This is a genomic window from Pseudoalteromonas sp. APC 3250 (genome assembly GCF_030407915.1).
GTDB lineage: Bacteria > Pseudomonadota > Gammaproteobacteria > Enterobacterales > Alteromonadaceae > Pseudoalteromonas > Pseudoalteromonas tetraodonis.
On record NZ_JASDCM010000008.1, the window covers coordinates 57672 to 147848 of the forward strand.

General features: G+C 41.6%; 80 protein-coding genes, 1 tRNA gene and 1 riboswitch. Of the genes, 47 read left to right on the forward strand and 34 right to left on the reverse strand.

Features of this window, described 5'->3' with window-relative positions; genetic code table 11:
• Positions 1-9: 9 nt before the first annotated feature.
• Genes rpsC through rpsQ form a run of 4 tightly spaced genes read left to right on the forward strand, consistent with a single transcriptional unit; the run spans position 10 to position 1585 of the window.
• Entirely contained in the window at positions 10-711 is a 702-nt protein-coding gene (gene rpsC, locus QL986_RS10480; RefSeq protein ID WP_008108350.1) for a 30S ribosomal protein S3, read from the forward strand.
• A 12-nt stretch (positions 712-723) separates the two neighbouring features.
• Positions 724-1137 carry a 50S ribosomal protein L16 gene (gene rplP, locus QL986_RS10485; RefSeq protein ID WP_008108352.1) on the forward strand — a complete coding sequence of 138 codons (414 nt, stop codon included), beginning with the start codon at positions 724-726 and terminating at the stop codon, positions 1135-1137.
• Positions 1137-1328: a 50S ribosomal protein L29 gene (rpmC, locus tag QL986_RS10490; protein ID WP_004588692.1), complete on the forward strand. Its 192-nt coding sequence runs from the start codon at positions 1137-1139 to the stop codon at positions 1326-1328. Before rplP ends, rpmC begins: the two co-directional genes overlap by 1 nt.
• Complete coding sequence (rpsQ, locus tag QL986_RS10495) at positions 1328-1585, forward strand: 30S ribosomal protein S17 (protein WP_013463780.1); 258 nt, start codon at positions 1328-1330, stop codon at positions 1583-1585. The genes rpmC and rpsQ overlap by 1 nt, the downstream gene beginning before the upstream one ends.
• A 262-nt stretch (positions 1586-1847) precedes the next feature.
• Here rpsQ and QL986_RS10500 read toward each other — a convergent pair whose 3' ends face one another.
• The gene (locus tag QL986_RS10500; protein WP_290191521.1) at positions 1848-3461 is read right to left on the reverse strand and encodes an endonuclease; all 1614 of its coding nucleotides are present in this window, start codon (positions 3459-3461) and stop codon (positions 1848-1850) included.
• Positions 3462-3759: 298 nt separating this feature from the next.
• Here QL986_RS10500 and QL986_RS10505 point away from each other — a divergent pair, with 298 nt between their 5' ends.
• The 4 genes from QL986_RS10505 to QL986_RS10520 all read left to right on the forward strand — a co-directional run bounded on the left by QL986_RS10505 (position 3760) and on the right by QL986_RS10520 (position 8784).
• Positions 3760-5574, forward strand: a complete 1815-nt coding sequence (locus QL986_RS10505; protein ID WP_064663525.1) for an assimilatory sulfite reductase (NADPH) flavoprotein subunit — start codon at positions 3760-3762, stop codon at positions 5572-5574.
• Between the two features lie 62 nt (positions 5575-5636).
• On the forward strand, positions 5637-7334 hold the full coding sequence (gene cysI, locus QL986_RS10510) for an assimilatory sulfite reductase (NADPH) hemoprotein subunit (protein WP_036955679.1): 1698 nt from the start codon (positions 5637-5639) through the stop codon (positions 7332-7334).
• Positions 7335-7376: 42 nt separating this feature from the next.
• A complete protein-coding gene (locus QL986_RS10515; protein ID WP_013463784.1) occupies positions 7377-8117 on the forward strand; it encodes a phosphoadenylyl-sulfate reductase in 741 nt (246 codons plus the stop codon).
• Positions 8118-8253: 136 nt separating this feature from the next.
• Positions 8254-8784 carry a DUF4124 domain-containing protein gene (locus QL986_RS10520; protein ID WP_013463785.1) on the forward strand — a complete coding sequence of 177 codons (531 nt, stop codon included), beginning with the start codon at positions 8254-8256 and terminating at the stop codon, positions 8782-8784.
• A gap of 10 nt (positions 8785-8794) precedes the next feature.
• Here the strand turns inward: QL986_RS10520 and QL986_RS10525 are convergent, their stop codons facing one another.
• The 4 genes from QL986_RS10525 to QL986_RS10540 form a co-directional block, all read right to left on the reverse strand.
• Complete coding sequence (locus QL986_RS10525) at positions 8795-9031, reverse strand: hypothetical protein (RefSeq protein ID WP_024601183.1); 237 nt, start codon at positions 9029-9031, stop codon at positions 8795-8797.
• Positions 9032-9189: 158 nt separating this feature from the next.
• Positions 9190-11934, reverse strand: coding sequence for an aconitate hydratase AcnA (gene acnA, locus QL986_RS10530; RefSeq protein ID WP_290191522.1), 2745 nt, complete (start codon positions 11932-11934; stop codon positions 9190-9192).
• Between the two features lie 200 nt (positions 11935-12134).
• Entirely contained in the window at positions 12135-12563 is a 429-nt protein-coding gene (locus tag QL986_RS10535; protein WP_128583477.1) for a hypothetical protein, read from the reverse strand.
• A gap of 96 nt (positions 12564-12659) precedes the next feature.
• Positions 12660-13043, reverse strand: a complete 384-nt coding sequence (locus QL986_RS10540; RefSeq protein WP_013463789.1) for an RNA-binding S4 domain-containing protein — start codon at positions 13041-13043, stop codon at positions 12660-12662.
• A 245-nt stretch (positions 13044-13288) separates the two neighbouring features.
• Here QL986_RS10540 and QL986_RS10545 point away from each other — a divergent pair, with 245 nt between their 5' ends.
• Both QL986_RS10545 and QL986_RS10550 read left to right on the forward strand, forming a co-directional pair.
• Positions 13289-13567 carry a hypothetical protein gene (locus QL986_RS10545; RefSeq protein WP_013463790.1) on the forward strand — a complete coding sequence of 93 codons (279 nt, stop codon included), beginning with the start codon at positions 13289-13291 and terminating at the stop codon, positions 13565-13567.
• A 56-nt stretch (positions 13568-13623) separates the two neighbouring features.
• A complete protein-coding gene (locus QL986_RS10550; protein ID WP_128583478.1) occupies positions 13624-14289 on the forward strand; it encodes a hypothetical protein in 666 nt (221 codons plus the stop codon).
• A 1-nt stretch (position 14290) separates the two neighbouring features.
• On the opposite strand, the gene QL986_RS10555 is transcribed toward QL986_RS10550, so the two are convergent.
• The 5 genes from QL986_RS10555 to glnA all read right to left on the reverse strand — a co-directional run bounded on the left by QL986_RS10555 (position 14291) and on the right by glnA (position 19375).
• Complete coding sequence (locus QL986_RS10555) at positions 14291-14749, reverse strand: cyclic nucleotide-binding domain-containing protein (RefSeq protein ID WP_013463792.1); 459 nt, start codon at positions 14747-14749, stop codon at positions 14291-14293.
• 31 nt (positions 14750-14780) lie between these two features.
• Positions 14781-16166, reverse strand: coding sequence for a nitrogen regulation protein NR(I) (gene ntrC / locus QL986_RS10560; protein ID WP_010391999.1), 1386 nt, complete (start codon positions 16164-16166; stop codon positions 14781-14783).
• 15 nt (positions 16167-16181) lie between these two features.
• A complete protein-coding gene (gene glnL, locus QL986_RS10565) occupies positions 16182-17252 on the reverse strand; it encodes a nitrogen regulation protein NR(II) (protein WP_128583479.1) in 1071 nt (356 codons plus the stop codon).
• Between the two features lie 80 nt (positions 17253-17332).
• Positions 17333-17854, reverse strand: a complete 522-nt coding sequence (locus tag QL986_RS10570; RefSeq protein ID WP_290190695.1) for a DUF4124 domain-containing protein — start codon at positions 17852-17854, stop codon at positions 17333-17335.
• Between the two features lie 114 nt (positions 17855-17968).
• Positions 17969-19375: a glutamate--ammonia ligase gene (glnA, locus tag QL986_RS10575; protein WP_138764759.1), complete on the reverse strand. Its 1407-nt coding sequence runs from the start codon at positions 19373-19375 to the stop codon at positions 17969-17971.
• A 508-nt stretch (positions 19376-19883) separates the two neighbouring features.
• Here glnA and typA point away from each other — a divergent pair.
• On the forward strand, positions 19884-21707 hold the full coding sequence (typA, locus tag QL986_RS10580; protein WP_013463797.1) for a translational GTPase TypA: 1824 nt from the start codon (positions 19884-19886) through the stop codon (positions 21705-21707).
• Positions 21708-21917: 210 nt separating this feature from the next.
• Complete coding sequence (locus QL986_RS10585) at positions 21918-22235, forward strand: hypothetical protein (protein ID WP_128583481.1); 318 nt, start codon at positions 21918-21920, stop codon at positions 22233-22235.
• Positions 22236-22394: 159 nt separating this feature from the next.
• Here QL986_RS10585 and QL986_RS10590 read toward each other — a convergent pair whose 3' ends face one another.
• The 4 genes from QL986_RS10590 to QL986_RS10605 all read right to left on the reverse strand — a co-directional run bounded on the left by QL986_RS10590 (position 22395) and on the right by QL986_RS10605 (position 25603).
• Entirely contained in the window at positions 22395-23126 is a 732-nt protein-coding gene (locus QL986_RS10590) for a CBM9 family sugar-binding protein (RefSeq protein WP_290190694.1), read from the reverse strand.
• A 79-nt stretch (positions 23127-23205) separates the two neighbouring features.
• Entirely contained in the window at positions 23206-23631 is a 426-nt protein-coding gene (locus QL986_RS10595) for a BLUF domain-containing protein (protein WP_016900061.1), read from the reverse strand.
• Positions 23632-23719: 88 nt separating this feature from the next.
• Positions 23720-24811, reverse strand: coding sequence for an MBL fold metallo-hydrolase (locus QL986_RS10600; RefSeq protein ID WP_290190693.1), 1092 nt, complete (start codon positions 24809-24811; stop codon positions 23720-23722).
• A 138-nt stretch (positions 24812-24949) separates the two neighbouring features.
• A complete protein-coding gene (locus QL986_RS10605) occupies positions 24950-25603 on the reverse strand; it encodes a DUF2959 domain-containing protein (protein WP_013463802.1) in 654 nt (217 codons plus the stop codon).
• Positions 25604-25689: 86 nt separating this feature from the next.
• On the opposite strand from QL986_RS10605, the gene QL986_RS10610 reads away from it, so the two are divergent.
• Both QL986_RS10610 and dtd read left to right on the forward strand, forming a co-directional pair.
• A complete protein-coding gene (locus QL986_RS10610) occupies positions 25690-26571 on the forward strand; it encodes a virulence factor BrkB family protein (protein WP_013463803.1) in 882 nt (293 codons plus the stop codon).
• Positions 26572-27009, forward strand: coding sequence for a D-aminoacyl-tRNA deacylase (gene dtd / locus QL986_RS10615; RefSeq protein WP_033102725.1), 438 nt, complete (start codon positions 26572-26574; stop codon positions 27007-27009). It begins immediately after the preceding gene.
• Here dtd and QL986_RS10620 read toward each other — a convergent pair.
• The gene (locus QL986_RS10620; protein WP_128583485.1) at positions 27006-27752 is read right to left on the reverse strand and encodes a fused MFS/spermidine synthase; all 747 of its coding nucleotides are present in this window, start codon (positions 27750-27752) and stop codon (positions 27006-27008) included. The two genes, dtd and QL986_RS10620, sit on opposite strands and share 4 nt — an antisense overlap.
• Before the next feature lie 122 nt (positions 27753-27874).
• Here QL986_RS10620 and QL986_RS10625 point away from each other — a divergent pair, with 122 nt between their 5' ends.
• Positions 27875-28768 (forward strand): bifunctional GNAT family N-acetyltransferase/hotdog fold thioesterase, encoded by an 894-nt coding sequence (locus tag QL986_RS10625; protein WP_028835930.1) that lies wholly within the window; start codon positions 27875-27877, stop codon positions 28766-28768.
• 54 nt (positions 28769-28822) lie between these two features.
• Here the strand turns inward: QL986_RS10625 and QL986_RS10630 are convergent, their stop codons facing one another.
• The 5 genes from QL986_RS10630 to dapA form a co-directional block, all read right to left on the reverse strand.
• Positions 28823-29854, reverse strand: coding sequence for a phospholipase A (locus QL986_RS10630; RefSeq protein ID WP_033102728.1), 1032 nt, complete (start codon positions 29852-29854; stop codon positions 28823-28825).
• Between the two features lie 177 nt (positions 29855-30031).
• Positions 30032-31153, reverse strand: a complete 1122-nt coding sequence (locus QL986_RS10635) for a succinylglutamate desuccinylase/aspartoacylase family protein (protein WP_024601192.1) — start codon at positions 31151-31153, stop codon at positions 30032-30034.
• Between the two features lie 5 nt (positions 31154-31158).
• Positions 31159-32364, reverse strand: coding sequence for a PLP-dependent decarboxylase (locus QL986_RS10640; RefSeq protein ID WP_024601193.1), 1206 nt, complete (start codon positions 32362-32364; stop codon positions 31159-31161).
• Entirely contained in the window at positions 32364-33104 is a 741-nt protein-coding gene (locus tag QL986_RS10645; RefSeq protein WP_013463810.1) for a 2,3,4,5-tetrahydropyridine-2,6-dicarboxylate N-succinyltransferase, read from the reverse strand. The genes QL986_RS10640 and QL986_RS10645 overlap by 1 nt, the downstream gene beginning before the upstream one ends.
• Before the next feature lie 15 nt (positions 33105-33119).
• Positions 33120-34004, reverse strand: a complete 885-nt coding sequence (dapA, locus tag QL986_RS10650) for a 4-hydroxy-tetrahydrodipicolinate synthase (RefSeq protein WP_013463811.1) — start codon at positions 34002-34004, stop codon at positions 33120-33122.
• A 127-nt stretch (positions 34005-34131) separates the two neighbouring features.
• Positions 34132-34311, reverse strand: a riboswitch (Lysine riboswitch).
• A 187-nt stretch (positions 34312-34498) separates the two neighbouring features.
• On the opposite strand from dapA, the gene QL986_RS10655 reads away from it, so the two are divergent.
• The 6 genes from QL986_RS10655 to QL986_RS10680 all read left to right on the forward strand — a co-directional run bounded on the left by QL986_RS10655 (position 34499) and on the right by QL986_RS10680 (position 42929).
• Positions 34499-35197, forward strand: coding sequence for a DNA-3-methyladenine glycosylase I (locus QL986_RS10655; RefSeq protein WP_013463812.1), 699 nt, complete (start codon positions 34499-34501; stop codon positions 35195-35197).
• Positions 35198-35205: 8 nt separating this feature from the next.
• Positions 35206-36615, forward strand: a complete 1410-nt coding sequence (locus QL986_RS10660; RefSeq protein ID WP_128583487.1) for a protein adenylyltransferase SelO family protein — start codon at positions 35206-35208, stop codon at positions 36613-36615.
• Positions 36616-36935: 320 nt separating this feature from the next.
• Complete coding sequence (locus tag QL986_RS10665; RefSeq protein ID WP_013463815.1) at positions 36936-38000, forward strand: OmpA family protein; 1065 nt, start codon at positions 36936-36938, stop codon at positions 37998-38000.
• A gap of 254 nt (positions 38001-38254) precedes the next feature.
• Positions 38255-40852, forward strand: a complete 2598-nt coding sequence (gene acnB / locus QL986_RS10670; protein ID WP_013463816.1) for a bifunctional aconitate hydratase 2/2-methylisocitrate dehydratase — start codon at positions 38255-38257, stop codon at positions 40850-40852.
• 201 nt (positions 40853-41053) lie between these two features.
• On the forward strand, positions 41054-41686 hold the full coding sequence (locus QL986_RS10675; protein ID WP_013463817.1) for a 2OG-Fe dioxygenase family protein: 633 nt from the start codon (positions 41054-41056) through the stop codon (positions 41684-41686).
• 10 nt (positions 41687-41696) lie between these two features.
• Entirely contained in the window at positions 41697-42929 is a 1233-nt protein-coding gene (locus QL986_RS10680; RefSeq protein WP_128583489.1) for a cysteine desulfurase-like protein, read from the forward strand.
• A gap of 130 nt (positions 42930-43059) precedes the next feature.
• On the opposite strand, the gene QL986_RS10685 is transcribed toward QL986_RS10680, so the two are convergent.
• Positions 43060-43764: a 2OG-Fe(II) oxygenase gene (locus tag QL986_RS10685; protein ID WP_024602232.1), complete on the reverse strand. Its 705-nt coding sequence runs from the start codon at positions 43762-43764 to the stop codon at positions 43060-43062.
• 31 nt (positions 43765-43795) lie between these two features.
• Between QL986_RS10685 and QL986_RS10690 the strand changes: the two genes are divergently transcribed.
• Positions 43796-44194, forward strand: a complete 399-nt coding sequence (locus QL986_RS10690; RefSeq protein ID WP_024602231.1) for a thioesterase family protein — start codon at positions 43796-43798, stop codon at positions 44192-44194.
• Positions 44195-44201: 7 nt separating this feature from the next.
• Here the strand turns inward: QL986_RS10690 and glpD are convergent, their stop codons facing one another.
• The 3 genes from glpD to QL986_RS10705 all read right to left on the reverse strand — a co-directional run bounded on the left by glpD (position 44202) and on the right by QL986_RS10705 (position 47626).
• Positions 44202-45704 (reverse strand): glycerol-3-phosphate dehydrogenase, encoded by a 1503-nt coding sequence (gene glpD, locus QL986_RS10695; protein WP_024602230.1) that lies wholly within the window; start codon positions 45702-45704, stop codon positions 44202-44204.
• 5 nt (positions 45705-45709) lie between these two features.
• Complete coding sequence (gene glpK / locus QL986_RS10700) at positions 45710-47215, reverse strand: glycerol kinase GlpK (protein ID WP_024602229.1); 1506 nt, start codon at positions 47213-47215, stop codon at positions 45710-45712.
• Between the two features lie 168 nt (positions 47216-47383).
• Positions 47384-47626, reverse strand: coding sequence for a YdcH family protein (locus QL986_RS10705; protein WP_013463823.1), 243 nt, complete (start codon positions 47624-47626; stop codon positions 47384-47386).
• Positions 47627-47857: 231 nt separating this feature from the next.
• Here QL986_RS10705 and QL986_RS10710 point away from each other — a divergent pair, with 231 nt between their 5' ends.
• From QL986_RS10710 to speD, 8 genes are all read left to right on the forward strand, one after another.
• Positions 47858-48439, forward strand: coding sequence for an aminodeoxychorismate/anthranilate synthase component II (locus tag QL986_RS10710; protein ID WP_013463824.1), 582 nt, complete (start codon positions 47858-47860; stop codon positions 48437-48439).
• 45 nt (positions 48440-48484) lie between these two features.
• Entirely contained in the window at positions 48485-49645 is a 1161-nt protein-coding gene (locus QL986_RS10715) for an HDOD domain-containing protein (protein WP_016900057.1), read from the forward strand.
• A 370-nt stretch (positions 49646-50015) separates the two neighbouring features.
• Positions 50016-51221 (forward strand): aspartate aminotransferase family protein, encoded by a 1206-nt coding sequence (locus QL986_RS10720; protein WP_013463826.1) that lies wholly within the window; start codon positions 50016-50018, stop codon positions 51219-51221.
• Between the two features lie 84 nt (positions 51222-51305).
• Positions 51306-52322 carry an arginine N-succinyltransferase gene (gene astA / locus QL986_RS10725; RefSeq protein ID WP_290191523.1) on the forward strand — a complete coding sequence of 339 codons (1017 nt, stop codon included), beginning with the start codon at positions 51306-51308 and terminating at the stop codon, positions 52320-52322.
• Positions 52323-52337: 15 nt separating this feature from the next.
• On the forward strand, positions 52338-53807 hold the full coding sequence (gene astD / locus QL986_RS10730) for a succinylglutamate-semialdehyde dehydrogenase (RefSeq protein WP_024602227.1): 1470 nt from the start codon (positions 52338-52340) through the stop codon (positions 53805-53807).
• 136 nt (positions 53808-53943) lie between these two features.
• Positions 53944-54282, forward strand: coding sequence for a DUF3802 family protein (locus QL986_RS10735; RefSeq protein ID WP_013463829.1), 339 nt, complete (start codon positions 53944-53946; stop codon positions 54280-54282).
• A gap of 95 nt (positions 54283-54377) precedes the next feature.
• A complete protein-coding gene (locus QL986_RS10740; protein WP_013463830.1) occupies positions 54378-54791 on the forward strand; it encodes an OsmC family protein in 414 nt (137 codons plus the stop codon).
• Between the two features lie 87 nt (positions 54792-54878).
• Positions 54879-55691 (forward strand): adenosylmethionine decarboxylase, encoded by an 813-nt coding sequence (speD, locus tag QL986_RS10745; protein WP_013463831.1) that lies wholly within the window; start codon positions 54879-54881, stop codon positions 55689-55691.
• Between the two features lie 63 nt (positions 55692-55754).
• On the opposite strand, the gene QL986_RS10750 is transcribed toward speD, so the two are convergent.
• Both QL986_RS10750 and QL986_RS10755 read right to left on the reverse strand, forming a co-directional pair.
• A complete protein-coding gene (locus QL986_RS10750) occupies positions 55755-57092 on the reverse strand; it encodes a M24 family metallopeptidase (RefSeq protein ID WP_138764698.1) in 1338 nt (445 codons plus the stop codon).
• 128 nt (positions 57093-57220) lie between these two features.
• Positions 57221-58492: an aromatic amino acid transport family protein gene (locus QL986_RS10755; protein ID WP_028835945.1), complete on the reverse strand. Its 1272-nt coding sequence runs from the start codon at positions 58490-58492 to the stop codon at positions 57221-57223.
• A 477-nt stretch (positions 58493-58969) separates the two neighbouring features.
• Here QL986_RS10755 and QL986_RS10760 point away from each other — a divergent pair, with 477 nt between their 5' ends.
• Positions 58970-59767: an alpha/beta hydrolase gene (locus QL986_RS10760; RefSeq protein WP_036955729.1), complete on the forward strand. Its 798-nt coding sequence runs from the start codon at positions 58970-58972 to the stop codon at positions 59765-59767.
• Positions 59768-59855: 88 nt separating this feature from the next.
• The gene (locus tag QL986_RS10765) at positions 59856-60341 is read left to right on the forward strand and encodes a hypothetical protein (protein ID WP_036955732.1); all 486 of its coding nucleotides are present in this window, start codon (positions 59856-59858) and stop codon (positions 60339-60341) included.
• A gap of 111 nt (positions 60342-60452) precedes the next feature.
• On the opposite strand, the gene cysQ is transcribed toward QL986_RS10765, so the two are convergent.
• The 6 genes from cysQ to cysG are packed head-to-tail and all read right to left on the reverse strand — an operon-like array spanning position 60453 to position 67407.
• Complete coding sequence (cysQ, locus tag QL986_RS10770; protein ID WP_036955734.1) at positions 60453-61223, reverse strand: 3'(2'),5'-bisphosphate nucleotidase CysQ; 771 nt, start codon at positions 61221-61223, stop codon at positions 60453-60455.
• A 9-nt stretch (positions 61224-61232) separates the two neighbouring features.
• Positions 61233-61826: an adenylyl-sulfate kinase gene (gene cysC / locus QL986_RS10775; RefSeq protein ID WP_024602220.1), complete on the reverse strand. Its 594-nt coding sequence runs from the start codon at positions 61824-61826 to the stop codon at positions 61233-61235.
• A 33-nt stretch (positions 61827-61859) separates the two neighbouring features.
• Positions 61860-63584 carry an SLC13 family permease gene (locus QL986_RS10780; protein WP_024602219.1) on the reverse strand — a complete coding sequence of 575 codons (1725 nt, stop codon included), beginning with the start codon at positions 63582-63584 and terminating at the stop codon, positions 61860-61862.
• A 34-nt stretch (positions 63585-63618) separates the two neighbouring features.
• Positions 63619-65043, reverse strand: a complete 1425-nt coding sequence (gene cysN, locus QL986_RS10785) for a sulfate adenylyltransferase subunit CysN (protein ID WP_028835949.1) — start codon at positions 65041-65043, stop codon at positions 63619-63621.
• A complete protein-coding gene (gene cysD / locus QL986_RS10790) occupies positions 65043-65942 on the reverse strand; it encodes a sulfate adenylyltransferase subunit CysD (protein WP_013463837.1) in 900 nt (299 codons plus the stop codon). Before cysD ends, cysN begins: the two co-directional genes overlap by 1 nt.
• Positions 65943-65985: 43 nt before the next feature.
• Positions 65986-67407, reverse strand: a complete 1422-nt coding sequence (cysG, locus tag QL986_RS10795; RefSeq protein WP_016900055.1) for a siroheme synthase CysG — start codon at positions 67405-67407, stop codon at positions 65986-65988.
• A 264-nt stretch (positions 67408-67671) separates the two neighbouring features.
• Here cysG and deoC point away from each other — a divergent pair, with 264 nt between their 5' ends.
• Both deoC and QL986_RS10805 read left to right on the forward strand, forming a co-directional pair.
• On the forward strand, positions 67672-68424 hold the full coding sequence (gene deoC / locus QL986_RS10800) for a deoxyribose-phosphate aldolase (RefSeq protein ID WP_024602217.1): 753 nt from the start codon (positions 67672-67674) through the stop codon (positions 68422-68424).
• A complete protein-coding gene (locus QL986_RS10805; protein ID WP_024602216.1) occupies positions 68408-68908 on the forward strand; it encodes a hypothetical protein in 501 nt (166 codons plus the stop codon). Before deoC ends, QL986_RS10805 begins: the two co-directional genes overlap by 17 nt.
• Positions 68909-68964: 56 nt before the next feature.
• Here QL986_RS10805 and QL986_RS10810 read toward each other — a convergent pair whose 3' ends face one another.
• Positions 68965-70095 (reverse strand): CsgG/HfaB family protein, encoded by a 1131-nt coding sequence (locus QL986_RS10810; RefSeq protein WP_290191524.1) that lies wholly within the window; start codon positions 70093-70095, stop codon positions 68965-68967.
• Positions 70096-70228: 133 nt separating this feature from the next.
• Complete coding sequence (locus QL986_RS10815; protein WP_290191525.1) at positions 70229-74218, reverse strand: hybrid sensor histidine kinase/response regulator transcription factor; 3990 nt, start codon at positions 74216-74218, stop codon at positions 70229-70231.
• A gap of 165 nt (positions 74219-74383) precedes the next feature.
• Between QL986_RS10815 and QL986_RS10820 the strand changes: the two genes are divergently transcribed.
• From QL986_RS10820 to QL986_RS10880, 13 genes are all read left to right on the forward strand, one after another.
• A tRNA-Trp gene (locus QL986_RS10820) sits at positions 74384-74460 on the forward strand.
• Between the two features lie 130 nt (positions 74461-74590).
• On the forward strand, positions 74591-74968 hold the full coding sequence (secE, locus tag QL986_RS10825; protein ID WP_013463843.1) for a preprotein translocase subunit SecE: 378 nt from the start codon (positions 74591-74593) through the stop codon (positions 74966-74968).
• A gap of 4 nt (positions 74969-74972) precedes the next feature.
• Entirely contained in the window at positions 74973-75530 is a 558-nt protein-coding gene (gene nusG, locus QL986_RS10830) for a transcription termination/antitermination protein NusG (RefSeq protein ID WP_013463844.1), read from the forward strand.
• A 217-nt stretch (positions 75531-75747) separates the two neighbouring features.
• Positions 75748-76176: a 50S ribosomal protein L11 gene (gene rplK, locus QL986_RS10835; RefSeq protein ID WP_008108462.1), complete on the forward strand. Its 429-nt coding sequence runs from the start codon at positions 75748-75750 to the stop codon at positions 76174-76176.
• 4 nt (positions 76177-76180) lie between these two features.
• On the forward strand, positions 76181-76885 hold the full coding sequence (gene rplA, locus QL986_RS10840) for a 50S ribosomal protein L1 (protein ID WP_013463845.1): 705 nt from the start codon (positions 76181-76183) through the stop codon (positions 76883-76885).
• Positions 76886-77205: 320 nt separating this feature from the next.
• Entirely contained in the window at positions 77206-77700 is a 495-nt protein-coding gene (rplJ, locus tag QL986_RS10845) for a 50S ribosomal protein L10 (RefSeq protein WP_013463846.1), read from the forward strand.
• 74 nt (positions 77701-77774) lie between these two features.
• Positions 77775-78137, forward strand: a complete 363-nt coding sequence (gene rplL, locus QL986_RS10850) for a 50S ribosomal protein L7/L12 (protein WP_013463847.1) — start codon at positions 77775-77777, stop codon at positions 78135-78137.
• Between the two features lie 269 nt (positions 78138-78406).
• Positions 78407-82432, forward strand: coding sequence for a DNA-directed RNA polymerase subunit beta (gene rpoB / locus QL986_RS10855; RefSeq protein WP_024602214.1), 4026 nt, complete (start codon positions 78407-78409; stop codon positions 82430-82432).
• A 104-nt stretch (positions 82433-82536) separates the two neighbouring features.
• Positions 82537-86709: a DNA-directed RNA polymerase subunit beta' gene (rpoC, locus tag QL986_RS10860; protein WP_013463849.1), complete on the forward strand. Its 4173-nt coding sequence runs from the start codon at positions 82537-82539 to the stop codon at positions 86707-86709.
• A 194-nt stretch (positions 86710-86903) separates the two neighbouring features.
• Positions 86904-87278, forward strand: coding sequence for a 30S ribosomal protein S12 (gene rpsL, locus QL986_RS10865; RefSeq protein ID WP_002958885.1), 375 nt, complete (start codon positions 86904-86906; stop codon positions 87276-87278).
• Positions 87279-87375: 97 nt separating this feature from the next.
• Positions 87376-87846 carry a 30S ribosomal protein S7 gene (gene rpsG / locus QL986_RS10870; protein ID WP_010392135.1) on the forward strand — a complete coding sequence of 157 codons (471 nt, stop codon included), beginning with the start codon at positions 87376-87378 and terminating at the stop codon, positions 87844-87846.
• Positions 87847-87873: 27 nt separating this feature from the next.
• A complete protein-coding gene (gene fusA, locus QL986_RS10875) occupies positions 87874-89988 on the forward strand; it encodes an elongation factor G (protein WP_016900051.1) in 2115 nt (704 codons plus the stop codon).
• 62 nt (positions 89989-90050) lie between these two features.
• The coding region (locus tag QL986_RS10880; RefSeq protein WP_033023824.1) for a GTP-binding protein at positions 90051-90177 on the forward strand (127 nt) is incomplete at its 3' end.

The window sequence follows — 90177 nt, forward strand, 5'->3', positions numbered from 1 at the left end:
ATATAAGTAATGGGACAAAAAGTTCATCCTACTGGTATTCGCCTAGGTATATCTAAACCTTGGGTTTCTACCTGGTACGCGAATTCAAAAGATTTCTCTGCACAGCTTTTTGGCGATCACAAAGTACGTACATTCCTTACTAAGGAATTAAAAGCGGCTTCTGTGTCTAAAATCGTTATTGAGCGTCCAGCAAAATCTATCCGAGTAACTATTCACACGGCTCGTCCGGGTGTTGTTATCGGTAAAAAAGGCGAAGACGTAGAAAAATTACGTCAAGCGGTAACTAAAATCGCTGGTGTACCTGCTCAGATTAATATTTCTGAAGTACGTAAACCAGAACTAGATGCACAACTAGTAGCAGACGGCATTGCCTCTCAGCTAGAGCGTCGTGTTATGTTCCGTCGCGCTATGAAGCGTTCGGTACAAAATGCAATGCGCATCGGTTCTAAAGGGATTAAAGTTGAAGTTAGCGGTCGTCTTGGCGGCGCAGAAATCGCACGTTCAGAATGGTATCGTGAAGGTCGTGTACCTCTACATACTCTTCGTGCTGATATCGACTACGCAACTTCTGAAGCCTTAACCACTTACGGTATCATTGGTGTTAAAGTTTGGATCTTCAAAGGCGAAGTTATTGGTGGTTTACCACTAGTACAAGAGCAAGAGAAGCCAGCTAAACGCGCACCAAAGAAAGCCAAAAAAAGTGCTAAGTAGAGGTAGCGAGTAATGTTACAGCCAAAACGTACAAAATTCCGTAAAATGCATAAAGGCCGCAACCGTGGTCTAGCGCAAAACGGTAACAAAGTAAGCTTCGGTACTTTCGGTTTGAAAGCTACTGGTCGTGGCCGCATGACTGCTCGTCAAATCGAAGCAGCTCGTCGTGCTATGACGCGTCACGTGAAACGTCAAGGTAAAATCTGGATCCGTGTCTTCCCTGACAAGCCGATCACAGAAAAACCTCTTGAAGTTCGTATGGGTAAAGGTAAAGGTTCTGTTGAATATTGGGTTGCTGAAATTCAGCCTGGTAAAGTACTTTACGAAATGGAAGGTGTTTCAGAAGAGCTTGCTCGTGAAGCGTTTAACCTTGCTGCTCGTAAACTGCCATTCAAAACAACTTTCGTAACTCGGACGGTAATGTGATGAAAGCAAGCGAACTAAAAGATAAAAGCGTAGAAGAGCTAAATGCTGAACTTCTAGGTCTTCTTCGTGAGCAGTTTAACCTGCGCATGCAAGCAAGCACTGGTCAGTTAGCTCAGACACACACGCTAAGAACAGTACGTCGCGATATCGCGCGTGTAAAAACAATTATTAACCAGAAGGCAGGTCAATAATGAGCGATAAAATTCGTACTCTTCAAGGCCGTGTAATCAGCGACAAGATGGAAAAATCTTTCACTGTTGCTATCGCACGTTACGTGAAGCACCCAATCTATGGGAAATTCATCAAACGTACGACTAAGTTACACGTACATGACGAAAATAACACTGCAAAAGCGGGTGACGTAGTTACTATCCGTGAATGCGCTCCAATCTCTAAGAACAAATCTTGGACTTTGGTAGATGTTGTTGAACGTCCAAAACAAGCTTAATTTTTAATTAAGTCTGTTTTATGAAAAGCCCCGGCATTAGCTGGGGCTTTTTACGTTTAGAGCAGTTTTTAGCGGTAAGCTTTCAGCCTTTAGCTGGCAGAAGTAAATTATAGCGCCGTAGTTTGGGTTGAGTGTTACGAACCTAAGTGCAATAAAATATTATTATAAAATAGGCGTAAGAAAAGCCTTTGCAAGTGCAAAGGCATATGCTTTTCTGCGAAGCCCGAAGCCCGAAGCCCGAAGCCCGAAGCCCGAAGCCCTTTTACCAAATCATCTCTACAAATTCAGGGTGGTCGATATACGGGTTACGATTTCCCTGAAATTCAAACGCTGCTTGATTGCGGTCTAATTCCATTTGGCTAACGGGGTCGTTGTTATGCCATTTTAACAACATAGCCACGACCCAATTTTCAAATACTTGGTTACTAGAGCCGTTAAGTACTGCATTACTAGCCGTAGTGTTATTTTGCCAAGAGCCGATTACGTTTTGGTAGCGTGTAGCCATGTAAAAATAAGCGCGAGCAAAGTCACCTTTAAATTCATCAATAGGCTCAAATACAGTACCAGTGTAATTAATCGCACTACTTGCAGAACCTAGTTTGCTGCCATTGGTTGATGTAAACGTAGCGCTGGCCACTTCACCGAACGGGAAGTTGCTACGCTTTGAATTTACATAGCCGTCAGTGGCGTAAATATGATGAACATCAGAGTTCATTGGTTCTATGGTACCGCCAAACCAGCTTTTAGGAAATGAATGTTCACGGTTATAACAATCGGCTTCGCTATTGTAGGTGCCACACTGATCGCTTACAGCGGTATAAGTGTAGCTATCAACTCCATTTGGCTTTTCACTGTACATGTCTAAAATACTGTTATCATTTTCAAAGTATTTATCGCGTGCTGATGCGTCGTAAAAACTCCAAATAGCAGAATACCCTTGAGCGTTATGGTTATTAATAATGTTATAAAGCTCAGTTTTTAGCGTGTATCCAGTTAAGCCTTGGGTTGTCACATAGTAGCCGGTTGGCGTCGGTGTTGGCTGAGTAGCACCTAATGAGAATGCGGTAGACTCACTTGCTTGAAAGCTTGATCCACTGGCAAGCAATGTGGCTTCATTATTCAAGGCGTAGCTACCACTGCCATATGAACAGCAAATACCATCGCCGTAGCTGTCGTTAATAGTAAATGTATACTCACCATCGGCTACGCATAATTGTTCGGTGTATTGAGTATTTGCGGCATATCCACTGCCGCTTGCAACTATACCAGCCTGGTTGTGCGTTATTTGCCAACTGGTTTCTTCGCCATAGTTATCTGTGGTTAGGTTAAAAGTAAGGCTGTTATCTGCGCAGCTTGGATAACCGCCGCCGCTGTCATTATTAGGTAAGAAGTTATCAACATAAACTAACTCACTACCATCAAAGCCGCTTGTATCGTAAAAGCGTAAACCGACATCAATCGTTTTACTACTATCAGCGGTATAGCTGTAAGTTATGGTTTGCCACTGGTTTGTTAAAGCAGGGTTTGAGTAGCCTTGATAACCATCTATAAATAAACGCGCCTTAAGATGACCTTCGGTATGATACACATCCACTGAAAATTCATAAGTTTCACCCATTTCCACCGCGACTTGCTGTAAAAAATCAGTGTTACTTTGTGTGCCTGTATTTACGCTAATCGCAGCTGCTTGTAAGTCTGTACTCACGACTGTGCTGTTGGCAGATACGTTAATACCGCTATCAATCACCGTCCACGCTTGTGGAGTGTTGCCTGTCCATTGTTCAAAATTACCATTGACGACATTAGCCATCGCAGGCAAAGAGCTCAATAACAACGCGCTCAAAAGTAATTTGTTTTTATATATACCGTGTAACATAGGTGTTCCTATTTTATAGTTTTAAGCAATATACATTAGATTATAAAGGTTACAAAATTGTTAAATTAGAATTTCATAAAAGGCAATAAAAACCCTTTAGGTTAATTTCACTGGTTTTTAGCTAGATTAATAACTAAATGGAATATCAAAGCAGATTCTATTCTTTTTTTATCTATGCTTAGACGGCTATCCTGCATACTCAATTAACCTCAACAGAACCTTCTGAATGAGGTGGCACTCATTTTAAACAATGTGAACAAGCATTGTGTTTAACGTTCAGGGTTATGAGGAAAAATTCATGTTGTTAGGTCAACTCAATGCGCTAGCAAGTCCGCTTTCGCAAGAGCAAGTACAAAAGCTACAAGGTTTAGTGGCTGAGCTTAATCCAATTCAGCAAGCGTGGGTTAGCGGCTATTTGGCTGCTAATGCTAATTCAGCAGCGCTAGGTGCGCCAATTGCAGGTACACCAGCAACCTCTGAGGCAGCAGTACTTACTATTTTGTATGGTTCACAAACAGGTAACGCTAAAGCGGTGGCGACTAAGCTTAAAGAGCAAGCTGAATCTCGTGGGTTAGCTGCAAAGCTGGTTAGCATGTCAGATTACAAGCCAACCGCATTGAAAAAAGAAAAGTTTTTAACCGTTGTTGTATCAACTTATGGTGAAGGTGAGCCACCTGAAGATGCCGAAACACTGTACGAATTTTTAATTACCAAAAAAGCGCCAAAGCTTGATGGCGTTAAAGTCGCGGTATTAGGTTTAGGTGATTCTAGCTATGAATTTTTCTGTCAAACCGCTAAAGACTTTGAAGAGCGTTTAACTAAACTCGGTGCAGAGGTTATTTATCAACGTGCCGACCTAGACGTTGATTACGATGACGAAGCCGCCACTTGGATTGAGGGCGCGTTAAATGCGTTTGAACCAGATTTAAAAGCTCAGCAGGATGCTACAGGCGGCCAAGTTGTATCAATGCCATTTGGTACACCCACAACAGCGGCTAGCCAATACACTAAGCAAAACCCGTTTGCGGCAGAGCTAAGCTTAGTGCAAAAAATTACCGGTCGTGACTCAACCAAAGATGTACGCCATGTTGAAATTTCACTTGAAGGGTCTGACATTACCTATACGCCGGGTGACTCATTAGGCATTTACTTTTTAAATGATGAAGCCCGTGTAGATGAGCTACTAACGCAAACACAAATTGATCCAAATAGCCGCGTTAAACTTGGCGATGAAGAACTTAGCGTGCGTGATGCCTTAATTGAAAAACTAGAGCTGACACAATCGTACCCTGGTTTTGTAGAAAAATATGCCACGGCTACAGGCACGCCTGAACTTCTTAAGCTTGTGGAAGATAAAGCCGCAATGCGTGAATATATTGAGCCTCGCCAAATTTTTGATGTGGTTGCACAAAACCCAGCTAAATTAGAGGCGCAAACACTGGTTGATTGCCTACGTAAATTGCAAGCGCGTTTATATTCAATTGCTTCTAGCCAAAGCGAGGTTGAGGACGAAGTGCATTTAACTATTGCATTGGTTGAGTTTGAAGCGTTTGGCACAGAGCATTTAGGTGGCTGTTCAGGCTATTTAGCACGCCGTGCGCAAGAAGGCTGTAAAGTAAAAGTATTTAGTGAACATAACGACAACTTCCGCTTACCAGTAAATGATGACACACCGATCATCATGGTAGGGCCAGGTACAGGTATTGCACCGTTCCGTGCCTTTTTACAAGAGCGTGATGCGCGAGAGGCTACGGGTAAAAACTGGCTGTTTTTTGGTAACCCACACTTTACCCAAGACTTTTTATACCAAGTAGAAATTCAAGGTTACTTAAAATCAGGCTTGTTAAGTAAAGTAGATGTGGCGTTTAGCCGCGACCAAGCAGAAAAAGTTTACGTGCAAGATAAGTTACGTAAAAACTCAAAAGAAGTGTTTGACTGGCTAGAAGCGGGTGCTCATTTTTATGTGTGTGGCGATGCAAACCGTATGGCTAAAGATGTACACAATGCCTTAATTGATATCATCACAGAAAATACCGGCAAAAGTAATGAAGAGGCCGATCAATACTTAAAAGATTTGCGTAGCGCAAATCGCTATCAGAAAGACGTGTATTAAGTGCACGTTGTTTATTTTATTAAAAGCTAACAGCCGTCACTGTAACAAATTTAGGATTTAAAATGAGCGAACAAGATAAAACCGTAAAGCTTTCTGATAACGAACGTTTAAAAAGAGAAAGTAACTTTTTACGCGGCACTATAGCGCAAGATTTAAAAGATGAAATTACCGGTGGTTTTACTGCCGATAATTTCCAGTTAATTCGTTTTCATGGCATGTACCAGCAAGATGACCGCGATATTCGTCCCGAGCGTGCTAAGCAAAAGCTAGAACCACTACATAATGTCATGCTGCGTGCACGTATGCCTGGCGGTATTATTAAGCCCGAGCAATGGTTAGCAATTGATAAGTTTGCTGGGGAGAAAACCAGCTATGGCAGTATTCGTTTAACTACGCGCCAAACATTTCAGTTCCATGGTGTATTAAAACCTGAAATTAAAGGTATGCACCAGCTACTTAATAGCGTGGGTATTGATTCTATTGCAACCGCCGGTGATGTTAACCGTAATGTGTTATGTACTACCAATCCGGTTGAGTCTGAGTTACATCAAGAGGCCTACGAGTGGGCAGCAAAAATTTCTGAACACTTATTACCTAAAACGAAGGCATACGCTGAAATTTGGCTCAATGGTGAAAAATCTGAAACTACAGAAGAGCCAATTTTAGGCTCAACTTATTTACCGCGTAAGTTTAAAACCACAGTGACGATACCACCTAATAATGAGGTGGACGTACATGCTAACGATTTAAACTTTGTGGCGATTGCTGATAACGGTAAATTAGTTGGTTTTAACGTGCTAGTAGGGGGTGGCCTTGCCATGACCCATGGCGATACAGCAACCTACCCGCGTAAAGCGGACGACTTTGGCTTTATTAGCCTAGAAGATACGTTAAAAATTGCTGAGCACGTGGTATCTGTTCAGCGTGATTGGGGTAACCGCTCAAATCGTAAAAATGCAAAAACTAAATACACACTTGACCGTGTTGGGTCTGATGTATTTAAAGCAGAAGTTGAAAAACGTGCAGGCGTGAGCTTTGCACCAAGCCGCCCTTATGAGTTTACTCATCGAGGGGATCGTATTGGTTGGGTTGAAGGCATTGACGGTAAACATCACTTAACGCTCTTTATCCAAAGTGGTCGTATTTTAGATTACCCCAATAAGCCACTGAAAACAGGGTGTCGTAAGATTGCAGAAATTCATCAAGGTGATTTTCGCATGACCGCCAATCAAAACTTAATTATTGCCGGTGTACCTGCAGGTCAAAAAGCAATCATTGAAAAAATAGCGCGTGAACACGGTTTGATTGATGACAAAGACACTGAGCAACGTAAAAACTCAATGGCGTGTGTATCACTGCCGACTTGTCCTTTAGCGATGGCCGAAGCCGAGCGTTACTTACCGAGTTTAATTGAAAAAATAGAAGGCTTATTGGCCAAGCATGGAGTACCTAATGACAGCATTATTATGCGTGTGGTTGGTTGCCCTAACGGCTGTGGTCGTGCCATGCTAGCTGAAGCTGGATTAGTAGGTAAAGGCCCAGGTAAGTACAACGTTTACCTTGGCGGGAATACGGAGGGTACGCGTATCCCTAAGCTTTATCTTGAAAATGTGGGCGAAGAAGTTTACCTAGAGGCATTTGATAAGCTGATTGGGCAATGGGTTAGTGAGCGCAATGAAGGCGAATGCTTTGGTGATTTTGTTATTCGCAAGGGTATTGTTGCAGAAGTAAAAGTATCTGTTACCGATTTTTACGCATAATTTAAAAGCAGCGCACCGCGCTGGTGAGGTTTAAAATTGACCATGAGTGAATTTAAAAACATATTACAGCTAGATAAGCAAAGCCAACAGGCTATGTTAGCTGATGCGAACGGTTTGCTGGCTAACATGAGTGCTGAGCAGCGCGTTGCATGGGCGCTAGAGCACTTGCCTGACACCGCGTTTTTATCATCGAGTTTTGGTATTCAAGCAGCGGTAATGTTGCATTTAATGACATCACAGCGCCCCGATATACCAGTTGTACTAACAGACACGGGTTATCTATTTCCAGAGACCTATCAGTTTATCGATCAGATGAGCGAGCGTTTATCACTTAATTTAAAAGTGTATAAAGCGCAGTTGAGCCCTGCTTGGCAAGAGGCTAAATTTGGAAAACTATGGGAGCTTGGTGAAGAAGGTATTAAGCAATACAACCAGCTCAATAAAGTAGAGCCAATGACGCGTGCTTTAAAAGAGCTTAACGCGAGCACTTGGTTTAGTGGCTTGCGTCGAGATCAATCGTCGAGCCGTGCTGAAAAACAAGTTTTAGAAATAAGCCGGGGTACAGTAAAAGTGTACCCTATTATTGAGTGGAATAATCGTGATGTGTACCAATACCTCACTAAACATGATCTGCCATACCACCCATTATGGGAGCAAGGTTATGTGTCTATGGGTGATGTACACACTACGCGTAAATTAGAGCCAGGAATGAGCGAAGAAGAAACCCGCTTTTTTGGGCTGAACCGTGAGTGTGGCTTGCATATTGATGGTGATGGAATTTAATTACCTTATTATTCAAAGCTATAAATTTAAAAACGCAGCTAAAGCTGCGTTTTTATTTTGTGGAAAATAATTGCCTGACTGCTGTTTTTTTATTATATTAATGATAATAAAGGATTAAATTTACAGCAGGAACGCTATGAAATACTTTACCTACTTAGCAATATCAGTAATGGTCATTGCTCTTATCTCTTTGTTTTATCTTAAAAAGCCAAATGGGCAACCTTGGCTAACCAGCTCATTGATTAAAAATGAATCTTTTTCTATTAAAGATAAAGTGGTAGCGCTTTCATCTAATACATTCGAACAGCTCACACTTGAGCTTAAAAAAGTAGGAGATAAAATCACATCGTCACCGTTAGCATCTGACTCTCAAAGTAAAATTTATAAGTGGCAAGATGAGCAAGGGCAGTGGCATTTCTCCGATGTGCCAAATAAAAATGGCAAGAGTATTGAAGTGCACCTTGACCCTGCAGATATTAATGTTGTGGTAGCCGAAGATACAGCTATATTAAGTGGCAGTGCTAAATCTGCTGCAAAACCTTTTCCTCAGCGAGCGCCTGAAATATACAACAGTGAGTCAATTAATAAGTTGTTTGAAGATGCTGAAAAAGCCAAAAAGAGAATTGAGCAACGCAGTAAAGAAGTCGAAAGTTTCAGCGGCTTTTAGCCCTAGGTGGTTACTGCGATTTCAAGTAGCGCTTTTCTGCTTCCATTAATAATATGGTTAAATAAATTTTAGTTGGCAGTGATAAAAACACACCAATTGCAATGCACGCTGCTGCAGTAATAATGCCTTTAATACCGTACTGGCTGGTAAAGTAGCTCGATACAATTAATACATGGCCTGTCACAATCAGGCATAACCCAAGCAAAATAGATGTTTTAAGTAGTCTTATCATTACTATTGAAGACATGGCGACCTCTGCGCAGCGTGTCTTCTTAGTGTATGGTATCTTGATAGAGCAACATTGATTTAGCGCAAGGGTGTATCAATATTTACTTCTATAGCGAATGTAAAAAAGCCCAGCTCATTGCTGAGCTAGGCTTTTAAGCTACCTTGTTTAATGCCTAGTTAGTCGAGCATATTGCGTAATACGTACTGCAAAATCCCGCCATGTTTGTAGTAATCCCACTCTTTAGGGGTATCAATACGCACATCGGCACTAAAACTAACTTGTTTACCTTCACTGTTGGTGGCAATGACACTGACTTCGTCGGTTTTGTCGTATAAACCTTGAATATCAAATTGTTCTTGCCCCGTTAAGCCCAATGACTCATGGCTTTCACCCTCTTTAAATTGTAAAGGTAATACGCCCATACCAATCAGGTTCGAGCGGTGAATGCGCTCATAGCTTTGTGCTATCACAGCTTTAATACCGAGTAGTAATGAGCCTTTTGCAGCCCAATCTCGTGAGGAGCCGGTACCATATTCTTTACCTGCTAGAACCACTAATGGTGTTCCACTCTCTTGATATGCCATTGCCGCATCATAAATACTCTCTAGCTTATCGTCAGGTTGAGTGCGAGTGACACCGCCCTCAGTACCGGGGGCGAGTAAGTTTTTAAGGCGCACATTAGCAAATGTACCACGCATCATCACTTCGTGATTACCACGGCGAGAACCATAAGAATTAAACTGTGCTTTTTCTACCCCATTTTCTTGTAGATAAAGTCCTGCGGGTGCCTCCGCTTTAATCGCACCTGCTGGTGAAATATGATCGGTAGTCACTGAATCGCCTAGTTTAGCTAGACAGCGCGCACCTTCTATTTTTGGGATCCCCGGCGGTTCAACACTCATACCATCAAAGAATGGCGCTTTTTTGATATAAGTCGAGGCAGCATCCCAATCGTAAAGCTTACCATCAGGTATTTGAATTTTTTGCCAGCGACTGTCGCCATCGTAAACATTGGCGTAGCTTTTTTCGAACATTTCTTTAGTTACCGTATTTTTTACAAGCTCACTCACTTCTTTAACGCTTGGCCAAATATTTTTAAGGTATATATCGTTACCATACTTATCTTGCGCAAGTGGTTCGTTGTATACATCAATATCGGTTCTACCTGCTATAGCATAAGCTACTACAAGTGGTGGCGACGCGAGGAAGTTCATTTTAACGTCTTGGTGAATACGCCCTTCAAAGTTACGGTTACCCGACAAAACAGAGCTTACAATTAGTTTATGTTTTTGAATAGCTTCTGAAATTTCATCCGCTAATGGGCCTGAGTTACCGATACAGGTGGTACAGCCATAACCAACTAAGTTAAAACCAAGCGCATCAAGATCATCCATTAACCCTGCTTTTTCAAGGTAATCGGTAACCACCTGCGAACCTGGTGCTAAAGACGTTTTAACCCAAGGTTTTACATTAATACCTAATTGACGTGCTTTTTGAGCCACCAATCCTGCCGCTAAAATTACGCTTGGATTAGAGGTATTAGTACAGCTTGTGATTGCAGCAATGACGCAGGCGCCATCGTTTAATTCAAACTCTTGGCCATTAAAGTTAACTTTTGCTGCGCCCATAAACTGCGCTTCATCAGTGGGTTCGTCAGGATTGGTAGTAGGGCCTTCACTTTCAATACGCGCTTGCTCTTCATCGCTTTTATCTCGACGTGCCATACGTTCGTCTTGGAAGTCTTTTAAGTGTTGACCAATAACATCACCGGCTTTATCCAGTGTGATTCTGTCTTGTGGACGTTTCGGGCCAGCAAGACTTGGTACTACATCATCTAAAGTTAGTTCTAGCTTATCGGTATAATGTGCTTCATCGCCATCATTACGCCATAAACCTTGATGTTTTGCGTAATCTTCAATCAGTTTAAGCTGCTTTTCATCACGATTAGTTAAGCGTAAGTAATTAATCGTTTCATCATCAATAGGGAAAATACCACAGGTTGCGCCATATTCCGGTGCCATGTTGGCAATAGTCGCTCTGTCGGCCAGTGGTAAGTCGGCAAGCCCGTCACCATAAAACTCAACAAACTTACCTACCACACCGTGGTTACGCAGCATTTCAGTAACAGTAAGTACTAAATCGGTTGCTGTAGTGCCCTCAGGTAAGCGACCATTTAATTTAACACCCACAACCTGTGGGATAAGCAAGCTAATAGGTTGGCCAAGCATGGCGGCTTCGGCTTCAATACCGCCTACACCCCAACCGAGTACGCCTAGGCCGTTGATCATGGTTGTGTGAGAATCAGTACCAACCAGTGTATCTGGATAGGCTAACGATTTACCGTTTTTTGTATCATTAAATACTACACGTGCTAAGTATTCTAAATTTACTTGATGGACAATACCTGTGGCTGGTGGCACCACTTTTAAATTATCAAATGCGGTTTGACCCCAACGTAAAAACTCGTAGCGCTCTTTATTACGTTCATATTCTAGTTTTGAATTTAAGTCGAATGAGCCATCTTTACCGTAACCATCCACTTGTACTGAGTGATCGATCACCAGTTCAGCCGGAGAAAGCGGATTTATTTTTGCAGGATCGCCACCAAGCTTTTCCATCGCATCACGCATGGCGGCTAAGTCAACAATAGCAGGGACACCGGTAAAATCTTGCATTACTACGCGGGCAGGGGTGAAGGCTACTTCGGCCGAGGGCTTAGCCTTTGGATCCCAATCTAGTAGTGCCTGAATATCTTGCTCTTTAATATTCACACCATCTTCATTACGCAATAAATTTTCTAGTAATATTTTTAACGAAAAAGGCAGGCGTTTGGCTTTATCGCCAAGTCCCATGAGCGAGTTAATATGGTATTGCTCGCCATTGATAGTAAGCTGTTGTTGGGTGTCGAAACTATTTTTCATTATTTGTCCCTTCAATAAATTAGATTGATATTCTTGAAAAAGTGAGCTCTGTAGTAGTTTGCAAACTGTGTACCATGATAAAAAAATACCATGCAGTGTAATTTTTTTGACTGTTATATAAATAGAGATGAAGGCCAAAAGTTAAAATTCAAGGGATGCTCTGAGTAATAATTGGCCACAAAACTAAACTCAAAAAAGTGTTATTTAAAGTAGTCCTGTTGTTTTAAGTGGAAACTTAAATACACCAATGCAATCGCAATTAAGGTCACTGCAATAGGCATAAAAATAGCGCTAACGCCAAACAAGCTGATGCTATTAATAATCATAAAATTATAGTATTGCTGAGCTAAAACCGCTGCCAAAGAGATTATTAATGTTAATGCGGCTAGTGATTTTTTGAATAATAAAAGTACGCACCCTAATGCGCCGCCAAATACTGCAATAGCAAACGCTAAAGTAGCCCATAGAGGTTGGTTGTTATAAGCAAGCTGTTGTTCTTGTGGGAGTTTACTTACCATTTCGGGTGTTAATGATAGCTGCATGATAAATGCAAAAACACCTAATATATTCCATAACAGGGCGGTGATGAGTACGGGTTTTATCCAGCGGTTTGCAGTGTTTTCTGACATGTAAGCATCGATTTTTTATTATTGATATTCTATTAAAGAATAAAAAAGCCAGTGATGCAAACTGGCTTTTAATAACACATATGACGTAAGCGAATGTTAGCCAAACGAAATAGGACGACGACCCGTTTTTTCATCCACTTTAGGTTTTTTAGTACGTTTGCGCTTATTTTTAGCCGGCTCTGTTGTTGCTACGGGCGCGGCTTTTTCTGCTGTAACTGTTTCATCAATAACAGGACGCTCTGCAGGAGTGGCATCTTCACTTAGCGTCAGTTGGAACAACTCGCCATCAAATGTAAGAACATCGCCACTGTATAATTTTTTCCGTTTAATTGTACAAATTTCATGGTTAACACCCACATAGCCACCGCTAATTAGATTTTTTGCTTGGCCACCACCTTCAACTAGATCTAATACTTTTAATAATTTACAAAGCTCTATAGGCTCTTCTTCTAATTCAATTTCTATATATTCTTCGTTCATCATGTTTCTCTGTGGGGGGTGGTATTAGCTGTAGTATAAAGGCTAGCTGGTTATTTTGCATCAAAGTGCGTTTGTTAGATGCGATGATTGTGCATTTTTTATGAAACTTTTTACCTCTTTCATTTGTCTTTAAAAAAACTGAAGTAATTCAAGGCTACACTTCGCGTGAAAAAAATTACACATTGGCGCGCTTATTGCCAATATCTGTCGTAAAAAGAGATTGAATATAAACAGTGGAGTAAAACATGGGCATAAGATTAGCGATGAAAAAAGAGCTAATGGGCTTAGACAATTCAGATATGTTAACTGCTGATGATGTTAGAAAGCATTTGGCTCAGCAGGTACAAGAAGACACTGAACGTGGTTTTTCAGTTATCTCCAAGTTTAATGACACCCATAGTCAGTTAGTCAGCGGGCTTAAAACCAAACAAAGCGAGCTGGTATTTGAACGACATCGTTTATTTAATGAAGTACTTTATAATCGCCAGAGTGTTGATGCATGGTTAAATAACCAAATAAATTAAATTGCCATTTTAAATCCCCCCTTATAGACTACACTTGTAATCATTTGGGGGTGATAATGAAAAATGGAATTTTAATATGTATATTGGTGTTTTTATTAGCTGCGTGCCAGCGACCTACTGTTTATGTTTTTATTGAAAACTTGCAAGGTGAACAGCGCAACCAGCTAGATGCTGCACTAAATGCACAAACTCTTCCCTATGAATATGTAGAACTAGCAATCCCATCAGATTTTGGTGAGGCCACATTACTACTCTCAAGCGATAAAATTTACCCCAAAGAGACGGAGCAACTTGCAGCTATAATGCAAGAGTTAGGGTACGCGCCACAAGTTAATTATACAAGTCGTTCAAATCATTTTTATGGTGATGGCAATATAGGCTTTTATTTAAAAAATGCTGATGCCAATAGAAATTTTGTTATGCCTAAACAGCTGAGAACAACTCATTGCAGCGAAGATAAATACAATGATTTAGCAGTCAAATTTGCAAATGAAGCTGTTGAGTTTACATTACCAAGTGGCGCAATCGTGAGGTTAAGTTGGGAATATTTATATGGTTATGTTGTTGTTTATTATAAAGACTATTCGCAAACATACAGTCATTCGCAGCCGCTTGTAAATACCCCCTTTGGCGCCAAGCCGTCAGATACCTACACATTTACCGCAAGTGTTAACACCCCCGGTTGGCTTGATTGCTCACTACAAATTGTTTATATGGACTGATTTAACCGTGGGTTTCTATATGTTCGCTTAGTTTAGCTATGCGCAGGCTCATTCCTTCAATAATACGGTCTTTAATTTTTTCGCGTATAACATTAGGCAGGCGGGTAAGGGCGTCGGCAGTAATAGCCAGTACGATGGCATTTTCTTTGGCGCGTGCATTAATGCTGCGCTCTCGGTTATTAATAAACGCGCCTTCACCAATAAATTCACCAGGTTCTATACTACCCAGTTCCAGTAGGTGACTATGCTTAAACACCATCAAAGAGCCACTGAGGACAATAAAAAGTCGCTTGTCATTATCAAACTCTTTAAATAAAAACTGATTTTTACTTACTAAGTATAATAATCCAAACGACTCTAAAAGAATTTGACGTTCATTAAGCGTGAACTCTTTAAAGAATTCTAAGCGATTTATAATTTCCATTTGCTTAAACAAAGGGATGTTTTCAATTAACTTCATCAATAACCTAGGGCGCTAGCCTTATAAAATATCAGCTAATATTGCGCTCTTTTAATTTACGGGTCAACGTATTGCGACCCCAACCAATTTTTACCGCGGCTTCTTGCTTATGGCCTGAACAATTAGCGAGTGCTGTTTTTATTAAGCGGGTTTCCAGCTGGGCTTGAATATCCGGCCAAATATTTTCTTTACCTTGTTTAAACTCTTGATTAAGCCATTGCTGAAATGAATCTAGCCAATCGCCTTCTTGAGTTGCGGCGGCATTATCAATAATTTCAGGGGGTAAATCTTGCTCACCAATCAGCTCCCCAGGTGCCATTACGGTTAACCATCGACAGGTGTTTTCAAGCTGGCGAACATTTCCTGGCCAATTAAATAAACACAGTTGTTTAATCGCTTTAGGGCTAAGTACTTTACTATCTACTTGCAGGTCTTTTGCACTTTTATGTAAAAAGTGTAGCGCTAAGCGTTCTATGTCTTCGGGGCGCTCGCGTAGAGCCGGCAAGCGTAAGCGAACCACGTTTAAACGATGAAATAAGTCATCTCTAAACTTACCTTGTTTTACCAGCTCTTCTAAATTTTGGTGAGTGGCAGCAATAATGCGCACATCCACCTTTATACTTTGATGGCCGCCAACGCGGTAAAACTCGCCATCGGCTAATACGCGTAACAAGCGGGTTTGTACATCAAGTGGCATATCACCTATTTCATCCAAAAATAAGGTACCGCCATTGGCTTGTTCAAAGCGCCCTTTACGCACGCTATCGGCCCCCGTAAAAGCGCCTTTTTCATGGCCAAATAATTCAGACTCAACTAACTCTTTAGGAATAGCGGCCATATTAAGAGCAATAAATTGATTTTCTTTACGCGGGCTATGATTGTGCAAGGCGCTGGCAACCAACTCTTTACCGGTACCTGATTCACCATTGATGAGTACGCTCATACTGGATGCTGACAGCTTACCTATAGCACGAAACACTTCCTGCATAGCAGGGGCTTCGCCAATAATATGAGCGCTTTTGGGTGGCGCGCTTTTTCGTTTGGTTTTTTTGGTCGAATTAGCACGATAGGCGCTTTCCACTAGCGCAACGGCTTCATTTAAATCAAACGGTTTAGCTAAGTACTCAAACGCACCTTTTTGAAAAGCATTAACCGCTGAGTCTAAATCAGAGTGTGCGGTCATAATAATAACGGGTAGGCCAGGGGTTTGCTCAGCTATCAGCTCAAGTAACGCCATCCCGTCCATCCCCGGCATTCTTACATCTGAAATTAACACACTGGGTTGACTAAATTTTAGTGCATTAAGAACGTTTTGCGCATCTGCAAAGCTTTCTACTTCAAACCCTGCGCGAGTCAGTGCTTTTTCTAGTACAAAGCGAATTGAGGCATCATCATCTACAAGCCAAGCTGTTTTCATGCAAACTCCAAAGTATTAATCTGTAAATGGCAGATAAATATTAAATTCAGTATGTCCTGGCCAACTATCGCATTCGATATAGCCATCATGTTGATCAATCAAGGTTTGCGCTATAGATAATCCAAGTCCCGAGCCACCTTCTTTATTAGTGGTCATAGGGTAAAATAAGGTGTCGCGTAAATTAGCATCAATACCTGGGCCGTTATCCATTACTTGAATAAGTAATGCCTTTTTAGGGGCTTTTCCCGGACGACGATGCTGATAATTAATCCGTGTTTTTATTTTTATTTCGCCACCATCTACCAATGCCTGTTGTGCATTACGCACAATGTTTAGCACCACTTGTTGAACCTTGCTCTGATCAATATAAACATCAGGAATACTCGGGTCGTAGTCTTTAACTAACCGAATATTGCGGTTGTTATCTAACGTACTGAGTTTAACAACCGACTCTAATGTTTGATGTATATTGCCATACGATTTTTGCGGTAGTTGGTTAGGCCCAAGGAGTTTATCAACTAATTCACGCAACCGATCGGCTTGTTCAATTATCAGTTCTGCACATTGATCTCTTTCTTGTTGATCACCCTCGTACTGCAATAATTGCGCCGCCCCGCGAATTCCACCCAGCGGGTTTTTAATTTCATGAGCTAAACCGCGAATTAAGTTACGCGCAGCTTGGTATTGATGCATTTGATTTGAGACTTGGTCATGCTTTATTTCGTCATCGGTTTGTCGACATTCAAATAAAATATAATAGGTGTCGTTATGTTTTATTCGCCGAGTACTCACCGCTAATTTTGCATGGCGAGAATCGATAAACACCACGTCAGCTCTGTGCTGGTGGCAGTCTACACCATCAACTAACGAGTACTGTGCAATGCGTTTTAAGTCGATAGAATGGTAGTTAAATAAATCGTCGAATGCTTGTCCTAGCAAACGTTTTTCGCCTAAGCCAAGTAATTCACTGGCACTGGTGTTAGCGTAAATAAGCTTAAAGCTTTCATCAAGTAACATCAGGGCGGTGGTTTGGTTTTGCCAAATTATATTCAGTAGCTCTGGGCTAAAATGTGTTTTATTAATCATCATTGCACCATTTTAGTGCGCCTGGGAAGGTAGGCAAGGTTTTTAGAAAATATACGCTAAACACGCGTACTTAATTGTAATTATCGACCTATGTTAAGGCCTTTACGGTGCATAAAAAATACACTTTCAGGACTGGTTGCAATTACCTGATTTTGTTTATTATAAAGTTTAACTTGCAGTGTGTGTTGGCCTCGCTCCACATCTCTTAACGCCAGTGTAGTGGTGTCACTAGGTTCACCAATGGCAACGCCATTTAAAAATAAACCAATAGTAAATCCAGCTTCAAATCGAGGGGCAATACGGGTAGAGACATACACAGAGCCGGTGTTTTCCCTGATAGTTTGGTTTGGTTCAGGCGATGAAATACTAATACTAAACTTTACTGCTGTTTTAGTAGGAGCAGTATCAAGAATATCGGTGTTTGTAGCGGGCATGCTGAGATGTTGGCTCGTGAGTTTAACCTCTTTAGCGCCAGGCTGAGGAGTATCTGAAAAAACCAGCACCCCATTTTTGTCTTTCCATGCGTAAATTTTTTTATCGCTCGCATAGCTATTAAGGCTTAACATTAAAGCTATTAATAGCAACAAAATCTTACCTACCATCCAGCTATCCTGCATTGTTTAAACTAACTTCACTTTAGTGTAGAACCGTTAAATTTACCATAAAAAAAGCCCGCAAAGCGGGCTTAAAACACACATTATTTATCGGTTAATAAATTAACAGCTGTAGTACATTTCAAACTCAACTGGGTGAGTTGTCATGTTAAGTTTTTCAACTTCTTTTGACTTAAGTGCGATGTAAGCATCGATTAAGTCATTGGTGAATACACCACCTTGGTTTAAGAATTCACGGTCTGAATCAAGCGCAGCTAATGCTTCATCTAATGAAGAAGCAACTGTTGGAATTTCTGCCGCTTCTTCAGCAGGTAAGTCGTATAAGTCCTTGTCCATAGCATCGCCAGGGTGGATCTTGTTTTTAATTCCGTCAAGGCCAGCCATAAGCATTGCAGAGAAAGCAAGGTATGGGTTAGCTGTTGGATCTGGGAAGCGTACTTCGATACGACGACCTTTTGCAGATGGAACCACTGGAATACGGATTGACGCAGAACGGTTACGAGCCGAGTATGCAAGCATTACCGGTGCTTCAAAACCAGGTACTAAACGTTTGTACGAGTTAGTTGACGCGTTAGCAAAAGCGTTGATCGCTTTAGCATGTTTGATAATACCGCCAATGTAGTAAAGTGCATCTTCAGAAAGGCCGCCGTATTTATCACCTGCGAATAAGTTTACGCCATCTTTTGCTAAAGACTGGTGACAGTGCATACCAGAACCGTTATCACCAACAACCGGCTTAGGCATAAACGTTGCCGTTTTACCGTAAAGGTGAGCCATGTTGTGGATAACATATTTCATTTCTTGGATTTCATCGGCTTTTAACACCATAGTGTTAAAGCGCGTTGCAATTTCGTTTTGACCGGCAGTCGCCACTTCGTGGTGATGCGCTTCAACAACTTGACCCATTTCTTCTAAAACTAGGCACGTTGCAGAACGCCAATCTTGGAAATCATCAACAGGTGCAACTGGGAAGTAACCGCCTTTAACAGCTGGGCGATGGCCTGTGTTGCCATCTGCATATTCTTTATCTGAGTTCCAAGCTGCTTGCTTAGAATCAATTTTGTACATTGAACCAGACATGTCAGATTTGTATTTAACGTCGTCAAATACGAAAAACTCTGGTTCTGGGCCAAATAAAACAGTGTCAGCAATACCCGTAGAGCGCATGTACTCTTCAGCGCGCTTAGCAACTGAGCGAGGGTCGCGTTCGTAACCTTGTAATGTAGAAGGTTCAACCACGTCACAACGAACGATTAGGGTTGTTTCTTCTGTGAAAGGGTCAAGTTTAATTGAATCTGCATCTGGTAGTAACACCATGTCTGATTCGTTGATGCCTTTCCAGCCAGCAATTGAAGAACCGTCAAACATCTTTCCATCTTCAAAAAAGTCTTCATCAACTTGATGATGAGGAATAGAAACATGTTGCTCTTTACCTTTTGTGTCAGTAAAGCGTAAATCAATGAACTTAACGTCATTTTCTTTAATAAAATCTAAAACCGATTGTGACATGTGTCCTCCAACTATTGGGTTTTATTATTGCTGCTTAGATACGTTGAATATCTACAAGCTGATTTTGTGCCACTATTATAATTATTTGTTTTTTATGTAAAAAAATATAAATAAAATAAAGGTGATATAGATTGAGCACCATCTTAGTGCGTAATTTTTCCAAAATGGTGCAATATTTACAAAGCAATAATTGCTTGTAAATTAATCACCTTAGACTAGCACAAAGAAAATGCAAAATACGCAGTAAAGTCGCTTTAAATTAACCCAAAACCATCTTTTTATATAAATATCTAAAAATTAATCATCATAATTAATTATTTTAAAACAATGGGTTAATTATTTTATTGAGAAAGTTTGAAATTTTATTTTGGATAAACTTTCATCCATTCCATTTATAGGGGATAATATGCGCCCTTTTAAATCCTATGCTGGGACATCTCGTGAAAGCGCAGGTGAGAACGTATAGCCCCTGCAGGATCAATGAGATTCAATTTCTCTGAGTGAATATATGAGCATCGAAAAGTTAAGAAATATAGCAATTATCGCCCACGTTGACCACGGTAAAACAACACTGGTTGATAAACTACTTGAGCAATCAGGTACATTAGAAACACGCGGCGGTAATGAAGAGCGCGTGATGGATTCAAACGACATTGAAAAAGAACGTGGTATTACCATTTTAGCGAAAAACACCGCTATCTCATGGAATGATTACCATATCAATATCGTAGATACTCCTGGACACGCCGACTTCGGTGGTGAAGTTGAACGCGTACTTTCGATGGCTGACTCAGTATTACTACTTGTTGATGCTCAGGAAGGTCCAATGCCACAAACGCGTTTCGTAACGCAAAAGGCATTCGCGCAAGGCTTAAAGCCAATCGTTGTTATCAATAAAATTGATAAGCCAGGTGCTCGCCCTGATTGGGTTATGGATCAAATCTTTGATTTATTCGACAACCTAGGCGCAACTGATGAACAGTTAGACTTTAAAGTAATCTACGCATCAGCAATCAATGGTTGGGCTACATTAGATTTAGACGAAGCATCTGATAACATGGAACCTATGTTCAAGATGATCGTTGACGAAGTATCACCACCGGATGCAGATCCTGAAGGTGACTTCCAAATGCAGATCTCACAGCTTGATTACAACTCTTATAAAGGTGTAATTGGCATTGGTCGTATCAAACGCGGTTCAGTTGTACCTAACCAACAAGTTACGGTTATTAGCGCTGACGGGTCTAAACGTAACGGTAAAATTGGTTCAGTACAAAGCTACTTAGGTCTTGAGCGTATTGACACTGACAAAGCTTACGCTGGTAACATCGTAACGGTAACGGGTCTTGGCGAGCTTAAGATTTCAGATACGCTTTGTTGTCCTAACAACGTTGAAGCATTACCTCCACTAAGTGTTGATGAGCCAACAGTAACGATGACGTTCTCTGTAAATAACTCACCTTTCTGTGGTAAAGAAGGTAAGTTTGTAACATCACGTAATATCCGTGAGCGTTTAGACAAAGAATTAGTACACAACGTTGCACTTCGCGTTGCAGACACTGATAACCCAGATAGCTTCCGTGTATCGGGTCGTGGTGAATTACACTTAGGTATCTTAATCGAGAACATGCGTCGTGAAGGTTACGAGTTAGCTGTATCTCGTCCAGAAGTTATCTTACGTACTGTTGATGGTGTGTTAGAAGAACCGTATGAAACACTAACAATTGACTGTCAAGAAGAGCACCAGGGTTCTATCATGGAACAAATTGGTCTTCGTAAGGGTGAGCTTACTGATATGGCCCCAGATGGTAAAGGCCGTATGCGTTTGGACTTTATGATCCCAAGCCGTGGTTTAATCGGTTTCCAAACTGAGTTCATGACGTTAACATCGGGTTCTGGTTTACTTTACCATACGTTCGATCACTACGGTCCGCACAAAGGTGGCGAGCTAGGTGTTCGTAAGAACGGTGTAATGATTGCAAATGCAACAGGTAAAGCACTAACTAACGCATTATTTAACTTACAAGAGCGCGGCCGTTTATTCATCGGTCACGGTGTTGAAGTATACGAAGGTATGGTTATCGGTATTCATAGCCGTGATAACGACCTTACAGTTAATGCGCTTAAAGGTAAGCAACTTACTAACGTTCGTGCATCTGGTACCGATGAAGCACAAACACTAACACCAGCTCTTAACTATTCACTTGAGCAAGCGCTTGAGTTTATTGCTGATGATGAGTTAGTAGAAGTTACACCTGAGAACATTCGTATTCGTAAACGTCATTTAACTGAAAATGAGCGTAAACGTGCGGGTCGTGCGCCTAAGTCATAATCTATTAATTTAGAATCATGATTTTAAAAGCCGCTGTATTGCAAAATACAGCGGCTTTTTTGTGGATAATAGTTAGCCAGAGAAGAGCGTAAGTCCACAGGTTAAAGCATCGCAGTTGGTTCGATACTGTTAAACAGTTTTTAATATTGAACCTAAAAGAGGTATTAAGTTATTATCAAAGCTATATTTACTATGTGCGTGTGAGCTAGTGTGAATACCGAAAATGAAATTATGGCAAAACTAGAGATAGAACATATTGCTGAACTGCAAAAATATAAAGATGAATTTGAAACGTTAGGAAACAATGATTGGGGCTTGAAAGATCTCATATCAATTTTTTTACCCTTTATTTTGTTATCAATTGCTAATAGCTTCTATAATATTGAAACTGAAATATTTCAAATAATATGTTTTATTTTCCTTGCTTCAGCTGTGGTGCAGGGAATGGTTAGGGAGCAGACCAAAAAAACAAATCGCAGAATTGATTTGCTTCTTAAAATTATTAATCATGAGCAAAAGGGTGGCTGAAATTAGCTTTATTAGGGCGCAGCGCTCTTTATATAAGGAAAAACGTGCTTGAGAATTAAATAATCTATATTGCAAAGTCTCTGTTTTTGTTAATAGGATATTTTTGTTGGGTTTCGCTTAGCTCAACCCAACCTTCGTTATCAATTATTTAGTTAGTGATTACTTACTTTTCGGTAGCAAAGTGATTTTCCCAAATACATCTGCATCTATAAATCCACGGTTTCTGTCACCGTTCACTGGCTTTACTTCGTGTGAGCCCATAAAGTGCTCACGAACTTTACTGCCGTCGTTATCGCAGTAGGCGAGCATAAAACCAATAACGTGTTTTTCAGTTAATTTAAGCGGTGTATTTTTTGCGCCTTGTTGATAATCATTCGGGTAGAGTTTTATCGCCACTTCCCACGTGATATTATAGGGCGCAGTGGTATTACGCTTCCAGTTACTAACTAAGTGGTCGGTATATAAATGCGCTTTTTTATCAGGGCCATAATCGGCTGCTTGGTTATCAAGACCAATGTGATAAGCAAACGCGGTATGATTAAACTGATGATTCCCACCCGATGCGTCACTATCTATAAACACTTCTAAGGCATCATCATCCCAGTATTTATCAGTTGGATCTGGGTGAGTATCAATCAGCACATCGTCACTAATATCTGCTTGTAAATACAAGTAGTTTTCATCCCATAGAAGACGGTAGCGGCCTTTAAAATCGGCCTCTGATGAGGGAAGTGCGCCATCCATTAGGTGCGGCATAGGATGCCATGTGGCGCTATCCCATGTACTTTCAGAGACACCATCAATAATAATAGCTGTTGATGTATGACTAACTTCAATAGCCATAAGTGGTTGGGTGAAAAGTAAACTAAAAGCGAGTAGTGTTTTTTTCATTAATAAGCTCATCAATTAAAGATGATTTAGCTTGGCTTAAATAGCAATTAAAAACAATCTCATAGTTGTATTTATTATATTAACTTATTGCCCCAGTTATGCTTGTTTTTAATGCCAACATTAATAAATGCGCGCTTTCACCCGACATTTTAAAAGGGTTAAAGTCAATGTTACCCGAGTATTTTAGATTAAGTAATTCGGTTAGCTGTGATTGCGGCACATAGCCCATTGACCATGTTTCAAACTCTCTTTCGGGAATTTGGGTATAGTTGAGCATAATTACATTGTGGTGGCGTTTGTCATTTAATATTTGTTGATAGGTATTATTAACAGCGGTTCTGGAGCCTTCAAGGCATTGTAAAAAGTACTCATTACTAAAACATAACATGCCGGTGACATTTGTTTTTACATTGTAGGTTCGCGCACTTTGTAAAATATTTTCTATATCTTCAGGCCCAAAACCACTACTTATTTTACTGGCGTAAATGAGTCGCACAAGAAACATAAAACCCCCTGACTGTTTAGTTAATTAAAGATAGTTCAGTGAGGGGGTTATTACTAATTATGTAAACGCATTTTGTGTAAATGACTAATTAAAGCTGGATGCTTTCACCTTCATTTAAAATATACAGAGGGATCTTCGAGTTCATTTTTTTATGCATATGCAATAAGCGCAGTAGTGCAGAGTGGCTGCTGTGATCGCCCATCTTCCAACTTGAGTTACCATAGCCCCACGGTATCATTACTTTACAGTTAAGCGCTTGTGCTGCGGTTAAGGCATCCTCAGGAGTGGTATGTACATAACGGTACCAGTTGCCGTTCTCTTTATGGTAATAAGAGGCAATAGGCATTAAGCACACATCGATATCGCCATATTTTTGCTGTATATCGTTGAAGTGTTTTGAATAACCAGTGTCGCCTGCAAAAAATAAAGTGTTGCCACTTTGCTCAAGTAACCAGCCATTCCATAGGTCTTTATTATTATCTTCATAAATAAAAGGCACTAACACACGGCTACTAAAATGATGCGCAGGTAGCGCATGAATGGTTAAATCATCAATTTTAGTTTTTGCATACCATGCCATTTCACTAATGTTAAAGCCACCTATTGGAAAGTTATCAGCCATGCCAAGGGGGGTTAGGTAGCGAGGCTGATTACCAATTTCTTCAATATCGGCTTTATTGAAATGATCGTAGTGAATGTGAGAATACATAACGGCGACTAAGTTTTTCAATTCATTGTCAGTGAGCCAGTCGCCAGGCTTGCGATAAAATCCTGAAGTAAGGCGAAAAGCTAAATCAATAGGCGAGTCAAATTGCTCTTTTACGGGATCAAATACAACTTGTTGGCCATTCGGGGTTTTGATCACAAAGCCTGCGTGTCCGAGCCAACGAATAGTAAAGCCCGCATTAACCTGCGGATTTTTTTGCTGACCTTGATATTGGCAGTTTTCAGCCTCTGTTTCACAAACTAAGTTATTGTTTTTTGGGTAGCAATCAGTTTCACAGCTAACAGGATAACTTTTTTTGCCTGGGTAGAGGTTGTGGTAGCGCCCAGCTTGCTCACCTTGTTGATGAAGTGGAATAACGGTATCAGGGCCTGCAATAACCTCAATATTATTCGCAGTGCTGCATGCAACGAGCACACTGGAGGCGATAATTAAGCTAAGTGTATGTATTTTCATGATTCATTTTTAGTTGTTATTTTTATCTTACAGAAAGTGTAACAAAAGCAGGTTACTAAAAAAGGACAAAAAAGTAACAAAAAGTGTGTATAAAAAAGCCCGCTATTTTTAGCGGGCTCAGTTTAATCGGTTAAATATTTAGGATTTATTCATTTGCTCAATAAATTTATTTGAGTCTTCAATCGATTTGTTCATATCATTCATTAATAACTGAATATCGCGCTTTAAGTTAGTAAATTCACCTTTGATAGCCGCTACCGCTTGCGCATTTAAGTTATGCTTTAAGTACAATACGTTGTCTTTTAAAGAGGATAATACCGGCTCCATTTTACTCTCGGCGCTGCGCATTGAGCGAAGTAACTGGTCGAATTGACGTTGTGTTGCTGCTAACTTTTTGCTGCTTTCACGCTTAAGTGAGGCACTTTTGTATTGCTCTAACTCATCATTCCACTCATCAAATAAAGCTTCTGCTACGTCTTCAACTTTATTAATGTTACTTGATACTTCGTTTGCCGCTTGAAGGCTTGACTCGTAATCGTCATTAAGCTGATTGTAAGCATCTTGCAACTCACCGCCATCAAAATTAATGAGTGTAGTTAAACGCTCAAGTGCTGATTGAAATTCTTGTTGAGACTCTTGTTGTGAGTCTTTTGTTTCTTCAACGCGGTCAATCAAAATATCACGCTTATGAACACCTACTTTTTCCATTGCCGAATAATAAGCAGACTGACAACCAGAGAGCATCAGCATTAACGCAAGTATGGTTGTCCCTAAAAATGTTTGTTTTTTCATCTGAATTCCTATTTACGAGTGTTAATGCTGTAAATTATGGCCTTGATTGTTATTATAATCAAAAGCTCACCAACAAAGTCAATTGTATGAATGATAAGCTCTCCCATTATAAACAGCAAGTTAAGGCGTTTTTAAAACTGCAACCAGGCTGGTGGATGCAATATTTTAATCGCTGTATTGACGATCAAATAACCATTAATGCAGGGTATTTAGCTTACGTTACTTTACTTTCGTTAGTCCCACTTATTGCTGTAGGTGTGGCAATATTTTCTGCTTTTCCAGGATTTGAGTCGACCCGTTTAGCCATTGAGAGCTTTTTGTTTACTAACTTTGTACCGACCTCTTCTGGTGTTATTAAAGAGCATATTAGCTCGTTTGCTAGTAATGCCAATCAAATGACGGCAGTAGGTATTGGCTTTTTAGCAGCCATTGCCTTGCTACTTATTCGTAATGTAGATGCCACGCTAAATCGTATTTGGCGAGTAAAGAAAAAACGCCCGATGATGATATCGTTTGCCGTATATTGGATGGTACTCAGCTTAGGGCCCGTATTACTGGGCGCCAGTATCGGTGTAACCTCATATATTGTGTCGTTGGTATCGTTTGCCGATCAGGGGATCCCAGGGTTTAGTGGCTTCTTGTTAAAGCTACTCCCTTATGCGATTTCTATGGCTGGTTTTATTATGCTTTACACCTTAGTGCCCAATACTCGCGTTTCGTTTAAGGCGGCCGTTCCCGGTGCGCTATTTGCTGCCATGTTATTTGAGCTAACCAAAAAAGGCTTTGCTTTGTACATTAGTCATTTTCCATCATACGAAGTGATTTATGGTGCGGTAGCAACCATTCCCATTTTGTTTGTATGGGTTTACTTGTCGTGGGTCGTGGTGCTACTAGGCGCTGAATTCACCGTGTGTATTAACATGCAGCATTACAATAAAAAAGATCAACAAGCAGAGGATACAGAGTAAATGCAGGGATTAATTCAACGAGTAACACATGCTAATGTGGTGATAGACCAACAGCTTGTCGGTGAAATTAAACAAGGCATTGTATTATTGCTGGGGGTGGAAAAAGAAGATGATGAAAGCAGCGCTGATAAACTATTACACAAAGTCACCAATTACCGTATTTTTAATGACGAAAACGATAAAATGAATCTCAGCCTTAAAGACATACAAGGCGAACTGTTAGTCGTATCGCAATTTACGCTCGCAGCCAATACAAAAAAAGGCATGCGGCCTAGCTTTTCATCGGCAGCTACACCAGACCAAGCGCAAGCGCTATATAATTACTTTGTAGAGCAGGCTAAATTACTCGGTATTAAGGTCGCGACCGGTGAATTTGCAGCCGATATGCAGGTGAGTTTATGTAACGATGGGCCGGTTACCTTTAATTTAACCGCTTAACGTGCTTTTTTTACAATCACAATATGATTAACAAAGCCGGTAATTTTTTGAATACTAATAGCCTTCCCAAATACAGTCAGTAGTACATGTTGTAACTGAGTGAGTTGTGATGAGTGCTGCGATAAAAAGTTAATAAATAAGATGCCCTGTTGATCAAGTGCATCATAAATTGTTTGATAAAAGCATGAATCAAATAAAAATCGCGGGGCGTCTAATTCACTAAATAAATCTAAAATGACCCAGTCCATATGCTCTGCTGATTTTAAAATTGTTTGCGCATCCTCGCAATGAATCTGTTGTTGTTCACTGGGGGCAAAAAATTGTTGATAACAGTCAATAATATGGGGGCTTTTCTCTACTGAAGTAACCTGCACTTGAGGATACTGTTCTAATAAGTAATTACGAATGGCACCGCCACCTAAACCCAGTTCGAGTACTTTTTTAGGCGCAGGTAGCTGTTGCCAAGCCGTTGCTAAATAAGCAAGGTGTGGAAACAGTAATGCATGTGGTTTTGCTTTTAAAATAACAGACTGCAACGTGTTATTAATGAGTAGCCAGCGAAGTTGTTGATACTCTCTTACTTGTATGTGCTCACCATGCTGATTATGCCAATAAAGTAACTGGCCTAGCGATGAACTATGCTCAATAAAATGTTGGCTGATCAGGCCACTACTGCAATGGATATATTTATTCATGCTATTGAGCATAAACCAGCAGAGGTAAATCGCAACGGCTTTTGTCATTAATTTTTTACAGCTGTTTTCTCAGCACCAAAGTCTTATTTGCAGTTTTATCCAGATCGAGTATGGTGTTTTTCACAAAATGCACAGCGTAATATTTTACATTTTTAATTTATGGAGTATGTATGTTTCAAGTGAGCACCCCACAAAGTAGTGAAGACTGGCAAGCCTATTACCAATTACGCTGGCAGGTTTTACGTGCCCCATGGGGCGAACCTCGGGGCTCTGAGCAAGACGATTTAGAGCAAGAGGCTGAGCATCGCTTCATTAAAAATAAAGCGGGTGAAGTATTGGGTGTGGCTCGTTTGCACTTTAATAATCAGCAACAAGCTCAAGTACGTTATATGGCGGTTGCAGAGGGTAACCGTAATCAACATATTGGTAGCCGCTTGTTACATGAGCTCGAAAAAATAGCGTGGAATCAAGATGCTGATGAATTAGTGTTGTTTGCTCGCGAGCGAGCACTGGAATTTTATCAGCGCCATGGCTATGAAAATAAAGAAAAAGCACATTTGGCTTATGGTGATGTACAGCATTATAAAATGGTTAAGCTCAAACCGAGTGAACCAGGTTGGTTTCGCCACCCAAATTGGACTCAAGTACTGCAAAACACATGGCGTGAATCAATCCCCATTAGTGATGCTATGGGAATAAAAGTTGAAAGTTACACAGATTGGCAATTTACTACTCGTGCAGATTTAAATGCTAACTTAAATTTACACAACACTATGTTTGCGGGCTCTATTTATAGCCTAGCTACATTAACGGGTTGGGGGGCAACGTATTTAGCATTAAAAGAAGCCGGGCTTGAAGGGAATATTGTGTTAGCCGATGCCAACATTAAGTATTTAAAGCCACTAAATACTGACCCTAAGGGCTGTGTGAATATTCAAACCTGTAAAGGGAACTTAAATGAGTTACAAGATGCGGGTAAAGCAAGTTACCTAGTGCCGGTAACCATTTTTGATGGTGACGAGGTGGTTGCTCAATTTGAAGGGCAGTTTGTGGTTAAAAAATAATAAGAATAAACGAAAAAGCCAAGCGAGTTGCTTGGCTTTTTTTATAAGCATTTTTTACAGTAAATCTGTCAGTAATATACCCACACCAAAGCGTTCAATATCGGTGTTATAGTCTATCAAGCTCTCGCCATAGCCATTAAAATATTGTGCGTAGCCGCGAACTCTTCCCCATAATGGGAATGACCAATCAAGCTGAATTGCCCCGCGGTTATCTGAATTTAAATTATTGCGAGTCATAAAACTAAATTCATGATCGTTAAAGCGATACGCGCCACCAAATTCAAAGTAACCCATGTATTTATAGATATCTGGGTTATCGTCACCTCGTGCATCTAACGGCGCAGGCTTTTTGTTTTCAGGAATGCGATACCAAGGTTTAAAGCTAAATACAAAGCCGTCTTTTTCCCAAATGAAATCGGCATAAATGCGATTCCAAGAACGCGAGTTTGGCTGACTACGACCATTAGATTGGTGCGAAATACCAATGGCTATTGCCATTTCATCGCCCCATAAAACGTTTTCAGGGTCTAAGTAATTAATCCAAAATACTTCTGGCTCGTAGTTGGTTTCACGAAAAGGGGAAGAAATATCGTCGTTATATACTTGCCAGTATGACTGCAAAGTAAAGCCAAAAAATATCGCTTGGTCTGAATCGGCAAACTCATCATACAAAGGCACTTTAATTGATAGCTGATATTTAGCTTCTAGGTTATCAAGTGGGTCGCCATCTTTTTTATCGGTTAACTCTGCAAATCCATCAAACGGGCGAGTGTTTGGGTTCGACATATAAGAAACAGGTAAAATATAATTACGTTTATGCGGGGTAATTACATTACGATTTTTTTTACCAACCGCTTCACGGGCTTGGCGTTTGTCGATAGCCGTTAGCTGCTTGCTTTCTTCAACGGCAGAACACTTTTTACGTAATTGATCGAGCGTTTGTTTACCGTCTCCACCGATCACTTCATTTAAAATACATTGTTTAACCAGCTCAAGTTCATTGTTTTGCTCGTTATTTGCTGTTTCTTCAGCAACAACGGTTGTGCTGAGTAATGTAGAAAGTAGTATCCAATGGCGCCAACTCATTATAATTCCTTTGTAAGTGAGGGAAGTCAGTATTTTGCTAATTATAGCGCCTTTTTAACACATAAACGGTGAATTTGTCCTGAACTTTAATACTTTAAAAAGAAAAGCGACCTAAGTCGCTTTTACTGTGTAACTAGTTATTTACTAGCTAACTCTCACGCAATGAGAAGGGGTGAGCTAAAGCTCAAAGACGTTGGTAAAAAATTTATACAGCTCGGTACCTTGATTCACACTCGCTGAGGCAAAATGCAATATCGCAATTGCATCGAGATCAAAGCTTAGAGTTTGCAGCGGTTGTTCGCTTAAATAGCGCTCCATTCGCAGTATTTTAGCAATGGGTTCTCCAGCTTTAACATGCCCGCCAAGAGGTGCGAGGTATTCAACCATGCCACCCATAGGCGCGTAATAAGCGATATAATCATTTAGTTGGCAGCCATATCTTGTCATCAATTTTGGCTTGTAGGGGGCATCAACAAATACTTGCTTATGATTTAAATAACTTAAAATACTATTGGCATCGTCTAGAGCCGCGCTTAAATCGATTTTTTCTTGGCTGCCAAGCTCTACCGTAAAGGCTTCAACTTGCACGTTAAATTCACGCCCTTGCTGAGCAAGTTGCTCACTAAGCTGCCACCATGGACAAAAGCTTGCTTCATCCATTGCGCCATCAAAGGCATTAGGAATAACCAGCACATGGGGAATATTAAAGTAACGCGCGCTATCGGTCGCATACTCAGGGCAATATAAGTGCTGACTAGAAATAGGGCCGGTGTGTAAATCTAAAACTATATCTGCTTGATGCGCCAATTTTTGTAAGTTTAGCGCAATCCGTTTCCCCGTTGTTAAACGATAATCAGGGCCGTTGAGTTGTTGCTCAACGTCATTAATTAACGCGGCTTTAAAGGCTGTTTTCAGAATCTTATCATCGGCATCGCTGAACTGCTGTGCAAACTGGGTCGCCAGTTTATTATTGCAGTGATACATGCGATTCCAATTAGTCCCCGTAATGGGATCGAATCGGCCAAGGGTAAATTCCCCCGACTTTTGATTACAGCCAATGGGGTTAGCGTAAGGAACTAAGGTAATATCACCTTTTAAATTAAGTGTTTTTAGTTGCTCAAGTAATTGGTAAATTACCGCGTTGCCTTGCACTTCTGCGCCATGCATATTTGCTTGTACATACACACTTGGGCCGGTGCCATCGCCTTTTAAACGATACACAGGAATAGTCAGTGGTAGTCCGTTTGCGACTTCGCCAACTACAATGTTTTCTTGGCTTATAGCTATGGTGTTATTCATCTTTTTTATCTCAAGTAGTGGCTTGCATCTTCTGCTTGTCGCACGCAACTCAATACGCCATTGTGGATAACATATTCACCGGCCAGCTCATGGCATAAAAAGTACGGCATACTTTCGGTAAAACCGTAGGCACCGCATTGACTAAATACTAGCCAGTCTTGCTCATTTAAATCACTGGGTAATTGGTGCTCTCCTAAGCAATCAAGTGCAGTACATAAGGGGCCGTATAGGCTCATTGCTTGATTTGCTGCGTTTGAATCTCGTAATAAACGCGCAGGGAAATCTTGACTGGTGACCGCAGGGCGCAATAAATGATTAATGCCGCCGCTCATAATCACCTGTTGTTGGCCGTAATTTAGTTTACGCTCAACAACAGGTGTGGCGTAGTGGCCGCATTCGCCTACAGCGTAGCGACCTAGTTCCATCCATAGCTCAGTAACCCCCGCATCGCATTTAATTTTTGCAAGCGCCTCTATGAGTGCATCCCAACTTAGAGTGGGCGTATCAAGCGTATAGGGAATACCTAAACCACCACCTAAATCCAGCACCTTGAGGTTAATATTTAAATCCTCAGCAAGTTGCCTTAACGGCGTAATCATTTGTGTCCACAGCTCAGCGAGTTTGTCGCTGCTAAGCATGTTGCCCCACTGAAAAATATGCAGACCGTCAAAATTAAGTGCACAGTAGTCACTGGTATTTAGCGCCTGCCACTCGTCGCACCCTAAGCCAAATGGAGTAAGACTATCGCCCCCTAGCGGGTTTTTATCACCCTCGGGCCAGCGTAATTGTACCCTTAATAAAACCTGCAACTGGCACTGCTGAGCAATCGCTTGTTCGTTGAGCCAACGTACCTGATTGAGACTTTCGGCCACAAAGGTACGCACGCCACGCGCAATAAAGTGCTTAATTTGTTTAGGGCTTTTTGCAGGCCCCGTGTTGAGCACGCGTTCACTGTTAATTCCTTGAGCAAGGACTTGCTCAAGCTCGCCTTTACTGGCGACATCAAAGTTAAAACCAGCGTTATTTAAGCGTTGGATCACGCTAGATAACGGGTTCGCTTTAACTGCATACCAGAGTTTTACCTCGGTTTGTGCCACTAAACGCGTTAAATGTGTGTTTAGTGAATCAAGATCATAAACAAAAAAGGGCGTATCAAGCTCAGTTGCTAGCTTATCAATAGCGGTTTTAACGGGCGTGCTCAAAAAGGTCATTAACGTAAAACCTCTTCAAGCAATAATGACGCATCACTTTGCTCGTCACGGTATTTAACAATTAACGCACACGACATGCTTAAGCCTTGCTCGCGCGCCCAATCGTTTGACGCAGGGCGAGATCCAGGGATCACAATCGCGTATTCAGGGATTGCTTCGCCTTTATCAAGCTGGCGCTCATTTACGCAGTCATAAACAGGGATGGTTGCAGATAAGCGAACACCTGGGGCAAGTACCGCGCCTTTTTTAACTACCACGCCTTCAACAATCACACAGCCTGCACCAATGAATGCATCGTCTTCTATGACCACAGGGCTGGCACCAATGGGCTCAAGTACTCCGCCTAATTGTACCGCTGCGCTTAAATGCACATTTTTACCTACTTGAGCACACGACCCTACGAGCGCGTGGCTATCTACCATAGTGCCCTCGTCAATAAATGCACCAATATTTACGTACGCAGGTGGCATAATAATAGTGCCTTTGGCAACATGTGCACCACGGCGCACACTTGAACCACCGGGTACCATGCGAACGCCTGCTGTGGCTTCAAAGCTTTGCGGCGCTAAGTTATGTTTATCAACAAAACCGCCAGCAAACTCGGTGTTTTGACCGTTTTTAAAGGCTTCTAAAATGCCTTGCTTTACTTCTACGTTAGCGTGCCATTGGCCGTTTTCGTCTTGTGTTGCTGCGCGAACCGCGCCCGTTTCTAAATTATTTAATAGTTCTAACCAGTTCATTATAAAAACCTGTATTTAATGCCAAGATAAAATGGTGTTGTTTGCCGATGAAATGTCATCTGTGTGTGTCAGCTCAAGGTGTGTTAAAGGTGGGCGTAAATACGGACTGCCAATACGCCCTTGTAAATGCATTAACACTTTGACTGGGATAGGGTTGGCTACTGAAAATAAGCTATTGATAGCACTAGACCACTGGACAAAAAGATTAGGGTGTTGGCCGCTTAAACTGCGCTTTACAAACTCATGGGTTTGCACTGGCCATGCATTGGCTGCAACCGACACTAAACCTTTTGCACCTGCTTGGGCAAAATAAGGCATGAGGGCATCGTCACCACTAAAAATGGCTAGTTCAGGCGCTGCTTGTCGATAGGCTTCAAATTGAGAGATAGAGCCACTGGCTTCTTTCAGTGCCCATAAATTTTTATGTTGTTTGAGGTTTTCAATGGTTGCAATGGGAATGCTAACCGCACTACGTCCTGGTACGTTATAAAGCATACAAGGATGAGAACTGGCATTGAGTAAGCTTTCAAACCAATGCGTTTGCCCCACTGCACCGGGTTTGGCATACAAAGGCGAGCCGAGTAAAAAACCATGGATAGGCAGCTGGTTGCAGTAATTAACCCATTCAAGCTGTTGCTTTAAGTTACTACCGCCTACCGCAACCATAAGGGGGACGCTCGGCTGTAATTGGCAGACATGCTCTACGATGGCTTGCTGTTCTTTGAGGGTCAGGGCTAACCCTTCGCCGGTGCTACCTAGCAGTAAAATGCCATTGTTAGCGGCTTCTTGTTCGGCCACCAAGGTGTCTAAGGTTGCGTAATCAACTAGGCCATTTTGATCAAATGGGGTGATCAGCGCAGTCCATAAATGGAAATTGTTAATATTGAAGTTGTTGATCATCTCTCACGAACTTATAGGGCATTCGTCGAGTTTTTGGCGGGTATTTAGGATGCCTGACTCTTTGAATGTGTTTATAATTCGAAGAGCGAATGGGCTTAAATAATAGGGCGCACGGCCTTATTATACTAAGACCAGAAGCTCTCCACCAAATATGTTATTGGTGACAGTCGCTAGGATTCAGCCTAGTCGCCCGAAGCAACCTTTCACAAAAAAGTGTTACCTCTCGGCGTTAATTCCCCTCACGTATGCTCAATGGAGTTTGCGCTCCTAACATACGCTACCTGAATAACGCACCTCTTCCAGCCCTTTGCACTTGCTATTGAAAAATCAATCAGCAAATACAATGTAATAGGGTAAGTGTGGCGATTAAACCACTTTAGCCGTCTAGGTGTCAAGTGACTAAATATAGATAGATTCATCCTGATTGACAGTTATTACGTATTAGCTGCTTTTCTCGTACACTAGTACTATTGTCGAAGTAAGGTATTAAGCAGATGGAAAAATTTAGTGATATTTATAAGCGAGCGGTAGAGCGAAAGGGCTCTGAAAAAATGCTTAAGTTGTTACTCGCAAAACCTTTATCAACAAAGCAACTCGTCACATTAAGTGATGATGATTGGCTAGAAGAATTTACTCGGAAAGTTTTTCAAAGTGGTTTTTATTGGTCGGTGATCAACAGTAAGTGGGCCGGATTTAGAGAGGTTTTCTGGGATTTCAATGTTGAAAAACTATTGATGATGCCACCGGATATGCTTGAGCAAAAAGCCAGTGATGAGCGGATTGTACGCAACTATAAAAAAGTAAAAACTATTACTGAAAATGCGTATATGATCCACGAAGTTGCAGAGCAATACGGCAGCTTTAGTGAGTTTATTGCTAACTGGCCAAGTGAAGATATTATTGGCTTGTGGGCGTATTTAAAAAAGCATGGTGCAAGGCTTGGTGGTAATACCGGCCCTTATGCGCTGCGCGCCTTAGGAAAAGATACTTTTTTACTTTCAAGAGACGTAGAAAGCTATTTGCGTGCCCATAAAATTATAGATGGCGGATTACAAACTAAAAAGTCACTAAGTGCGGCGCAGGCATTCTTTAATGAACTGCAGCAGCAAAGCGGCTTAAGCATGCAAGAGCTAAGCTTAATTGTCGCTTATGGTGTAGGCGACAATCGCGTAGGTATCAGCCAAAAACAATAGGATTAATTATGAAATTAGTGCCAAGGTATACCGACATTGGTGAGGGGTTTGCAATTAGCGATCATCCAGCCAAGGTGACAGCGCCACAGTTATTGTTATGGAATGAGCCCCTAGCTAAGCAATTTAATATACAAGTGGATGCAGATTCCCGAGCAAATATATTTAGCGGTAATGAACCCCAAGCGATTTCTCCGGTGGCACTGGGATATTCTGGTCATCAGTTTGGTCACTTTTCACCGCGACTAGGGGATGGTAGGGCGCATTTGCTCGGTGCGATTAGCGATGATAAAAATCAGCTTTGGGATCTGCAATTAAAAGGCGCTGGTGCTACGCCATTTTCGCGCGGAGGCGATGGCCGCTGTGCATTAGGTCCAGCTATTCGTGAGTACGTAATGAGCGAAGCTATGCACGCGCTTGGCATTCCAACAACGCGTTGTTTAGCCGTGGTTGGCAGTGGCGAAACCGTCTATCGCAACCCACCTCAACCAGGTGCTATTGTAACCCGACTCGCCAGCAGTCATATTCGGGTGGGCTCGTTTCAATATTTAGCCACTCAAGGTGACGTTACTAGCCTAAAAAACTTAGCCGACTTAGCCATTCAAAGACACTATCCCGAGATTAACAGCACTGGCGCTCAGCGTTATTTAGATTTTTTAGCTGCAGTGATCGCCAACCAAGTCAAATTAGTCGTAAGTTGGATGAGGGTGGGGTTTATTCATGGTGTTATGAACACCGATAACACCTTAATTAGTGGTGAAACCATAGATTACGGCCCATGTGCCATGATGAACCAGTTTGATTTTGATACCGTGTTTAGCTCTATTGATAAACAAGGGCGTTATGCGTTTGGTAATCAGCCAAACATGGCAAGTTGGAACTGTGCCCGCTTAGCAGAGAGTCTAATAGCGCTGATCAGTGACGATGACGAGCAAGCGGTGGCAATGATGACGCCTTTAATTGAGGGCTTTTCAACGCAATTTAACCAACAATTTAGCGCGATGTGGGCGCAAAAGTTAGGGTTAACAGTCGCGGATGATAAAGATAATGAGTTGGTGGGGGAGTTACTAGGGTTATTAAAACAACACCAGCTTGATTATACCAATACTTTTAATGCACTCACTGAGTCGTTAAATGGGCAAGCTGAAATACCATCAGCACTTACCTCTTGGGCACAGCAATGGCAAACACGAACTAATGAGCACAGCTATCAAGTGATGCGACAAGCCAATCCGAGCGTGATCCCACGTAACCATATTATTGAAGATATTATTACTCAGTACACTACGCATGGGGATAGTGAGCTACTCAGTCGTTTTAGCAAAGTGATGGCGAGCCCTTACACAAACCATGTGCAGGCCACAGAGTTTCAAACGCCGCCCGAAGATGATAAGAATTATCGTACTTTTTGTGGTACTTAAGTATGATTTTTTGCATTTTAAAATGAATATAAAAGGTCATTTTTTACCCCAGCGACGTTCATTCATAGAGCAAACTATGAACGGGTGATACCATAACTCCATAAAAGCCAGTGATCGTGTGGGGTTTAAAGCGATTGTTTGCTTTTTGAGCTAGCCTGTGTTCATCGACATTTTTTATGAGCTAGTTTTATTATCCTAGATATTGAAAAAATATATTTGCGTTAAGTATTGATTAACAAAGACTCAGTTACTGTATAGGTAAGTTAGAAGAGCTAGCAATGCTTAGCTACATTTTTAGTTGTTAAAATGGGAAGAAAACAATGAAATTAAAATCACTTACAATGGCTATTGCGTTAGCTGCAACTAGCGCATCTACTTTCGCAGCCGAGCAAGAAGGCTTTTACATCGGTGCATTCGGCGATTATTACGATGCTTCGTGGAAAAACATGCGTGAGCAAGCTGGCCTTGACGTTAATGAGTCAACAGGCTGGGGTGCTGAATTAGGCTACCGCTTTAATGATTACTGGAGTGCGCGTTTAGAGTACGCAGACCTAGACTTTAATGCTCACGACAAAGTATTGAACAACCGCAACGATATTGACGGCGAACGTTACGGTATCGATGCACTTTACCACTTTGGTGGCGGTCCTTTCTACGGTTTATTTGGTCTGAAAGATATTGATGTTGTTGATGACAACACGTTTGTAAACGCAGGTGTAGGTTACCGACACTTTGTTACAGACAACTTTTTTGTTAATGCTGAAACCAGTGTTTACCAAGGTTTAGACAAAGGCTACACAGATGTTGGCGCTAAATTAGGTATAAACTACTTCTTTGGTCAAAAATCGGCGCCAGTAGCACCGGTTGAGCCTGCACCACAGCCAGAGCCAGAAATTGTTCCTGTGCCGGTAGCACTTGCTGATACAGATAAAGACAGCATTCCTGATGTAGATGATAAATGTGCCAATACGCCTATGACAGATGCTGTTGGTAGCGATGGTTGTACACTTTATGAAGATACTGAAGTAACAGTAAGCTTGTTAGTAACATTCCCTAACAATGACTCGTCAGTTTCACAGCAGTACTTAAATGATATTGATGAAGTAGCGACTTTCTTAAAAGAGTACCCAGATACAACAGTGCTTCTTGAAGGTCATACGTCTGCAGTAGGTAAAGCGTCTTACAATAAATGGTTATCTAAAAAACGTGCTGATGCAGTAGCTAAAAAGCTAATTGCTGATGGTATTGCAGAAGATCGCATTACAACGGCAGGTTTAGGTGAAGAACGCCTTAAAAATGAAGCGAATACGGCAAAAGCGCATGCTGAAAACCGCCGCGTTGAAGCACACGTAAAATCTATTAAACGTGTAAAAGTATTACGTTAATAGTCTCATTATTGAGTAAAAACCCAGCTTAGGCTGGGTTTTTTTATGGCTGTTAATAAGTATTCATGAAAGTTGATTTTATGAAATCCACTATTCATATTATTAATAATCGCTATAACTAGCTGCCTAAGTGGATGGATTTTAATCTATGCACAAAAGCTTTATAATCGAGCGTTAGAATACTATAAGTATTGGGTTATGGTGTGTTTAGTAAACACCACCGAATACTTTAACGTCACCAAGAGGGCAATACTGTGCTACAAGAATATCGTAAACACGTAGAAGAACGTGCCGCGTTAGGTATCGTACCAGCGCCATTAGATGCTCAGCAGACGGCTGATCTTATTGAGCTAATTAAAACGCCACCGGCAGGTGAAGAAGAGTTCATCCTAGAACTACTGATCAACCGCGTACCACCAGGTGTTGATGATGCAGCCTACATTAAAGCAGGCTTTTTAGCGGCTGTTGCTAAAGGTGAAGCTGTTTCTCCGTTGATTTCTAAAGAAAAAGCAGCTGAGTTACTAGGTACTATGCTCGGTGGCTACAATATTGCTCCAATGGTTGAACTACTTGATGACGAAGCGTTAGCGCCAATTGTAGTAAAAGGCCTTTCGAACACATTATTAATGTTTGATGCGTTCTACGATGTAGAAGAAAAAGCAAAAGCAGGTAATGCATACGCCAAGCAAATTATAGAGTCTTGGGCTGCTGCAGAATGGTTTATCAATAAGCCAGCCGTTGCTGAAAAAATCTCTGTTACGGTATTTAAAGTCACTGGCGAGACAAACACCGATGATTTATCACCAGCACCAGATGCATGGTCACGTCCTGATATTCCGCTTCATGCATTAGCCATGCTTAAAAATGAGCGTGATGGTATTAACCCTGACAAAGACGGTGAAGTAGGTCCAATCACTCAGCTTGAAGAATTAAAAACTAAAGGCTTACCACTTGCTTACGTAGGTGACGTTGTTGGTACAGGCTCTTCGCGTAAGTCTGCAACAAACTCTGTGCTTTGGTTTATGGGGGATGATATCCCATTCGTACCAAACAAGCGCGTGGGTGGTGTATGTTTAGGTAACAAGATTGCGCCTATTTTTTTCAATACAATGGAAGACTCGGGTGCGTTACCAATCGAATTAAATGTTGATGAATTCAACATGGGTGACCAAATCGACATCTACCCTTATGAAGGTGTTGTGAAACGTCATGGTACTGATGATGTGATCTCTACATTTGAACTTAAATCAGAGGTAATTTTAGACGAAGTTCGTGCTGGTGGTCGTATTCCATTGATCATTGGTCGTGGTCTTACAGACAAAGCACGTACATCATTAGGTTTAGGCGCAACTGACGTATTTAAAGTACCAGCAATGACTGAAGTATCAGACAAAGGCTTTACGCTTGCGCAAAAAATGGTTGGTAAAGCATGTAACGTTGCCGGTATTCGCCCAGGCCAATACTGTGAACCTAAAATGACCACGGTTGGCTCGCAAGATACAACAGGTCCTATGACGCGTGATGAGCTTAAAGACTTAGCCTGTTTAGGTTTCTCTGCAGATTTAACAATGCAGTCTTTTTGTCATACATCCGCTTACCCTAAGCCAATCGATGTAAACACGCACCATACGCTTCCTGATTTTATTATGAATCGTGGCGGTGTATCGCTTCGCCCTGGTGACGGTGTAATTCACTCATGGTTAAACCGTATGTTATTACCAGATACCGTAGGTACGGGTGGTGATTCACATACACGTTTCCCATTAGGTATTTCATTCCCAGCAGGTTCGGGGGCGGTAGCGTTCGCAGCTGCAACGGGTGTAATGCCACTAGATATGCCTGAATCAATTTTGGTTCGTTTTAAAGGTGAAATGCAACCGGGTATCACTTTACGTGATCTTGTACATGCTATCCCTTATTTTGGTATCAAAGAAGGCCTATTAACGGTTGAGAAGAAAGGTAAAATCAACGAATTTTCTGGTCGCATACTAGAAATTGAAGGGGTTGAGCACTTAACGGTTGAGCAAGCGTTTGAGCTATCCGATGCATCTGCAGAGCGTTCAGCTGCTGGCTGTACTGTTAAGCTTTCTAAAGAGTCTATCAGCGAATACCTTGAGTCTAATATTGTTATGCTTAAGTGGATGATTTCTGAAGGTTACGGCGATGTACGTACGATTGAACGTCGTGTTACTGCAATGCAAGACTGGTTAGCAAACCCAGAGCTAATGGAAGCTGATAAAGACGCAGAGTACAAACACGTACTTGAAATCGACCTTGCTGAGATTAAAGAGCCAGTACTGTGTGCGCCAAATGATCCTGATGATGCACGCCTACTTTCTGATGTGACAGGCGAGAAAATCGATGAAGTATTTATCGGTTCTTGTATGACTAATATTGGTCACTTCCGTGCTGCAGGTAAATTACTCGATGGCTTTAAAGGGCGTATCCCAACACAGCTTTGGGTTGCTCCACCAACGAAAATGGATAAAGACCAACTTACAGACGAAGGTTACTACGGTATTTTTGGTCGTGTTGGTGCACGTATTGAAACGCCAGGGTGTTCACTGTGTATGGGTAACCAAGCACGTGTTGCGGACAAAGCAACGGTTGTGTCTACTTCTACACGTAACTTCCCTAACCGTTTAGGTACAGGGGCAAACGTATTCTTAGCATCAGCAGAGCTGGCAGCAGTAGCAGCAATTTTAGGCAAATTACCTACACCTACTGAGTACCAAGAATACGCAGCGAAGATCAATGCAACGGCAGCAGATACCTACCGTTACTTGAACTTTCACCGTATGCCTCAGTACACTAAAAAGGCAGACAACGTAATTATTCAGCAAGCTGTATAATTTATAGAGTGTGTTTAAAAAACCCGCTTTGGCGGGTTTTTTATTGTCCAAATAAAATATTAGATAGTTAATGCTTAATTCGTTGCATGATTGTATTAACTTTCGTTAAATGTCGTCATTGATATGGTTAATAAAGCAAAAAATCCTCTCTATATGCATTAAAATCCTCGACAATATTATCATTATTATAAGCAGGATTTTATGACCGCATTAAACAACCAGAATTTACTGCAACTTCGTTTTATTAACCAAGCCAATATTGATTTGGTTAAGCCTTCTTTTGATAACTTACCTGCAAATCCTTATGCAGATGGTGCGTTTCGTAAACGCCGTTATTCAGTGGTTAAATTACAAAATGGTGAGCTTAATCTTCAAGCGACCAAAGCGTTTGTGCAAGACGATTCAATTAATACCTTTCAAGGTAATGTTGAGCGTACTTACGAAAACTTAGAGCAAAGCTTGCTTGAGTCTGAGGGTATGAAAAGCATTGTTAGCGAATTTGCAGCGATCACCGGCATTGACGCAGAGCGTGATATTGAAATTCACCAATTTAGAATGCTTGCCATTGATAGCGATACGCCAGCAGCTCCAGAAGGTGTGCATCAAGATGGGTTTGACCATGTGTGTGTATGTGGTGTTTCTCATGAAAATTTAGAAGGTGGTGAGCTATTGGTTTATGAAAACCAACAAGCTGAACCGTGTTTTAAAATGGAAATAAAAGACGGCATGTTTGCACTAATTAATGACCGTCAGGTATGGCATAACGCCACGCCAATGAACAAAATTGATGCTAACAAACCAGGTTACCTGGATTGCTTTGTACTAACTGCTTAAGAGAAATAAAATGAATTTAATGCAATTGCGCGCGCAATTTCCTGCTTTAATGCAAACTGTTGATGGCAAGTCACCGGTGTTTTTAGATGGGCCAGGTGGCTCACAAGTACCCCAGTCGGTACTCAGTGCCATGACCGCTTATTTAGGGCATTACAATTCAAACTTGGGCGGTGCGTTTTTCTCAAGTGACAAAACGGTTGAGCTGATGGCGAATGCGCGTCAAGCGGCGGCTGATTTGTTAAATGCGCCCAGTGCACAAAATATTGTGTTTGGCCCTAATATGACTAGCCTAACATTTAGCTTTAGCCGAGCAATTTCACGCAATTGGCAAGCAGGTGATGAAATTATAGTGACCAATGCTGATCATTTTTCAAATGTATCGTCTTGGCAGCAAGCCGCTGAAGATAAAGGCGCAGTGGTTAACACAGCGCTAATTAACGAAGCCGATTGTAGTTTAGATATGGCGCATTTTGAAAGCTTATTAAACGCTAACACTAAATTGGTTGCGGTTACGTATGCATCAAATACCACTGGCTCTATTAACGATATTAAACGTATTATAGAGCTTGCTCATAATGTGGGTGCGTTGGTGTATGTTGATGCGGTGCATTATGCGCCACATGAACTGATTGATGTACAAGCGTTAGATTGCGACTTTTTAGCTTGTTCTGCATATAAGTTTTTTGGCCCGCACTTAGGCATGGTTTATGGTAAAACTGAGCACTTAGAAGGGTTTACACCTTATAAAGTAGAGCCAGCAAAAGATGTTGCACCAGGTCGCTGGGAAACCGGCACACAAAGTTTTGAGGCACTTGCAGGCTTTATTGCGGCGGTTGATTACATAGCGGCGATTAGCGAACTTGATGACAGTCACTCACGCCGAGAAAAATTACGTGTTGCGTTTGCTAAAACAAAACAACATGAAATGGCATTGAGTGAATACTTTTTAACGCGTCTAGTTAACTACCCAAAAATTAAGTTGTTTGGTATAGACGATTTAGAGCGTTTGAGTGAGCGTACCCCTACGTTCGCACTGACCTTTGAAGGGTTAGAGCCTCGCCAAATGTCTGAATTTTTGGGTAAACACCATGTATGTGTATGGGATGGTAATTTTTACGCCCAAGGTTTATGCAAACAACTGGGTGTGCTTGATAAGGGCGGCGTAGTACGCATTGGTTGTATGCACTACAACACCATTGAAGAGATGGACACTTTGTTTGACTTGTTTGATGAGCTGATTTGAAGCTGTCAGCTATAAGCCGTCAGCTTTCAGTTTAATGCAAATACTTGACAGTAGTCAGCAGTTAGTTAATTTCTGACCGCTGACCGCTGACCGCTGACCGCTGACCGCTGACCGCTGACCGCTGACCGCTTTAGCTTTGTGGCGTTCCATAAATTTGCTCTGCTCGATTAAACAAAACCCATGAGGTTAAAATATACTTATCGTTTGATACTGGCTTATTGCCTCTATGTGTATGGGTAAAGTAGCCTGGGGCAACCACCATACTGCCTTTTTTAGGGGCTATTTTACGATTTTGATAATAAAACTCGGTTTCTCCGCCTTCTTCAACATCATTTAAATAAAACATAAATAACAACACCCGATGCAGTGCTTCATTATGCTGTAGCTGCGGATACACCTCACTGTGCCAATACGGATAACCGCCTTTATTTACTTCGTATTTTTGCGCTTGAATATTACCGAGTCTAAAAATTTGCTGTACCAATAAGGGGAGTTGTGGTTTACCTACCTCGTCATAGTTGGCGTGAGTTAAATCAACCGGTTGTCCTGTTTTTGGGTGATATACCTTTAAACCAAATGCCCCAATCATCATAAAAATATGTTCTTCAATGTAGTTGAAAACATACTGTGCAGTGGTTTGTTGAATATGTTTTAATTGTTCTGCGTATTCAGGATGATTGTTTAAGTATAAGTCGTGGCTATCTTTTTTATTAAGATCAACACCGCCCGATGTCATCCCTTGTTTAATATGCGGGCTTTGAGAAAAGGTAGTGATAAAGTTATCGCAAAATTCATTACTGAGCGCGTTGTCATACACGCGGATAAAGTCCGTCATGAGTTACCTGTTTAATTATTATTGGATTATTATGTTTACTGAAAAAGTGATGCCGCGTTTTAGCGAAACGGATGCACTCGGACACATCAACAATACCGTACTCCCCGTATGGTTTGAAGCGGCCCGAGTACCTATTTTTAAATTTTTTACGCCAGATCTAAATCCACACAACTGGAAGTTAATCATTGCTAAAGTTGAAGTGTCGTTTGTTGGCGAACTATTTTATGCCCATGAGGTGACAATTAACACCAGCATAGAGCAAATTGGCAATAGTTCATTTGTGATCCGCCAAGAAGCATGGCAGCAAGATAAGTGCTGCGCCATTGGTAAAACGGTGATGGTACGTTATGACTTTGTTAGTAAAACAAAGCAACCACTTTCGACTGATGAAAAAGCCGCATTAACACAGCACCTTGTAGCAGTTAGTTAATCGCAGCTTAACTATGACAAGCTGGATGTTTAGTTAAATATTGCCCCAAGGCAATGACTTGTTTTTCTGAAAAGCGCAGCCCAAGCTTTGTTCGTCGCCAAAGTATATCTGCGCTGGTTCTTGCCCATTCATGGTTTACTAAGTAATCAACTTCTTGCGCATACAGACCATGACCAAAGTGATAACCTAAATCGCCGATTGCTTGGCTGTTCCCCAGTAATTGATAACTAAGCGTGCCATAGCTGCGAACCATACGTTTTAAGGTGTCGATTGCCAGCCAAGGGTAGCTACTTTCTAACTGAGCGATAAGGTATGTTTGGTTACTAAAGTCGCCGCCTGGTAAAGGGGCATCTTTCGTCCACGAGCCACTCATCTTTGGGTAAAAAGGCACTAATTTATTGACGGCATTTTCTGCAAGCTTTCGATAGGTAGTAATTTTACCGCCAAACACACTTAATAAAGCGGCATGATCGGTGTCGTTGCTTAATATCAGCTTGTAATCACGGGTCACCGCTTGAGCATCTGTTGATTTGTCATCTAATAGTGGCCGCACCCCACTAAAGCTGTGCACAATATCGGCCGCGCTTATTGTGTTTTTAAAGTAATGGTTAGTGATACTGATAAGATACTGTATTTCTTGCTCACTAATTTTTACATCAGCAATATCGCCGGTGTACTCTTCATCAGTGGTGCCAATCAGTGAGTAATCTTGCTCATAAGGAATGACAAATACAATGCGGTTATCTTCATTTTGTAAAATATAGGCAACTGGCTCATCGTGGAGTCGGGGCACTACAATATGACTGCCTTTCACAAGGCGAATAGTGTGCGGTGTGGGCTGGGTAAATACATCTTCAAATAATGACGCGACCCATGGGCCTGCGGCATTTACAACACTTTTTGCCTTTATATTTAGGTGCTGCTTGCTGGCTTGTTGCTCTAAAATCACATCCCAATAATCTGCGTTACGCGTTGCTTTAATGCAGCGCGTGCGTGTTGCAATGGTAGCGCCTAAATTATGAGCCGCTTGGGCGTTTAAAATCACTAAACGTGCGTCATCAACCCAGCCGTCTGCGTATTCAAAGCCTTGGGTAATGCTGCTGTTAAGAACGCTATCGCTGTTAAACTCAATCGCCTTTGAAGCGGGTAAAGTATTACGCTTGGCTAGGTGGTCGTAAATAAATAACCCCACACGAATCATCCATGGCGAACGTAAATGTGCTTGGTGCGGCAGTCGAAAAGACAGTGGCCACATAATATGCGGCGCTTTTTTTAATAGCACTTCACGTTCACGTAATGCCTCTCTTACCAATCTAAATTGATAATTCTCTAAATAGCGTAGCCCGCCATGAATAAGCTTACTGCTATTAGAGGAAGTGGCTGAGGCTAAATCGTTTTGCTCACACAATAATACTTTTAAACCGCGACCACTGGCATCGGCAGCAATGCCAGCGCCGTTAATACCGCCGCCAATAATGAGTAAGTCATATTCGTTGTCGTGTGCGCTCATAGATTTTACTCACTCTCGCCGTCATTGCTATTAGAAAGTCTAACTTGTGCAATGCAATGTAGCCACTTTGCGTATAAATCGTTGCGCTCTTCACTGCTCATGGTTGGTTCAAAGCGACGATCGCTTTTCCACATGCTGGCAAGCTGCGCAGTTGATTCATACACCCCAGTTTGCAAACCGGCTAAGTAAGCAACCCCTAACGAAGTGGTTTCGGTTAGAGTGGGGCGCTCAACGCTTGCGCCTAAAATATTGGCTAAAAACGCCATTGCCCAATTATTGTTTGCCATGCCGCCATCAACTCTTAGAATACTAGGTCGGAGTCCGTCACCTTCCATAGCTTTTTGTAAATCTTTGGTTTGATAACCCACCGACTGCAAGGCAGCTGCAACAATAGTGCTAATGCCTGAGTCTCGGGTTAGGCCCAAAATTGCGCCTCGGGCATTTGCATCCCAATAGGGCGCACCTAAGCCTGTAAACGAGGGAACCAAGAATACCCCATGATCCAAGGGAACATCTTTGACGAGGGCTTCACTTTCACCTGCGTTTTCTAATAACTTTAAGCCCTCTACTATCCACTGCATGGTGGCACCAGCCATAAAAATACTGCCTTCAATCGCATAGGTGGGTTTGCCGTTGAGCCGATACGCAAGAGTGGTTAATAAACGATTATTTGATTTTAGTGCTTTATCACCAGTGTTAAGCATTAAAAAGCAGCCCGTTCCGTAAGTACTTTTTGCCATTCCTTCTTCAAAACAAGCTTGACCAATTAAGGCGGCTTGTTGATCGCCTGCTATACCGCAAATTGGAATTTCACCACCAAATAGCTCGCTTGCAGTCACCCCAAAGTCAGCCGCTGAGTCCATTACCTCAGGTAGCATCGACGCTGGAATATTAAATAAAGCCAGTAACTCTTCATCCCAGCATTGCTGATGAATGTTAAACAGTAATGTACGAGAGGCATTGGTAGCATCGGTTTTGTGAGCTTTACCGTTAGTGAGTTGCCATAGCAAGTAGGTATCTATCGTACCAAATGCTAGTTCACCTGCGTGTGCTTGCTCTTTAGCGCCTTTGACGTTATCTAAAATCCAACGAATTTTGGTTGCAGAAAAGTAAGGATCGAGTACTAAACCGGTTTTATCATTCACCATTTGTGTATGCCCAGCATGACGTAAATTATCGCAATAGTCACTGGTACGTCGGTCTTGCCACACAATCGCATTGTAGATAGATTGCCCGGTTTTTTTATTCCACACTAAGGTGGTTTCTCGTTGGTTAGCAATGCCAATGGCAATAATGTCGGCGGCAGTGACTTGTTGCTGCGATAATACGTTTTTAACGCTGCTTAATACGGTTTGCCAAATATCTACAGGGTCATGTTCAACCCAACCATTTTTCACAAAGTGTTGAGGGAAGGTTTGTTGAGCCGTGTCAAAAACCTCGGCATCTTTAGTGTATAAAATAGCTCGAGAGCTTGTCGTTCCTTGGTCAATCGAGAGTATGTATTTAGACATAAAAAATAGTGTTGTTTAATTTAGATAAAGACAGCTTGTCTTTAAGCTAAACGAATAGCAATGCTTTTGCACCATAATGGTTAAAATTATAGATGAGCGAAAGGTAGGAGAGGGAGGTGAACACTCAATTCTGGCGCCTACAATTTAATAGGCGCCAAATAACAACAATTAATTAGCATCCGTTAATTGTTGATGTAGCCAATCTTTTAATACCATTCTGTCGTGTTTTAACTGCTGCATGGCTTCGTCATCTATGGGTGAGTCTTGTAGCTCAAGTACTCGAATTTCTTTATCGATTTCATTGTATTGTTTTGCTTTGGTTGCAAAGTTTTCATCGTTTGCATTAAGTTTTGCAATAGTTTGCGTGTAATCAGGAAAATCTTTAGTTAATGAATGGTCTTCGCCTAACATAGGTTACTCCTTAAATGGCTGTTGCATAATACACGTCACGTTATATAAAAATGATCAGTGACTTGGGGTGTCCCCATACAACAGAGCTTGGGCTGATCTAAAATAAATCAACCGTTATTGGTTGTTAGTGTGTCTATTTATGTTTGCTGGGCTGCAAAACACTGACACCTGCAAAGGCTTCAGTTAGAATATGCCTGCGACAGGCCCTAATTACTTTGAGTACTTTATTACATGCTTTTAATGATCGATAACTATGACTCGTTCACCTATAACTTGGTACAGTATTTTCAGCGCTTAGATCAAGACGTGTTGGTAAAACGTAACGACCAAATAACGCTGAGTGAGATCAAACAGTTAAACCCAGATCATATTGTGATTTCTCCAGGACCTAAAAACCCGACTGAAGCGGGAGTGTCGTTATCTGTGGTAGAGCAGTTTAAAGGAGTTTATCCTATATTAGGTATTTGTTTGGGGCACCAAACCATTGCTCAAGTGCTAGGTGGTAAAGTAGTGCGAGCTAAACAGGTTATGCATGGAAAAACATCGCCTATTTATCATCAGCACCAAGGCATGTTTAAAGGCCTACCTAATCCACTTACGGTGTGCCGCTACCATTCATTAATTGTTGAAGCGCACTCATTGCCAAAGGAGTTAGAAGTAACAGCATGGACTCAAAGCATCGCTGGGCAGCGTGATGAAATTATGGGATTATTACATAACGAGCTCGCACTTGAAGGTGTGCAATTTCACCCTGAAGCGATTTTGACCGAGCAGGGCTTAGCTTTACTTGATAACTTTTTAACGCGCTTCTAGGCTTATACCTGCAAGCTATTTACTTTTTGCCCTAAGATAGAGCTTATGACCGACATATTGCAGCAACAGCGTATTGTTAATGTGCTAAACCAACGAGCGCATGATTTGCTACTGGGTCATAGTTTTGCCAATCAGCAAATTGGCTTTATTCATACCTTAGATCTTAATGACGGCAAACCCGTTAAAAAACGCACCTTATTAGAAGTAGAAGTAGCTGCGCAGCAAAAGCGCCAACAAAAAAGCTCTTCACATCAAAAGTTACAGGCTAAAACCAGTCAAAAACTCCATACCGTTATTGAAAGCGTGATTGCTAAACGTCTTGAAGACATCGATTTTGTGATTAAAGACACCATTGGCATAGAAGATAACGTGTGCGCCATACTCGATATACTGGCTACTCGCGCCGCCTCGGTTGGCCGTCTAGAGCCGCTAATTAACGATTTAAGTTGGTTGGGGCGAGAGCTGGTTACCTTAGTTAATTTACCTTTTTATCGTAAGCAACGCAGTAAAGGCACCTCAGTCAAAGTAGATACCCCAGCGTTGGCATTACGTTATTTGGGCTTAGACAACCTGCAACTGGTAGTGCCTACTTTTGCAGTGCGTCATTGGATGCCACATAGCACAGAACCATTCACGTTATTAAAACGCAGGTTAAAAGACAACACCATGTCGTGTGCCATTGCAGCGCAAACGCTTGCCCAGCTTAACGGGGTAAACCCAATGCATGCGTTTACATTGGGCATGTTACTGAATGTAGGGCAAATTGCTTTAGTGCGCTTATACCTAAAAGTGTTTGATCAGGTATGGCAGCGCAAAGTACTGCGTGCTCGTGAAGAAGGTGATAAAAACCTACACACCGCGCTATTAGAGCTAAAACCAGATCCGTTATTTTTAACAACACTGCTACACGAAAAATCACTGCTTGTCAGCGCCAAGGTCATAGAAACCATGTCGTTCAAATATTTGCCCTTTAACAGTGTTATGCAGCAGTTAGTGAATGGGGTTGAAAAGGGCGATAGTTTATTGCCATTATCGCAAGTGATTTTAAAGGCTCGCTGTTATTCTCAATATTTAAATTTAAAAGAGCACCAGCTGATTGAAGACGATGAATTACAAAGCTGGTTTAGCTATTATCAGTTCACTAAAAAAGAGTTAGATACCCTAAAAACAGGTAATTTTACTAATTTGGCACTTCAAATTGATTAAATCTGTTAATTTTTTTGCGACTATTCATTCACTTTAATTCTACTTATTCATGTGCAGTTGATTTATAAGCGCCATGCTTTTTTCGTTGTAGAGGCGCTCACTAAGGTAAATGCACATCATAATTAGCTCTCAAATAGTTATTCACTATCTATGAAATAATATCTTAAGCCCTTTATTTTAAAGGGGTACATGAAAGTTTTTGAAGAGACATCCCCCTAAATTTCTGAAATAATGAGCGCCTGAAAATTGAACCACAACGTAGTTTCAGGCAAATATACAGTTATTAATTTTTGCCGGCACATTTGGTTATTAACAATAATCACACCCCTATTCTACTGCTTTGTGATGCACACAATTAAGAGGAAATAAAATGACAGTCAATCGCGAATTATTTGATCACGTAATGGTTCCTAACTACGCACCTTCAAGCGTAATTCCTGTTCGAGGCGAAGGCTCTCGTGTATGGGATCAACAAGGACGAGAGTTTATCGACTTTGCTGGTGGTATTGCCGTTAACTGTCTTGGCCATTGCCATCCTGCATTAGTGGGCGCATTAAAAGAGCAAGGCGAAAAAATTTGGCATTTATCAAATGTAATGACCAACGAGCCGGCACTTCGCCTAGCTAAAAAAATGGTTGATGCGACCTTTGCTGAAAAAGTTTACTTTGCAAACTCAGGCGCAGAAGCAAACGAAGCGGCACTTAAGTTAGCGCGTCGTTTTGCGCTTGATAAATTTGGCGCAGAAAAATCGCAAATCATCGCCTTTAATAAAGGTTTCCATGGCCGTACATTCTTCACCGTTACTGTAGGCGGTCAAGCAGCCTATTCAGATGGGTTTGGTCCTAAGCCAGGCGACATTGTTCATTGTGATTACAATGACCTTGCCGCATTTGAAGCACTGATCAGCGATAACACCTGTGCGGTAATGATGGAGCCAATTCAAGGTGAAGGCGGTATCATTTCGCCAACTGACGAATTTGCACAGGGCGTTCGCGATTTATGTACTAAACACAACGCACTGCTTATTTTTGATGAAGTACAATCAGGTGTTGGCCGTACAGGTGAGCTATACGCATACCAAGGTTTAAACGTAGTGCCTGATATTTTAACCTCAGCAAAAGCTCTCGGTGGCGGTTTCCCAATTGGCGCTATGCTAACAACCACTGAGATTGCACAGCATCTTAAAGTGGGTACACATGGTTCTACTTACGGTGGTAACCCATTAGCGTGTGCAGTTGCAGAAGCCGCATTTGATACTGTAAATAACCCAGAAGTTTTAGCGGGCGTTAAAGCAAAGTCGGCGTTATTTACTGAGCTATTAAATGCCATTAACGACAAGTACAACGTATTTAGTGAAATTCGTGGCCAAGGTTTATTAATTGGTGCTGTGGTAAACGAGCAATACAAAGGCCGTGCAAAAGAGTTTTTAGTTGCCGGAACTGAGCATGGCTTAATGTCATTGGTTGCTGGTGCTGATGTGGTTCGTTTCACACCTTCTTTAGTAATACCAGAAGCGGATATTCGCGAAGGTATGGCACGCTTTGAAAAAGCAGTAGCCCACGTTGTAAATGCGTAATTGCTAATTCAACTTCTTTAGGGGCAAACGTAGTTTGCCTTGCAGTTCCTATTTACCGTTATATATAAGGGAGTAAGCGGATTCATGATGATCCTTCGCCCAATCCAAAAAAGTGATTATGCAGCTTTAGTAACCATCGCCGACGAGTCGGGACATGGCTTTACTTCTTTGCCTAATAATGAAGAGTTATTACAAAAGAAGATAGTGCATTCAGTTAACTCATTTACAAAAACGACATCACAACCAGGTGATGAGGGTTACTTATTTGTTCTTGAAGATACTGAAACTGGTGAAGTAGTCGGTACTTCAGGTATTGAAGCCGCAGTTGGCTTAGATGACGCATTTTATCATTATCATTTGAGTAAAGTGATTCACTCTTCGCGCACGCTAGATGTGTATAAAGCGGTAGATATTCTCACCCTTTGTAATGACTACACTGGGGCGACAGAGCTGTGCACACTGTTTTTAAAAAACGGCTATCGTAAAAATTGTAACGGTAAGCTGCTTTCAAAAGCACGTTTTATGTTTATAAAACAGCATCAACAACGCTTTGCACAAACCGTTATTGCAGAAATGCGCGGTGTATCTGACGAAAACGGTAGTAGCCCATTTTGGCAGTGGCTTGAAGAGCACTTTTTCTCTATGGACTTCCCAACGGCAGATTATCTGACGGGAATAGGGCAAAAAGTATTTATTGCTGAGCTTATGCCTAAATACCCAATTTACGTCAACTTATTGAGTAAAGACGCGCAAGCGGTTATAGGTCAAGTGCATGACAATACGCGCCCTGCAATTCAACTATTAAAAAGTGAAGGTTTTACTTTTAATGGTTACGTTGACATTTTTGATGCGGGCCCAACCGTTGAAGCAAAAGTAGATAACATTGCGACAATTCGCAATGCACAAAACTTTAGCGTTGAAATTGGCGAAATGACAGGCGATACCATGGTGTTGTTAGCCAATGACAAACTTGAAGACTTTAGAGCAACAGTAGCGCCAATGGCATTTGACGAGCGATCAAACAGCCTAGTACTTACGCAAGAACTTGCTGATGCATTACATTTGAAATCGGGCGATTTTGTTACGGCTACCCCAGTTTAATTTAGGAGAAAGTATATGACTCATCCTGCACAATTTATTAATGGTCAATGGTCACCAGGCCAAGGCACAGAATTTAACTCAGTTAACCCTGCAAATAACGATGTTATTTGGCAGGCATCAGCTGCTAGCGCTGAGCAAGTAGATAGCGCCGTAGCCTCTGCGCGTGAAGCATTTTATAGCTGGGCTGATAAAAGCTTTGCGCAGCGCTTAGAAATTGTAAAAACCTTTGCTGCAACGTTAAAAGAGCATAGCGAAGAGTTGGCTGTGGCAATAGCTCAAGAAACAGGTAAGCCACTTTGGGAAACGCGTACTGAAGCGGGTGCCATGGTCGGAAAAATTGCCATTGCTGAAAAAGCATTTTTAGAGCGTACCGGCGACGTTGAAAACGCGATGCCGCAAGGCCGTGCGATGATCCGCCATAAGCCACACGGTGTTGTTGCTGTATTTGGTCCTTATAACTTCCCTGGGCATTTACCAAATGGCCACATTGTACCTGCACTTTTAGCTGGTAATACCGTGGTATTTAAACCCTCTGAACTAACACCTATGGTGGCTGAGCTAACCCTTAAACTATGGGAAAAAGCCGGTTTACCAGCAGGGGTTATTAACCTTGTACAAGGTGAGGTTGAAACAGGTAAAGCATTGGCGTCACACAAAGGCATTGATGGTTTATTCTTTACAGGTTCTTCTCGTACGGGTCATATTTTACATGAACAGTTCGCAGGTCAACCAGGTAAGATTTTAGCGCTTGAAATGGGTGGTAATAATCCGCTAATCGTTAAAGATGCAGAAGATACGCTTGCTGTTGTGCACGATATTGTGCAATCTGCGTTTATCTCAAGCGGCCAACGCTGTACGTGTGCTCGTAAATTGTTTTTACCAACAGGTGCTAAAGGCGATGAAATTTTAGCGCGCCTAATTACAGCCACTAAAGCAATCAAAGTTGGTAATTACGACGATGCTGACCAACCATTTATGGGCTCTATGATTTCAACGGCCGCTGCCGCTGGAATGGTTAAAGCACAAGATGAGTTAAAGGCCATGGGTGGCGAAGTGCTGGTTGAACTTGAGCACACAGCAAACACTGGTTTTGTTACACCGGGTATTATTGAGTGTACAAATATCAATGATTTCCCAGATGAAGAGCATTTTGGTCCGCTTCTAAAAGTATTCCGTTTTGATGACTTTGACCAAGCAATTGATAAAGCAAACGACACGAGCTTTGGTTTATCAGCAGGCCTACTAAGTGATAACCAAGCCGATTACGATCATTTCTTACGTCGTATCCGTGCGGGGATTGTTAACTGGAACCGTCCTATTACCGGTGCATCAAGTGCAGCGCCGTTTGGCGGTATTGGTGCCTCAGGTAACCACAGAGCAAGCGCTTATTATGCCGCTGACTACTGTGCATACCCTGTTGCGTCTGTGGAACTTGAAAAAGTAACCATGCCAGCAACACTAAGCCCAGGTTTAAAAATCGATTAACTGATTTTTAAACTAGTAATAAATCACTAAAAAAGCAGCTTCGGCTGCTTTTTTTATACTGCAATCTCACAAAGCTAGCAATTATCAGTGCTTTCTGCTTAAATTAAGCAACCAGTATTTTTGAGGTAAGTAGACAATGGTTTTAAACAGGCAAGGGTACGATGACTTAATAATGTACCTAACTCAGAACTTAGCGTTGTTTGAAAAACCAGGTGAAATAAAGCCAGGTGCACCAACGGTTATTGAGTTAATTGAAGATGTAATTGCCGAAAATGTCATACGCATTTGTCAACAACACCCCGATCTATCTACAGAGCAGCGTAGTCAAATTGTACGCGAAGTTGATGGCATTGTTTACGACTTACAAGAAGTACTCAGCAGTGTGACTTCTCACACCGTCACAGTCGAACAGCATGCTTTTATTGATGAGTTTGCTGGGCTAGTCAAAAACTTATTTGATAACGCTATTAGTTAATATTTCCCCCTTTAAAACCACGCTTTATTCGCTATTTAATTTTAAATGCGCGTGAGTGTCTGCGTGTAATGAATATAAATTATTGAGATAAAACAATGCAAGCAAATGTAAAATGGGTTGAAGGTAATACTTACATCGGTCGCTCTAACAGCAATCATAATGTCGTGTTTGATGCGGGCAGTGACGGAGCAGCACCTAGCCCAATGGAAATGGTATTGATGTCGGTTGGTGGTTGTTCATCGGTTGATGTGGTGAGTATTTTAAAAAAAACTAAGCAAGAGTTCTCATCAGTAGATGTGCAGTTAACCGCTGAACGAGCAGAAACAGCCCCGCGCGTGTTCACCAAAATTAATTTACACTTTGTTGTAACTGGTAATAATGTGTCTGAAAAGCACCTAGAAAGAGCGGTTTCGCTTTCGGCAGAAAAGTATTGTTCAGTTGCATTAATGCTTGATAAAACAGTAGAAATTACCCACAGCCATGAAGTTGTTCAAGATCAGGGAAAATAACGCTTTTTCCGTGAGTAAAATTCGTATAAAATCCGCGAACTTTTCATTCTGCAGGTGCAGATTTCACTAATTTATAGGTTGGTTTATATGAACAAACCCTTCGATAAACTTAAACTTCATGGCTTTAATAATTTAACTAAAAGCCTAAGCTTTAGTATTTACGATATTTGCTATGCAAAAACAGAGCAACAACGTAAAGAATATATAGAATATATCGATGAGCAGTATAGTGCAGATAGACTAACCGACATTTTAGGTGATGTGGTTGATATTATTGGTGCCAATATTTTAAATATTGCACGTCAAGATTACGAGCCACAAGGTGCCAGCGTAACTATTTTGGTTTCAGAAGAGCCGGTAGAAGAGCAGCAAAATTATGATGCTGACGAAGCACCAGGGCCGTTACCTGACTCAGTGGTTGCACACCTTGATAAAAGCCACATTTGTGTTCACACGTACCCTGAAGCACACCCTGATGATGGTATTTGTACTTTCCGTGCTGATATTGAAGTATCAACCTGTGGCATTATTTCGCCACTTAAAGCGTTAAACTTCTTAATCCATAGCCTTGAGTCTGATGTGGTTACAATTGACTACCGTGTACGTGGCTTTACCCGTGATATTAACGGCGTTAAACATTACATTGACCATGCAATTAACTCGATTCAAAACTTCATGACAGAAGATACTAAAGAAGCGTACCAAATGATGGACGTGAACGTGTATCAAGAAAACCTGTTTCATACCAAAATGATGTTAAAAGAAACCGATTTAAATACGTATTTATTTGGTTTATCTACTGATGATTTGTCAGATGACGAAGAAGAAGAGATTCGCTCAAAACTAACACGTGAAATGCAAGAAATATTCTATGGTCGTAATCTGCCAGATACAGAATAATAGCAACGCATTAAATAAAAAATGGCGCTCACTGAGCGCCATTTTTGTATGTGTTGTTTAATGCTACTTAACGAGTAACAACTCGGTTTGTCGGCCATTTAGATACCACACACCGGTTTTATCAAACAGGGCGTCTTCTTCTAGCATTATTCTTATTTCTTTATTCCACGGCTTTATAAACACCGCATTGTTAAGCTCAATAGAATAAGCGGTATTTAAATGCAGTGGGTAATCGCCATCACCCGGCACACCTTGCTGTGAATCCCACATGCCTAATGTCGTGCCAGCTGCATGGCCATGATAGCCAAGCGGGTGCGTATAAATAGTGGGTTTTAAACCTTGTGCAATGGCTTTTTCGCGGGCGGCTTTTAATACCTGATTACCCGTTTTACCAGCTGTAAATTCAGCCGTAAAAATGTCCTGTAGCTTATTACCCTTTTTTAACGCATCAACAAGGTAATCTGGGGCTTTTGTCTCGCCTGGTTTTAAAACATACGCATGTTGTTGAGTGTCGGTATTTAGGCGTAAATACGTAATACCAAAATCAACATGCAGTAAATCGCCAGCTTGAATAACATTGTCGGCATAGCCATTGGTAAAACTGTCTTCGTGGTCGAACGATTTACTGTCGGCGCGTTGTATTGCAATACTTGGGTGAAACCACGTTTGCAGTTTAAGCTCCCTTACGCGCTCTCTAAACCACCATACTAAGTCGTCGCTGGTTGTTTTGCCCACCGTAATTACTTTATTTGAAAAGCCCTCAGCAATAATAGAATGAGCAATAGCAACAATGTGTTTGTACATGTCCACTTCTTCTGGAATGCGTTGCTCTAACCATGCAACAGCCAGCGGCTCGGCTGAGATTATTTTATTTTTATATGTCGCAGGTAAGTTGGCCATTAAAGTGGTGTAATCGCCATGCACTAAGCCATCAGCGTGTGCCCAGTCTGTAGATGTATTGAGAGCAATATTTCGCGGTTGGTATTGCTCAATAAGCTCATTAAGAGCAAGCCACTGATTGGGCTGGGCTTGCTTGTCCCATGCCTTTTTAAACACATTCCCTATTTTATAAGGCGCAATAGCAAAAGCATCTACAGCCCCTGAGGCATTGCGTGCTAGCACTAAAATGGTGGTGCGTCTTGCCGACAACCACGTTGCTGGCAGCATGGTTTTTAATATCGGGTCTTCATTATATTCGCGGCTTATCATTAGCCACATATCTATATTGTGTTGCTGCATTAATGTGGGTAATAACGTATTGATGCGTTTTTCGGTAGTGCTATCGATAAACGCGGCCCTGTCTTTCATTGATAAAATAGTCGGGGACTCAGCGGCTTTAATTACAGGGCTAAGAAGTATGAGTATAAAGGCTAATAAAAAAACGCATTTATTGTTTTGCATAGTTGGCTTATTTTTAGGCGAATATATAAGCTAACATCTCACAAGCAATACGATAAAAAAATCATTTGCGATAAACCGCAGGCACAAAAAAGCCCAGCAAAATACTGGGCTTTTTAGAGTCAAAACGTTTAGCTAAGCATGCTGTACAGTAACGCACAAACGGCTAACGAACCGACCGCCAGTACAAATAAGGTACTTAAACGGTTACGGTATTTTTGTAAGCTAGGTACTTTGTAAACCGCAATCATTGGCATAATGAATAAAATCATCGCAATGATTGGGCCCGATAACTGATCCATCATATCTAGTATGCTTGGGTTTTTAACCGCGCAGAACCAAATAGCAAAAAACATCAGTACCGCACCCACTTTGTCAGCCACTTTAGGGCTCATGCTTGAGTGTTTAGTTACTAATCCGGTAAAGCTTTCGCGCGCCCCTAAAAAGTGACCTAAAAACGACGACATAATAGCAATAAAGGCAACCAAAGGTCCCAACGTTGCAATGAATGAGTTTTCTGTAATATTAGCTAAGTAAGACAAAACAGAAACGTTTGCCGCTTTGGCTTCTGCCATTTGTTCACCTGTAAGTGATAACACACATGAGAACACAAATAACAAAACAAAGGTGATCAATAATAAGCTAGTACGTTTTAGAATCGCTTCTGACTTAGACGTTGCTAGTTCACCGTAGTGGCTGCGTTGTTTATTAACAAAGCTTGAAATAGCCGCTGCATGGCTAAACGAAAATACAATAATAGGAATTGATAACCAAAGTGTTTTACTAAAGCTGCCTAGCTCAGGCAAACTTGTATCCGGCATTTGCCAGCTTGGGATTAAATACAGCGATAAAAAGAATAATATACCCACTAACGGATACACTAAAATAGCAAAGGCGCGCAGCATTAAGCGCTCACCGCCCATCATTAAGCCAATCATCAGCGCAACTAAGATACCCGATAACGCAACGCGTGACGGCGACTCCATCCCTAGCTGATTGACCATAAAGCTGTCTACCGTATTGGTTAAACCCACACCGTAAATAAGCAAAATAGGAAAAATTGATAAAAAGTATAACAAGGAGATCAGTCGACCCGCATTTACGCCAAAGTGCTCTTCTACCACATCGGTAAAATCAGCCTCTTTATTTTTTGACGATAATACAAAACGCGCCAAGCCACGGTGGGCTAAAAAGGTCATCGGAAAGGCTAAACACGCCATAATAATCAGCGGCCAAAAACCACCAATACCAATGTTAATCGGTAAAAATAAAATACCTGCACCTACTGCGGTGCCAAAAAGACTAAGTGTCCACTGCGTATCATGCAGATTCCATTTTGATTTAGACGTGTGTGCGTCTTGTGCTGGTGCATTTGAAAGCGTTGCACCTTGAGATGTTGTCATGTGTGTGTATCCATTATTTATCATAATAATTGCGCCGAAGAATATAGTTTTTAGGCACTCATTTCATGTGTTTTTATGTCTTGGATATAAATTTGTTGTAGCGTATTAGTTACTGACTGTCACGAATATGAAACAGTGTTTAAAAGCTGCGCAATTAGTGCAGGAATATGCCGCGAAATGCGTGAATAATCAGCATGATTGGTGTGAAAGGCGGGACATATAATCTGAAAAGTTATTTTCAAGTCAATGTGTACTTGGTATAGATTAACTCAGTGAATGATTGATAAGTGTACTTATGAGAATTGAGAGTACTTGCTCACTTTCTTGGCCAGTTAATTGATAGCTAATAACTCAAAACGGGTTTTATCCTGTAATATTCAAGCCATTAATCGGAACTTCATAAGAGATTTTTTCTAAACTCGGTTATACTTTCTACAATTCAATAAGCCAAATGAAGTAAATAGGCCGCTAATTGCAATGAGCAAAGACATTCTTTTCCATACTATTTTTGTGCACGAAACCAGTAAAACATGGGTAGTATTTGTCCATGGCGCAGGGGGTAGTTCGGCAATCTGGTTTCGTCAGCTTAAAGCTTATAAAAAAGAATATAATGTGTTGTTGCTTGATCTTCGCGGTCACGGTAAATCTAATGATCTATTACAAAACTTTGTAGATAATAATTACTCATTTAATAATGTTTCTAAAGACATTATTGATGTGTTAGATCATAACAATATCACCAGCGCACACTTTGTTGGTATTTCATTGGGCACAATTCTTATTCGAAATATTGCAGAAATCGCCCCGCAATATGTTTCTAGCATGGTGCTAGGTGGAGCGGTTACTCGTTTTAATACCCGTAGTAATACTTTGGTTTATTTAGGCAATACCTTTAAACACTTGTTGCCTTACATGTGGCTGTATCGTTTATTTGCTTTTATTATGATGCCGAAAAAGCGCCATAAAGAGTCCCGACTTTTGTTTGTTCGTGAAGCAAAACGCTTGTGTCAAAAAGAGTTTATAAAATGGTTTAAATTAGCCATGGACGTAAACCCTTTAATGCAATATTTCAAAGAAAAAGACATTGATATACCCATTCTTTACATTATGGGTAAAGAAGATCACATGTTCCTTGGCCCGGTTAAAGAAATGGTTAAGCGCCATAAAAATAGCGTACTGCAAACTATTCACCAATGCGGCCATGTTTGTAACGTAGAACGCCCTGACTTATTCAATCAACACTCGCTTGCTTTTATCGCCCAGCAAAATCGTTAGGGTTGTAGATAAATAGGGATAGGACTTTCTTTTTTGACTTACAAAACTTAAAAAAGATCTAAATGGGTTAACTTAAAAGGAATTTAAATTGGAAGCGTTAAGTACAGCTAAGCAAGTTATTGATATCTTTTCGGCTTTATTAAGCCCTGTAATTGCCATCTCAGTAGGCTTTATTGCATACCAGCAGTGGAAGCTTAATGTTGATAAAGAGAAGCGTGAAAGTAACTCAAATAAACTGCATATTTATATAGTTGTTAAAAGGTTTTTGCGTAGCGTTGATATAAATCGTGTGGTCGATGATAAGTTATACGAAGAGCTTCAAGAGGCACTCGCCCTAGCTGATTTTTATTTTGACGGTATTGTGACCGATTGGTTATTTCAAGTAGACTCTGATGCATCAGCCTGGCTAAACTTAATGCAAATTAATTCATTACCTGGTACGCAAGAATCAAATCCCGAGTTTACTCGTAATCTAAGGGAAATTGAGGAGCTAATTGATAGTCTTCAAAAGTTTCATTGTGAGTTATTTGATGTATTTAAAGGTAGTATGATGTACTTAAAACCTAGCAAGTAATAAATTAGGCATGTTTTTTCACCGTTTGCTAGACATCAACTGGTAACATCAAAGAGTTAAAGCTACCACTTGTCTTGCTGACAACTGATAGCTAACCACTAAAAACTACCCTTACTCTTCTATCGCACTCACAATAAAATACGGATTCAAGTATTCATCTTTGGTGTTGTACAAAAGCGGGCTTCCATCAAGTTGAGTGACTTTTGCTCCGGCTATTTCGGCGATGGCGTGGCCTGCTCCGGTATCCCATTCACAAGTTGGGCCTAAGCGCGGGTATATGTCGGCGCTGCCTTCGGCGACTAAACACAGTTTCAGTGAGCTACCTTTTGACACCATTTCAACCTCATCAAAGCGTTTTACAAATTCAGCTAAATCAGGGGAAGGGTGCGAGCGGCTACCTACAACACGAATAAGGCCTTTGTTAGGCTTGGTGGTAACTTTAAGCTCGATGCGCTCATCGCCTTTATCTTTAAAAGCACCAATGGCTTCAGCGGCTATGTACGATACACCCAGTGCAGGGGCATCAACCACGGCTAAAACCGGTTTGCCATTTTCGATTAGGGCAATATTAACGGTAAACTCGCCGTTCTTTTTTATAAATTCTTTGGTGCCATCGATTGGGTCAACCAGCCAGTAGCTTTTCCATGTTTGGCGTACATCCCAACCAATATCGGCACTTTCTTCACTAAGCACAGGAATATCGGGGGTGAGCTCTTTTAGTCCTGCACTAATGATTTTATGAGCTGCTAAGTCGGCGTCGGTTACAGGGCTTTCATCGGCTTTGTACTCAACGTTAAAGTCTTTATTGTAAATACCCATAATCGCGCTTCCCGCTTTGCGGGCGAGAATAAGGGTTTCTTCTAGCAGTTCAGTCTGATTCATTACATGGGCCTATAGTATATGCTGATGTTTTAGATACGTTATCAGCTGAGCTACCGATTGGTCTAGGGTGTTTTTACTGGTATCTAAAATTATTTCAGGATTAACCGGCGGCTGGTAAGTTGAATCAATCCCAGTAAAGTGTTTAATTTCACCGGCGCGCGCCTTTTTATATAAGCCTTTTGGATCGCGGCTTTCGCACACCTCAAGAGGGGTGTCGATAAAAACTTCGATAAATTCACCCTCATCTACTAATTCACGAACCATGTCACGCTCAGCTTTAAAAGGAGATATAAACGCAGTAAGGACTAACAAACCAGCGTCAACCATTAGCTTGGCGGTTTCGCCTACGCGGCGGATATTTTCAACGCGATCGGCATCGCTAAAGCCTAAATCTTTACATAAACCATGGCGTACATTGTCGCCATCAAGTAGGTACGTGTGCGCGCCTTGCTGATTGAGTGCCGCTTCTAAAGCATTCGCAACGGTGCTTTTACCTGAGCCAGAAAAACCAGTAAACCATATAATAGCGCTCTTATGCTTTTTTTGTTCGCTGCGCTGTACTTTAGTGATGGCGTAATTATGCCAAACAATATTGTTATCCATTTGCTGTGTCTCTTTATGCTATAAGCGCGGGCATTAAAACGGAAATACCAGCGGGATCAAAGTTAGTACGGTAATTGAATAAATAATAGAAAGGGGTAGCCCCATCATTACATAGTCTTTTAGTCGGTAGTTACCCGCGCTATAAACCATTAAGTTAGTTTGATAACCAAAAGGTGAAATAAAGCTGGCTGAGGCACCAAATGCAACCGCCATAATAAACGGCAAAGGTTCTACGTTAAAGCCAATAGCCAATGAGTAGGCAACCGGAAACGACAGTGCCGCTGCGGCGTTATTAGTGATCAATTCGGTAAATAACACCGTCATTAAAAAGATTGCGATAAACGCGCCATAAGGGCCAAAGTCGCCAAGCACTACAAACATGGCGTCTGATATTTGCCCAGCAAGGCCGGTGCCTATCATCAGCTTAGCTAAACCTATGGCACTGCCTACTACGGCAAGTAACTCAATAGGAAAGCGACGCTTTATTTCGCTCAGCTTAATAGTACCACACAGCATTAGGCCAATAAGTAACACTAACAAGCCTTTAACCAGCGGTACTGCACCTAAAATACTTAATCCCAGCACACCCGCAAAGCTTAACAACACAATATTTGATTGCTTTGCACCGAGGTGGGTTTGTAAATCAAGCCCTGAAATATACACAAATTCGCGTTTTAAGTTAGTTAAATCATAAAAGCTTTTACCAGGGGCGAGGATTAATGAGTCACCCGCTTGTAAGCGCACTTGCCCAAGCCCGCCTTGTAAGCGGTCATGACCACGGCGAATAGCAATAACGGCCGCATGAAATTGCTCTCTAAAGCGGGCTTCTTTTACCGTTTTGCCAATTAATTTAGACGACTGACTAACGACAACTTCAACGAGGTGTTCTATGTCTTTTTCGTGTTTGTCGTGCACCACTTTTAAGCCGTCAAAGCGAGTGAGCAAAGGTACCGACTTTATATCGCCTACAAACAGCAGTATGTCGTCTTGTTGAATAATATGTTGGGGGGTCACGGCGCAAATGCGATTGCCATCGCGAATAATTTCAGCCAAAAACAAGTCTTTTAAATCGCGTAAACCGTTTTCTTCTACGGTGCGGTTTATTAGTTTAGAGCCGGTTTGTACTTTCCCTTCTAAATAAAAAGGCACCACCTCTTGGCTATTTTTGCCGTTGTCGGGCAGGCATTTTAGCATCACTAAAATAGTGATTAAGCCCACACTGAGTGCGCCTAAACCCACTAAGGTAAAATCAAAAAAGCCTAATGGCGCCATCCCCGCATCTACTGCAAAGCCATTTACGATTAAGTTAGTAGAGGTACCGATGAGTGTAATAGTACCGCCTAAAATTGCGGTGTACGACAAGGGTAGCAACAGCTTTGAAGGGGAGTGGTTTGGGTTATCTTTTATGGCGGTAATTAAGGAGGCAACCACCGCGGTATTGTTAGTAAAGGAAGACAAAAACGCTGTAGAAAGCCCAAGCTTGGTCACTGATTTAACTAAACTGCCACTGGATAACGATTTAGCTAAGCGTTGAATAAGCGTGGTTTTTTCTATCGCTATCGACACTAAAATTAATAACACTAAGGTAATTAATGATGGGTTAGTATAATTAACCAGCATGCTTTCTAAGTCAATTAACCCCGCTAGGTAGCTGGTGCCTATGGCACTGACAAATAACCACGCAGGGTTAATACGGGTGCCAAATAGGCACCCGACTAAAAGCAACATAATGCCTGTTAAAATGAGCTGTTCTACCATGCTTTAAATATTCCTAACAGGCGGTTATTAAACGTTATAGCTTTGAAATATCAAGCGCTTGCCAATGTGGAAAGTGTTTGCGTACGAGGGCATTAAACTCAACTTCAAAGTCGCTAAATTTACCCGCATTTTCTTCACTTTGTAGTACCTGTTCTATCATTCCTGCTGCAACCGTTAAGTTTGATAAACGGTCAATAAGAATAAACGAACCTGTTTCGTGATTGTGATGGTACTGATCCGCTAAAATAGTCTCGGTGAGCTCCAGTGTCACAATCGCAATTTCGTTTAATTGTAATGAATCTGCGCTGCCATGCTCTAGGGTGTTTACATCAATAGTGTGGTCTATTTTTGTGACCATAGCCGAGGTGTTTTTGCTGCCTAGTTTTAAGTTATAGCTTTTACCTAGTACTAATGGCGATTCGTGCATCCATACAATTTTAGCCTGTAATTGGTTGGTTACTTGCGCTTGCGAATTCGCAGGCACAATAACGTCCCCTCGGCTAATATCTATTTCAGTATTAAGAGTAACCGTGATTGCTTGGCCTGCTTCGGCGGTGTCGAGGTTGCCATCAAAAGTAACAATCTCTTTAATATTGGATGTTTTACCTGAAGGCAGTACTTTTATCTCATCGCCAACGCGTAATTTACCTGAGGTCAGCGTGCCTTGAAAACCACGGAAGTTTAAATTAGGACGTACCACATACTGCACCGGAAGGCGCGCTTCAAAACCAGTGTCGATTTCAGCTGCCGGAGAGTCTTCTAACAGCTCAAGCAATGGTTTGTCGGTGTAATAAGGAGTGTGTGCAGAGCGAGTTACTACATTATCGCCTTTAAGCGCCGACATAGGCACAAACTTAATGTTTGATACGTTAAGTTGCTCGGCAAATTTTAAATAATCGGCTTTAATTTTTTCATAAACGGTTTCGTCAAAATCAACAATATCCATTTTGTTAACCGCAACCACAAACTGTTTGATGCCTAATGAGTCACAAATAAAGCTATGGCGCTTAGTTTGTACCTGCACGCCATAACGTGCATCCACTAAAATAATGGCAACATCACTGGTTGATGCACCCGTTACCATGTTACGGGTGTACTGCTCATGCCCAGGGGTGTCGGCAATAATAAACTTACGCTTAGCGGTTGAGAAATAACGGTACGCTACGTCAATTGTTATGCCTTGCTCACGCTCAGCTTGTAGGCCATCAACTAACAATGCTAAATCAAGTTCTTCACCGGCATTACCTACTTTTTCGTTATCTTTATGAAGTGCAGCTAGCTGATCTTCATAAATTTGGTGACTATCGTGCAGTAGGCGGCCAATTAGGGTTGATTTACCATCATCCACGCTGCCACACGTTAGCATACGTAATAAGCTTTTATCTTGTTGACGTGCTAGGTAAGCGTCTATACCAATTTCTTTTACTTCGTTAAATGTATCGTTATTTAGGTTAGACATTAGAAATACCCCTCACGTTTTTTCTTCTCCATAGAGCCTGCTGAATCATGATCAATCACCCGACCTTCACGTTCAGATGACGACGATAGCAACATTTCTTCAATAATTTCTGTTAGGCTGCTTGCCGTTGATTCAACCGCGCCAGTGAGTGGATAACAGCCTAAGGTTCTAAAGCGAACCGACTTCATTTGTGGTACTTCACCTTCATTAAGCGGCATGCGATCGTCATCTACCATGATTAAGGTACCGTCGCGTTCTACTACAGGGCGCTCTTTAGCAAGGTACAGTGGCACCATTTCGATATTTTCTTGATAAATGTATTGCCAAATATCTAGTTCAGTCCAGTTAGATAGTGGGAATACTCGAATACTCTCACCTGGATTCACTTGGCTGTTATAGGTATTCCAAAGCTCAGGACGTTGGTTTTTAGGATCCCAGCGATGGTGTTTATCACGAAATGAATACACGCGCTCTTTAGCCCGTGATTTTTCCTCATCACGGCGTGCGCCACCAAATGCTGCATCAAAACCGTACTTGTTGAGCGCTTGCTTTAATCCTTGGGTTTTCATGATATCGGTATGTTTACCCGAACCATGGGTGAATGGGCCTACACCCATTTCGATGCCTTCAGGGTTTTTGTGTACGATTAAATCAAAGCCATACTCTTTGGCTAAACGGTCGCGAAACTCAATCATTTCACGAAACTTCCAGTTGGTGTCTACGTGTAATAACGGAAACGGAATTTTTGCAGGGTAAAATGCTTTACGAGCTAAATGCAAAAGTACCGATGAGTCTTTACCGATTGAGTAAAGCATAACTGGGTTCTCAAACTCAGCGGCGACTTCGCGCATGATTTTGATACTTTCAGCTTCAAGTTGCTGAAGGTGAGTTAAAGCCATTGTTGGTCGTCCTACTAAAATGATTAAATTAAAATCTGTTAAACTACGCTACGTCTGTCAGCGGTTGAGCAAAGCTACTGATCTGTGCTTTTTCGCCAAACCAGTGTAATTCTTGATGCAGCGAAGCTACTTCACCAATAATCAGTAAAGCGGGTGAAATAATTTGATGTTGCTCAATGAGCTGCGCTAATTGGTCTAACTGTCCTGTGACAACACGTTGATTTTTGCGTGTGCCGTTTTCAATTATGGCCACTGGTGTTGTTGCTGCTCGCCCATGTTTTAATAGCTCGGCTTGAATATGCGGCGATTTAATCACCCCCATATAAATAGCCAGTGTTTGGTTTTTTTGTGCAAGCGACTGCCAATTAAGTTCTTGTCCTTCTTTTTTGCAGTGTCCGGTAACAAACTGAATAGCCTGAGCATGGTCGCGATGCGTTAAAGGAATACCTGCGTAGGCACTACATCCCGCGGCTGCCGTTATACCTGGCACTATTTGGTAATTTACGTTATTGGCTGCCAGTACTTGGACTTCTTCGCCACCACGGCCATAAATAAATGGGTCGCCCCCTTTAATTCGGCACACTTTTTTACCTTGTTGTGCTAAATCAACCAACATCTTATTTGTATCTTCTTGAGCTACGCTGTGATCGCCTAAGCGCTTACCCACACAGATTAAATCGGCATCGCGACGCACTAATTCCATGATCTCATCGGATACCAAGTAATCATATACCACCACATCGGCTTGTTGCATTAGTTGCAGCGCTTTTAGTGTGAGTAGCTCTGGATCGCCTGGGCCTGCACCGACTACGTATACTTCGCCTTCTGGTTCAACTTTGGCATCTAGCATTTGCTCTAGTTGTTGCTCAGCGCCATGGGTATCACCGGTTTGGACTTTGCTTACTACTGATGAATCAAACACGCCTTCCCAAAATTGGCGACGATCAGCAAAATGTTTAAAGCGTTGCTTTACTTTATGGCGAAAGCCACCGACCAAGTTAGCGAGTGGGCCGATATGCTGCGGAATAAGTGTTTCGAGCTTTTCACGTAAGCGCCTTGCTAAAACCGGCGCGGTACCTGCACTTGAAATCGCAATGGTAATTGGGTTGCGATCAACAATAGAGGGGAAAATAAAGGTACATTTAGGTTGATCATCCACCACGTTCACAAACACATTACGCGCATTGGCGAGTTCAAATACGGTGTTGTTTACTTCATCGTTGTCGGTGGCGGCAATAATCAAAATTTTGCCATCAAGATGCGACTCTTCAAAATAGGCATCAATTAATGTTACTTCATTATTATGCGCATGTTCTTTTAATTCTTCGCAAAACCAAGGGGCAACTAGCGTTACATCGGCACGTGCTTTTAAAAACGCACGGCATTTTCGCAAGGCAACCTCTCCACCGCCAACAACCAATACGGGTTTGTTGTCGAGTTTGGTAAAGATAGGTAAATATTGCACTGAATAACGCCCCTAAAAAATAATAAAGTGTTTAACTGAGAAGCAGAATATAGTGGCTATTGATAAGTAAAAAATAATTAAATCTTAGTTGATATTCTTAAAAGTTATATGAATCATGTTTTTTAGGTCTAAATCGTATTTAGTAAGGGGTAGAGTGACATTTAGTATAAAAAACGCGCTTATAGTGTTTGGTTATGAGCTATAGCAAGTTTAAGCTATGATGCTCTTATATAGTTTAAGGTCACACAATTTCATAGGCATAAAATGACAAACAATACTCAAAACGCCACGCTAGCCGTTAGCTTAATGGACTTAACCAGTTTAAACACTGATGATAGTCAAGCCAGTATTAACGCATTAGTAAACAGTATAAACCCTAAGCTAGGCACGCCTGCTGCGCTTTGTGTGTTTAGTGAATTTGTTGATGACGCTAAAATAGCACTTGCTAATCGCTTATTGAGCCATGTAAAGGTGGCCACCGTAACTAACTTTCCCTCTGGTGATGCGCCACTCAATGAAGTACTCAATGAAACCCTGATAGCCATAGAGCGGGGGGCCGATGAAATTGACCTAGTTATTCCTTATAAAGCGCTTTTAAAAGGTGAAGCCGATATCGTGCTGGAATACGTTAGTGAAAGTAAAAAGGTATGTGGCAGCCGTGCTAAGCTCAAAGTGATCATTGAAACTGGCGAGCTAAAAACAGCAGCATTTATTACTCAAGCAACCGAGCTTGCCATTCAAGGCGGAGCTGATTTTGTAAAAACCAGTACAGGAAAAGTAGCAGTAAATGCCACGCTTGAAGCAACTGAAATAATGCTTAAAGCCATCAAAAAATCATCAAAGCGAGTTGGTTTTAAGGCTGCTGGTGGAGTCAAGACCGCAGTAGATGCAAATGCTTATTTGCAACTAGCAACCGAGATTATGGGGCATGATTATTTAGCACCAGAAACATTTAGGTTTGGCGCTTCATCGCTGTTAAATGACGTTTATAAGGTGTTGAATGAAGCGCAGCAGTGATGCCGAAAAACAACAATTAGAGCACGATGCGGCCAAGTTGTTTTTGCGATGTTATGAACAGCAAATGGGAATTCATATGCGCCATATTTGGCACAATGAACCAAATAGACCCGATGTAAGCTGTTATCAAGAAAATCAGAAACTCGATATAGAGGTGGCGCATTTATACGCCAGTGAAACGGAAGCCATGGCCGTGTTAGGCCGGCCACTGTCGATACAAATGCAGCGTGATTTAGCCGACATGGCGCAACAACCAAGCGAACACCGGTTGCAATCAGCGTTGGAGCGCTTATTAAAACAAAAAGCGACTAAGCGTTATTATTCAAAGCGTACGTGGTTGTTAATTCGTAACGCTAGTACTATTTGGCATAAGAGCGACTTTGAAGCGGCAGTCAAAAAAGTATGTTTTCCAAATACCCATCAATTTGAACAAATATGGTTACTGTGTGATTTTTATCGCGGTGAGTTATTACGAGTAGATTAAAAGCGGCTATAGAGTAGCCGCTTTTTTATTGCTTAATTAAAAATCAAAGATGCTGATTAGTTAAACTTAAACATGTTGCCTAAGCTTTCTAGCCCTGACTGTTGAGTTTTTGCTAAACATTTTGAGTCATCTAAAGATTTCTTTGTTGTTTCATCGGCAAGGCCCGTTACTTTCAAGCTCTTCTCTTGTTGATACTCGCGCAGTGCTAATACAGTTTGACGGTCGTACTTAACGTCTTCAGTTTCAAACTCTTCATAATTAGGTTGGTTTTTTAAATACCCTAAGCAAACCAAGTTCATACGAGACATAGCCAAGTCCATTTTTTCGTAATGTGGCATTCTATGATTCGGCACATCGACAGCGACGGCAGCAGGTACTGCTTTTTTACTAGTTACTTTTGGCGGCGGTGGCGCTGTATAGCCTGCTGCAAGCGTGTTGTTTTGGTTATAACGATAGTAGGTATCTGGAATTTTAGTTTCTAAAAATTCAACGGCTTTAATTATTACTTCTCGTAGTGCCTTTTCTTTTGGAGTGTCTGACCAACCACTAAGGCTTCCTCCAACGAGTGCGCCACCAAAGTTAGTCGCTGCGCTGGTAAAATCAAAATCTTTGCTACCACCCTCAACGCTAGTAGCGGCCAGAATACGTGAAGTGCGCGTATCAATTAAGCGTAAATCAATAGCCATGTGCGATCCAGAAAAGCCAGCTGAAACAGAACTAAACACATCACCAATAAAGCCGCCTGAACCAACACTTGCCCCTGAACTGTCATCATCAAATTCAGTAACCGCTGCAACGACGACAATCTCAGCGCCTTCAATTTCGCCATACGCAGCACCCGATTGTGCACTCACTCTGCCTGATACAGCTAAATCTTGCTCTGAAAGCACAGCGTCTAGTGCTTGGCGCTCCAATACAATAAAGCGATTAGTGCCAACAAGTGCGGTGGTAAGTTGATCTGCCATACCTTCACCAATTTCTTTTCGCCACCATCTAGAGTTATTCGACTTATCAGTGAAACGCGCCACGGCGATACGTGCTTTAGGGCCATTGTATTGCTGTTTGCTTACTTCATTAATGTCAGGCGAGTTTTGATTTGAAGTAACGTTTGTTGAGGTGCTTTGGCATGCGCTTAAGCTGGTTATTAATGCTGTGGCAAGTAGCGTTTTTTGTATGGATGAGAGCATAGGATTTTCCTTAATTTATGTGCTTAATTACATTTGTAGTTATTTTTTTAGCAATGGCTAATTAAGGTTAATTTAAATAAATCAGTAGCTTAAAAATAGTACTCAGGCGAAAGCTTTGAGTACACACGCGAAGCTAATTACTTTTACATGTTTGCGCTTCTCTGTATTGTTTTGGTGTAAGTAAATATTTGGCTTTGAAACAACGGGCAAAGTAACTTTGAGAGCTAAAGCCGGTGTTATCTGCAACTAAACCTATGGTTAAGTCGCTATCAGTTAATAATTTTGCTGCATATTCTAAGCGGGTATTGCGAATGTAATCGCTGGGTGTAATGTCAAAAAGTGCTTTCATTTTTAATTGCAGTGCACGAGGGCTCAAACACATTGCACTGGCAAACTCTTCCACGCTAAACAGTTCATTTTGGTAATTTTCACGCAAGATTGTTTTTAAGCGTTCTGTAAACGTGTAATCTTTATTCTGCTCTATTTGTACATCTAAGGTCACAGCATGTGCTTGGGCTGATAACTGTTTTATTAGGTGCTTATTTAACGCATCACGAATGCCTAATAAGCCATGAACCCGACTTTTTAATAATGATGCTTCAAAGGGTTTACACAGGTAGTCATCGGCCAGCAAATCAAGCCCCTTTATTCGACTGCGATTGTCTGCTTTGGCAGAGAGTAATAAAACAGGGATATGATTAATAGAGATATCTGAGCGAATGGCACTGAGAAGTTGATATCCATCCATCGTAGGCATCATTACGTCACTGAGCACTATATCGGGCATTTGAGTTTGGCACAGCACTAGCCCTTCTTCTCCATTATTAGCGGTGAAGCAGGTGTAGTTATCACTAAATAATGAAACCAGTAACTCACGCATTTCCTCGTTATCTTCAACAATGAGTAGTTTTTTGTTGTTTTCTACCAGCATAGTTTGAGAGGACGCTAGTTGTTTATCCGTTAATAAGTTATCTGATTCACACAATGGCAACGTGACTGTAAAACAACTTCCTTTGTTTATTTTACTGGCTAATGAAATTTGCCCGTCGTATTGCTCTACAAGCTGCTTAACCAGAGCGAGACCTATACCACTGCCTGTTTGGTTGTGTGTTGCAATACGAGTAAAGCGTTCAAAAATAAGCGCTTGCTGGTGCTCTTCAATACCAATACCAGTATCAGATACCGTTATAACAACATTATTGTTTGTGTTAGAAAGCGTTAGATTAACGGTTCCATCTGATGGGGTGTATTTAAGTGCATTGGTCAATAAATTATCAATAATAGATAAAGTATGTTTAGTTTCTAAATTTATGTAACTAGGCTGTTGCGTCGTGTCTTTAAAGGAAAAATTAATATTTTTTTGGGCAAACAAAATAGCAAAGTCGTCTACTATTTGCGCTACAAAAGGGCTTAAAGAATAAGCGGATACATACTCTGTAGCCGAACTTGGACGCTGACTTAACTGTAATAACTCATTGATTAAATTAAGAAGGCGGTGCCCGTTGCGCTTAATTATAGAAACTTGTTGTTGTGCTTGAGCACCAAGTTGTTGCTGTTGTAAGTTTTCTACTGGCGCTAAAATTAAGCTCAATGGCGTTTTAAGTTCATGACTGATGTTATCTAAAAATTGGGTCTTTAGCTGATTGAGCTTTCTTTCTTGTTGAATGAGTTGCTCTGCGGTTTTAGCTCGATAGCGTGACGCTAAAATTAACCATGTAATAATCAAAACTATTATAAAATAAGCCGCATAGGCTAATTGCGTTTGCCACCAAGGAGGCGTCACTGTCAGCTTTAGCATAGTGTGAACTTTGCTCCATTGCCCGTATTGATCTTTTACTTTTAATTGTAATTGATAGTTACCTGCACTTAGCTGTGAATAGTTAACTTGTCGTTGGCTTGCATCGGTATAGATAAATTGCTTATCTAAACCATTTAGCTTGTAAGCATACTGGTATTGATTAGCCGATGAAGCGTTATTAATGGCGGCATATTTAAAGCCAATGACCCCTTGGCTGGTTGGAAAAGAGAGTTTTTTAGTATGGTTTATTAGTTTTGCGGGCTGTTTTTTATCTGTTAAGTAGTTTTTTGTTTCACTTGCTTGGTTGTAAATTAATAGCTCAGTTAATACTGGGGTTGGTGCTGAAGTACTCAGTTGCAGTTTACTAGGGTAAAACTGATTAAAGCCATTGATTCCGCCAAAAAATAGCTCGCCATCAGGTGCTTGAAAAGCAGCACCTAAAATAAACGAATTATGCTGCACGCCGTCACGAGGTAAAAAATGCTGCATAGCTTGATTCGTGGGATTATAGCGAGTCAGTCCTTGGTTACTGCTTAGCCATAAGTAGCCTTTACTATCATCTTTAATGGCAAAAATATTATCGTTTAGTAATCCATCATGTTCGGTAATGTAAGAGATTTTTTGTGTTTTTTTATCAAGGCGGTTTAAACCACCAAAGGTACCCACCCATAAAGTATCGTTATTTTGTAGGTGCAAAGAGGTGACCATATTATGGCTTAAACCAGTTTGCGATACCTGATTGGCGGGGTAATGAGTAAATGATTCATCTTCCATGCTTAGATAATCTAAACCTGCACGCGTCCCGACCCATAATCCGTTTGTATTTTGATCAAAAAGCAGAGTAAACACGGTATTGTTAGCAAGACTATTAGTCGAGTCGTCGTGCTTGTAATGTTGAACCTCTAAGGTGTCGGGATTAAAGCGTGTTAAACCTTGATTGCTACCTAGCCATAAATTTCCTTTAGGATCGCTCGTTATCGCATAAACACGATCGCTGCTAAGCTGATGGCTTTGCATTGTATAGGTAATAAAATTATCTTCAGTTGGTTTATATTGCAGTAATCCGCCGCCATAAGTGCCAATCCAAAGTCGCTGCTTGTTATCTTCATGCAGGCTAAAGACATTATTATTGGTTAGGCCGCTTTGTAATTTTGAGTTAACTTTATAGTGCTTAAAACCTGTGTCGGTTTGTTTGTTTAAACCGTCACGAGTACCAACCCATAATTGGCCTTGTGTATCTTTGAGTAGAGCGCGAACAAAATTATGACTAATGGTATTGTCATCATCGCTCAAGTGCTGTTGATGCGAAAATTGATTTTGCTTTTTATCATAACGTTGTAACCCATAGCCATCTGTACCAATCCAAATGATACCGAACCGATCTTGATAAAGTGACAATAAGTAATCATTAGCAAGCCCATTTAGTTGCTGCTTATTGTGCGGTATGTGCTGAAAATTATTTTTAGATGTACTTTGCTCTGTTTTGTAAAATAAACCTTTACCATAACTTGTTAGCCACAAGGTATCGGTGTCGTCAACTAAGATATCGGTGATCCATACACCTGCAAACTGAGCAAACTCTAGAAAAGCCTCTGTTTTAGGGTTAAATAGGCTAAGCCCTTGTTTGCTTGCTACTAATAGCTGCCCTTGTGCATTTAATTGCAGCCGCCATAAATTTTTATGACTTCCTGCAATGTGATTAAAGGTTTTATGCTTTGGGTTAAACTTAATTAATCCTTCGTTGGTTGCTAACCAGACATTTTGTTGTGTATCTATAACAATATCTTGTATGACTGTATTAGCTTGCTCGGGGCTATTATAGCTAAGCGACTCTACTTCATTCTTGACTATATTTAGACGCGTTAACTTTCCATGCTCATGGCCTAACCAAATATTATTTAGGCTATCTGAAGCCAATGACCAAATGCGGTTATCAGTAATAGCCAACTCAGTGTGCGTATTAAAAACCTTAAATTGGCCGGTTTGAGTATCAAGTAAATTTAAACCATTACTGGCGGTAGAAAACCAAATAGCATGTTGATCGGCAGCCAGACAATCGGTGACCCAGTTTCCTGAAATGCTAGCCTCAGTAGGGTGAGACTTAAAGCGTTTAAACTCATAACCATCAAAGCGATTAAGACCGCCTTGTGTCGAAAACCAGTGAAACCCTTGCTTGTCAGTGATACTGCAAGTAATCGAATTTTGCGATAACCCCTGTTCACTAGAATATGTATCTAAGTGAATAGCGCGCGCGACGAGTGCACTGTGAAATAAGCATAAAACGCTTAGAATCACGATTTTGTAAAGTGTATGAAGTAAATGCACCCGCTTCCTTGTGCTATTAATATTCCTAAAAGTGAAACAATCATAAACTGCTTTTTTATTAATGTTAAGTTTGATTTTGAGTGTGGCCAATGAGATTTTAAGTTATGGGTATCTTTTTACTCTTGTGTTAATGGATTGCGTAAGTATAATAGGCATCCACTTTGCAGGGGCGTAGTTCCAATTGGTAGAACAGCGGTCTCCAAAACCGACGGTTGGGAGTTCGAATCTCTCCGCCCCTGCCAATTTTTACAAAGTGAATAAAGTCTAGAACTAAAAATCGGTTTGAGTAAGCTTGTTTTTAAGTTTAGATTTTAATGGATTAACCCTGTCGACGTGCAGGGTTGTTGTGTCTGTAGTTAAGGTAATAATATTATGAGCACGAATATAGAAACACCATCAAGTGGGATGGAGTCAGTAAAGTGGTTAGTAGCAATTGCGCTACTTGCAGGCGCAGTCGTTGGTAATCATATGTTTGCAGATCAGTCTGTATTACTACGTGCTATTGGCGTTGTGGTTGCAATAGCGGCGGGTTTAGCTATTGCTTCGCAAACTTTTAAGGGACGTACATTCCTTGCTTTTGCTAAAGAAGCGCGTATTGAAGTACGCAAAGTAATTTGGCCAACGCGTCAAGAAACAACGCACACGACATTAATCGTAATGGTTGCAACAGTGATTATGGCACTTATCCTTTGGGGATTAGATGGCATTTTATTCCGCGCTGTAGGCTTTTTAACTGGATTGGAGATCTGATCCCATGTCGGATGAGAATAACGAAAAGAAACTACGTTGGTACGTAGTACAAGCTTTCTCAGGTTATGAGAAGCGTGTTGCTCAAACATTATTAGAGCACATTAAAATCAAAGGCCTAGAAGATAGCTTTGGTGAAGTATTAGTTCCTACTGAAGAAGTAGTTGAGATGCGTGCTGGTCAAAAGCGTAAGTCTGAGCGTAAATTCTTCCCAGGTTACGTACTAGTACAAATGGATATGAACGATGCAAGCTGGCACTTAGTAAATAGCACTGAACGTGTTATGGGCTTTATTGGTGGCACATCAGACCGTCCTGCACCAATTAGTTCTAAAGAAGCTGATCGCATTCTTAATCGCCTACAAGAAAACGCTGAAGCGCCTAAACCAGCAACATTATTTGAACCAGGTGAAGTGGTTCGTGTTACTGATGGTCCATTTGCTGACTTTAGTGGTGTGGTTGAAGAAGTTGACTACGAAAAGAGCCGCGTAAAAGTATCGGTACTTATTTTTGGTCGTTCTACGCCAGTTGAACTTGAGTTTGGTCAAGTTGAACAAGATAAGTAATTGATTTAAAGCGTTGTGTTAAAAGTTTCTTAATTTTTGGCACGAAGCTTGAAAAAGGCCGCTGATTAACTTATAATCAGCGGCCTTTTTGTATTCAGGGAAAACGTTTGTTTAACTGTTTACTAAAAAGTGAGAAACCAATTTTTAAACTGGGAAGCCGCTAGAGTACGCGTCCTCGCGCGCACAAGGCTAAGACCCACCTAATGAGGTATTTATAATGGCTAAGAAAGTTGAAGCTCTAATCAAGCTACAAGTTGCTGCTGGTATGGCTAACCCTAGTCCTCCAGTAGGTCCAGCACTAGGTCAACACGGTGTAAACATCATGGAATTCTGTAAAGCGTTCAACGCACGTACAGAATCTATCGAAAAAGGCGCTCCAGTTCCTGTAGTGATCTCTGTTTACGGCGACCGTTCATTTACGTTCGACATGAAAACGCCACCGGCTGCTTACTTACTTAAGAAAGCTGCAGGTATCAAATCTGGTTCAGGCCGTCCTAACACTGAAAAAGTAGGCACAGTAACTCGTGCTCAACTTGAAGAAATCGTTGAGACAAAGAAACCAGACCTTACAGCTTCTGATTTAGAAGCTGCGGTTCGCACTATCGCAGGTTCTGCGCGTGCGATGGGCTTGAACGTAGAGGACTAAGATAATGGCTAAATTAACTAAACGTATGCGTACTATCCGCGAAAAAGTGGAAGTAACTAAAGATTACGAAATTAACGAAGCAGTTGCTCTTTTAAAAGAATTAGCGACAGCTAAATTCGTAGAAAGTGTTGACGTTGCTGTTAACCTTGGTATCGATGCTCGTAAATCTGATCAAAACGTTCGTGGTGCGACTGTACTACCTAACGGTACTGGTCGTGACGTTCGTGTTGCTGTATTCACTCAAGGCGCTAATGCAGAAGCTGCAAAAGAAGCCGGTGCTGAATTAGTAGGCATGGAAGATCTTGCTGAACTAGTTAAGAAAGGCGAGATGAATTTTGACGTTGTTGTTGCATCACCAGACGCTATGCGTGTTGTTGGTCAACTAGGTCAAATCTTAGGCCCACGTGGTCTAATGCCAAACCCTAAAACTGGTACTGTAACACCTAACGTTGCAGAAGCAGTTAAAAATGCGAAAGCAGGTCAAGTGCGTTACCGCAATGACAAAAATGGTATCATCCATACTACGATTGGTAAGGTTGATTTCACTGCTGAGCAGTTACAACAAAACCTTGAAGCTCTAATTGTTGCGCTTAAGAAGGCTAAACCTTCTCAAGCTAAAGGTGTTTACTTGAAGAAAGTAACTATCTCTACAACAATGGGCGCAGGTGTTTCTGTTGACCAAAGCACTTTAAGCACAGTTGTTGCTTAATTGAGTGTTTACATGGCGTGAAATTTGTACTATAATTTTGCGCCATTTTGTTGATTAATTTAGTTAATCGCAAAGTAAAGAATTCGGGTTGAAGTCCATAATTTCGAAGCGCCTTTGGGCAACGCGATAAATTGGGCTTCCGTCCAAGACCGTAGGCGGCTTCGGCCTTAATATTACCTACGTAGACGGTGTGAATCCCCAGATAGATTTTTCCTAATCTTCTGGCTCTCGCCGTAAAAAGCATCTCCATCTTTATTGATGGGGAAGAGTAAAACAGGGAAGCCGATAAACGGTAACCCATTAAACCAGGAGTAACACCCATGGCTTTAAATCTTCAAGGCAAAAAAGCAATTGTTGCTGAAGTCAACGAAGCAGCCAATGGTGCTCTTTCTGCAGTTGTTGCAGATTCTCGTGGTGTAACAGTTGGTGCAATCACTGCCCTTCGTAAAGAAGCTCGTGCAAATGGTGTTTGGATGAAAGTTGTCCGTAACACTTTAGCAAAACGTGCTTTTGAAGGTACAGAGTTTGAGTGCCTTTCTGACTCATTAGTTGGTCCAAGCTTAATCGCTTTCTCATCAGAGCACCCAGGTGCTGCTGCGCGTATCTTCTCAGATTTCGCGAAAAAGAATGAGCATTTCGAACTTAAGATGGCCGCTTTTGAAGGTAATGTAGTAGACGCAGCTATGCTTGCAACTCTACCTACATACGACGAAGCTGTTGCACGCTTAATGAGCGCTATGAAAGAAGCGTCTGCTGGCAAATTGTGTAAAACAATTGAAGCAGTACGTGTACAGAAAGAAGAGCAAGCTGCTTAATTTTAAGTTGTTTAATCCCTTTCGGTGTAAATTTATTTGGACCTTAGAGTCCGTTAATTATTAGGAAATTTGTAATGTCTGTAACTAAAGACCAAATCCTTGACGCAATTGCTGAAATGTCAGTAATGGACGTTGTTGCTCTAGTTGAAGCAATGGAAGAAAAATTCGGCGTAACTGCTGCAGCTGCTATGGTAGCAGGTCCTGCTGCTGAAGCTGCTGAAGAGAAAACAGAATTTGACGTAATCCTTACTGGCGCTGGCGCTAATAAAGTTGCGGCAATCAAAGCTGTTCGTGGCGCAACTGGTCTTGGCTTAAAAGAAGCTAAAGCACTTGTTGAAGCTGCTCCAACTCCAGTTAAAGAAGGTATTTCTAAGGAAGAAGCTGAAGCTCTTGCTAAAGAACTTACTGAAGCTGGTGCTGAAGTTGAGGTTAAGTAATCTAGCTTTTGCTAGGTTCGCTGCCTGAGAAATCAGGCAAGGGCTGGTGATTATTTAATCACCGGCCTTTTTGCGCTATAGAGCGACTATTCTTATAGCGCAAATAAAATCTGATTTATTCTTTAATTTCAACGCTTTATAGTTTGCTAGTGTTGAGGTGGGATTAAGTTGGAACAACAGTTAAATGTTGTACATCTTGGCATAGATGCCAGTTAAGTCTGTTCTTACAAGAACAGGTCGGGTCAAAGATCAGCAAGCTGAGGAACCCCATGGCTTACTCTTATTCTGAAAAGAAACGTATCCGTAAGGATTTTGGTAAACGTCCACAAGTTTTGGATATACCTTTCTTACTGTCGACGCAGTTAGAATCGTTTAAAAAATTCTTAGTCCCGGACGCTGATGGCGATCATGGTTTGGAAGCTGCCTTCCGTTCTGTGTTCCCAATTAAAAGCTACTCGGGAAATTCTGAGCTTCAATACGTAAGTTATCGTATTGGTGAGCCAGTATTCGATGTAAAAGAATGTCAAATTCGCGGTGTGACTTATTCTGCTCCACTTCGCGTGAAACTGCGTCTTGTAGTAATGGACAAAGAAGCTCCAGGCACAGTTAAAGACATTAAAGAGCAAGAAGTTTACATGGGCGAAATTCCGCTCATGACCGATACCGGTACTTTTGTAATCAATGGTACAGAGCGTGTTATCGTTTCTCAGCTACACCGTAGCCCTGGTGTATTCTTTGATAACGACCGCGGTAAAACTCACTCGTCAGGTAAAGTGCTTTATAACGCACGCGTAATTCCTTACCGTGGTTCATGGTTAGACTTCGAATTTGATGCAAAAGATAACTTATATGTACGTATTGACCGTCGTCGTAAATTACCGGCGTCTATCATCTTACGTGCACTTGAGTACACGAGTGAAGAAATCCTAGATATCTTCTTCGATACTACTGCGTTTGAAATTGCTGACGGTAAAGTTCTTATGGAACTTGTACCTTCACGTTTACGTGGTGAAACTGCCGCTTTTGATATCAAGAGCGAAGACGGTGAAGTCCTTGTTGAAAGCGGTCGTCGTGTTACGGCTCGCCACATCAAGAGCATCGAGAAAAAAGGCATTAATCAATTAGAAGTACCACATGAGTACATCATTGGCCGTGTATTAGCGAAGAACTATGTTGATGAGTCAACAGGTGAAATCATCGCGACTGCAAATGACGAGCTAACGCTTGAAATGATGGCTGAATTGGTTAAAGCAGGTCACACTACTATTGATACATTATATATCAATGAAGTGGACAGCGGCGCTTACATGTCAAATACATTAAACATTGACTCATCAAGCAACCGTTTAGAAGCACTAGTAGAAATTTATCGCATGATGCGCCCAGGCGAGCCACCGACGAAAGACGCGGCTGAAGCCTTATTTGAGAACTTATTCTTCTCAGAAGAACGCTATGACTTATCAACAGTAGGTCGTATGAAGTTCAATAGCCGTGTTGGTTACGATTCAGACACAGGCCCTGGCACATTAAGCAAAGAAGACATCGTAGCGGTTATGAAAGTATTGATTGCTATTCGTAACGGTGTTGGCGATGTTGATGATATAGACCACTTAGGCAACCGTCGTATACGTAGTGTTGGCGAAATGGCTGAGAACCAATTCCGTGTAGGTTTAGTACGTGTAGAACGTGCTGTACGTGAGCGTTTAAGCTTAGGTGACCTAGACGCGATCATGCCACAAGATCTTATTAATGCTAAGCCTATTTCGGCAGCAGTTAAAGAGTTCTTCGGCTCGTCTCAGTTATCACAGTTTATGGACCAAAATAACCCGCTATCAGAAGTAACGCACAAGCGTCGTATTTCTGCATTAGGTCCGGGCGGTCTAACTCGTGAGCGTGCAGGCTTTGAAGTACGTGACGTTCACGTAACTCACTACGGTCGTGTATGTCCAATCGAGACTCCTGAGGGTCCAAACATCGGTCTAATTAACTCATTGTCTACGTATGCACGTACCAATGACTACGGTTTCTTAGAAACACCTTACCGCAAAGTGGTAGACGGTGTAGTAACTGATGAAGTTGATTACCTATCAGCCATTGAAGAAGGTCAGTTTGTTATCGCACAGGCGAACTCAAACTTAACTGAAACCAATGAGTTTGTAGATGAACTTATTCCATGTCGTCACAAAGGTGAATCAACCTTTATGGGTCGCATGGACCAACAATATATGGATGTATCACCACAACAGGTGATCTCTGTAGCGGCCGCACTTATCCCGTTCCTAGAACACGATGATGCTAACCGTGCATTGATGGGTTCAAACATGCAACGTCAAGCAGTACCAACATTGAAAGCGGACAAACCGTTAGTAGGTACTGGTATTGAGTTAACACTAGCGAAAGACTCTGGTGTAACGATTGTTGCAAAACGTGGTGGTGAAGTAATGTATGCCGACGCAAGTCGCATCGTTGTTAATGTACATGAAGAAGAACGCATTCCTGGTGAAGCGGGCATCGACATCTACAACTTAACCAAGTACACACGTTCTAACCAAAATACATGTATTAACCAAAAACCAACATGCATGGTTGGTGAACCGGTTACTCGTGGCGATGTGTTAGCAGATGGTCCTTCGACTGACTTAGGTGACTTAGCCCTTGGTCAAAACCTTCGCGTGGCATTCATGCCATGGAACGGTTACAACTTCGAGGATTCAATCTTACTATCAGAGCGCGTAGTTGAAGAAGATCGTCTAACGACTATTCATATTCAAGAACTACAGTGTATTGCCCGTGATACTAAATTAGGCTCAGAAGAGATCACAGCAGATATACCGAACGTGGGTGAATCTGCACTAGGCAAGCTTGATGAATCAGGTGTTGTATATATTGGTGCTGAAGTTAAAGGCGGCGATATCCTAGTAGGTAAAGTGACTCCGAAAGGCGAAACGCAATTAACACCAGAAGAAAAGCTACTACGTGCTATCTTCGGTGAAAAAGCGTCTGACGTTAAAGACAGCTCTTTACGTGTACCAAACTCTGTAACTGGTACTGTAATCGACGTACAAGTTTTCACCCGTGATGGTGTTGAAAAAGATAAACGTGCGTTAGAAGTTGAAGACATGCAGCTTCGCGAAGCGAAAAAAGACTTCAACGAAGAGTTCCGTATTCTAGAAGCCGGTGTTTTAGACCGTGCACGCAAGTTACTTGTGGCAGCTGGTTTCGATGAAGACAACTTAGCGTCACTGAATGCTGAAAAGTTACTAACTCAAAGCCTTGCTGAAGAAGACAAGCAAGCTGAACTTGAGCAACTAGCTGCACAGTACGATGAGCTTAAAGCTGAATACGATAAGAAGTTTGAAAACAAACGTCGTAAAATTACCCAAGGTGATGACTTAGCACCAGGCGTACTTAAGATTGTTAAAGTATACCTAGCTGTTAAACGTCGTATCCAACCGGGTGATAAAATGGCGGGTCGTCACGGTAACAAAGGTGTTATCTCGACTATCGTACCAGTAGAAGATATGCCATACGATGACAAAGGTCGTACGGTAGATATCGTACTAAATCCACTAGGTGTACCATCACGTATGAACATCGGTCAGATCCTTGAAACACATATGGGTCTAGCTGCACGTGGTATTGGTGAGCGCTTAGAAGAAATGATGAAAGAGCAACGCGAGCTTCATGAGCTACGCGAATTCATTAAACAAGCTTATGAGATCGGTGAATCTCGTCAGGTTGTGGATATTGCTAGTTTCTCTGATGACGAAATTCGTCGTTTAGCTGAAAACTTGAAAGGTGGTTTACCGATTGCTACTCCTGCATTTGATGGCGCGAAAGAAAGCGAAATCAAAGACATGCTAGAGCTGGGCGGCTACCCTAGAAGTGGTCAGGTTACACTTTATGATGGCCGTACTGGCGATCAGTTTGAACGTCAAGTAACTGTAGGTTACATGTACATGCTTAAACTTAACCACTTGGTTGACGATAAGATGCACGCACGTTCTACTGGTTCTTACAGCCTTGTTACTCAGCAGCCGCTGGGTGGTAAAGCACAGTTCGGTGGCCAGCGTTTTGGTGAGATGGAAGTATGGGCACTTGAAGCTTACGGTGCTGCTTACACGCTACAAGAAATGCTAACAGTGAAATCGGATGACGTGAACGGTCGTACTAAGATGTATAAAAACATCGTTGATGGTAACCATAAAATGGAACCAGGTATGCCAGAATCGTTCAACGTATTGTTGAAAGAAATCCGCTCACTGGGTATCAACATCGAGTTGGAAGAAAATTAAGCCAATTAGATGCTGCAGTTAGCGCTGCAGCATCTGTTATGGCTGAATAGAATGTAGGGACGAGAACATCCGTCCTCAAGATTAACTCCGACAGGAGAGCTAAGGTGAAAGACTTACTTAAGTTTCTGAAGCAACAAAATAAGACCGAAGAATTCGATGCAATTCGCATTGGTCTTGCTTCACCAGACATGGTTCGTTCATGGTCATACGGTGAAGTAAAGAAACCTGAGACTATTAACTACCGTACTTTCAAGCCTGAGCGCGATGGCTTATTCTGTGCCCGTATTTTCGGCCCAGTGAAAGATTATGAGTGTTTATGTGGTAAATATAAACGCCTTAAACACCGTGGTGTGATCTGTGAAAAGTGTGGCGTTGAAGTAACACTCACTAAAGTGCGTCGTGACCGTATGGGTCATATAGAACTGGCAAGTCCAGTTGCGCATATATGGTTTTTAAAATCATTACCGTCACGTATCGGCTTAATGCTTGATATGACGCTTCGTGATATTGAACGTGTTCTTTACTTCGAATCATTCGTAGTAACTGAGCCTGGCATGACAACGCTTGAGCGTGGTCAGCTATTAGGTGAAGAAGAATACCTAGATGCACTTGAAGAGCACGGTGATGAATTTGAAGCGAAGATGGGTGCTGAAGCAGTATTAGACTTACTGCGTGAACTCGATCTTGCTCAATTAATTGCAGAAATGCGTGAAGAGTTACCTACAATTAACTCTGAAACTAAGCGTAAAAAGATCACTAAACGTCTTAAGTTAATGGAATCGTTCCACCAATCAGGTAATAACCCTGAGTGGATGATCATGACAGTACTTCCAGTATTGCCACCTGACTTACGTCCATTAGTACCACTAGACGGTGGTCGTTTTGCGACATCTGATCTAAATGACCTTTACCGTCGCGTTATTAACCGTAATAACCGTCTTAAGCGTCTACTAGATTTAGCTGCACCAGATATTATCGTACGCAACGAAAAACGTATGTTACAAGAAGCGGTCGATGCGCTACTTGATAACGGTCGTCGTGGTCGTGCTATTACAGGTTCTAACAAACGTCCTCTTAAATCGCTTGCTGATATGATCAAAGGTAAGCAAGGTCGTTTCCGTCAGAACTTACTTGGTAAGCGTGTAGATTACTCTGGCCGTTCTGTAATCACGGTTGGTCCTACACTTAAGCTTCATCAGTGTGGTCTTCCTAAGAAGATGGCATTAGAGCTTTTCAAACCATTCATCTATGGCAAATTAGAGCGTCGTGGCATGGCTACGACAATCAAAGCTGCTAAAAAGATGGTTGAACGTGAAGTAGCGGAAGTATGGGATGTACTAGACGAAGTAATTCGTGAACATCCAGTATTACTTAACCGTGCACCAACACTTCACCGTTTGGGTATCCAAGCGTTTGAACCTGTGCTTATCGAAGGTAAAGCGATTCATTTGCACCCATTAGTATGTGCGGCGTACAACGCCGATTTCGATGGTGACCAAATGGCGGTACACGTACCGCTAACAATTGAAGCGCAACTTGAAGCTCGCGCGTTAATGATGTCTACAAACAACATCTTATCGCCTGCTAATGGTGAGCCAATCATCGTTCCTTCACAGGACGTTGTATTAGGTCTTTATTACATGACGCGTGATCGTATTAACGCGAAAGGCGAAGGCGCCGTATTTAAAGATCCTAAAGAAGCAGAAAAAGCATACCGTAGTGGTAATGCCGACCTTCACGCTATCGTGAAAGTACGTATTAGCCAATCAGTTAAAAACGAAGAAGGTGTTGTTGAAGACACTGTAACCGTAATTGATACTACTGTTGGTCGTGCGATTCTGTCTTTAATTTTACCAAAAGGCATGCCGTATGAGTCAATCAACCAAGCCCTAGGTAAAAAGCAGATTTCTGGCTTAATTAATGAGTGTTACCGTCGTCTTGGTCTAAAAGACACAGTTATGTTTGCTGACCAAATCATGTACACCGGTTTCCACTATGCAATGAAGTCTGGTGTTTCAATTGGTATCGATGACTTAGTTATCCCACCAGTTAAAGCAGCAATCATTGAATCAGCTGAAGCTGAAGTAACTGAAATCAACCAACAATTCCAATCAGGTCTTGTAACGGCTGGTGAAAAGTACAACAAAGTTATCGATATCTGGTCACGTGTAAATGAAAACTTATCACGTGAAATGATGGCCAACTTGTCAAAAGACACGGTTATCAATGCAAAAGGTGAAGAAGTAGAGCAACCGTCATTTAACTCAGTGTTTATGATGGCCGACTCAGGTGCTCGTGGTAGTGCCGCTCAGATCCGTCAGCTAGCAGGTATGCGTGGCCTAATGGCACGTCCAGATGGTTCAATCATTGAGACGCCAATCACGGCTAACTTCCGTGAAGGTCTAAACGTACTTCAGTACTTCATCTCAACGCACGGTGCGCGTAAAGGTCTTGCCGATACAGCACTGAAAACAGCGAACTCGGGTTACCTAACGCGTCGTCTAGTAGACGTTGCACAAGATTTGGTAATCAACGAAGACGATTGTGGCACAGAAGATGGCTTAACAATGAAACCGCTAATTGAAGGTGGTGACGTTGTAGAAGCACTTCGCGAACGTGTACTAGGTCGTGTTGTCGCTGAAGACGTTGTGATCCCAGGTACTAATACAGTACTTGTTGAACGTAACATCATGCTTGACGAAAAACTGTGTGACCTTTTAGAAGAGCACTCAGTTGATGAAGTTCGCGTACGTTCAGTTATCACTTGTGATAACGACTTTGGTGTATGTGCTAAGTGTTATGGTCGTGACCTTGCACGTGGTCATATCATCAACGCGGGTGAATCAGTAGGTGTTATCGCAGCTCAATCAATCGGTGAGCCGGGTACACAGCTTACGATGCGTACCTTCCACATCGGTGGTGCGGCATCAAGAGCGTCTGCTGAAAATAATGTACAAGTTAAAACAAACGGTACATTAAAACTTCACAACGCTAAATATGTATTAAATACAGACGGTAAGATTGTTATTACCTCTCGTTCTACCGAGATCACTATCATTGATAGCTATGGTCGTGAGAAAGAGCGTTATAAAGTACCTTACGGTGCGGTATTAACAGTGCAAGACAATGCAGAAGTTCAAGGTAACGACATCGTTGCTACTTGGGACCCGCATAGTCACCCAATCGTTCTTGAGCATAAATCAAAAGTATCGTTCAGCGATATCGATGATTCAAACACTGAAGCACAGACTGACGAACTAACGGGTTTAACTCGTGTAGTTGTTAAAGATCTTGCTAAAGCGAATGCGAAAGAGCCAAAGCTTATCATTGAAAGTGATGAGCGTGGCTTGCAAGAAACGCGTCTTCCTTCATTCACTACGATTGAAGTAACAGACGGCGCGACTGCAAACCCAGGTGACGTGTTAGCACGTATTCCGCAAGAAGGTTCGAAAACTCGTGATATCACGGGTGGTCTACCACGCGTAGCCGACTTATTTGAAGCACGTAAGCCGAAAGATCCAGCTATCTTAGCTGAAATCACCGGTACGATTAGCTTCGGTAAAGAGACTAAAGGTAAGAAACGTTTAGTTATTACACCAGCTGAAGGCGATCATTACGAAGAAATGATTCCTAAGTGGCGTCAACTTAACGTGTTTGAAGGTGAACAAGTGTCTAAAGGTGAAGTTATCGCCGATGGTCCAGAATCACCGCATGACATCTTACGCCTACGTGGTGTGACTCATGTTGCTAATTACATTGTTAACGAAGTGCAAGAGGTTTACCGTTTGCAGGGCGTTAAGATCAATGATAAGCACATTGAAACTATTATTCGTCAAATGCTACGTAAATGTATCATTCTAGACGGTGGTGATACTGAGTTCTTAGCCGGTGAGCAAATTGAAGTGGCACGCGTTAATATCGCAAACCGCGACCTTGAAGCTCAAGGTAAGATCCCAGCTAAGTTTGAAATCCAGTTAATGGGTATCACAAAAGCATCACTAGCGACAGAATCTTTCATCTCAGCAGCCTCGTTCCAGGAGACAACTCGTGTCCTAACAGAAGCCGCTGTAAATGGTAAGAGCGATGAACTACGCGGTCTGAAAGAAAACGTAATTGTGGGTCGATTGATCCCAGCCGGTACCGGTTTTGCGTATCATCAAGAGCGTATGGCTCGTCGTAAGCAAAAAGACGTTGTTGAAGAGCAAACGGTAAGTGCGGAAGAGGCAACTCAAGCACTCACTGATGCTTTAAACGCGGATTTATCTGGAAATCAATAAACCGAATCTAATCAATAGATTAGAGTTTCACAAGGCAGTTATCTACTGCCTTGTGAGCGGTTTAGGTTGACAGGTCAATCTTTGCTCATTAAAATTCCGCCACCCATTTACTTGCACGTTTAAAACATGCTGGTAAAACAAGGGCGGATTTTTTATTTTTTTCAGTAGTAATTTTAATTTCAGGAGCTATTTAAATGGCAACTATTAACCAGCTAGTGCGTAAGCCACGTCGTAGCAAGGTTACTAAAAGTAACTCAGCTGCGCTTAAAGCGTGTCCGCAAAAGCGTGGTGTATGTACTCGCGTATATACAACTACACCTAAGAAACCAAACTCGGCGTTACGTAAAGTAGCTCGTGTACGTTTAACTAACGGTTTCGAAGTAACTTCATACATCGGTGGTGAAGGTCATAACCTTCAAGAGCACAGTGTAATCCTAATCCGTGGTGGTCGTGTTAAAGATTTACCAGGTGTGCGTTTTCACACTGTACGTGGTGCACTTGACTGTGCAGGCGTTAGCGACCGTCGTCAAGCTCGTTCTAAATACGGTGCAAAACGCCCTAAAGGCTAATTGTTTTCCGTTAGTAAGGCCAAGCACTAAATATTATTAATTATTGTTTTGGGTGATTGACTCGAAAGAGCAAACCTGAATAAACCGGAGATACAAAATGCCTAGAAGACGCGTAATAGGTCAACGTAAAATTCTTCCAGATCCTAAGTTCGGATCGGAACTTCTTGCTAAGTTCGTTAACATCGTAATGTTAGACGGCAAGAAATCTACTGCTGAAAAAATCGTTTATGGTGCGCTAGACGTGGCTGCTGAGAAATCAGGCAAGTCGCACCTAGAAATCTTTGAAACTGCACTTGATAACATCCGTCCACAGGTAGAGGTTAAATCTCGCCGTGTTGGTGGTTCAACTTATCAAGTACCAGTTGAAGTACGTCCAGTACGTCGCAACGCATTAGGTATGCGTTGGTTAGTAGACGCTGCACGTAAGCGTGGCGAAAAATCTATGGGCTTACGTTTAGCTCAAGAAATCGTTGACGCTGCTGACAACAAAGGCACTGCGGTTAAGAAACGTGAAGACGTTCACCGTATGGCTGAAGCGAATAAAGCATTCGCTCATTACCGTTGGTAATCTGTCCTTAACCTTTAAGAGGATTTTATGGCACGTACAACTCCACTTGAGCGTTACCGCAATATCGGTATTTGTGCTCACGTAGATGCAGGCAAAACCACCACAACAGAACGTGTTCTGTTCTACACAGGTCTTTCTCATAAGATCGGTGAAGTACATGATGGCGCCGCAACTATGGATTGGATGGAGCAGGAACAAGAGCGTGGTATCACAATCACTTCTGCTGCAACAACGTGTTTCTGGAAAGGGATGGACGCGCAATTTGACGACCATCGCATCAATATCATTGATACCCCAGGACACGTAGATTTCACTATCGAAGTAGAGCGTTCTTTACGTGTACTAGATGGTGCGGTAGTTGTTCTTTGTGCTTCATCTGGTGTACAGCCGCAAACTGAGACAGTTTGGCGTCAAGCGAACAAATACGAAGTTCCGAGAATGATCTTCGTAAATAAAATGGATCGCACAGGCGCTGACTTCTTAACGGTTGTCGGCCAGGTGAAATCTCGTCTTGGAGCAACGCCTGTTCCAGTCCAGTTGCCAATTGGCGCTGAAGACGACTTTAAAGGTGTTATTGACCTTATTAAAATGAAAGCTATTAACTGGAATGATGAAGACCAGGGTATGACTTTCTCTTATGAGGCAATACCGGCAGAACTTCAGGATTTAGCTGAAGAATGGCGCTCTCATTTAGTTGAAAGCGCTGCTGAAGCCTCTGAAGAACTAATGGATAAATACTTAGAAGGTGAAGAGTTAAGCGAAGCAGAAATTAAAAATGCTTTGCGTCAACGCACATTAGCGAACGAAATTGTTCCCATGACCTGTGGTAGTGCATTTAAAAACAAAGGCGTTCAAGCTGTGCTTGATTGCGTTGTTGAATACATGCCATCACCCACACAAGTGAAACAAATCCAAGGTATCCTCGAAGATGGTACCGAGGAAGAGCGTCCTGCTGATGATAAAGCGCCGTTTGCTGCACTTGCTTTTAAGATTGCAACAGACCCGTTTGTTGGCACCTTGACCTTTTTCCGTGTTTACTCTGGTACTGTTAAACAGGGTGACGCGGTATATAACCCAGTAAAAAGTAAGCGTGAGCGTCTTGGTCGTATCGTTCAGATGCATTCAAACTCACGTGAAGAGATCAAAGAAGTCTACGCAGGCGACATCGCGGCGGCTATTGGTCTCAAAGACGTAACAACAGGCGAGACACTGTGTGATCCGAATTCTATTATTACGCTAGAGCGTATGGAATTCCCAGAACCAGTTATCTCTGTTGCGGTTGAGCCTCGCACAATCGCTGACCAGGATAAAATGGGTATCGCGCTAGGTAAACTAGCGGCAGAAGATCCATCTTTCCGCGTACAAACTGACGAAGAATCAGGCCAGACGATTATCTCTGGCATGGGTGAACTTCACCTTGATATCATTGTCGACCGTATGAAACGTGAATTCAGTGTTGAATGTAACGTTGGTAAGCCGCAGGTTGCATACCGAGAAGCTATTCGTTCAACTGTTGAAGTTGAAGGGAAGTTCATACGTCAATCAGGTGGTCGTGGTCAATATGGTCACGTCTGGCTTAAACTTGAACCGATGGATATTTCGGATGATGAAGCCCCAATTTACGAGTTCGTAAACGAAACCGTAGGTGGGTCAGTTCCGAAAGAATACATCCCTGCGGTAGACAAAGGTATCCAAGAGCAAATGGCTCAAGGTGTACTGGCAGGCTACCCATTACTTGGTGTTAAAGCGACTTTATATGATGGTTCATTCCATGATGTAGATTCGAATGAAATGGCATTTAAAATAGCAGGTTCACTGGCTATGAGACAAGGTGCGCTAGATGCAAACCCTGCACTTTTAGAACCAGTAATGAAGGTTGAAGTACTCACTCCTGAAGCAAACATGGGTGATGTAGTTGGCGACCTAAACCGTCGTCGCGGCATGATCGAAGGCATGGAAGATGCACTTGGTGGCCTTAAGCAAATTAATGCTGTGGTACCACTATCTGAAATGTTCGGTTATGCGACTGCTTTACGATCTGCAACACAGGGCCGTGCCTCATACTCTATGGAGTTTTTGAAGTACGCTGAAGCCTCTAAGCAGGTTGCAGATACAATAATTTCAGCTCGCGCTGTTATATGATTTTAGCTTGTCTGGCTCAATACTGAGTCAGGCTTTAATTTCTTTATTAGGAATTTTTTAAGATGGCAAAAGAAAAGTTTGAACGCGTAAAACCGCACGTAAACGTTGGTACAATCGGCCACGTTGACCACGGTAAAACTACACTAACTGCAGCAATCACTAACGTACTTGCAAAAGTATACGGCGGTG

Bases quoted from the DNA above. Each gene is read 5' to 3' on its own strand.
- rpsC (WP_008108350.1), top strand. From the start codon at position 10: ATGGGACAAAAAGTTCATCCTACTGGTATTCGCCTAGGTATATCTAAA.
- rplP (WP_008108352.1), top strand. From the start codon at position 724: ATGTTACAGCCAAAACGTACAAAATTCCGTAAAATGCATAAAGGCCGC.
- rpmC (WP_004588692.1), top strand. From the start codon at position 1,137: ATGAAAGCAAGCGAACTAAAAGATAAAAGCGTAGAAGAGCTAAATGCT.
- rpsQ (WP_013463780.1), top strand. From the start codon at position 1,328: ATGAGCGATAAAATTCGTACTCTTCAAGGCCGTGTAATCAGCGACAAG.
- QL986_RS10500 (WP_290191521.1), bottom strand. From the start codon at position 3,461: ATGTTACACGGTATATATAAAAACAAATTACTTTTGAGCGCGTTGTTA.
- QL986_RS10505 (WP_064663525.1), top strand. From the start codon at position 3,760: ATGTTGTTAGGTCAACTCAATGCGCTAGCAAGTCCGCTTTCGCAAGAG.
- cysI (WP_036955679.1), top strand. From the start codon at position 5,637: ATGAGCGAACAAGATAAAACCGTAAAGCTTTCTGATAACGAACGTTTA.
- QL986_RS10515 (WP_013463784.1), top strand. From the start codon at position 7,377: ATGAGTGAATTTAAAAACATATTACAGCTAGATAAGCAAAGCCAACAG.
- QL986_RS10520 (WP_013463785.1), top strand. From the start codon at position 8,254: ATGAAATACTTTACCTACTTAGCAATATCAGTAATGGTCATTGCTCTT.
- QL986_RS10525 (WP_024601183.1), bottom strand. From the start codon at position 9,031: ATGTCTTCAATAGTAATGATAAGACTACTTAAAACATCTATTTTGCTT.
- acnA (WP_290191522.1), bottom strand. From the start codon at position 11,934: ATGAAAAATAGTTTCGACACCCAACAACAGCTTACTATCAATGGCGAG.
- QL986_RS10535 (WP_128583477.1), bottom strand. From the start codon at position 12,563: ATGTCAGAAAACACTGCAAACCGCTGGATAAAACCCGTACTCATCACC.
- QL986_RS10540 (WP_013463789.1), bottom strand. From the start codon at position 13,043: ATGAACGAAGAATATATAGAAATTGAATTAGAAGAAGAGCCTATAGAG.
- QL986_RS10545 (WP_013463790.1), top strand. From the start codon at position 13,289: ATGGGCATAAGATTAGCGATGAAAAAAGAGCTAATGGGCTTAGACAAT.
- QL986_RS10550 (WP_128583478.1), top strand. From the start codon at position 13,624: ATGAAAAATGGAATTTTAATATGTATATTGGTGTTTTTATTAGCTGCG.
- QL986_RS10555 (WP_013463792.1), bottom strand. From the start codon at position 14,749: ATGAAGTTAATTGAAAACATCCCTTTGTTTAAGCAAATGGAAATTATA.
- ntrC (WP_010391999.1), bottom strand. From the start codon at position 16,166: ATGAAAACAGCTTGGCTTGTAGATGATGATGCCTCAATTCGCTTTGTA.
- glnL (WP_128583479.1), bottom strand. From the start codon at position 17,252: ATGATTAATAAAACACATTTTAGCCCAGAGCTACTGAATATAATTTGG.
- QL986_RS10570 (WP_290190695.1), bottom strand. From the start codon at position 17,854: ATGGTAGGTAAGATTTTGTTGCTATTAATAGCTTTAATGTTAAGCCTT.
- glnA (WP_138764759.1), bottom strand. From the start codon at position 19,375: ATGTCACAATCGGTTTTAGATTTTATTAAAGAAAATGACGTTAAGTTC.
- typA (WP_013463797.1), top strand. From the start codon at position 19,884: ATGAGCATCGAAAAGTTAAGAAATATAGCAATTATCGCCCACGTTGAC.
- QL986_RS10590 (WP_290190694.1), bottom strand. From the start codon at position 23,126: ATGAAAAAAACACTACTCGCTTTTAGTTTACTTTTCACCCAACCACTT.
- QL986_RS10595 (WP_016900061.1), bottom strand. From the start codon at position 23,631: ATGTTTCTTGTGCGACTCATTTACGCCAGTAAAATAAGTAGTGGTTTT.
- QL986_RS10600 (WP_290190693.1), bottom strand. From the start codon at position 24,811: ATGAAAATACATACACTTAGCTTAATTATCGCCTCCAGTGTGCTCGTT.
- QL986_RS10605 (WP_013463802.1), bottom strand. From the start codon at position 25,603: ATGAAAAAACAAACATTTTTAGGGACAACCATACTTGCGTTAATGCTG.
- QL986_RS10610 (WP_013463803.1), top strand. From the start codon at position 25,690: ATGAATGATAAGCTCTCCCATTATAAACAGCAAGTTAAGGCGTTTTTA.
- dtd (WP_033102725.1), top strand. From the start codon at position 26,572: ATGCAGGGATTAATTCAACGAGTAACACATGCTAATGTGGTGATAGAC.
- QL986_RS10620 (WP_128583485.1), bottom strand. From the start codon at position 27,752: ATGACAAAAGCCGTTGCGATTTACCTCTGCTGGTTTATGCTCAATAGC.
- QL986_RS10625 (WP_028835930.1), top strand. From the start codon at position 27,875: ATGTTTCAAGTGAGCACCCCACAAAGTAGTGAAGACTGGCAAGCCTAT.
- QL986_RS10630 (WP_033102728.1), bottom strand. From the start codon at position 29,854: ATGAGTTGGCGCCATTGGATACTACTTTCTACATTACTCAGCACAACC.
- QL986_RS10635 (WP_024601192.1), bottom strand. From the start codon at position 31,153: ATGAATAACACCATAGCTATAAGCCAAGAAAACATTGTAGTTGGCGAA.
- QL986_RS10640 (WP_024601193.1), bottom strand. From the start codon at position 32,364: ATGACCTTTTTGAGCACGCCCGTTAAAACCGCTATTGATAAGCTAGCA.
- QL986_RS10645 (WP_013463810.1), bottom strand. From the start codon at position 33,104: ATGAACTGGTTAGAACTATTAAATAATTTAGAAACGGGCGCGGTTCGC.
- dapA (WP_013463811.1), bottom strand. From the start codon at position 34,004: ATGATCAACAACTTCAATATTAACAATTTCCATTTATGGACTGCGCTG.
- QL986_RS10655 (WP_013463812.1), top strand. From the start codon at position 34,499: ATGGAAAAATTTAGTGATATTTATAAGCGAGCGGTAGAGCGAAAGGGC.
- QL986_RS10660 (WP_128583487.1), top strand. From the start codon at position 35,206: ATGAAATTAGTGCCAAGGTATACCGACATTGGTGAGGGGTTTGCAATT.
- QL986_RS10665 (WP_013463815.1), top strand. From the start codon at position 36,936: ATGAAATTAAAATCACTTACAATGGCTATTGCGTTAGCTGCAACTAGC.
- QL986_RS10675 (WP_013463817.1), top strand. From the start codon at position 41,054: ATGACCGCATTAAACAACCAGAATTTACTGCAACTTCGTTTTATTAAC.
- QL986_RS10680 (WP_128583489.1), top strand. From the start codon at position 41,697: ATGAATTTAATGCAATTGCGCGCGCAATTTCCTGCTTTAATGCAAACT.
- QL986_RS10685 (WP_024602232.1), bottom strand. From the start codon at position 43,764: ATGACGGACTTTATCCGCGTGTATGACAACGCGCTCAGTAATGAATTT.
- QL986_RS10690 (WP_024602231.1), top strand. From the start codon at position 43,796: ATGTTTACTGAAAAAGTGATGCCGCGTTTTAGCGAAACGGATGCACTC.
- glpD (WP_024602230.1), bottom strand. From the start codon at position 45,704: ATGAGCGCACACGACAACGAATATGACTTACTCATTATTGGCGGCGGT.
- glpK (WP_024602229.1), bottom strand. From the start codon at position 47,215: ATGTCTAAATACATACTCTCGATTGACCAAGGAACGACAAGCTCTCGA.
- QL986_RS10705 (WP_013463823.1), bottom strand. From the start codon at position 47,626: ATGTTAGGCGAAGACCATTCATTAACTAAAGATTTTCCTGATTACACG.
- QL986_RS10710 (WP_013463824.1), top strand. From the start codon at position 47,858: ATGCTTTTAATGATCGATAACTATGACTCGTTCACCTATAACTTGGTA.
- QL986_RS10715 (WP_016900057.1), top strand. From the start codon at position 48,485: ATGACCGACATATTGCAGCAACAGCGTATTGTTAATGTGCTAAACCAA.
- QL986_RS10720 (WP_013463826.1), top strand. From the start codon at position 50,016: ATGACAGTCAATCGCGAATTATTTGATCACGTAATGGTTCCTAACTAC.
- astA (WP_290191523.1), top strand. From the start codon at position 51,306: ATGATGATCCTTCGCCCAATCCAAAAAAGTGATTATGCAGCTTTAGTA.
- astD (WP_024602227.1), top strand. From the start codon at position 52,338: ATGACTCATCCTGCACAATTTATTAATGGTCAATGGTCACCAGGCCAA.
- QL986_RS10735 (WP_013463829.1), top strand. From the start codon at position 53,944: ATGGTTTTAAACAGGCAAGGGTACGATGACTTAATAATGTACCTAACT.
- QL986_RS10740 (WP_013463830.1), top strand. From the start codon at position 54,378: ATGCAAGCAAATGTAAAATGGGTTGAAGGTAATACTTACATCGGTCGC.
- speD (WP_013463831.1), top strand. From the start codon at position 54,879: ATGAACAAACCCTTCGATAAACTTAAACTTCATGGCTTTAATAATTTA.
- QL986_RS10750 (WP_138764698.1), bottom strand. From the start codon at position 57,092: ATGCAAAACAATAAATGCGTTTTTTTATTAGCCTTTATACTCATACTT.
- QL986_RS10755 (WP_028835945.1), bottom strand. From the start codon at position 58,492: ATGACAACATCTCAAGGTGCAACGCTTTCAAATGCACCAGCACAAGAC.
- QL986_RS10760 (WP_036955729.1), top strand. From the start codon at position 58,970: ATGAGCAAAGACATTCTTTTCCATACTATTTTTGTGCACGAAACCAGT.
- cysQ (WP_036955734.1), bottom strand. From the start codon at position 61,223: ATGAATCAGACTGAACTGCTAGAAGAAACCCTTATTCTCGCCCGCAAA.
- cysC (WP_024602220.1), bottom strand. From the start codon at position 61,826: ATGGATAACAATATTGTTTGGCATAATTACGCCATCACTAAAGTACAG.
- QL986_RS10780 (WP_024602219.1), bottom strand. From the start codon at position 63,584: ATGGTAGAACAGCTCATTTTAACAGGCATTATGTTGCTTTTAGTCGGG.
- cysN (WP_028835949.1), bottom strand. From the start codon at position 65,043: ATGTCTAACCTAAATAACGATACATTTAACGAAGTAAAAGAAATTGGT.
- cysD (WP_013463837.1), bottom strand. From the start codon at position 65,942: ATGGCTTTAACTCACCTTCAGCAACTTGAAGCTGAAAGTATCAAAATC.
- deoC (WP_024602217.1), top strand. From the start codon at position 67,672: ATGACAAACAATACTCAAAACGCCACGCTAGCCGTTAGCTTAATGGAC.
- QL986_RS10805 (WP_024602216.1), top strand. From the start codon at position 68,408: ATGAAGCGCAGCAGTGATGCCGAAAAACAACAATTAGAGCACGATGCG.
- QL986_RS10810 (WP_290191524.1), bottom strand. From the start codon at position 70,095: ATGCTCTCATCCATACAAAAAACGCTACTTGCCACAGCATTAATAACC.
- secE (WP_013463843.1), top strand. From the start codon at position 74,591: ATGAGCACGAATATAGAAACACCATCAAGTGGGATGGAGTCAGTAAAG.
- nusG (WP_013463844.1), top strand. From the start codon at position 74,973: ATGTCGGATGAGAATAACGAAAAGAAACTACGTTGGTACGTAGTACAA.
- rplK (WP_008108462.1), top strand. From the start codon at position 75,748: ATGGCTAAGAAAGTTGAAGCTCTAATCAAGCTACAAGTTGCTGCTGGT.
- rplA (WP_013463845.1), top strand. From the start codon at position 76,181: ATGGCTAAATTAACTAAACGTATGCGTACTATCCGCGAAAAAGTGGAA.
- rplJ (WP_013463846.1), top strand. From the start codon at position 77,206: ATGGCTTTAAATCTTCAAGGCAAAAAAGCAATTGTTGCTGAAGTCAAC.
- rplL (WP_013463847.1), top strand. From the start codon at position 77,775: ATGTCTGTAACTAAAGACCAAATCCTTGACGCAATTGCTGAAATGTCA.
- rpoB (WP_024602214.1), top strand. From the start codon at position 78,407: ATGGCTTACTCTTATTCTGAAAAGAAACGTATCCGTAAGGATTTTGGT.
- rpsL (WP_002958885.1), top strand. From the start codon at position 86,904: ATGGCAACTATTAACCAGCTAGTGCGTAAGCCACGTCGTAGCAAGGTT.
- rpsG (WP_010392135.1), top strand. From the start codon at position 87,376: ATGCCTAGAAGACGCGTAATAGGTCAACGTAAAATTCTTCCAGATCCT.
- fusA (WP_016900051.1), top strand. From the start codon at position 87,874: ATGGCACGTACAACTCCACTTGAGCGTTACCGCAATATCGGTATTTGT.